Origin of the sequence: Marinococcus halophilus (assembly GCF_900166605.1) — a bacterium.
Lineage (GTDB): Bacteria > Bacillota > Bacilli > Bacillales > Marinococcaceae > Marinococcus > Marinococcus halophilus.
Map to the genome: position 1 here is coordinate 113,593 of NZ_FVZD01000006.1, position 115,343 is coordinate 228,935.

Annotated in this window: 114 protein-coding genes, 7 tRNA genes and 2 pseudogenes (2 of these 123 only partly in view); 81 read left to right on the forward strand and 42 right to left on the reverse strand. The window is 46.4% G+C overall.

The features are described 5' to 3' along the window. A protein-coding gene (locus B5066_RS06680) for a GntR family transcriptional regulator (RefSeq protein WP_079475182.1) crosses the window boundary here: on the reverse strand, positions 1–124 show its beginning. The gene continues 533 nt to the left of window position 1, outside the view; the window shows 124 of its 657 coding nt (coding positions 1–124); its start codon is at positions 122–124; its stop codon lies off the left edge, out of view. Positions 125–207: 83 nt separating this feature from the next. Continuing rightward, entirely contained in the window at positions 208–1,593 is a 1,386-nt protein-coding gene (locus B5066_RS06685; RefSeq protein WP_079475183.1) for an MFS transporter, read from the reverse strand. A 321-nt stretch (positions 1,594–1,914) separates the two neighbouring features. On the opposite strand from B5066_RS06685, the gene B5066_RS06690 reads away from it, so the two are divergent. The 10 genes from B5066_RS06690 to B5066_RS06735 all read left to right on the forward strand — a co-directional run bounded on the left by B5066_RS06690 (position 1,915) and on the right by B5066_RS06735 (position 6,381). Further along, a complete protein-coding gene (locus B5066_RS06690; protein WP_079475184.1) occupies positions 1,915–2,697 on the forward strand; it encodes an alpha/beta fold hydrolase in 783 nt (260 codons plus the stop codon). After that, positions 2,690–4,282, forward strand: a complete 1,593-nt coding sequence (locus B5066_RS06695; RefSeq protein WP_079475185.1) for a UDP-N-acetylmuramoyl-tripeptide--D-alanyl-D-alanine ligase — start codon at positions 2,690–2,692, stop codon at positions 4,280–4,282. The genes B5066_RS06690 and B5066_RS06695 overlap by 8 nt, the downstream gene beginning before the upstream one ends. A 20-nt stretch (positions 4,283–4,302) precedes the next feature. Continuing rightward, positions 4,303–5,514 carry a D-alanine--D-alanine ligase family protein gene (locus tag B5066_RS06700; RefSeq protein ID WP_079475186.1) on the forward strand — a complete coding sequence of 404 codons (1,212 nt, stop codon included), beginning with the start codon at positions 4,303–4,305 and terminating at the stop codon, positions 5,512–5,514. Positions 5,515–5,679: 165 nt separating this feature from the next. Beyond that, positions 5,680–5,754, forward strand: a tRNA-Glu gene (locus B5066_RS06705). A gap of 44 nt (positions 5,755–5,798) precedes the next feature. Continuing rightward, positions 5,799–5,874, forward strand: a tRNA-Thr gene (locus B5066_RS06710). A 3-nt stretch (positions 5,875–5,877) separates the two neighbouring features. Beyond that, a tRNA-Tyr gene (locus tag B5066_RS06715) sits at positions 5,878–5,962 on the forward strand. Between the two features lie 8 nt (positions 5,963–5,970). Next, positions 5,971–6,046 (forward strand) — tRNA-Lys (locus B5066_RS06720). Positions 6,047–6,070: 24 nt separating this feature from the next. After that, positions 6,071–6,145 (forward strand) — tRNA-Gly (locus B5066_RS06725). A gap of 61 nt (positions 6,146–6,206) precedes the next feature. Further along, positions 6,207–6,280 (forward strand) — tRNA-Gly (locus tag B5066_RS06730). Positions 6,281–6,305: 25 nt separating this feature from the next. Further along, a tRNA-Ala gene (locus B5066_RS06735) sits at positions 6,306–6,381 on the forward strand. Between the two features lie 129 nt (positions 6,382–6,510). Here B5066_RS06735 and B5066_RS17080 read toward each other — a convergent pair. Next, the gene (locus B5066_RS17080) at positions 6,511–6,735 is read right to left on the reverse strand and encodes an aspartyl-phosphate phosphatase Spo0E family protein (protein WP_079475187.1); all 225 of its coding nucleotides are present in this window, start codon (positions 6,733–6,735) and stop codon (positions 6,511–6,513) included. A gap of 232 nt (positions 6,736–6,967) precedes the next feature. Between B5066_RS17080 and sigW the strand changes: the two genes are divergently transcribed. From sigW to B5066_RS06795, 11 genes and pseudogenes are all read left to right on the forward strand, one after another. Beyond that, positions 6,968–7,534, forward strand: coding sequence for an RNA polymerase sigma factor SigW (gene sigW, locus B5066_RS06745; RefSeq protein ID WP_079475188.1), 567 nt, complete (start codon positions 6,968–6,970; stop codon positions 7,532–7,534). 16 nt (positions 7,535–7,550) lie between these two features. After that, the gene (locus B5066_RS06750; protein WP_079475189.1) at positions 7,551–8,192 is read left to right on the forward strand and encodes an anti-sigma factor family protein; all 642 of its coding nucleotides are present in this window, start codon (positions 7,551–7,553) and stop codon (positions 8,190–8,192) included. A 186-nt stretch (positions 8,193–8,378) separates the two neighbouring features. Further along, positions 8,379–9,197: a diadenylate cyclase CdaA gene (gene cdaA / locus B5066_RS06755; RefSeq protein WP_022794289.1), complete on the forward strand. Its 819-nt coding sequence runs from the start codon at positions 8,379–8,381 to the stop codon at positions 9,195–9,197. Continuing rightward, positions 9,190–10,752 carry a CdaR family protein gene (locus B5066_RS06760; protein ID WP_079475190.1) on the forward strand — a complete coding sequence of 521 codons (1,563 nt, stop codon included), beginning with the start codon at positions 9,190–9,192 and terminating at the stop codon, positions 10,750–10,752. Before cdaA ends, B5066_RS06760 begins: the two co-directional genes overlap by 8 nt. 46 nt (positions 10,753–10,798) lie before the next feature. Next, complete coding sequence (gene glmM / locus B5066_RS06765) at positions 10,799–12,145, forward strand: phosphoglucosamine mutase (RefSeq protein ID WP_079475191.1); 1,347 nt, start codon at positions 10,799–10,801, stop codon at positions 12,143–12,145. 549 nt (positions 12,146–12,694) lie between these two features. Next, complete coding sequence (gene glmS / locus B5066_RS06770) at positions 12,695–14,497, forward strand: glutamine--fructose-6-phosphate transaminase (isomerizing) (protein WP_079475192.1); 1,803 nt, start codon at positions 12,695–12,697, stop codon at positions 14,495–14,497. A gap of 384 nt (positions 14,498–14,881) precedes the next feature. After that, on the forward strand, positions 14,882–15,613 hold the full coding sequence (locus B5066_RS06775) for a hypothetical protein (protein WP_079475193.1): 732 nt from the start codon (positions 14,882–14,884) through the stop codon (positions 15,611–15,613). Positions 15,614–15,703: 90 nt separating this feature from the next. Next, positions 15,704–16,660 carry a calcium/sodium antiporter gene (locus tag B5066_RS06780; RefSeq protein ID WP_079475194.1) on the forward strand — a complete coding sequence of 319 codons (957 nt, stop codon included), beginning with the start codon at positions 15,704–15,706 and terminating at the stop codon, positions 16,658–16,660. A gap of 142 nt (positions 16,661–16,802) precedes the next feature. After that, on the forward strand, positions 16,803–17,672 hold the full coding sequence (locus tag B5066_RS06785) for an SDR family oxidoreductase (RefSeq protein WP_079475195.1): 870 nt from the start codon (positions 16,803–16,805) through the stop codon (positions 17,670–17,672). Positions 17,673–17,691: 19 nt separating this feature from the next. Continuing rightward, positions 17,692–18,219: pseudogene (locus B5066_RS06790) on the forward strand (D-lyxose/D-mannose family sugar isomerase). Positions 18,220–18,362: 143 nt separating this feature from the next. After that, positions 18,363–20,063, forward strand: a complete 1,701-nt coding sequence (locus B5066_RS06795; protein ID WP_244897357.1) for a methyl-accepting chemotaxis protein — start codon at positions 18,363–18,365, stop codon at positions 20,061–20,063. A gap of 41 nt (positions 20,064–20,104) precedes the next feature. On the opposite strand, the gene B5066_RS06800 is transcribed toward B5066_RS06795, so the two are convergent. Further along, a complete protein-coding gene (locus tag B5066_RS06800) occupies positions 20,105–20,608 on the reverse strand; it encodes a VOC family protein (protein ID WP_079475196.1) in 504 nt (167 codons plus the stop codon). 85 nt (positions 20,609–20,693) lie between these two features. After that, positions 20,694–22,367 carry a M20/M25/M40 family metallo-hydrolase gene (locus B5066_RS06805; RefSeq protein ID WP_079475197.1) on the reverse strand — a complete coding sequence of 558 codons (1,674 nt, stop codon included), beginning with the start codon at positions 22,365–22,367 and terminating at the stop codon, positions 20,694–20,696. 174 nt (positions 22,368–22,541) lie between these two features. On the opposite strand from B5066_RS06805, the gene B5066_RS06810 reads away from it, so the two are divergent. Further along, positions 22,542–22,829 (forward strand): putative quinol monooxygenase, encoded by a 288-nt coding sequence (locus B5066_RS06810; RefSeq protein WP_079475198.1) that lies wholly within the window; start codon positions 22,542–22,544, stop codon positions 22,827–22,829. Between the two features lie 46 nt (positions 22,830–22,875). On the opposite strand, the gene B5066_RS06815 is transcribed toward B5066_RS06810, so the two are convergent. After that, positions 22,876–23,319, reverse strand: a complete 444-nt coding sequence (locus tag B5066_RS06815) for an ASCH domain-containing protein (protein ID WP_079475199.1) — start codon at positions 23,317–23,319, stop codon at positions 22,876–22,878. A gap of 181 nt (positions 23,320–23,500) precedes the next feature. On the opposite strand from B5066_RS06815, the gene B5066_RS06820 reads away from it, so the two are divergent. After that, the gene (locus tag B5066_RS06820; RefSeq protein WP_079475200.1) at positions 23,501–24,349 is read left to right on the forward strand and encodes a Cof-type HAD-IIB family hydrolase; all 849 of its coding nucleotides are present in this window, start codon (positions 23,501–23,503) and stop codon (positions 24,347–24,349) included. 76 nt (positions 24,350–24,425) lie between these two features. On the opposite strand, the gene B5066_RS06825 is transcribed toward B5066_RS06820, so the two are convergent. Beyond that, on the reverse strand, positions 24,426–25,409 hold the full coding sequence (locus B5066_RS06825; protein WP_079475201.1) for a C40 family peptidase: 984 nt from the start codon (positions 25,407–25,409) through the stop codon (positions 24,426–24,428). Positions 25,410–26,111: 702 nt separating this feature from the next. Between B5066_RS06825 and B5066_RS06830 the strand changes: the two genes are divergently transcribed. After that, entirely contained in the window at positions 26,112–27,584 is a 1,473-nt protein-coding gene (locus B5066_RS06830; protein WP_079475202.1) for a phospholipase D family protein, read from the forward strand. 11 nt (positions 27,585–27,595) lie between these two features. On the opposite strand, the gene B5066_RS06835 is transcribed toward B5066_RS06830, so the two are convergent. Further along, positions 27,596–28,324 (reverse strand): YwaF family protein, encoded by a 729-nt coding sequence (locus B5066_RS06835; RefSeq protein ID WP_079475203.1) that lies wholly within the window; start codon positions 28,322–28,324, stop codon positions 27,596–27,598. 238 nt (positions 28,325–28,562) lie between these two features. Between B5066_RS06835 and B5066_RS06840 the strand changes: the two genes are divergently transcribed. Then, entirely contained in the window at positions 28,563–29,525 is a 963-nt protein-coding gene (locus B5066_RS06840; protein WP_079475204.1) for a bile acid:sodium symporter family protein, read from the forward strand. A gap of 51 nt (positions 29,526–29,576) precedes the next feature. On the opposite strand, the gene trxA is transcribed toward B5066_RS06840, so the two are convergent. Continuing rightward, complete coding sequence (gene trxA, locus B5066_RS06845; RefSeq protein ID WP_022794304.1) at positions 29,577–29,891, reverse strand: thioredoxin; 315 nt, start codon at positions 29,889–29,891, stop codon at positions 29,577–29,579. A 201-nt stretch (positions 29,892–30,092) separates the two neighbouring features. Here trxA and B5066_RS06850 point away from each other — a divergent pair, with 201 nt between their 5' ends. From B5066_RS06850 to B5066_RS06860, 3 genes are all read left to right on the forward strand, one after another. After that, entirely contained in the window at positions 30,093–30,683 is a 591-nt protein-coding gene (locus B5066_RS06850) for a protein-L-isoaspartate(D-aspartate) O-methyltransferase (protein WP_079475205.1), read from the forward strand. 11 nt (positions 30,684–30,694) lie between these two features. Next, complete coding sequence (locus B5066_RS06855; RefSeq protein WP_079475206.1) at positions 30,695–31,000, forward strand: hypothetical protein; 306 nt, start codon at positions 30,695–30,697, stop codon at positions 30,998–31,000. A gap of 105 nt (positions 31,001–31,105) precedes the next feature. Continuing rightward, positions 31,106–31,429: a 2Fe-2S iron-sulfur cluster-binding protein gene (locus B5066_RS06860; protein WP_079475207.1), complete on the forward strand. Its 324-nt coding sequence runs from the start codon at positions 31,106–31,108 to the stop codon at positions 31,427–31,429. A gap of 39 nt (positions 31,430–31,468) precedes the next feature. Here the strand turns inward: B5066_RS06860 and B5066_RS06865 are convergent, their stop codons facing one another. From B5066_RS06865 to B5066_RS06885, 6 genes and pseudogenes are all read right to left on the reverse strand, one after another. Further along, positions 31,469–32,701 (reverse strand): dicarboxylate/amino acid:cation symporter, encoded by a 1,233-nt coding sequence (locus tag B5066_RS06865; RefSeq protein WP_233133283.1) that lies wholly within the window; start codon positions 32,699–32,701, stop codon positions 31,469–31,471. Between the two features lie 182 nt (positions 32,702–32,883). Beyond that, on the reverse strand, positions 32,884–34,431 hold the full coding sequence (gene pruA / locus B5066_RS06870) for an L-glutamate gamma-semialdehyde dehydrogenase (protein ID WP_079475208.1): 1,548 nt from the start codon (positions 34,429–34,431) through the stop codon (positions 32,884–32,886). 17 nt (positions 34,432–34,448) lie between these two features. Continuing rightward, positions 34,449–34,820, reverse strand: a pseudogene (locus tag B5066_RS06875) (aminotransferase class III-fold pyridoxal phosphate-dependent enzyme); the annotation flags it as partial. A gap of 77 nt (positions 34,821–34,897) precedes the next feature. Next, positions 34,898–35,020 (reverse strand): hypothetical protein, encoded by a 123-nt coding sequence (locus B5066_RS17085; RefSeq protein ID WP_425320079.1) that lies wholly within the window; start codon positions 35,018–35,020, stop codon positions 34,898–34,900. A 340-nt stretch (positions 35,021–35,360) separates the two neighbouring features. Beyond that, entirely contained in the window at positions 35,361–36,410 is a 1,050-nt protein-coding gene (locus B5066_RS06880) for an EAL domain-containing protein (protein WP_079475209.1), read from the reverse strand. Between the two features lie 134 nt (positions 36,411–36,544). Beyond that, positions 36,545–38,119 carry a BCCT family transporter gene (locus B5066_RS06885; RefSeq protein ID WP_079475210.1) on the reverse strand — a complete coding sequence of 525 codons (1,575 nt, stop codon included), beginning with the start codon at positions 38,117–38,119 and terminating at the stop codon, positions 36,545–36,547. 450 nt (positions 38,120–38,569) lie between these two features. Between B5066_RS06885 and aceA the strand changes: the two genes are divergently transcribed. Further along, positions 38,570–39,853 carry an isocitrate lyase gene (aceA, locus tag B5066_RS06890; protein ID WP_079475211.1) on the forward strand — a complete coding sequence of 428 codons (1,284 nt, stop codon included), beginning with the start codon at positions 38,570–38,572 and terminating at the stop codon, positions 39,851–39,853. A 29-nt stretch (positions 39,854–39,882) separates the two neighbouring features. Next, on the forward strand, positions 39,883–40,017 hold the full coding sequence (locus B5066_RS16565; RefSeq protein WP_233133275.1) for a YhfH family protein: 135 nt from the start codon (positions 39,883–39,885) through the stop codon (positions 40,015–40,017). A 142-nt stretch (positions 40,018–40,159) separates the two neighbouring features. Here the strand turns inward: B5066_RS16565 and B5066_RS06895 are convergent, their stop codons facing one another. Beyond that, complete coding sequence (locus B5066_RS06895; protein WP_079475212.1) at positions 40,160–42,340, reverse strand: malate synthase G; 2,181 nt, start codon at positions 42,338–42,340, stop codon at positions 40,160–40,162. 137 nt (positions 42,341–42,477) lie between these two features. Here B5066_RS06895 and B5066_RS06900 point away from each other — a divergent pair, with 137 nt between their 5' ends. Then, the gene (locus B5066_RS06900; RefSeq protein WP_143745407.1) at positions 42,478–42,891 is read left to right on the forward strand and encodes a DUF1516 family protein; all 414 of its coding nucleotides are present in this window, start codon (positions 42,478–42,480) and stop codon (positions 42,889–42,891) included. 169 nt (positions 42,892–43,060) lie between these two features. Then, the gene (locus B5066_RS06905; protein WP_079475214.1) at positions 43,061–44,263 is read left to right on the forward strand and encodes a Bcr/CflA family efflux MFS transporter; all 1,203 of its coding nucleotides are present in this window, start codon (positions 43,061–43,063) and stop codon (positions 44,261–44,263) included. Positions 44,264–44,317: 54 nt separating this feature from the next. Here the strand turns inward: B5066_RS06905 and B5066_RS06910 are convergent, their stop codons facing one another. The 8 genes from B5066_RS06910 to B5066_RS06945 form a co-directional block, all read right to left on the reverse strand. Continuing rightward, entirely contained in the window at positions 44,318–44,530 is a 213-nt protein-coding gene (locus B5066_RS06910; protein ID WP_079475215.1) for a DUF896 domain-containing protein, read from the reverse strand. Positions 44,531–44,631: 101 nt separating this feature from the next. Beyond that, the gene (locus tag B5066_RS06915) at positions 44,632–45,225 is read right to left on the reverse strand and encodes a response regulator transcription factor (RefSeq protein ID WP_079475216.1); all 594 of its coding nucleotides are present in this window, start codon (positions 45,223–45,225) and stop codon (positions 44,632–44,634) included. A gap of 14 nt (positions 45,226–45,239) precedes the next feature. Next, the gene (locus B5066_RS06920) at positions 45,240–46,361 is read right to left on the reverse strand and encodes a sensor histidine kinase (RefSeq protein ID WP_079475217.1); all 1,122 of its coding nucleotides are present in this window, start codon (positions 46,359–46,361) and stop codon (positions 45,240–45,242) included. Positions 46,362–46,444: 83 nt separating this feature from the next. Next, on the reverse strand, positions 46,445–47,494 hold the full coding sequence (desA, locus tag B5066_RS06925) for a Delta(5) desaturase DesA (protein ID WP_079475218.1): 1,050 nt from the start codon (positions 47,492–47,494) through the stop codon (positions 46,445–46,447). A gap of 238 nt (positions 47,495–47,732) precedes the next feature. After that, on the reverse strand, positions 47,733–48,566 hold the full coding sequence (locus B5066_RS06930) for an STAS domain-containing protein (RefSeq protein WP_079475219.1): 834 nt from the start codon (positions 48,564–48,566) through the stop codon (positions 47,733–47,735). A gap of 77 nt (positions 48,567–48,643) precedes the next feature. Next, the gene (locus B5066_RS06935; protein WP_079475220.1) at positions 48,644–49,492 is read right to left on the reverse strand and encodes a DegV family protein; all 849 of its coding nucleotides are present in this window, start codon (positions 49,490–49,492) and stop codon (positions 48,644–48,646) included. A 160-nt stretch (positions 49,493–49,652) separates the two neighbouring features. Then, the gene (cyoE, locus tag B5066_RS06940) at positions 49,653–50,591 is read right to left on the reverse strand and encodes a heme o synthase (protein WP_079475221.1); all 939 of its coding nucleotides are present in this window, start codon (positions 50,589–50,591) and stop codon (positions 49,653–49,655) included. Between the two features lie 298 nt (positions 50,592–50,889). Then, a complete protein-coding gene (locus B5066_RS06945) occupies positions 50,890–51,765 on the reverse strand; it encodes a Cof-type HAD-IIB family hydrolase (RefSeq protein WP_079475222.1) in 876 nt (291 codons plus the stop codon). A gap of 238 nt (positions 51,766–52,003) precedes the next feature. On the opposite strand from B5066_RS06945, the gene nirB (B5066_RS06950) reads away from it, so the two are divergent. Then, positions 52,004–54,367 carry a nitrite reductase large subunit NirB gene (gene nirB, locus B5066_RS06950; protein WP_179124047.1) on the forward strand — a complete coding sequence of 788 codons (2,364 nt, stop codon included), beginning with the start codon at positions 52,004–52,006 and terminating at the stop codon, positions 54,365–54,367. Further along, entirely contained in the window at positions 54,360–56,513 is a 2,154-nt protein-coding gene (gene nasC, locus B5066_RS06955; RefSeq protein WP_079475224.1) for an assimilatory nitrate reductase catalytic subunit NasC, read from the forward strand. Before nirB (B5066_RS06950) ends, nasC begins: the two co-directional genes overlap by 8 nt. Positions 56,514–56,700: 187 nt before the next feature. On the opposite strand, the gene B5066_RS06960 is transcribed toward nasC, so the two are convergent. From B5066_RS06960 to cobA, 4 genes are all read right to left on the reverse strand, one after another. After that, the gene (locus B5066_RS06960) at positions 56,701–58,242 is read right to left on the reverse strand and encodes an MFS transporter (protein WP_079475225.1); all 1,542 of its coding nucleotides are present in this window, start codon (positions 58,240–58,242) and stop codon (positions 56,701–56,703) included. A gap of 113 nt (positions 58,243–58,355) precedes the next feature. Then, positions 58,356–58,682 (reverse strand): nitrite reductase small subunit NirD, encoded by a 327-nt coding sequence (gene nirD, locus B5066_RS06965; RefSeq protein WP_079475226.1) that lies wholly within the window; start codon positions 58,680–58,682, stop codon positions 58,356–58,358. A gap of 18 nt (positions 58,683–58,700) precedes the next feature. Further along, complete coding sequence (gene nirB, locus B5066_RS06970) at positions 58,701–61,130, reverse strand: nitrite reductase large subunit NirB (RefSeq protein WP_079475227.1); 2,430 nt, start codon at positions 61,128–61,130, stop codon at positions 58,701–58,703. A gap of 51 nt (positions 61,131–61,181) precedes the next feature. After that, positions 61,182–62,357: a uroporphyrinogen-III C-methyltransferase gene (gene cobA / locus B5066_RS06975; protein WP_079475228.1), complete on the reverse strand. Its 1,176-nt coding sequence runs from the start codon at positions 62,355–62,357 to the stop codon at positions 61,182–61,184. Positions 62,358–62,992: 635 nt separating this feature from the next. Between cobA and B5066_RS06980 the strand changes: the two genes are divergently transcribed. From B5066_RS06980 to B5066_RS07045, 14 genes are all read left to right on the forward strand, one after another. Continuing rightward, a complete protein-coding gene (locus B5066_RS06980; RefSeq protein ID WP_079475229.1) occupies positions 62,993–63,991 on the forward strand; it encodes a hypothetical protein in 999 nt (332 codons plus the stop codon). 25 nt (positions 63,992–64,016) lie between these two features. Next, positions 64,017–65,009 carry a hypothetical protein gene (locus B5066_RS06985; protein ID WP_079475230.1) on the forward strand — a complete coding sequence of 331 codons (993 nt, stop codon included), beginning with the start codon at positions 64,017–64,019 and terminating at the stop codon, positions 65,007–65,009. Between the two features lie 13 nt (positions 65,010–65,022). After that, a complete protein-coding gene (gene gvpA, locus B5066_RS06990) occupies positions 65,023–65,292 on the forward strand; it encodes a gas vesicle structural protein GvpA (protein ID WP_022794406.1) in 270 nt (89 codons plus the stop codon). Between the two features lie 39 nt (positions 65,293–65,331). Then, entirely contained in the window at positions 65,332–65,634 is a 303-nt protein-coding gene (gene gvpO / locus B5066_RS06995; protein ID WP_261763929.1) for a gas vesicle protein, read from the forward strand. Positions 65,635–65,640: 6 nt separating this feature from the next. Beyond that, complete coding sequence (gene gvpO / locus B5066_RS07000) at positions 65,641–66,252, forward strand: gas vesicle protein GvpO (RefSeq protein ID WP_079475232.1); 612 nt, start codon at positions 65,641–65,643, stop codon at positions 66,250–66,252. Positions 66,253–66,257: 5 nt separating this feature from the next. Further along, positions 66,258–67,334, forward strand: a complete 1,077-nt coding sequence (gene gvpN, locus B5066_RS07005) for a gas vesicle protein GvpN (protein WP_079475233.1) — start codon at positions 66,258–66,260, stop codon at positions 67,332–67,334. A gap of 14 nt (positions 67,335–67,348) precedes the next feature. Further along, positions 67,349–68,098, forward strand: coding sequence for a GvpL/GvpF family gas vesicle protein (locus B5066_RS07010; RefSeq protein WP_233133271.1), 750 nt, complete (start codon positions 67,349–67,351; stop codon positions 68,096–68,098). Then, positions 68,095–68,352 carry a gas vesicle protein GvpG gene (locus tag B5066_RS07015; protein ID WP_079475234.1) on the forward strand — a complete coding sequence of 86 codons (258 nt, stop codon included), beginning with the start codon at positions 68,095–68,097 and terminating at the stop codon, positions 68,350–68,352. The genes B5066_RS07010 and B5066_RS07015 overlap by 4 nt, the downstream gene beginning before the upstream one ends. 15 nt (positions 68,353–68,367) lie before the next feature. After that, positions 68,368–69,228: a GvpL/GvpF family gas vesicle protein gene (locus B5066_RS07020; protein ID WP_079475235.1), complete on the forward strand. Its 861-nt coding sequence runs from the start codon at positions 68,368–68,370 to the stop codon at positions 69,226–69,228. Beyond that, the gene (locus tag B5066_RS07025; RefSeq protein ID WP_079475236.1) at positions 69,209–69,442 is read left to right on the forward strand and encodes a gas vesicle protein; all 234 of its coding nucleotides are present in this window, start codon (positions 69,209–69,211) and stop codon (positions 69,440–69,442) included. Before B5066_RS07020 ends, B5066_RS07025 begins: the two co-directional genes overlap by 20 nt. 16 nt (positions 69,443–69,458) lie before the next feature. Continuing rightward, positions 69,459–69,764, forward strand: coding sequence for a gas vesicle protein K (locus tag B5066_RS07030; RefSeq protein WP_079475237.1), 306 nt, complete (start codon positions 69,459–69,461; stop codon positions 69,762–69,764). Positions 69,765–69,837: 73 nt separating this feature from the next. Beyond that, a complete protein-coding gene (locus tag B5066_RS07035) occupies positions 69,838–70,164 on the forward strand; it encodes a gas vesicle protein (protein WP_198951236.1) in 327 nt (108 codons plus the stop codon). An 11-nt stretch (positions 70,165–70,175) separates the two neighbouring features. Beyond that, a complete protein-coding gene (locus tag B5066_RS07040) occupies positions 70,176–70,403 on the forward strand; it encodes a hypothetical protein (protein WP_079475239.1) in 228 nt (75 codons plus the stop codon). A gap of 97 nt (positions 70,404–70,500) precedes the next feature. Beyond that, the gene (locus tag B5066_RS07045; protein WP_079475240.1) at positions 70,501–70,956 is read left to right on the forward strand and encodes a YkvA family protein; all 456 of its coding nucleotides are present in this window, start codon (positions 70,501–70,503) and stop codon (positions 70,954–70,956) included. Between the two features lie 51 nt (positions 70,957–71,007). On the opposite strand, the gene B5066_RS07050 is transcribed toward B5066_RS07045, so the two are convergent. Both B5066_RS07050 and B5066_RS07055 read right to left on the reverse strand, forming a co-directional pair. Further along, on the reverse strand, positions 71,008–71,556 hold the full coding sequence (locus B5066_RS07050) for a shikimate kinase (RefSeq protein ID WP_079475241.1): 549 nt from the start codon (positions 71,554–71,556) through the stop codon (positions 71,008–71,010). 90 nt (positions 71,557–71,646) lie between these two features. Further along, on the reverse strand, positions 71,647–72,996 hold the full coding sequence (locus tag B5066_RS07055) for a hypothetical protein (RefSeq protein WP_079475242.1): 1,350 nt from the start codon (positions 72,994–72,996) through the stop codon (positions 71,647–71,649). 105 nt (positions 72,997–73,101) lie between these two features. On the opposite strand from B5066_RS07055, the gene aroD reads away from it, so the two are divergent. From aroD to B5066_RS07080, 5 genes are all read left to right on the forward strand, one after another. Beyond that, positions 73,102–73,878 carry a type I 3-dehydroquinate dehydratase gene (aroD, locus tag B5066_RS07060; RefSeq protein ID WP_079475243.1) on the forward strand — a complete coding sequence of 259 codons (777 nt, stop codon included), beginning with the start codon at positions 73,102–73,104 and terminating at the stop codon, positions 73,876–73,878. 157 nt (positions 73,879–74,035) lie between these two features. Further along, positions 74,036–74,380 (forward strand): nuclear transport factor 2 family protein, encoded by a 345-nt coding sequence (locus tag B5066_RS07065; RefSeq protein ID WP_179124048.1) that lies wholly within the window; start codon positions 74,036–74,038, stop codon positions 74,378–74,380. Positions 74,381–74,441: 61 nt separating this feature from the next. Then, a complete protein-coding gene (locus B5066_RS07070; protein WP_143745408.1) occupies positions 74,442–75,056 on the forward strand; it encodes a hypothetical protein in 615 nt (204 codons plus the stop codon). 111 nt (positions 75,057–75,167) lie between these two features. Continuing rightward, positions 75,168–75,530, forward strand: a complete 363-nt coding sequence (locus B5066_RS07075; protein ID WP_143745409.1) for a hypothetical protein — start codon at positions 75,168–75,170, stop codon at positions 75,528–75,530. Positions 75,531–75,543: 13 nt separating this feature from the next. After that, positions 75,544–75,984 (forward strand): PH domain-containing protein, encoded by a 441-nt coding sequence (locus B5066_RS07080; protein WP_179124049.1) that lies wholly within the window; start codon positions 75,544–75,546, stop codon positions 75,982–75,984. A gap of 307 nt (positions 75,985–76,291) precedes the next feature. Here B5066_RS07080 and B5066_RS07085 read toward each other — a convergent pair whose 3' ends face one another. Further along, positions 76,292–76,561, reverse strand: coding sequence for a glutaredoxin family protein (locus B5066_RS07085; protein WP_158219110.1), 270 nt, complete (start codon positions 76,559–76,561; stop codon positions 76,292–76,294). A 219-nt stretch (positions 76,562–76,780) separates the two neighbouring features. Here B5066_RS07085 and dinB point away from each other — a divergent pair, with 219 nt between their 5' ends. Then, positions 76,781–77,899 (forward strand): DNA polymerase IV, encoded by a 1,119-nt coding sequence (gene dinB, locus B5066_RS07090; RefSeq protein ID WP_079475249.1) that lies wholly within the window; start codon positions 76,781–76,783, stop codon positions 77,897–77,899. 18 nt (positions 77,900–77,917) lie between these two features. On the opposite strand, the gene B5066_RS07095 is transcribed toward dinB, so the two are convergent. After that, a complete protein-coding gene (locus B5066_RS07095; RefSeq protein WP_079475250.1) occupies positions 77,918–78,553 on the reverse strand; it encodes a YIP1 family protein in 636 nt (211 codons plus the stop codon). 182 nt (positions 78,554–78,735) lie between these two features. On the opposite strand from B5066_RS07095, the gene B5066_RS16670 reads away from it, so the two are divergent. From B5066_RS16670 to B5066_RS07135, 9 genes are all read left to right on the forward strand, one after another. After that, positions 78,736–78,876 carry a hypothetical protein gene (locus B5066_RS16670; RefSeq protein WP_179124050.1) on the forward strand — a complete coding sequence of 47 codons (141 nt, stop codon included), beginning with the start codon at positions 78,736–78,738 and terminating at the stop codon, positions 78,874–78,876. A 68-nt stretch (positions 78,877–78,944) separates the two neighbouring features. Continuing rightward, a complete protein-coding gene (locus tag B5066_RS07100) occupies positions 78,945–79,730 on the forward strand; it encodes an alpha/beta fold hydrolase (protein WP_244897358.1) in 786 nt (261 codons plus the stop codon). Between the two features lie 272 nt (positions 79,731–80,002). Next, on the forward strand, positions 80,003–81,466 hold the full coding sequence (locus tag B5066_RS07105; protein ID WP_079475251.1) for a catalase: 1,464 nt from the start codon (positions 80,003–80,005) through the stop codon (positions 81,464–81,466). A gap of 560 nt (positions 81,467–82,026) precedes the next feature. Continuing rightward, positions 82,027–82,488, forward strand: a complete 462-nt coding sequence (locus B5066_RS07110; RefSeq protein ID WP_079475252.1) for a GNAT family N-acetyltransferase — start codon at positions 82,027–82,029, stop codon at positions 82,486–82,488. A 19-nt stretch (positions 82,489–82,507) separates the two neighbouring features. Next, a complete protein-coding gene (locus B5066_RS07115; protein ID WP_179124051.1) occupies positions 82,508–84,217 on the forward strand; it encodes an FAD-dependent oxidoreductase in 1,710 nt (569 codons plus the stop codon). A gap of 150 nt (positions 84,218–84,367) precedes the next feature. Next, positions 84,368–85,294, forward strand: a complete 927-nt coding sequence (locus B5066_RS07120) for an ABC transporter ATP-binding protein (protein WP_079475254.1) — start codon at positions 84,368–84,370, stop codon at positions 85,292–85,294. Next, on the forward strand, positions 85,291–86,250 hold the full coding sequence (locus tag B5066_RS07125) for an ABC transporter permease (RefSeq protein ID WP_079475255.1): 960 nt from the start codon (positions 85,291–85,293) through the stop codon (positions 86,248–86,250). The genes B5066_RS07120 and B5066_RS07125 overlap by 4 nt, the downstream gene beginning before the upstream one ends. Positions 86,251–86,322: 72 nt before the next feature. Then, positions 86,323–86,766: a DUF4064 domain-containing protein gene (locus B5066_RS07130; protein ID WP_079475256.1), complete on the forward strand. Its 444-nt coding sequence runs from the start codon at positions 86,323–86,325 to the stop codon at positions 86,764–86,766. Positions 86,767–86,816: 50 nt separating this feature from the next. Further along, positions 86,817–87,317, forward strand: a complete 501-nt coding sequence (locus B5066_RS07135; RefSeq protein WP_079475257.1) for a metallophosphoesterase family protein — start codon at positions 86,817–86,819, stop codon at positions 87,315–87,317. Here B5066_RS07135 and B5066_RS07140 read toward each other — a convergent pair. After that, positions 87,314–88,651, reverse strand: coding sequence for a dihydrolipoyl dehydrogenase family protein (locus B5066_RS07140; RefSeq protein WP_079475258.1), 1,338 nt, complete (start codon positions 88,649–88,651; stop codon positions 87,314–87,316). The two genes, B5066_RS07135 and B5066_RS07140, sit on opposite strands and share 4 nt — an antisense overlap. A gap of 101 nt (positions 88,652–88,752) precedes the next feature. On the opposite strand from B5066_RS07140, the gene B5066_RS07145 reads away from it, so the two are divergent. The 5 genes from B5066_RS07145 (at position 88,753) to B5066_RS07165 (ending at position 93,310) form a co-directional block, all read left to right on the forward strand. Beyond that, positions 88,753–89,931 carry an MFS transporter gene (locus B5066_RS07145; protein ID WP_179124052.1) on the forward strand — a complete coding sequence of 393 codons (1,179 nt, stop codon included), beginning with the start codon at positions 88,753–88,755 and terminating at the stop codon, positions 89,929–89,931. A gap of 256 nt (positions 89,932–90,187) precedes the next feature. Continuing rightward, positions 90,188–91,030 carry an arylamine N-acetyltransferase gene (locus tag B5066_RS07150; protein ID WP_179124053.1) on the forward strand — a complete coding sequence of 281 codons (843 nt, stop codon included), beginning with the start codon at positions 90,188–90,190 and terminating at the stop codon, positions 91,028–91,030. Positions 91,031–91,149: 119 nt separating this feature from the next. Further along, positions 91,150–91,686, forward strand: a complete 537-nt coding sequence (locus B5066_RS07155; protein ID WP_079476974.1) for a GNAT family N-acetyltransferase — start codon at positions 91,150–91,152, stop codon at positions 91,684–91,686. 137 nt (positions 91,687–91,823) lie between these two features. After that, complete coding sequence (locus tag B5066_RS07160; RefSeq protein WP_079475261.1) at positions 91,824–92,480, forward strand: futalosine hydrolase; 657 nt, start codon at positions 91,824–91,826, stop codon at positions 92,478–92,480. Continuing rightward, positions 92,477–93,310: a 1,4-dihydroxy-6-naphtoate synthase gene (locus tag B5066_RS07165; RefSeq protein WP_079475262.1), complete on the forward strand. Its 834-nt coding sequence runs from the start codon at positions 92,477–92,479 to the stop codon at positions 93,308–93,310. The genes B5066_RS07160 and B5066_RS07165 overlap by 4 nt, the downstream gene beginning before the upstream one ends. Before the next feature lie 35 nt (positions 93,311–93,345). Here B5066_RS07165 and B5066_RS07170 read toward each other — a convergent pair whose 3' ends face one another. Beyond that, a complete protein-coding gene (locus B5066_RS07170) occupies positions 93,346–94,290 on the reverse strand; it encodes a DMT family transporter (protein WP_079475263.1) in 945 nt (314 codons plus the stop codon). Positions 94,291–94,419: 129 nt separating this feature from the next. Here B5066_RS07170 and B5066_RS07175 point away from each other — a divergent pair, with 129 nt between their 5' ends. Next, complete coding sequence (locus B5066_RS07175; protein WP_079475264.1) at positions 94,420–95,430, forward strand: S66 family peptidase; 1,011 nt, start codon at positions 94,420–94,422, stop codon at positions 95,428–95,430. Positions 95,431–95,444: 14 nt separating this feature from the next. Then, complete coding sequence (locus B5066_RS07180; protein WP_079475265.1) at positions 95,445–95,981, forward strand: GNAT family N-acetyltransferase; 537 nt, start codon at positions 95,445–95,447, stop codon at positions 95,979–95,981. Positions 95,982–96,011: 30 nt separating this feature from the next. Here the strand turns inward: B5066_RS07180 and B5066_RS07185 are convergent, their stop codons facing one another. Then, positions 96,012–96,374 (reverse strand): VOC family protein, encoded by a 363-nt coding sequence (locus tag B5066_RS07185; RefSeq protein ID WP_079475266.1) that lies wholly within the window; start codon positions 96,372–96,374, stop codon positions 96,012–96,014. A 142-nt stretch (positions 96,375–96,516) separates the two neighbouring features. Here B5066_RS07185 and B5066_RS07190 point away from each other — a divergent pair, with 142 nt between their 5' ends. Beyond that, the gene (locus B5066_RS07190; protein ID WP_079475267.1) at positions 96,517–97,134 is read left to right on the forward strand and encodes a flavin reductase family protein; all 618 of its coding nucleotides are present in this window, start codon (positions 96,517–96,519) and stop codon (positions 97,132–97,134) included. 46 nt (positions 97,135–97,180) lie between these two features. Here the strand turns inward: B5066_RS07190 and B5066_RS07195 are convergent, their stop codons facing one another. Both B5066_RS07195 and B5066_RS07200 read right to left on the reverse strand, forming a co-directional pair. Further along, complete coding sequence (locus B5066_RS07195; protein ID WP_079475268.1) at positions 97,181–98,212, reverse strand: LLM class flavin-dependent oxidoreductase; 1,032 nt, start codon at positions 98,210–98,212, stop codon at positions 97,181–97,183. A 157-nt stretch (positions 98,213–98,369) separates the two neighbouring features. After that, positions 98,370–98,603, reverse strand: a complete 234-nt coding sequence (locus tag B5066_RS07200; RefSeq protein ID WP_079475269.1) for a hypothetical protein — start codon at positions 98,601–98,603, stop codon at positions 98,370–98,372. Positions 98,604–98,684: 81 nt separating this feature from the next. On the opposite strand from B5066_RS07200, the gene B5066_RS07205 reads away from it, so the two are divergent. Both B5066_RS07205 and B5066_RS07210 read left to right on the forward strand, forming a co-directional pair. Continuing rightward, on the forward strand, positions 98,685–99,704 hold the full coding sequence (locus B5066_RS07205; RefSeq protein WP_179124054.1) for a hypothetical protein: 1,020 nt from the start codon (positions 98,685–98,687) through the stop codon (positions 99,702–99,704). A 165-nt stretch (positions 99,705–99,869) separates the two neighbouring features. Beyond that, entirely contained in the window at positions 99,870–102,359 is a 2,490-nt protein-coding gene (locus tag B5066_RS07210; RefSeq protein WP_079475271.1) for a rhamnogalacturonan lyase, read from the forward strand. A 99-nt stretch (positions 102,360–102,458) separates the two neighbouring features. Here B5066_RS07210 and B5066_RS07215 read toward each other — a convergent pair whose 3' ends face one another. Genes B5066_RS07215 through B5066_RS07230 form a run of 4 tightly spaced genes read right to left on the reverse strand, consistent with a single transcriptional unit; the run spans position 102,459 to position 106,942 of the window. Further along, positions 102,459–103,826: a GntP family permease gene (locus tag B5066_RS07215; protein ID WP_079475272.1), complete on the reverse strand. Its 1,368-nt coding sequence runs from the start codon at positions 103,824–103,826 to the stop codon at positions 102,459–102,461. Between the two features lie 29 nt (positions 103,827–103,855). After that, positions 103,856–104,869 (reverse strand): 4-hydroxythreonine-4-phosphate dehydrogenase PdxA, encoded by a 1,014-nt coding sequence (gene pdxA / locus B5066_RS07220; RefSeq protein WP_079475273.1) that lies wholly within the window; start codon positions 104,867–104,869, stop codon positions 103,856–103,858. Between the two features lie 23 nt (positions 104,870–104,892). Beyond that, complete coding sequence (locus B5066_RS07225; RefSeq protein WP_079476975.1) at positions 104,893–106,170, reverse strand: four-carbon acid sugar kinase family protein; 1,278 nt, start codon at positions 106,168–106,170, stop codon at positions 104,893–104,895. A gap of 16 nt (positions 106,171–106,186) precedes the next feature. Next, positions 106,187–106,942, reverse strand: coding sequence for a DeoR/GlpR family DNA-binding transcription regulator (locus B5066_RS07230; protein WP_079475274.1), 756 nt, complete (start codon positions 106,940–106,942; stop codon positions 106,187–106,189). 259 nt (positions 106,943–107,201) lie between these two features. On the opposite strand from B5066_RS07230, the gene B5066_RS07235 reads away from it, so the two are divergent. From B5066_RS07235 to B5066_RS07245, 3 genes are all read left to right on the forward strand, one after another. After that, positions 107,202–108,275, forward strand: coding sequence for a tartrate dehydrogenase (locus tag B5066_RS07235; RefSeq protein WP_079475275.1), 1,074 nt, complete (start codon positions 107,202–107,204; stop codon positions 108,273–108,275). Between the two features lie 309 nt (positions 108,276–108,584). Then, positions 108,585–109,820 carry a C40 family peptidase gene (locus tag B5066_RS16985; RefSeq protein WP_079475276.1) on the forward strand — a complete coding sequence of 412 codons (1,236 nt, stop codon included), beginning with the start codon at positions 108,585–108,587 and terminating at the stop codon, positions 109,818–109,820. A gap of 187 nt (positions 109,821–110,007) precedes the next feature. After that, positions 110,008–110,286, forward strand: coding sequence for a peptidoglycan-binding domain-containing protein (locus B5066_RS07245; RefSeq protein ID WP_158219103.1), 279 nt, complete (start codon positions 110,008–110,010; stop codon positions 110,284–110,286). A gap of 46 nt (positions 110,287–110,332) precedes the next feature. On the opposite strand, the gene B5066_RS07250 is transcribed toward B5066_RS07245, so the two are convergent. Further along, complete coding sequence (locus B5066_RS07250; RefSeq protein ID WP_143745457.1) at positions 110,333–111,268, reverse strand: aldo/keto reductase; 936 nt, start codon at positions 111,266–111,268, stop codon at positions 110,333–110,335. A 196-nt stretch (positions 111,269–111,464) separates the two neighbouring features. On the opposite strand from B5066_RS07250, the gene B5066_RS07255 reads away from it, so the two are divergent. The 5 genes from B5066_RS07255 to B5066_RS07275 form a co-directional block, all read left to right on the forward strand. After that, positions 111,465–112,040, forward strand: a complete 576-nt coding sequence (locus tag B5066_RS07255) for a hypothetical protein (RefSeq protein WP_079475279.1) — start codon at positions 111,465–111,467, stop codon at positions 112,038–112,040. 160 nt (positions 112,041–112,200) lie between these two features. After that, a complete protein-coding gene (locus B5066_RS07260) occupies positions 112,201–113,067 on the forward strand; it encodes a class II fructose-bisphosphate aldolase (RefSeq protein WP_079475280.1) in 867 nt (288 codons plus the stop codon). Positions 113,068–113,089: 22 nt separating this feature from the next. Continuing rightward, positions 113,090–113,479 (forward strand): tautomerase family protein, encoded by a 390-nt coding sequence (locus tag B5066_RS07265; RefSeq protein ID WP_079475281.1) that lies wholly within the window; start codon positions 113,090–113,092, stop codon positions 113,477–113,479. A 119-nt stretch (positions 113,480–113,598) separates the two neighbouring features. Continuing rightward, on the forward strand, positions 113,599–115,002 hold the full coding sequence (locus B5066_RS07270; RefSeq protein WP_079475282.1) for an FAD-binding oxidoreductase: 1,404 nt from the start codon (positions 113,599–113,601) through the stop codon (positions 115,000–115,002). Further along, positions 114,995–115,343 carry the beginning of a (Fe-S)-binding protein gene (locus B5066_RS07275; protein WP_079475283.1) on the forward strand. 959 nt of this gene lie beyond the right edge of the window, so the window shows 349 of its 1,308 coding nt (coding positions 1–349); it begins with the start codon at positions 114,995–114,997; the stop codon falls past the right edge of the window. The genes B5066_RS07270 and B5066_RS07275 overlap by 8 nt, the downstream gene beginning before the upstream one ends.

The window sequence follows — 115,343 nt, forward strand, 5'->3', positions numbered from 1 at the left end:
CTGCGATTTCTTCGGTCAGCTGTTCTTCACGAAGCGCCTGCCCCGGGAAATAATGAAATTCAATAATACTTTGTTTTAAAGCTTCATAGGCTAAATCGCTTACGGATACCCGGCGTCTCTGCATAAACCATCACTCCTTTTAGTTTAATTTTATTTATTATAGCAAAAAAGAGACCGGCACCGGGCCGGCCTCTTAATCCAGGATTCCTAATTTCTGCCCGCCCTGGGGGCTACCTGAAAGGAACGGAAAGTGTATGTGAACATTGCAAGGGCAAAAAGAGAAATCAACGTCAGGGCGAGGTAAACGTTAGAATAAATAGCACTACTGCCCCCGGAAGCAAAAGGGTTCAATGAACTGTTCACGCCCTGAATTTCGAGCACAGCTCCAAAGATTGCGCTGCTGAAAGCCCCCGCCATAAAGTTCATCAAATTGAACATGCCAATTCCAACACCTGTTTCATTTTCTTCAAGGACGGAGGACAGAATATTAGCGGTGGAGCTTTGGATAAGAGGGAAACCTATATAGGCAATGACCAGAACAACAGAGACAGCTACTGCGGAAACACCGGCAAAGCCGGAAAGCAGCACTGTGCCAAAAGCAATGAAAGCCAGAGCGGCGATAACGACTACTTTCGGGCCGTGACGGTCCGCAAGATCTCCGCCAGCGCGTCCGAGAAAGCCGGCAAGGATTGCTCCAGGAAAGATAACGAGCCCGATCTGAGTAGTAGAAAGTTCATATAATTCCCTTGTCATCAATGGAATGATAAACAAAAGCCCGAACATGCTGCAGACGCCGAGGAAGCTCGTTAAAATGGTGACGGTATAATATTTGTTTTTCAAAAGGGACGGACGGATAAACGGGTCGTCCGCCTTTGCAGTCCGAAAAGCAAAAACAGCTATAAAGACGATGAATGCAAGTAGAAAAATCCATTGAAGAGTAGTAACGAACAATAAGATCCCGGCGATTGCTGCTCCGAAGAGCGCAGCGCCTAAATAATCGATAAACCCGGAACGTTTTTCTTCATTCGGCAGCCATTTTCTAAGAAATGGCAGGGCTAAAAGCGATAGGATAGAAAATAAAAACAGATAACGCCAACTGAGCCAACCGCCGAGCAGCCCGCCGACAATAGGCCCGACGCCCGAAGCGAAGGCGACTGTTGAAGAAATTAATCCAAAGACGCGGCCTTTATCCTCCGGGAAAAACCGGGCCGGTATTACAAAACCGAGCGCTGGAATTGTGGCTCCGCCTGCCGCTTGGAGCACCCGGGCAACAAGAAGCATGGCAAAGCTTTGAGAAAAAAGGCCAAGTGTTGCGCCTGCGGCAAACAGGATAATCCCAAAAGTGAGCAGGGATTTAATAGAATAAAAATCTGCTAATTTTCCATACATCAACGCTCCAATAGCGTAAACCATAATGTACGAGGTAAGTACCCAACTGACCTGGGAGGCGGGGATGCCGAAATACGACTGGATATCCGGAATCGCCACGTTAAACATAGTGCCGTTCATTACTGCTATAGTTAAAATCAAAGCCACTAGAAAGATCAGTTTCTTTTTTTGAGACTGGCCGACGTGTACGGACTCATTTGTCATAAAAATTCACGCTTTCTATTATTAGTTTCAGGGAAATTAGTTTTGAATGGAACTATCATATATTAACTGAAACAAAACCCGGAAACAAATATAATGAATGAAGTGTTCAGGCGCTTTGAAGAATCATAAAGTCGTCATTCTCGTCTTTAAGATTATGTGATAATATAAAGTGGTGGATTTGTGTGTATGAAAAAACAATGGGAAGCATGTCTCAGCTTATATTTTTACTGTGTTATAGAGAGTTATTACATAGGGAAGAGCTATATATGGTACTTCTGCAGCGCGCAGAATATAGAAAAATTAGAATAGGAGAGTCACGCTGTGTATATAGATATAGATGGGGTTAACGTGAACTACCATGTGTCCGGCGAAGGAGAAGATGTGGTCCTGCTGCATGGATGGGGCGCAAACATTCAAGCATTTGCCCCGGTGCATCAATCACTGGAAAAAAATTTTCGGGTCTGGTCGATTGATTTTCCGGGTTTTGGCCAGAGCGGAGAGCCTCCCGAATCCTGGACAGTTGGTGATTATACCGAAATGTTAAAAAAATGGCTGCAAAAAACCGGCATAGACAACCCGATTCTTATCGGGCACTCATTCGGCGGCCGGGTGTCGATTAAGTACGCCGCAGACAACCCGGTGAAAAAGATCATTTTGGTAGACAGCGCGGGTGTGAAGCCAAAACGAAAGCTGAAATATTATGTGAAAGTATATACCTATAAAACCTTTAAGAAGCTGCTAAAGCTTCCGGGGTTAAAGAAACGTGAACAGGAAATTCTCGACAAAGTTAAAGGCCGGGTCGGTTCGGCAGATTATCAAAACGTCTCCGGAGTAATGCAGCAGACGATGGTGAAGGTAGTTAATGAAGATCTGCAGCACCATTTTGAGCACGTTACGCCTCCGGTGCTGCTCGTGTGGGGAGAAAATGACGAGGCAACGCCTGTATCAGACGCCAGGATCATGGAACAAAAGATGCCGAACGCGGGCCTGGTCGTGCTGCGCGGGGCCGGTCATTATTCATACATTGACAACCTAAACGAATTTTTAATCATTATTGATCACTTTTTAAGAAATGAAGAGCAGGAGGCCGCACAGCATGATTAACACCATATTAGCGATTTTGTATTTGGCGGCTTGGGCGTTTTACACTGTGCGCTTTACGAAACGAAGCACACATATGCTTCAGCAGAACTCCTACAAAAATGAACGTTTTTGGGGATGGATTAAAAGCCATATGTCGAGGGCCTTCCCGATACGGAACACTATCGGCCTTGCAGCCGTAGTGCCGTTTCTTTTCGGAGCAGAAGCGTTAGGACTGATTATTGGCTTTCTTTATTTTCTGTTTATGGCATTGACGATGCCGCAGCTGAAAGAGAAAAAAGCACTGGTCATCACGGCCCGGGTAAAGCGGCTGTTTATTACGATCGGTGTCCTCTTTGTGCTATTTACCATTATTGGGCTGCTGCTCGGTAACACCGCTCTGTTTTATACTTATGGATGGCTCGTATTTTTAACAGTTATTGCGACGATGCTTACGTATTTCATAACGATGGCCGCGAACTATATTAACTATCCGATGGAACGAAAAATCAGTCAGCATTACGTCAATGATGCAGAACGAATTATTAAATCGATGCCGGACCTTGAAGTGATAGGCATTACAGGAAGCTACGGAAAGACAAGCACTAAGCACATGCTTGAAACGGTTCTTTCCTCAGAATTTAATACGCTGATGACCCCGGAAAGCTACAACACGCCGATGGGAGTGACAAAAACGATCCGGACGATGCTCAGGCCTTATCACGAAATTTTTATTGCTGAGATGGGCGCGAAAAGGCCGGGAGACATTGAAGAAATCTGCGATATTGTGCACCAGAGGTATGGTGTTTTGACTGCGGTAGGAGAGCAGCATTTAGAAACATTCAAAACGCTCGATAATATTAAAAAAACCAAATTTGAAATTGTTGAAACACTTCCGCAGGAAGGTACTGCTTTTGTAAATAAAGACGATGAAAATATTATGAGCTATGAGCAGCAGAATCAGTGCCGGACAATTTACTACGGCATCGATGCCGAAGATCTGCATTACCGGGCAAAAAATATTGGTTACTCTTCTAAAGGAACATCATTTACCGTGGTTAAATATGACGGAACTACCGCAGAAATCCAGACCAGGCTGCTTGGCCGCCACAACATTTATAATATTTTAGCTGCCGTAGCCATAGGCTCAGAGAAGGGCATCTCGTTTGAAAAAATAGCGAGGGCGCTGCGGAAAGCACAGCCGGTGGAACACCGCCTGGAGCTGAAAAAAACGAATGGAAACATTACGATTGTGGACGACAGCTTTAACTCCAATCCGGTTGGCTCCAGGATGGCTATGGAAGTATTAAGCCATATGCCGGAATATAAAATTGCCATAACGCCTGGAATGATTGAGCTTGGCGAAAAAGAGTACGAATTGAATAAAGCGTTGGGTACGTATATGGCGGATGCATGTGATTTCATTATACTGGTAGGGAAAAAACAGACCGTGCCGCTTCAGGATGGGCTAAAAGAAAAAAATTATCCGGAATCGCAGCTGTATGTTGCTTCCGACCTGCAGGACGCCCTGGCTAAAATGAATGAAATTGCGACGCAGCCATCCGTGGTGCTACTTGAAAATGACCTTCCGGATTCATTCAACGAGTAAAGACATAGGGAGCGGATAGTATGAAGACAAGAATAGGAGTATTTTTCGGTGGTATTTCTGTCGAACATGAGGTTTCTGTCATTTCAGCTGTACAGGCCATGGAATCGATGGACGAAGACCGGTATGAAATTGTCCCGATTTATATAAGCAAAGAACGCAAATGGTACACCGGAGATGTCTTACGGGACATTGAAGCCTATAAAGATATGACAAAATTGTTGAACGAGGCTCAGCAGGTGTTGATTACGTACGGGGAAGAAGACAACGTGGTGCTCCAGAAAAAACCTGCGCCTAAGTTCGGGAAAAAAGAAGTAGCTGCAATTGATGTTGCTTTTCCAATTGTGCATGGAACATTCGGCGAAGATGGGGCGCTTCAGGGATTGTTCGAATTATACGGCCTGCCTTACGTCGGCTGTGATGTAGCTTCTTCGGCAGTAGGGATGGACAAAGTAATGATGAAACAAATATTAAGAGACTCCCGCCTGCCGGTATTAAACGACGTTTGGTTCTACAGCAACCACTGGGCAGAGGATACTGAAAGCGTCATTGCCATGATTGAAGAAAGTGTTCCGTATCCGGTAATCGTAAAGCCGGCAAACTTAGGTTCAAGCGTCGGTATCAGTACGGCAAAAAACCGTGAGGAACTGGAACAGGCGGTCGAGGAGGCCACCGAATTTGCAGGGAAGATTCTTGTGGAAAAAATGCTTGAAGGCATGACCGAGGTGAACTGCTCTGTTGTAGGGGATTACGAGGATGTTGAAGCTTCAGTAATTGAAAAGGTACTTAAAACAGACGAAATACTGAGTTACAAAGATAAATATCAGGGCGGCAAAAACGGAAGCTCGTCCAAAGGAATGGAAGCAACGGACCGGGAGATTCCGGCACCTATCACAGAGGAAAAAGCCGGAGAGGTAAGGGAGCTGGCTAAAGACACCTTCCAGATTCTGGGATGCAGCGGCGTTTCCCGGATTGATTTCTTGATTGAAGACAACACCGGCACGGTATTCGTTAATGAAATCAATACGATTCCAGGTTCACTTTCTTTCTATCTATGGGACCCGGCTGGAAAAAGCTACAGCGAACTGATTCACCAATTGATTCAATTAGCATTAAAACGAAAGCGGGAGAGAGAGCGACTGACTTTCTCAATCGATTCCAACCTGTTTTCCCTACAAAGCGGTCAGGGAAGCAAAGGCGGCACAAAAACAGGGGCATCATCAAATCGCCAATAAGTGTTCAGCCGGCCTGATATTATAGGGCCGGTTTTTTATATGAAATAGAGGTAGTAGAGGAAAATATCAAACTTTTTTGAATATAGTAATTTGGTTGCAAGAAAGGAAAAAATGCTTTAAAATACTTTACTGTAGCAATTAAAGATAAAACTCACTGCAGCTTACGGCCCGTTGGTCAAGTGGTTAAGACACCGCCCTTTCACGGCGGTAACACGGGTTCGAATCCCGTACGGGTCACCATACATAAAGCTGTTTTCACCTATAGGTATAAGAGTTTTCCACACGCCGGTCTAGCTCAATTGGTAGAGCAACTGACTTGTAATCAGTAGGTTGGGGGTTCAAGTCCTCTGGCCGGCACCACGTGGAGGGGTAGCGAAGTTGGCCAAACGCGGCGGACTGTAAATCCGCTCCTTCGGGTTCGGCGGTTCGAATCCGTCCCCCTCCACCATTTAATACGAGCCATTAGCTCAGTTGGTAGAGCATCTGACTTTTAATCAGAGGGTCGGAGGTTCGAATCCTCCATGGCTCACCATTGTCATTATCCTGGTTTGGAACTGCGGAAGTAGTTCAGTGGTAGAACACCACCTTGCCAAGGTGGGGGTCGCGGGTTCGAATCCCGTCTTCCGCTCCATTATTTGACGAGCCGGGCAAGCAATGATAGTATTGGAAACATTGATTTGTATATAGATTGTGCGGGTGTAGTTTAGTGGTAAAACCTCAGCCTTCCAAGCTGATGTCGTGGGTTCGATTCCCATCACCCGCTCCATTTTTAATATTTTAAACATACGCAGGGGGCCTTAGCTCAGCTGGGAGAGCGCCTGCTTTGCACGCAGGAGGTCAGCGGTTCGATCCCGCTAGGCTCCACCAAACAAGATGCACATGTTCAGCCTGCCGGGCTGATTTTTTTATGTCTATTTTAAAGCTTTTTATCCTCTGGGGATGAATGTCCAGAAGAATCATGGTAGAATACGCGGGCATAGAAAAACTCTTATGCATTTACGAAGAGTGCATAAGAGTTCCACGGGACATAAGCTCATATTTATTTAAAAGAACATCCAACTCTTTACTTAAAGCCAAAACATCATCAGAGATCAGGGAAGCCGTATGGCCGGAAGTCAGTTGATGGAGTCTGTCTCTCGTTTGTTCTATCTCCTGCCGTAAATATTGTTGAGACAAACATTCTTCACCTCCTATTTGGTTAATGTTTACATTATTACCCATTTTAACGCATTTTCAAAGGTATTTATGCCAAATTTTCCAAAATGTGACTATGGTTCTAGAGGGTGCATAAATAGTAATATGGGTAAAGATTGAAGGTGAAAACCGTGTTACAATTGATTGGATTGAAAATATTACCAGTTAAAGTGAGTCATGCCAAGTCAAGCTGTTAAATAAATGAAACGAAAAAGATTCATTGAACGTATGTATAGTCCCACGAGGTGGAGGTCGCCAAATGGATGCAACGGTAAAACGGCTAGTGAAAGAAGTAAAAAAAGATGGTGATCAGGACGCTTTCCGGGAATTGGTTGATTTATATAAGGATAAGGTATATCAAATCGCCTATCGGATGGTCGGTAATGCCTACGAAGCGCAGGATATGGCCCAGGAGGCTTTTTTAAGAGCATATGCCAATATTGAAAGCTATGATGAAAAACGAAAGTTTTCCACCTGGCTTTTCCGTATTACGACAAACCTTTGTATTGACCGTCTCCGTAAGAAAAAGCCAGACTATTCCCTGGACGCAGAAATACCCGGGGCGGAAGGACTTGATGGATATTCCCAGCTTTCTTCACCGGACAAACTGCCCGATGAGCAGGTAGTGACGATGGAAATGCAGGAATGGGTGCAGGAAGGAATATTGAAGCTGCCTCCTAAATACCGGACAGCTATTGTCCTGCGTTATATCGAAGATCTTTCGATACAGGAAATCAGCGACATACTGGAACTTCCGGAAAATACGGTGAAAACGCACGTGCACAGGGGGCGTGAAGCTTTAAGAAAGCATTTGGGAAACACGTGAACAGGGGGGTGGGACCATGGCGTTAAAGGAACAGGAGGAAAAGTACATCCAACGCTACATCGACGGTGATATGGATGAACATGAAAAAGAAGAGTTCCGTTCGTATATAAAAGAAAATCCTGAATGTGCGCACCGGCTCCAGGAACTTAAGCGTACAGTAACAATGGTCCAGGGAACGTCGCACGTCTGGGCCCCGGAAACGTTTACTGACAGCATTATGAAAGAACTGCCGAAAAAAAGAAAACGGACAGCCTGGAAATCATGGTCCAGGCAGCACCCAGTGCTGGTGGCAGTTTCTATGTTTATTGTGCTGATGGCTTCAAGCGTGCTGTTTGCCTGGAACGACCAGTCAGGAGCGGAAATGACGGTTACCGGGGACCAGGCGAACGTAAATATTGATTACGACAACAACGCTGTAATCATTCCGGAGAATGAAATAGTTCAGGGAGACTTAACCGTTCGAAATGGGGAAGTTGATGTACATGGGAAAGTAAATGGCGATCTTACGGTAATCAATGGGGATCCTTACATGGCTTCGGCCGGAAGCGTTTCCGGAGATATTGAGGAAGTGGACCAGGTGCTCGAATGGATTTGGTACCATACAAAGCGAATAAGCCAGGAAGCCTGGCATATGGATGATGAAAAAGAGGCGGCATAATACAGTCCTTTATAAACAGCAGCAGGCTTTAAGCAGAGCGTGCTGCTATTTGTCTATTATTTCAACAAAAATTGTATAAGAAAATTTGCCTGAAATCCGAATAAAGCACGCAGTGATATAGAAGTGATTGTGATATAATATAACCGTTACTTTGCTTACGGGATAGAACCAATTGGAGGAAGTGCCATGTTTGCTGGACAAGATTTCGATTTACTTAACATCATACGAATTGTCGTAGACATATCGCTGGTGGCGTATGTCATTTACAAAGCGATCACGATTATCCGGGGCACTCGGGCCGTCCAGCTGGTAAAAGGCATTGCTGTTATTCTGGCTGTTTGGTTTATAAGCAGTTTTTTTGGTCTGCGGACGCTTCAATGGATTATGGGGAATTCGGTTACATATGGACTGCTTGCAATTATTATCATTTTTCAGCCGGAACTACGGCGGGCCCTTGAGCAGCTTGGAAGGGGAAGGCTCTTTGGGCGTGCTTCTTACGTAGAAGAAGATGAAACGTTAAAAACTATTGACGCCATTATGAAATCAACAAAATATATGGCAAAGCGGCGCATCGGGGCGCTGATTTCCATCGAACGCGAAACAGGGATGAACGATTATATTGAGACCGGCATTTCTATGGACGCAAACATTACCTCGGAGCTGCTTATTAATACTTTTATTCCAAACACCCCGCTTCATGACGGCGCAGTGGTGATGAGGGAAAACAAAATAGCCGCCGCCGCCTGCTACCTCCCTTTGTCAGAAAATCCTTTTATTTCAAAGGAACTGGGTACAAGGCACCGCGCCGCTCTCGGGGTGAGCGAAGTGACAGACGCTCTTACGCTGGCGGTATCAGAAGAAACTGGGAGCATTTCTATTACAAAAAATGGAGACCTTCACCGTGATGTTGATGAAGAGACTCTCCGTAAAATGCTTGAAAAAGATTTGATGGCAGAAAATAATTCATCAAGTATCTGGCAGTGGGGAGGGAAAAAAGATGGATAAACTTTTTGCAAACAAGTGGTTTGTCCGCTTTATCTCTCTTGCCTTTGCCGTCATGCTTTACTTAATCGTTAATATGGACCCTACGGTAAATAATGCCGGCGTCGTGCCGGATGGGGAAGACCAGACATATACAATTGAAGATGTGGAGATTACACCGGAATATAATCAGGAAGAGTACGCTATTACAAGTATGACAGAAGATGCGGATGTTACGCTGGCTGGTTCCCAGACGGCTATCATGCTGTTTCGTCTTTCCCGGTCGGACAACTATGAGCTGTACCTGGATATGCAGGATTTAGGCGCAGGTACTCATAACATTCAGGTGAGCCACCGTGATTTCCCGACGGATCTGGAAGTAACTCCTTCTCCGGAGTACGCCACGGTGACACTTGAAGAAAAGGAAGAAACAACATTTCCGCTCGAAACCCAGATTTTGAATGAAGAACAAAACGAAGAATTTTCTTTTGGGAACCCCACCGTCAGCCCGGAGGAAGTAACGGTAAGCGGAGCTGGCACTATTATCGACCAAATTGACCGGGTGGTCGCCCAGGTGGATGTTTCGGAAGCAGATGGGGATATTAACGGAACTTTCCCAATAGCGGCATTGGATGCCGAAGGCAATGAGCTGGATGTGAATATCGAACCGCAGGAAGCATCAGTGGAATTGTCTGCTGATGCTCCTTCAAAAGCAGTGCCGGTGAACGTAGAGCAAACGGGGAGTTTAAATGCGGGCACAGCGATCAGTGAAGTTATCGCTTCCAGTGAAGAAGTGACCATATATGGCAGTGAAAGAGCGGTGCAGAATACAGAAAGCATCGATGCCGCTCTCAATTTAAATGAAGTCACTGAGAGCGGAACATATGAATTAAATCTCCAATTGCCTGACGGTATTCAGCGAACAAACCCCGAAAGCTTAAGTGCTTCTGTAACGATACAGGGCGAAGAGCAGACTACGCTTGAGAACGTGCCTATATCTATCGTGAACTTGCCTTCAGGCTCTTCCACCAGCTGGGTGAATCCTTCATCCGGAGAAATGGATGTACAAATATACGGTGGAGCCGGCGCTCTTGAGGGTGTCAGCGCGGAAGATATTACATTAGAAGCGCTCTGGAGCGACAGTGGCTCTTCAAATGAAGAATCCTACATTCTTCGTGTGGAAGCGAGCGGCCCAGAAGGGGTACAGATTTCTCCAACCAGAGAAAATGTGGAAGTGACGCTCCAGCAGGGAGAAAGCAGAGAAACAACAGAAGAAGGAACGGAAGAAGAAACAGAACCGGAAAGTGAAGTTCCGGAAGAGCAGCAAAATGAAAATACAGAAGAACCGGAAGACTCTGGCCAAAATGACGGAGAAGGAGATTCTTCTAATCAGAATGGTTCCACAGAAAGTGAAGAAGACGGGACTGGCTCAGGCGAAGAGGAGAATGACACAGAAACAGCCCCGCCAGCAGACACCGGAGATACTGAAGAAAATGGCTCCGGGGGCGCCGAAGATGCTCCTGCAGAAAACGAAGAAGTTCCAGCGGAAGAAAATAGCGAAACGAATAATGAACAGTAGTAAAAGCCATCAAGGAATTGTGTAAGAACAAAGGAGAGGTTTAACCATGGGGAAATATTTTGGTACAGATGGAGTCAGGGGTGTCGCTAATACGGAACTGACGCCGGAATTTGCTTTCCGGCTAGGGCGTGCAGGCGGCTATTTGTTAACAAAGGATCACGAACATCCAAAAGTATTAATAGGCAAGGATACACGCATCAGTGGGGAAATGCTTGAAGGGGCCATGGTCGCCGGACTTCTTTCCATTGGGGTTGAAGTAATGCGTCTTGGGACGATTACTACGCCGGGAGTGGCTTATTTAACCAAGGCAGTCAGTGCACAGGCAGGGATTATGATTTCCGCTTCGCATAACCCGGTAGCGGACAACGGCATCAAATTTTTTGGTGCGGATGGGTTTAAGCTAAATGACGAGCAGGAAGCTGAAATTGAGCGTCACCTCGAGGGAGATGACCAAATGCCGCGTCCGGTAGGCGGCCAGCTTGGAAGTGTTAATGATTATTTTGAAGGCCGCCAGAAGTACCTTCAGTTTTTAAAGAATACAGTCAGCGAAGATTTCTCAGGCCTTCATATTGCCCTTGATTGTGCAAACGGAGCAGCCTCCTCGTTAGCACCGCATTTGATGGCAGACCTTGAGGCAGATATTTCTACTATCGGAAACAATCCGGACGGCATAAATATTAACGAAGGTGTCGGGTCGACACATCCGGAAGCCCTGGCTGCCTTTGTCGTTGAAAAAGGAGCAGACCTCGGCCTCGCCTTTGACGGCGATGCGGATCGACTGATTGCTGTAGATGAAAACGGAAATATCGTTGATGGAGACCAGATTATGTACATCTGTGGAAAGCATCTAAAGCAGGAGCTGATGCTGAATAAAAACACAGTAGTAACGACCATTATGAGTAATATAGGCCTGCACAAAGCATTGAAGGAAATTGACGTTGAAACTGTACAGACGAAGGTAGGCGACCGCCACGTCATGGAAGAAATGCGGGCAAACGGCTACAGCCTGGGCGGAGAGCAATCCGGGCATCTGATTTTCCTTGATTTAACCACTACCGGGGACGGGATGTTAAGCGCCCTGCAGCTGGTGGATATGATAAAAAAATCAGGCAAAAAACTATCGGAACTTGCTGCTGAAATGCCGACGTTTCCACAAAAACTGGTCAATGTTCGTGTAACAGATAAACACCAGGTGGAAAATAATCCGAAGGTCAAAGAAGTAATAGACCGGATCGAAGCGGAAACAGGGGATAGAGGAAGAATCCTTGTACGTCCTTCCGGCACCGAGCCGCTCGTCCGCGTAATGGCAGAGGCGGAAACAGAAGAGATGTGCAACAATTACGTAACAGAAATTGCCGATGTAGTTCAGGCAGAATTGGGCCTGGATAAATAAGTAAAGAAAGCCGGGCGGCTAAGCCTGGCTTTCTTTATGTTTAAAATACAATAATTTCGGTAACGTGCAACTGGTGCGTAACTTTTCTAGGCAGATTGCGACTAACAATAGGTGTTTCTTAAAAATAGGAAGCATACATATTTGCATGAAAAAATTTCACAATTTCACAATTGATTACAATGCGTATATAGAGTATCATTGTGTATAAATCTGGTGAAGAAAGGAGCAGGAGAAAAGTTTCATTATTGAAAGCGCTAGGACTGTTTTGGAGCGAAAACAAAACAGTTGACGAGGTGGGGGTTTATCGAGCAATCGGCGGATGCCTCCCGGCTGCATGTCTCAGCTGAAAGTGCTGGCTTAAATCATGAAGGCGACTTTGTGGCTAAAGGCCAGGACACAGGCATAAAAGCAGTACTGTTAGACAAGTATAATTGTGAAAAGACATCCTTGAGAAAAGCAGCAGTAAAAATTAAACGAGACGAGTGGGGCATCAGTAATTGTCCCGCGACATATGCTTATGCCCCGCCGGTTATAGGAGGGTATCCACGTATGTGTGGAATTGTAGGATATATTGGGAATGAGCAGGCGTCGGACATTTTGTTAAAGGGGCTTCATAAACTCGAATACCGGGGGTATGATTCTGCAGGAATTGCGATAGTAGACAATGACGGTGTCAGTGTATACAAGGAAAAAGGACGTATTGCCGCTCTTGAAGAAACGGTAAACGGCCAGGCCTCCGGGACGATCGGTATCGGCCACACACGCTGGGCGACACACGGAGCACCGAGCCGGGACAACGCGCATCCGCATCAGAGCATTAGCGGCCGCTTTACGCTTGTACACAACGGTGTTATTGAGAATTATCAGCAGCTCCAGCAGCATTACCTTGACAGAGTGTCTCTGCGCAGCCAAACTGATACGGAAATTATCGTGCAGCTTGTAGAGAAGTTCAGCGAGGAAGGGCTTAACACAGAAGCAGCCTTCCGGCGTACTCTGGCTCTTCTAAAAGGATCCTACGCTTTAGCATTAATCGACAATAATGATGAAGAAACCATCTATGTCGGAAAAAATAAAAGTCCGCTCCTCGTTGGTTTGGGAGAAGGTAAGAACGTTATTGCTTCAGATGCAATGGCAATGCTTCACACGACGAAGCAGTTCATCGAAATTATGGATGAAGAAGTCGTTATTGTGACTCGTGATTCTGTTCAGGTTAAAGACCTGGAAGGAAATGTAAGATCCCGAGAGCCTTTTGTAACAGACATTGACGAATCGGATACTGAAAAAGGCACGTACGAACACTTTATGTTAAAGGAAATTGATGAGCAGCCGTTTGTAATTCGCAATATCATCCAGAAATATCAGGATGAAGACGGAGACATTAAGCTTGAAGAAGACATACGGGCGGCAGTCAACCAGTCCGACCGCATTTATATTTTGGCAGCTGGCACAAGCTATCACGCCGGCCTCGTAGGCAAAGAAATGATTGAAAAAATCGGACAGAAGCCGGTGGAAGTACACATTGCGAGCGAATTTTTGTATAACCAGCCGCTTCTTTCCGAAAAGCCGTTGTTTATCTTTATTTCCCAGAGCGGAGAAACTGCGGACAGCCGTGGTGTGCTCGTCAATGTAAAGAAACAGGGCCATCCTTCGATCACGATTACGAACGTACCCGGCTCTACGCTCTCCCGTGAGGCTGATTTTACGCTGCATACGTACGCAGGCCCTGAGATTGCGGTTGCTTCAACGAAAGCCTACACCGCTCAGATGGCTGTAATGTCGATTCTTGCGATGGATATCGCCCGGGCACGTGGTATTGAGTCCAGCTTTAACGCGATTCAGCAATTGGGGCTGGCAGCCAATGCCATGGAAACGCTTTGTGATCAAAAAGACATTATGGAAGGAATTGCGAAAGAATATTTGAGTGAAACGCGCAACTGCTTCTTTATTGGACGCGCGCTCGACTATCACGTCGTACTTGAAGGAGCATTAAAGCTGAAAGAGATTTCTTATATTCAGGCTGAAGGCTTTGCCGGAGGCGAGTTGAAGCACGGCACTATTGCCTTGATTGAAGAGGGAACGCCGGTCATTGCTGTAACCACGCAGAACCATGTTAACTTAAATACGCGGGGGAACCTGCAGGAAGTGGTAGCCCGCGGGGCCAATCCGTGCGTTATTGCCTCCGAAACAAACCACCAGGAAGGCGATAATATCATTCTTCCAGACCTGCACGAAGTAATGACGCCTATTGTTTCGGTCATTCCACTGCAGCTTATCTCTTACTATGCAGCAATGCACCGCGGCTGCGACGTGGATAAGCCGCGTAATCTGGCAAAAAGCGTTACTGTTGAATAGACTAAGTTTAGCGGAGCGGTAAGTACTATTAATAATAAAGCTTTTCAAAAACCCACATCCGGTTACTCTACTTGTAATCGGGCGTGGGTTTTTTGTTTAACCGCTCGTGCTAGCAGCGTTATCTGTTCAGCTTTTCAATTATGGTTTTTATTGTCGCTATAGAACGCGGCATAAAGCTAGAATTAATTTAAAATATATCAAAGAATAAATAGATATATTATCCATGAATAGTTTTGAATGAGCAAATATAAATCGTAGGAAATTCCAGCGGTGTTGAGTATAATAAAGATTGATCGCAGCACTTAAACTATTGCTGTGAATGCAATACAGGGAACGGTCCAGGCATTGTTTGACTGGAAAATATCATATTCAGGAGGAAGCACTGTGGAAATAACCTCAATACTGCCGGTCGTTGGTACGGCCATTGGCTTCATGTTAGTTGCACTCAGCATTGTTTTGCTGATCGCAGTAAAAGGTAAAATCGTTGGGGTTATAATGACAGCGGGACTTCTGATGGGCGGTTCAGGCATGTATTACTTAATTCAGCAGGACGCCTCAGCGTCCCTGGAAGAAAAACCGGAAGCAGAAACGGCAGAGCTTCGCCCAAAAAGAAGTGAAAAAGAGACCATTAAAACTGCTGCTGTAGAATCAGCGGCTTTGAATAAATCGGAAATGGCTAAAGCATATGAGAAGGAAATCATACAGGCAATGGAATATATTAGTGTGCAGCTATCGTCGACCATGGAAGCACTGGCGGGATTAAATCAAAATAATAACCCGGAATATTGGCGCCGGGCGAATGAAGAATTACTGTCCCTCGATGCAGCTTTAAACAAAGCACAGAAACTCCTGTACGAGCCGCAGGGCTATGAACAATTTCAGCCGTCGTATCAGTATACGCTGACAGAGCTGCTGGACTACTCGGATCAGCTGAGCTTTGCGGCGGAAGAGTACTATTACGGCCTGGACGCCGAGCTGCTCGAGTATTATGTGGTCAACAATGTATTTCCTGAGAATGTGACGGAGGCATTTGATATGATGGAAGCTGAAGGGGAAGAAGCTTTTCGGTATGAAAAATGGAATGAAGAAATGGAACGCCTTTTTCCAGGAAAATAAAAGCAGCCTGCGTCCGGATGACAGAGCAGAAAATTCCTGCCAGACGATACAGTAGGTTTTTATCAAGTCGTTAAAGTGAGGGTGAAGCGGTTGGCGTATTTGTTTTTACTCATTGGTTTTGCACTCTTGATTAAAGGAGCCGATTTTTTTGTGGATGGCGCCTCAAAAATTGCCGGCAATTTAAAGGTGTCCCCTCTTTTAATTGGGCTGACGATTGTTGCTTTCGGAACAAGCTCTCCAGAAGCGACGGTGAGTATTCTTGCTGCTTTGGATGGCAGCGCGGGCGTAGCCCTCGGAAATGTAATTGGAAGTAATATTTTCAACATCACGCTTGTAATCGGTGTAACGGCATTAATCGCCCCGCTCGCTGTTGAAAATGAAACAGTGAGAAAAGAGATTCCATTTACACTGCTTGCGGGAGTAGCACTTTTTATTTTAATGAGTGACACGGCTCTTCAGGCACTTAGTGAAAATGTAATTACGCGCAGTGATGGCTTTGTGTTTCTGCTGTTTTTTACTGTATTTCTATATTATATATTTGAAGTGGCACGCAGAAATCGGGCCGCGCAGCTAAACGATAAGACGAGCGCTCCGGCTGCGCCCTGGACAAAAAACATTCTGCTGACAGTAGGAGGACTTGCGGCTATTATCTTTGGCGGCGACCTGGTGGTTGACAGTGCAACTGAGATTGCGCTTTCGTTTGGCATGAGCGAGACTCTTGTCGGTCTTACGATCGTGGCCATTGGGACTTCACTGCCGGAGTTGATTACATCAATCACAGCCGCAGTAAAAAAAGAAACAGACATAGCGATCGGCAATATTGTCGGCAGTAATATTTTTAATATTTTCTTTGTTCTTGGTGCCGCTTCTGTCATCTCGCCGCTTGCTGTAGAAAGCAAAATATTTATGGATATCTCGCTTATGATTATCCTGACATTGCTGCTGCTCGTTTTTTCGAGAACCAATTTCAGAATCGGCCGCCGGGAAGGCGGCGTTCTTGCGGCGTCATATATTATTTACCTGATCTATATTATACTGCGAAACTAAATGTAGTTATTGAACTGCCCGGGTCTTCGGGCAGTTTTTTTGTACTATTATCAAGTGCATCCGGTTACATATGTTTATTGTTTCCCAATATCAGGTAACTAAAAGAAGTATTACTCTAATAAGAAAAGGGGCAATGAAATAAATGGATATTAATAAACAGCAGCAAAATGGCCAGCCAAAGCAGACCCAGCCCGAGCAGCCAGGTATTGAATCAAAAATGGAGCCTCTCCCGATCCAGCCGCTCGATTATAAAGGAAGCGAAAAGCTGAAAGACCGGGTGGCGCTGATCACCGGTGGTGACAGCGGAATCGGCCGTGCGGTGGCGATTGCCTACGCAAAAGAAGGCGCTCATGTAGTTATTAATTATCTTGACGAAGAGCAGAGCGACGCCGATGAAACGAAAAAACTGATTGAAAACGAAGGCGTGCAGGCCCTGCTTCTGCCCGGGGATGTTTCGGAGGAAGAAACGTGTAAATCGTTAATTGAAAAGACAGTGAATGAGTTCGGCAAACTCGACATCCTGGTAAATAATTCCGCGATTCAGTTTCCCACGAGCGATTTACAGGACATCTCTCTGGAACAGTGGGATAAGACGTTCAAAACCAATTTATACTCGGTCTTTCATATGACCAAATTTGCAATTCCGCATTTAAAAGAAGGAAGTTCCATCATTAACACTACTTCTATTAATCCGTACACAGGCAACCCGAATCTGATTGACTACACGTCTACCAAAGGAGCCATTAACGGCTTTACCCGAAGCATGGCAGCCAATCTCGTCGGTAAAGGCATACGGGTGAATATGGTGGCACCGGGGCCAATCTGGACACCGTTAATCCCTTCGACCTTTGATGAAGATTCAGTAGCGGAATTTGGAACTACGGCGCCGATGGGGCGCCCGGGCCAACCGTCGGAGCTGATGGGGCCTTACGTTCTGCTTGCATCAGACGAAGGTTCCTATATGACCGGCCAGTGTATTCACGTGAACGGCGGAATGTACACGTCATCTTAAGAAGAACAGGAGGAGTCATATGAAGCTGAATGATTTAACAGAAATTGAAGTTCAAAGAAAGGTAAACGAATACTTCCGCTTGGCAGATATTACGCTGAAAGACGAAGAAATCCGGGAGATCCAGGTTAATGATTTCGGTCTCGGACGCCTGGATGACCTGGGTCTGCAGTTGTTTATGTATATTAATACGGAGCGGTACTGTGCCAAAGAATGAGTGCTTTTTCCGCGCCAGACGTGCCCGGAACACCTTCATCCGCCAGTGGAATCAGGAGACCCGGGCAAGCAGGAAACATTCCGCTGCAAGTTTGGAACGGTCTATTTGTATGTGGAGGGAGAAGCGACTTCAAATCCTAAGGCGCATCCCCCGGAACGGGACAGGGACCAGTTTACAGCAGCACACGAAGTGATACTGACCGCAGGGGATCAATACACCATCCCTCCAAACACAAAGCATTGGTTTCAGGCAGGCGAAGAGGGGGCTGTTACCGCGGAATACTCTTCTACGAGCACTGATGAGCACGATATTTTCACGCATAAAGATATTTAAACGAACGCAATATCTATCCCTCCAGCCGTTTGGTTTGGAGGGATTTTATTTTTCTGTTAATCCATAAAAATCCATTTTTTCTATTAATCATGTGCTGATTATTACGATAGTAATAGTAAGACATCGATTAAAGGAGGAGAAGGGTGAAAAGGTTAATACAAAAGCTTACGCTTGGCACAAAGCTGAACATGCTTATGGCTGCAGTTCTGATTGGTTTTTCTATTGTAATTGGTTTTATTACGTTTGACCAGATAAAAAAGGGTGTGGAGGAAACGGCTGTGGAAAAAGCAGTTTCCGATTTAAATTTAGGATATGAATACATAAACAGTGAATACCCCGGTCAGTGGCGTATCGAAGATGGAAATCTGATGAAAGGAGGGACGACCATCAGTGGAAATACGGAAATTGTTGATTTTGTCGGGGAGATGACCGGGGGCACAGTAACAATTTTTATGAACGATACACGTGTGACAACCAACGTAATGCTCGACGGAGAACGTGCTGTCGGAACCCAGGCTTCAGATGAAGTGGTAGAGACGGTATTGCAGGAGGAAGCGATGTATACAGGAAAAGCAGACGTAGTGGGAACAAGCTATCAAACAGCCTATGAACCTATTTACAACGAAGCGGGAGAGCCTATTGGCATGTGGTACGTAGGAGCTTCGCAGGAAATACTTGATGAAATCACCGGGAATGCTCTGGTTACATTCTTGATTGCTCTAGTGGCCGCCGGTATTACGGCGATGGGAGGTGTGTTTTTCTTCTCACGCAGAATGTCGAGAAGGCTCGGGCGGATTACTGAGGCTCTGACAGCAGCTGGTCAGGGGGATTTTACCACGGAGCTCTCTGACCCTTCAGAAGATGAGATTGGCCGTCTAACAGCGGGATACAATCAAATGCGGGAAAGCCTGAACGCATTGATAAAGCAGATTCTGGATACGTCCGAGCAGGTCGCTGCCTCCTCCGAACAATTCAGTGCGAGTGCGGAGGAAACAAGCTCAGCGGCTGATGAAGTAGCCCGGGCAGTGCAGGAGGTGTCGAGCGGAGCAGAAAATCAGGCCCGGAGCATGGGAGAAACAAAATCACTAGTCGCTGACCTTTCAGGGGGAATGGAGCGTATATCAAAAAATATTCAGGCAATCAATGAATCTTCTTCGGCAAACGTCGAAATGGCAGGAAACGGTTCGCAGGTTATTCAGAAGACGCTTGGCCAGATGTCATTGATTCAGGATAAAACAAACCATACTGCCATGTTTATTCATCAGCTCGAGAACAAATCCGGGCAGATAAACGATATTATTTCGTTAATTACCAATATCGCCAACCAGACCAATTTGCTCGCGTTAAACGCAGCTATTGAAGCTGCGCGCGCCGGAGAAAGCGGTCAGGGCTTTGCGGTGGTGGCTGAGGAAGTTCGAAAGCTTGCGGAACAGTCCGGCAGTTCTGCAAGCCAGATTGGTTCACTGATTAAGGATATCCAGGGAGATATCGAGGAATCGGCCACGTCTATGGAGGATGGGAGAGAAGCCGTGGAGGGAGGCATCCGTCAGGTAAGAGAGGCGGAGTCAGCCTTTCAGTCGATTTCAATGTCGGCCAAAGATATCGCTGGCCAGCTTGAAGAATCGTCAGCAGCGGTAGACCAGATGACGCACCGGACAGAAGCGCTGATGCAAACTGTCCAGACTGTCGCTGACATTGCCGATCAGTCCACGGAGCATACACAAAGTGTCGCAGCTTCCTCTGAAGAGCAGAATGCTTCGATGGAAGAGATATCCTCTGCATCGAACACCCTTGCTCACATGGCAGAGGAGCTTGGGCGGTCCGTACGCTCATTCAAGATTTAACATCTGCAAAAAAAGCACCGGATTTTAAACTCCCGGTGCTTTTATGCATTTTCATAAGCCTTTTGCAAAGCGGAAATATCTATTTTTTTCATCTGAAGCATTACCTTCATTACATTTGCAGCTTTGGCAGGGTCAGCATCGGTCAAGTACCTGCTTAGTACTTCAGGGACGACCTGCCAGGAAACGCCGTATTTGTCCTTCAACCACCCACACACCTGCGCCTTTTCGTCTCCTCCGGCAGAAAGGTGTGCCCAGTAGTAATCCACTTCCTCCTGGTCGATGCAGCTGACGATAAATGAAATCGACTCATCAAAGGTAAATGGCTGGTTCCCACCGTTTAAAGCGACAAATTCCTGGCCGGCCAAATCGAATTCAATTGTCAGAACGGTGCCTTCGGGCATACCGTGAATGTCACGGCCTTCTTTTCCGTAATAGGCTGTTCGTTTCACTTTGGATTCAGGAAAAATACCGGTATAGAAGTATGCCGCTTCCTCAGCATTATAACTGAACCAAAGGCTGGGCGTGATTTTTTGGATTTGGGCCATTACTTTTCGCCTCCTTATACACTCATCATACTGCAAAGCAGGAGGCGGTATTTCTTCTCAATTGCGTTATTAAACAGCACCACTTTTATTCTTTTACAGCGGCGTACTCATGCAGGACACGAGTAGTGGTGTTGCGAATTAAGCGGGGAAGCACGTGAAAGGAATAAGGCTTGTAGACCCGCTCGGTCCATTTATGGCCATCCTTTCCGTACACACCCATGTTAATGGAGGAGATGTTCAGTTGTTTTATCGCATCTACCGGTACAGGATAAAGTGTCTCCCCCTCGGGTAAATTCTTCAGAAGCGGCTGCAGCTCTGCATCCGACTCCTGGATAGATAAAAAGCTGCCGTCGGACAAATAGGGAAAGAAGTTACGCATCTCAAATGTTTCCTTGGTAACGGCCGAGGCTTCCTGCAGGATGGCAGAAAGGGAGGCCTTCATCTTCCGGTGCCGGCGGTTGTTCTCCGTTAAATAATTGTGGGGGAGAAATGGAGGAGCGTAAAAGAAAATGATCTGCGGTGTTTTATCCGGATCAAGCTCACGCAGGGCATGCACTAATTCAAAGCTTCGAAGCCGGAGATCCATGCCGGTGGTTTCAGAAAGCCTTTTTTGAATGGCTGTTTGTGTATCAAGGCCCTTTTGTTCGAGCTCAAGGCGGTAGTGTTCATATGTTTTAACGTCTATTTCCCAGGAAATATTTTTCGGGGGCATGCCGGTAACCTCAATGTATCTGTCATATTGAGCAGCAAAGTACTGCTCTGCTTCTTCCGCTGCCTGGCGCGCTGCCTGAAGCATTTGTCCGGTCACCTGCTCGGCGGTGGTTTCGTATAAAAAGTAATTGAAATAAAGCCGGCTGCCTGAAGCGGTCTGAACAGTATAGCTTTCTTTTGTATCGCGCTGATACAGACAAGTAGGAGGAAGAATCAGCTCTCCAGGGATATGTTCGGTTAAATCATAATTATTGTGAATACGTTCTGTCAGTTTGGCAGCAACGAAGTTAGGATCTACACCAGCAAGCGTATCGCCAACATGGACTTCACGCCCAAAGACAAAAAAGGCAGGCAGCAGTTTTCCGGCAGTCCCTGTATAAATATATTTTGTTGTATCTCCTTCGTATAGAGGAGCGATAAAGTCGTTATTAATCGCGAGAAGGTACTGAAGGTCGTGGGAACGCTTCAAATCACGAAGAACAGGAAGGGCGCCGATAAGGCCGCAGTGCTCGCTTTCTTCATCTGGATTTAATAAAAGCAGAATATTGCCATTAAGCTCCTCGGTATGCTCAGAAAAATAAAGCAGATTTACTAAATGCACGGCGATACCGCTTTTCATATCCACGGATCCGCGTCCGAACATCCAGTCTCCGCTTTTTGCATCTGCCTGCGCTTCAAGGTCATTGGCGTAGCTTTGAAAATAAGAAAGCAGTTCTTTCGGAGAGCAGGCCAGATGCTTAATATTTCCATAATCTTCAATTCCTACGGTATCGATATGGGAATGATAAAGAACCGTCTGCGCTGAAGAGGAGGGTCCTTTGATAAAGGCAAACACATTCTGGCGTCCGTGAGGGTCCCCGGGAATCGGTTCTATCCAGGTACGGTCCGGATACTGCTGAAAATAAGGAAAGGTCTGCAGAATGCGGTGCAGCTCCCGGGCAATAGACACCTCCCCATCTGAAGCATTCACGCTGTTCCATTCCACCAGGTATTCGGTAATATATTCCGCCTGTTCTGCCGTTGTAAGAGACTGTAATTTCTCGTACACTGCTGATCACCCCGCCTCAATAATTGCTGTTGTTCCTTATTCTACTGTATGGATATGCCAAAGTAAGCAAAGAAGTGAATTTTTCTGTCTATGGCTGCTTTATTATGTGGAATCGTGAAGCGTGCATTAAAAGAACGTAACGCCGTATAATTAATTTATAAAGGAGGAAGATGAATGACTGTAACCATTAAAGCATTTTTGCAGGCAGAGCCCGGAAAAGAAGAAGCTTTAAAAACAGAGCTTAAGAAGGCCCTGCCTCCGTCGCGGGAAGAAGCGGGATGCATTGAATATGTTTTGTATGAATCGGAGGCGCAGGACGGAGTATTTATCTTTTCAGAAAAGTGGGAAGATGAAGAAGCTGTTCAACAGCATATTCAGACCGAACATTACCAGGCCTACCGCAAAAATACAGAGGACCTTGTTGTTTCAAGAGAAGTGTATAAATTACAACCGGTAGAATAGAAAAAAGAGGCTGCTTGCAGGCAGCTTCTTCTTCGTAGAGCCTTCCTTATTTCACTACTTCGAACCGTTCACAGACGACTGTCATATCCTCCCGGAATATTTCCCCAACTTCTTCGAGTGCTTCCGTGAAAAATTGTTCGTGCGCATTCCACCAGTATTCGTATGAACGGTCGCCTTCCCCCTCAGCTTCGGCAAATTCTTCAGGGACTTCGTTCATCGGCATAATTTTGACACTGATGATTTGAATAATACACACAGGATCGCCAGCTTTGTTTAAAATGATGCTGTAATCTCCTATAGAAGGGAGAGGTTCGTTTTCTATCTCATAGAACATGTAAGCAGAACATGTAGCCGTTTTGACGCCGGAAACGACGAGCTCAGCAAGCTCGTCGGGGTCCACGCCAAAGGACCATGCTGTTACCTGTTCGGGAGGGGGTTCGTTTCGCTGCTGCCAAAAATGTTTCCAATAAGTGTCCGCTGCCTGGTTCATTGCAATTCCCCGTTTCTATGATGGTCTTTCTTTTATTAAAACATACTTCCACAGGTTATATAACTTGGAATAGCATATTCATGGGCTCCTGCTGGAAATTTATTCGCGACATCGGCAAAAGTTTATGATAAAAGTAAATAAGTAAGGTTCATATCGTTACTACCATAGGAGGAAACCAGAAATGAAGCTAATAGCTGTTGATTTAGACGGAACACTTATTAAAAAAGATCGTTCCATTAGTTCAGAAAATGTAAAAGCGATAAAGGCCGCACAGAAAAAAGGAGATATAGTAGCCGTCTGCTCAGGAAGATCACTGCAGGATACGGAAGATATTTTAAAACTTGCTGGTCTGGACTGTCCGATGATGGTCGGAAACGGGGCTTGGACCTATCAAGACGGAGAGAGTATTGACCAGCTCGTTATGCCAGAAGGGATCACCAATGAATTGCTTCCCGAGCTTGAAAATGAAGGATGGTATTACGAGATATATACGAATCAGGGAGTTATACTGCTTGAAGGCGGCAAAGACAGGCTCAGGACAGAAGTGCAGAAGATACAGGAAGAAGGCGGAGAAGTAACAGAAGCATGGTCAGAGGAAGAAATGGGCATCCAATATGCCCAGCACGGCACGGGCTATATGAAAGACTACCGGGATGTGGATCCGGCAACTGCAGAAATTTATAAAATATTCGTGTTGTCCTTCGATCAGAAAAAATTAAAAGAGCTTCGGGAGCGGCTGGAGCCGCGTACAGATGTCTCTTTGACCTCCTCTGGCATTACAAAGCTTGAGATCGCGCATCAAAGCGTCAGCAAAGGATATGCGCTGCGGCGTATGGCTGAAGAAATGGGCGTGCCGCTCGAAAATACAGCGGCTATTGGAGACAATTTGAATGATTTATCCATGTTTGATGTTGCCGGTACAAGCATTGCCATGGGAAACGCGGTGGAAGAAGTGATAGAGGCCGGGGATCATGTGACCAAAAGCTATATAGAAAACGGTGTCGCCTATGCGCTCGAACATTACTTGTAAATAAACCGGAAGCGAAAATACAGAAGAAGCCAGCAGTCCTCATTAGAGGAGCTCCTGGCTTTTTTGCTGAGATTGTTTAAATTTCGCCTGCTCCCATGTAACGCGGAGCCCAGTAGGAACTGTTCATGCTTGAGATAGTAACGCCGGTGGAAGCACCTGCGTGAATGAATTTGTTATCTCCCATATAAATACCAGCGTGAGAAGCGCCGCCTCTTGTATCAAAGAAAACAATGTCTCCTACGGACGGGCTGGATATTTTTGTGCTTGCACGGTAAATAGATGCCACAGTACGAGGCATGCTCTTGCCGTGTTTATCAAATACGTAATTAACAAATCCACTGCAATCGAAACCGCTTGGCGACTCGCCGCCCCAAACATAAGGGGTTCCCAAATACTGCTTCGCAGTGCTGACAATGTCTGAGCCAGTGCCAGTGGAGAGGCCTCCTACCAGTTCATCATCGTTTGAAGAAGACCCGTCGTAATCCATCAGGGCGCTCTGCGTGGACGGTCCCGCTACACCGTAGTAGTTTCCGGCCGGAGAAGAGATGCCTGTTGCTGACTGAAAATCCTTAACAGCCTGGAGCGTTTTAGGACCAAAGCGGGAGCCGGTGTACCCTTCGAAAAAGCCATGCTCCTTTAATTTCTTTTGCAGGGCGTTTACGGAAGAATTCACATCACCATAGGACAAAGAGCCATGGCTTCCAATGGAAGTGGAGCCCGAACTGCCCGAGGTGTTTGAGGATGAACTAGAGCCAATTATATCCATTAGCGCGCTCTGGGTCGAAGGTCCTGCTACTCCATAATAGTTACCGGCTGGTGATGAAATTCCTTCTGCTGATTGGAAATCTTTTACAGCCTGCAATGTTTTAGGGCCGAAGCGGGAGCCGGTGTATCCTTCAAAATACCCCTCTTCTTTTAATGCTTCCTGCAGGTCATTTACAGAAGAATTTACGTCCCCGTAGGATAAAGAACCATGGTCGTTGATTGCTGCATCCGCAGCCTGGGGGCCTGCGAATAGTACTCCTGCTGTTACTGCTGTTCCAAATAAATATTTTTTCATTATGTATGTTCACTTGCATTTGCTATCCGCTGTCTTATATATGTAGGAGTATAATGATAAGTTTTTCGATGGGAATACTAGATTTTATAAGTGTGAATGGCAGACAGATTGATGGATAAAGCGAAGTGAAGCTGCACCTCCTAAATGTATTTTTGTGAGTCTTTAGTATGTGTTTTTCTACAAATCCAATTCTATAAGAATGTGAAAAACAATTCAATAACGTGGAAGTTTTGTAATATAGTTTTAATAAAAATACTTTCATGAAAGCGTTATTGAAATAATTTAAGCAATAAAATCTAAATAAATTATTAATAGTTTGAATATTTGATAAAAGATTAAAAAAGCTGTCATTTAGGTAAAAAAGACTATGTATAAAAATGGCAGTGAACTGAAATAGTATGTTTTCTATTCAAATATTAAGGGTAATGAGTAGTTCCTTTGAAGGTTAACAGTAATATACTTGTAACAATTTTGTAATATAAAATAATAAATCATAATAAGTTTCAATTATACATATTTTGCTGCAATAACTCAGTGACTATTCAGGTGAATTTTGTGAAGCATAATGAGATCAAAATTTTACTAATTAAATCCAGCGGGAATAGGGCACTACAGGATGGTTTGAAACGGAGAGAGCAGTGGCGTCCGTTACTTTGGGTGAAGAAAAAAGCAGAAAGACACAACCATTGAAGGGGCACTGTTATGGAAAAGAAAATCCCGAAGATATTTCAAAGAGACTATCTTAGAAGGAAGTGGATGCTGGCAGCTTTATTTGGTATTATTTCAGCTGCCATCGTGATTGCTGTTTATGGAAATAATAAACCTCTGCCTGCGAATGTCTCCTATGAGGGCGAAGAGTACCACACAGCCCATGTTCGTTTTCTTGAAGACCATACCTACCTGTCCTCTGCGGAATCAAAAATAGTAGAGCAAGAAATATTCGATAAAGCAATAGAGACCATTGAAGAAGCAGAACAGTTTATCGTAATGGATATGTTCTATTTTAACAGCGAGCAGGATGCAGAAGCGGATTTTCCGCCATTGACGAGGCGTTTGTCGGAAGCTTTAATCCAAAAAAAAGAATCGGATCCTAATATAGAAATAATAGTTTTAACAGACCCGGTGAACACCTTTTACGGAGCTTATATGCCGGAACATTTTCAGCGGTTCGAAGAAAACGGTATTGAAGTTATTTTCACAGAACTGACTGCTCTAAGAGATTCGAATCCGATATACTCGTGGTTTTACCGGACCTTTGTGCAGTGGTTCGACAACCATGGAAGAGGGTGGCTTCCTAACTTCTTCAGCAGCGATGCTCCGGATGTGACAATTCATTCTTATTTAGAAATTTTAAATTTTAAAGCCAATCACCGGAAAACGCTGATTACAGAGAAGGCAGGCATGGTCACTTCAGCGAATCCTCATGATGCCAGTGGGTATCATGCGAACACAGGATTTGAAGTCAGGGGCGCTGTACTGAAGGATTTGTTGAAAACGGAAAAAGCGGTAGCGGAAATGGCAGGCCGTTCAGGAGAAAGATTTGACTCTTTTATCTCTAAAGTGGAGGTGCCCCAGGGCACTGGAGAGTATAAAGTGCAGCTTTTAACGGAACGTAAAATCAAAGAGCGTGTGCTGAGGGAAATCCACGACCTCTCCCCGGGAGAAAAATTACGCATGGGGATGTTTTATTTAGCGGACCGTGATGTCATTGAAGCACTCATCGACGCGGCGGGCCGGGGAGCCGACATTAATATTATTTTGGATATTAATGAAGAGGCTTTTGGGAACGAAAAAATAGGCATTCCTAATCAGCCGGCAGCTTACGAGCTCGTGGAGAAATCAAATGGCCATATTAACATCCGGTGGTATCATGCTCAGGAAGTACAATATCATGCCAAAATGATGATGATGGAAAAAGAGCAGGAGACAGTAGTAATTGGCGGCTCGGCGAATATGACGAGAAGAAATTTGGACAATTACAATTTAGAAACCGATATGGTTATTACCGGCAGTAATGACTCGGAGGCTGTAGAAGAAGTGCGAAATTATTATCAACGGTTGTGGAATAATTCCGATGGCACACATACGCTGGATTACAGAAAGTATAAAAATAGTTCCCATCTTCTTTATTGGCGTTACCGGCTGCAGGAGTGGAGTGGGATGTCTTCGTTTTAAGCACAAGAAAATTAAAAAAGCAGAAATTTCTTCAGGATGAAGCGGTAGGCTGCATACAGGCATACAAATGCAGCCAATGCAATTGCTTGAAGCGTGAGTAAATAGTACGGCCATGGACCAAAGAAATCATACGGCGAAGGAGATGCCGGCTTTTCCATTAAATACATGTAGTTGCCGCCGAAATAGAGATTTACCAAAAATACCAAAGCAGCAGCAATGTTCAGAGCCCCCCAAACGGCAAACAAAGAACGAAAAGAGATAAAGACGCGCCGTACAACCACCTGATAAGCAACTCCCACGACAATCAGTGCATGCGTAATAAAAAAGTGAAGAAACCGAAAATGAGGAAAACCGTACCTTTCTATATCTGGAAATACTATAGTAAGTAAAGCACTTGAGGTACCGGCATAAAACGCGAAGGCAGTCCAAAAACGGCTGCCGGTTATAAGCATAATAACGACCGCTATCCAGGCCAGGTCGCTGACCTTAAGCGGCAGCGAAAAACGTGGATCCCAGATGCCGTTGGTAATATAAAAAAGCTGCAGGGACAGCTGGCCGAGCAGGAAAATGAAAACAATGAGCCACTTAATTGTCTGGCTGGCTAAGGGCGAGCGGCGGAGGTATTTTTGAAAAAGAATTATGCTGAAGCAGGCGAGTGCAAGACAGAGCCACACCATTAACTGGTCGATGCCAAAAGACTCGAAAGCCGGGCCATCATGATTGAAATTCCACCACCACATACTTAACCGCCTCCTAACAAATTTCTTTCCATTATAGTATAAATGTGTTGGCAAAACGTGCCCAAAGATTCTCAATTTCAAACAGATGGCTTTTAATAAGAGCCAGATTCAATGAAGTAATATATAAAAGAAAACAAAGCTGTCCACTTCTTTTTCCCGTTAAAGCATTGAAATATAAATACAATAGCGTTAAAATGCTAAATATTTCATAATTTAGAGAAAATAAAGGAGTGGGAGAATGAACAGCCTGAATATATTCGTAAATAAATATTTTGCTGTTTTTGTTTTAATTGTTGCATTTATTGCTTATCTGCTGCCGGATGTATTTGTAGGGATTACTGGATACATAACTATTTTACTTGGAATCATAATGTTTGGAATGGGACTTACGCTGAACCTGTCCGATTTCCGCATTGTGGCAAAAAAGCCCCTTCCAGTACTGACTGGGGTCATTGCGCAGTTTGTGATCATGCCGCTTGCGGCCTTTATTATTGCCCTTATTCTGCAACTTCCGCCCGAAATAGCGGCAGGTCTCGTTCTTGTAGGCGCGTGTCCGGGCGGAACGGCATCAAACGTTATGGTGTATCTCGCGAAAGGGGATCTTCCGGTATCGGTTGCTATGACGACCGTCTCGACACTGCTTGCGCCGCTTCTGACACCGCTTGCTCTTTTAGTGCTTGCCGATGAGTGGCTGCCGGTGGATCCTCTGGCAATGTTTTTATCCATTTTCCAGGTGATTATCATACCTATTGCCCTTGGTTTATTTATTAAACAACTGTTTCCACAAACCGTGGAAAAAAGCGTCCAGGTACTTCCGGTTGTATCTATGACAGCCATTATTGCTATTGTAGCTGGAGTTGTTGGAGCAAATCAGGAAAATATTGCTGCGACAGGGTTGTTAGTCTTTGTGGCGGTAGTGCTCCATAATAGCTTTGGGTTGGCTCTCGGCTACGGCACGGCGAAAATGGTTGGCCTGGATGAAACAAAACGCCGGGCGGTGTCAATTGAAGTCGGAATGCAAAATTCGGGACTTGGCACCCAGCTGGCTACGGTCCACTTCACGCCGCTCGCTGCGCTCCCGAGCGCTGTTTTCTCCGTCTGGCATAATATTTCCGGCCCGTTGCTTGTATCCTGGTGGGGAAGAAAAAGCCAAAGAAAGAATGAAGCGATCCAGGAAAAGGAATGGGAGCACTATAAGTAAAAGAAAAAATCCCGCGCTCGCTGTGAGCGTGGGATTTTTAATAAAGAAAAATTACATGTGTTTTTCAAGCAGACCCTGGAGCTGATCCTTTGGCTGGAAGCCGACGATTTGTTCTACCATTTCGCCGTCCTTGAAAATCATGAGCGTCGGGATGCTCATAACACCGTATTTACCGGCAGTTTCCTGATTTTCATCCACGTTTAATTTAGCAATTTTGACGTTATCGCCGATTTCTTCGTTAATTTCTTCGAGAACCGGAGCAATCATTTTGCAGGGTCCGCACCAAGGTGCCCAAAAGTCAGTTAGAACGACCCCTTCGGAAATTTGTTGGGAAAAATCCTGGTCTGATACGTGTACAATAGCCATTTAAGAGTGCCTCCTTCATTTCGCCTCATTGCGAGTATAGAGTAATCGTAGTACGAATAACCCTATTTGTCTAAAAGTATGCTTGGTTCATTCGATTTTTTCAAGGGAAAGGAATGGAAAAGAAAAGAGACGGGAAAAGAATATTAATAGCAAAACTCTAAATAGCCAGCATTCGGAAAATAATAAGAAAGGAGAAGGCTTATGTCGAAAAATGATAGGGATAAAGAGATAAGAAACTATTTTCGGACCATGGATCGCAGCTTTTATATGGATACAGACAAACCCCTTGCTAATTGGGACCAGGCTTTATCGATTGGGCACGGACAAACGATTTCCCAGCCGTCACTCGTGTTAAAAATGACGCTGGAGCTGGACGTGAATCCGTCCTCCCGGGTTCTTGAGATTGGCACCGGTTCCGGCTACCAGACGGCACTATTAGCAGCATTTTCAGACCATGTCTATACGGTCGAACGAATCCCGCCGCTGCAGGAAAGGGCCCAGACGCGTCTTAAGGAAGCAGGGTTTACGAACATTAATTTCCGGCTGGGCGACGGGAGCAAAGGATGGGCAGAGCATGCGCCTTACGACCGCATTATGGTGACAGCGGCAGCTGAAACTGTGCCGGATTCCTTAGTGGCGCAGCTGGCAGCTCCCGGAAAAATGATGGTGCCCGTAGGCGGCCGTATGGGGCAGGAACTGCTGCTCGTTGAAAAAAATAGTCAGGGAGAAGTGAATTCCACCATAGTCGAATATGTAGCATTTGTGCCGCTCGAGGAAGATGAGGAGGCATAAGGAGAATAAAGATGAAAGAAAATAGAAGATGTAATTATTGCAAAAAAATAATACCAATCAAAAAATTTCTATTTAAGCAGCTGAATGAGAAAATAGCCTGTCCTTGCTGTGGGCATGGCTACCTTCTTTCCCGGAGCACACAGAATTGGACTTTTGTGATAATCGCTGCCGCTATTTCGTTATCTGCTTTAATAACCACTGTAGTTGAAGATTTTTGGCTGACCTTTATTTGCAATTTCGTTTTATTAGTTATAGTGATGATCGGTTTATTAACTGTTATAAAAGCTGTGCCATTAGAAAAAGACAGTAGCTCATAGTAATAAACCCCAGCCCTCTACGGTCCTTTTCATTGAGAACAGTTATACAATAAAACACTCAAGTGTTACGCTTTACGTGCATTTCATTTTACAAGGGGGATCAATATGCCAACGATTCATGTAAAAGGATACGGTTCATTTGAAGTGGAAGAAGGAAAGAAACTTGTACTTGCGCTTGAAGATAATGGCGTCGACATTTTGCACCGCTGCGGTGGGAATGCCAGATGCACTACCTGCAGGTGCGAGGTGAATGAAGGGGAGCTTGGACCAAAGGAAGCTCCGGAAGCCGCGGTTCTCGAAAACAAAGACATTACCGATGAAAATATCAGACTCTCCTGTCAAAACCGGGTGTATTCCGACCTGACGGTAACGCCAGTCATGACGGCCTCCAATTCTGATATGGAGCCGGGAAGGCGCCCGGTGGATTAACAAAAAGCCGCGGTCTCATTAAGAGGCCGCGGCTTTTTGTCATTTTTCAGCAGTGGTGCTGCCTGTTTTTTCTGTTTTATTAATCAGTGTTGTTCCAACGAGGTCTCCGGTGACATTTAAAGCAGTTGCTCCCATGCCGACAAGTACATCAACAGCGGTTAAAAGCGCTACTGCCTCCATCGGAAGGCCGACCTGAGAAAATACTGTGGCAATCATAATAATGCCGGCGCCGGGAACCCCTGCAGTACCGACCGTTGCCAGAGTACCGACAATTACAATTTGAAGAATAGCAACAAAGCTGAGCGGCTCACCTACAACGTTTGCTGCGAAAACGGCGGAAACAGCGACCCGGATGGCGGCACCGTCCATGTTAATTGTCGCTCCAAGAGGCAGGCTGAAGCCATAGAGGCTCTGCTTTAACCCAAGGTCACGGGCAGCGTTTAATGTGAGAGGGAGCGTACCTGAGCTGCTCTGGGTGACAAAGGCTGTAAGCATCGGAGTGCGCGCTTCCCGGAAGAAGGCACCGAGATTAGTTTTGGCGGCTAAAAGAAAGACAATATAAAGGCCAAGCTGCACCGCAAGGGCAATGTACAGCACGAGTATAAAATTACCAAGGGAGAGAAGTGTGTTTGCTCCCTGGCTGCCTACAATTTCAGCGATAATGGCAAAGATGCCGAACGGTATAAACTGTAAAATGCCTTTCATAACGGTGAGCGTAAGCTCGTTTAGGGCTTCTGCTCCGCGGTACAGACGCTCTCCCATCTCTTTATAGGTTGATGATGAACGCAGAGAGGTTAAAGCAATGCCGAAAGCAAAGGCGGTAAAAATAATTCCTAAAAGGTTCATTTCCGTAAAAGCTACGGCAATATTATCCGGGACGATATTTAATATAACCTCTGTGACCCCGGGATTATCAGGAGTTTGAAAGCTTTCGCTCCCATCCAGTGTAGTACCGGTGCCAGGGTTGAAAAGGCTCGCGACAGAGGTGCCCACCACGATTGCTATAGCAGAGGTAAGAAGATAATAAATGAATACTTTGCCTCCCATCCGGCCGAGGCCGCCGACCGTAGTCTGGTTAACCCCTACAATCAGCGTAAATAAAATCAGTGGAACTATAATAAACTGAAGCAGTCGAAGCATAAGGTCGCCGACAGGGGCGAGCACGGCGGCATCTTCACCGAAAATAAACCCTACAGCGATGCCAGCAATAAGGGCGGTGGTAATTTTGGCAATCAGTGACACATCAAAGTAACGCTTCATCAAGTGTTTCAACAGTTGGACCTCCTTTATTAATGAATTCTTATCGGTTTAATCAACATGATAAAACTAAAGGAAACAGACGCTATTGTCAAAATGAACGCTCAGGACAAGAGAAGAGAGCAACGATAAAAAGGAGTTCTCCCTCCTTGGGGAAAACTCCTTTGTAAAAATATACTACATTACCGACAGCAATATTAAAGCATCTGACTGATTGTTTTTGGATGCATATGCTGGATCAGGTAGTCCGGGCCGCCGGCCTTGGCATCGGTGCCGGACATTTTGAAGCCGCCAAAGGGATGATAGCCGACGATGGCGCCGGTGCAGTTGCGGTTGAAATACAGGTTGCCGACGTGAAAATGCAGCTTGGCGTACTCCAGATGGTCGATGGTATTGGAAATGACGGCCCCGGTTAAGCCGTACTCCGTATTGTTGGCAATGTCGATGGCTTCTTCGTAGGAAGAGGCTTTCGTAAACGCCACGACCGGGCCGAAGATTTCCTCCTGCATCAGACGGGCGTTCGGGTCCACGTCGGCAAAGATGGTCGGATCAATGAAGTATCCGTTGGAGTCGTCGCTCGTTCCGCCGGCCACCAGCCGGCCCTCCTGTTTGCCGATCTCGATATAGCCGGTGATTTTATCGAAGGCCTTCTGGTTGATGACCGGGCCCATGTAGGTCCCATAGGACGTTGGATCCCCGACCGCCAATGCTTTCGCCTGTTGTTCCACCTTGCGCAGGACGTCGTCGTACACGTCCTGGTGCGCGACGACCCGGGAGCCGGCCGAGCATTTCTGGCCGGAAAAGCCATAGGCGGACGCGATAATGGCTTCCGCAGCCGTATCAAGATCCGCGTCGCTGTCGACGACCACCGTATCCTTGCCGCCCATTTCCACGATGACCCGCTTCAGGTGCTGCTGGCCCTCCTGAATGGCGGCGGCTTTCTGATACAGGCGTGTGCCGGTGGCCCGGGAGCCGGTGAAGCTGATCAGCGCGGTTTGGGGATGATCGACGAGGTGGTCGCCAATGGCTTCGGGGTCCCCGGGGACGAAGTTAATGACGCCGTCCGGCACGCCGGATTCGATCAAAATGTCGACAAACTTCGCCGCGATCACCGGCGTTGGCTCGGCCGGCTTTAACAGCACGGTATTGCCCGTCACCAGCGGAGCGACCGTGGTCCCCACCATGATCGCGCAGGCGAAATTCCATGGGGGAATCGTCACGGCCACCCCGAGCGGCTGGTAGATGTACTGGTTGTATTCCCCTTCCCGGCTGTTAATGGGCTTGCCGTTTTTCAGCTCGAGCATCTGGCGGGCATAATATTCCACGAAATCAATGGCTTCGGCCACATCCGCATCGGCTTCCTTCCAGGGCTTGCCGCCCTCTTTGACGAGCGTCGCCGAGAGTTCGTGCTTCCGGCGGCGCATGGTGGCGGCGGCCCGGAACATCACTTCCGCCCGGGCATCGGCGCTGGTCGTCCGCCAGGACCGAAACGCTTTGCTGGCCGCATCGAAGGCCTGATTAATCAGGGCGGGATTGGCTTTGGAGACCCGGCCGACCACTTCTTTTTTATTGGCCGGGTTGGTGGACACCAGCTTTTCGCCCGTGATGATCCGCTCCCCGCCAATAATCAGCGGGTAGTCCTGGCCGAGCTGTTTGTCGACGTCCTTGATCGCGTCCGCAAATGCCTGGCGGTTCTGTTCATCGGTGAAATCGGTGAAGGGTTCATGCCGGTAGGTGGTATACATGTAAAAGCCTCCTATTATTAAAGTTCAGCAAGTACTTTTTCAATTCGTTCAGCCGCCCAGTCGAGATCCTCCTTTGAAATAACGAGCGGCGGGGCGAAACGGATAACAGTTTCATGTGTTTCTTTACAGAGAATTCCTTTTTCTTTTAACTGCTCACAGCAGGCACGCGCCGGAATGTCGAGCTCGATGCCGATAAACAGCCCTCTGCCTCTTACTTCTTTAATATGAGGGTTTGTGATAGCAGCAAGCCTTCGTTTAAAATACTCTCCGAGTTCGAGTGAACGGGAGGCAAGCTGCTGCTCTTCGATCACTTCCAGAGAAGCAATCACTACTGCGCAGGCCAGAGGGAGGCCGCTAAATGCAGAGTCGTGGGCTCCCGGGGTGAAGATACCTGAATAATTTTAGGATGGCGGTGTTCCTGATTGACAGCCGAATAAGCACTCAGCATATCGATATAGGAGCGGCCTTACGGATCGTTCACCCATACGCCTTCCGCTTCAGTAATAACGATGGGAAGCGGTGTGTAATTATGGGCACCGTGTTTATCGTTCTGATTGATAATCTGCCTCGAAGACATTGTTTCTGACATACATACCCACTCTTAAAGTAAGTTTGCAAAAACTATGCCAACACTAGCAAAGGGTTATAGCGGGAAAGTGCCGGTTAAAAAAGGAAAGAAATGAAAGAAATTTTGCGCTCAGTGACTAATTTTTTTGCACTTTTTTTGAAAGTTCAAATGTAGCAATTAATGAAAATGACGCTCAGGTATAGCTTGTGCCTGCTGCTATGTGTCTGCCTGTGAACCTTTGGGCTGAGTCTATTCATTCGTTAAAAGCGGTTTGGCAAAATAAAAAAATACAGTAAAAAGGACCGGCTTTTCAGCTTCGGTCCTTTTATATTTCCCGGGTAATAAACCATTTTTATTCTAATTAGCTGAAAAGCGTTGGAGCATCAGGCACCGCTTTTGGTTTTCCAAGTAAATACCCTTGTGCTAAACCGAAGCCCAGTTCACGGACACAGGTTAATTCTTCAGGCCGTTCAATTCCTTCCGCCAGTGTGGTAATCCTGTATTTGCCTGCTCGTGAAACAATTTTCTCCAGCCGCTGCTGTTTTTTAATGTCCTGGTCGCAATGATCTACCAGCGAACGGTCGATTTTTACGTAGTGCGGCTGCAATTCTTCCATAACGTCAATTGTGGAGTAGCCTGCTCCAAGATCGTCTAGAGCAACACGTGCACCGCGCGAGTTAAAGGTCTGAAAAATACGGAGCAAGTGACTAAGGTTATCAAATTTTTCTGTTTCCACTACTTCAAACACAATGTCCTTCATAGAAATGCCTAGTCCCCTTATTTTGACAAATGTGGAAAGAAGACAGTGGTCCGGGTCGTAAACCGAAGAAGGCAAAAAGTTAATAAAACGTTTAATGCCAGGCTTTAGATGTTTGGCGCTTGTGGTAATGGATGCGATGCGTGACCGGTGGTCCAGAAGCGGTTGAAGGCCGCTCTGCTGGGAAAAAGAAAACAGCTGGTCCGGCTGGAATTGAGTAGCATCAATCTTCGGCCGCATAAGGAATTCGTACCCCATCACCTTATCGGTACTCAGCTGGATAATCGGCTGCATGTGGTGAGTGAATTGCTGCTCGTTAATAATCGTCATAAACGAAGGACGGGTCAGCCGTTCTTTCAGTTGATGGAAATTAATCATATTCGCGTGGGATTGCTGGTCTTTCCCTGTCCAGGTTCCCTGTAAATCTGCCGGGTCGCCAGGGAATACACGTTCAATGAAATCAAGAAAGGGGCCTAGTTTCTGCACAGCAGAGTAGCCATAATGAAGTGTTGTACCCTGCATATAGGAAATATAGCCGCTTTGCAGCAGGCGGCCATGGAGATCACGAAGCACCTTAAACGACTTATGGGAGAATACGAGATACCCGGAAGATTCCAGATCAGGCAGGGCCGTACAGTTGGAGCATTGATTCATGATCTTACATCCTCCTATTCAAAACGTACGCTTGTAAAACTCTATTACTATCCATTTTATCGGATACCAAAAGAAATTGTTAAAAAAAATAAAAAAACAGAGAAAAGGCTGGTGCCTTTTCTCTGAGGTATTATTTACTGTGCTTCTTTTTTTGTTTCATGTTCAATCGAAGAAGAGGCTGTAATACCTTGATTTCGTGCCATCGCTTTGGCTGCCTTCGGCGCAAGCCAAAGTGTTGGCAACAGAATTAGGGAAACAGGCACAGCGGTAACAACAATAAATGACTGGAGAGCGTCCACGCTGCCTTCACCGATGAACAATAGGCAGGCAGCCACAGCCCCCATAATAACCACCCAGAAAACACGAATGGCAGGATGGGGTGCTTCGCTGTCACTGACTACAATTGAAATTGTGTAAGACATGGAATCTGTTGTAGTAACCACAAAAAGAATGGTAACCAATAAAAAACAAAAAGCGATAACAGTGCCAAGCGGCAGCTGTTGGACGATTGCCATCATCGAAGCAGGCATGCCTGCTTCGAACAGGGCGTTAGAAACAGAGCCCGGATTGTTTAATTCATAAAATATACCGGAGCCGCCAACAATAGTGAACCAGAAGTTTGTTACGAGCGGGGCAATGATAGATACGGCCAGGATCAGCTGCCGGATTGTTCTGCCCCGGGAGATTCTCGTGATAAAAATAGCCATCATCGGGCCATAGCCTAAAAACCATCCCCAGAAAAAAACGGTCCATAAACCGAGCCATTCATTATTTCCACGAAAGCTGCTCATTTGGGCAAATTCCTGCGTATAAACTCCGAATGAAGAGATAAAGGCGTCCAGGATAAAACCGCCCGGGCCGATAAGCAAAATAAATAAAATCAAAACAATCGTAAACCATACATTAAACCGGCTTAAAAGCTGAATCCCTTTATGAATACCGGTGACTGCGGATATAGAAGCAATAGCTACAAGACCGGCAATAATTATAAACTGGGTCGGGTGATTATTAGGGATTCCCATGAGGGTCTCAAAGCCATAGCCCGCCTGAGTGCCTAAAAATCCAATAGGACCAATAGTACCGGCAGCCACCGACACAATAGAACAAACGTCCACAATAGTGCCAAGCGGGCTATGAACGGCGATTTTTTCGCCAAACACTGGATAAAGAAGCGTCCGCGGACGAAGAGGCATTCCTTTATCATAATGAGCATGCATTAACACTATAGTACTCAGTGTTCCAAGAATAGCCCAGGCGAGAAAGCCCCAGTGTAGAAAGCTTTGAGCGAGCGCAGGCTGTACTGCTTCAGAGGAACTGCTCTCAAGCCCGGAAAATACCGGCGGAAGATCCATGAAATGATAAATAGGCTCCGCTGCGGCCCAGAAAACACCACCGCCGGCGAGCAGGGTACACATGATGATGGAGAGCCATTTAAAATAACTGAATTCCGGTTCTGCTAGATTACCAAGGCGCACGCGTCCGTATTTTGAAAAGCCAATGTAGAGTCCGATAAAAAAGGTGGCAAGTAAAAGAATCTGCCAAAAAGCTCCGAAAAAGGTAACGGCCCAGTTAAAGGTGGTAGTGACAAACTGGCCTACAGCTTCAGCATTAATAAGAGAAAAGACAACAAATAAAATCAACAGTCCACCGCTTAGAAGCGTGACCGGCCAATCATTATTCTTCCAATGATTAGGGGATGGTGAAGACACGAATATTCCTACTTTCTTTTAAAATGAAGTAATAATTTATGCGGATGTAGAAAAGGCGGTATAATTAAACGCGTTTCTGGCAGCCAGACACAAAAAGTAAATCATAGTAGAACCGGAAGCCTTCGTCAATGAAAAAAGCCCGTGCCCCCAAAAGCTTCGGTCTGTGATAAGGCTTTGAAAATACATAATATTTGTTAAAAGAAATGGTTTCTTCTGTATTAATACAGAAGAACATGATGAAAGATAATTCGATTAAAGGAAAAAATAGTATAACGAATGGCGTTGAACCTCTAAAAGATAGAGGATAATAAAAATTCAAAAAATTATTATAAAACAGTTGACTCATTCTTATTACTGTTATAATATAGTCTCAAACAAACAAATTGTACTATAACAGAAAAGGCAGCTGAATTTCCAATTTGTTAATCTGAAGAAAAAGGAGAGAGACACATGATTCGTCAGGAAGATGTAAAGCAGATGGAAGAAGCCTGGGAGAACGAGGAACGGTGGAAAGGAATTATACGCCCGTATTCGGCGGAGGATGTGCTGAAGCTTCGCGGCTCGATCAAAGTAGAATATACACTCGCTGAGATGGGAGCGAATCGTCTTTGGAATTTAATGCAGGAGGACCCGTTCGTCCGGGCACTCGGGGCACTTACCGGAAATCAAGCCGTGCAGCAGGTGAAAGCAGGATTGAAAGCGATTTATTTAAGCGGCTGGCAGGTGGCCGCTGACGCTAACCTCTCCGGCCATATGTATCCGGATCAGAGCTTATATCCCGCCAACAGTGTTCCCCACGTAGTGCAGCGTATCAACCAGGCGCTGCAGCGGGCGGATCAGATAGAGCACCTTGAAGGAAACGATGAAACGAACTTCTTTGCTCCAATTGTAGCTGACGGGGAAGCAGGATTTGGCGGCCGTCTGAATGTGTTCGAATTAACCAAATCGATGATCGAAGCGGGAGCAGCCGGTGTACACTTTGAAGACCAGCTCGCGTCTGAAAAGAAATGCGGCCATCTGGGCGGAAAAGTGTTGATTCCAACAAGCACGGCTATACAAAATCTTATTTCAGCAAGACTTGCAGCAGACGTAATGGGCGTACCGACGATAATTGTCGCCAGAACGGACGCGAATGCGGCAGACTTGCTTACAAGTGATATTGACGCCTATGACCACTCATTTATCCGAAGCAATGAACGGACCGAGGAAGGCTTCTACCGCACAAATAATGGTCTGGATCAGGCAATTGCCAGAGGACTTGCTTATGCTCCGTATGCCGATCTGGTTTGGTGTGAAACCTCTGAACCCAATCTGGAGGAAGCACAGAAGTTTGCAGATGCGATCCATGAAAAATTTCCAGGAAAAATGCTTGCCTACAATTGCTCACCTTCCTTTAACTGGAAAGCCAAGCTGAGCGATGAAGAAATTGAAACCTTCCAGGAGCAATTGGGCGAGATGGGCTACAAGTTCCAGTTTGTTACTCTGGCCGGCTTCCACGCTCTTAATAACAGTATGTTTGAACTAGCTGGAGGCTACAAGGAACGGGGCATGGGAGCTTATTCCGAGCTTCAGCAAAAAGAGTTTGCCAACGAAGACCATGGCTACACAGCAACCCGCCATCAGCGGGAGGTTGGTACAGGATATTTCGACCAGGTAGCTACTACTATCTCAAGTGGAAAATCATCAACGACAGCAATGAAAGGCTCTACCGAATCGAGTCAGTTCAGCCGCTAAGTATATAAAATTATAAGGAGGTTTTTCCGGTGAGGGAGACAATGATGGAGTATCAAAGCGAAATGCCGACAATGATTTGCAGCGACTGCGGAGGCGAAATCACAGAGCACCAGGAAACGCCGATGATTCAATGTGATCATTGCTTAAGCAAAACGGAAGAATAAAAATTATTAAAGCCGGCATCCTGCGAAACAGCAGAATGCCGGCTTTTTTACTGTCTATGTTTCTATAAGAAAGCTCTCAGTCCAGCCATAAAATATCCGGAGGCTTGCCGTGTTATGGCAAGCCCCCGGGCAGGGGGCAATACTATTTGATTTCTGCCTTTAAGCGGCTTTTAGCTTCCCTGCGGCGTTGGTGCAGGATGGGCTCGGTGTAGCCATTAGGCTGATGGTACCCCTGAAAAACTAAATCGCAGGCGGCTTGAAAGGCAGTCGATTGTTCAAAGTCTGGGCTCATCGGACGGTATTCAGGATCGTGGGCGTTTTGTTCATCCACGACAGTTCCCATGCGCTTGAAGGTATCCATGACCTGCTGTTTGGAGCATACATGGTGGTGAATCCAGTTAGCGATATGCTGGCTTGAGATACGGAGGGTGGCCCGGTCTTCCATAAGAGCTACATTATTGATGTCCGGCACTTTTGAGCAGCCGATACCAAGCTCGACCCAGCGTACGACGTATCCAAGGATGCCCTGGGCATTGTTATCGAGTTCTTCCTGGATTTCAGCCGGGGACCAGTCTTCTTTAGCAGCCACAGGTATAGTTAAAATAGAAGCAAGGTGTGACTCAGACACCTGTTTTAAATCTTTTTGAACCTCCAGCACGTTTACCTTGTGGTAATGAAGAGCATGGAGGGCAGCAGCAGTCGGTGACGGGACCCAGGCGGTGGAAGCTCCGGCTTTTAACTGTCCGTCCTTCTGATCCATCATAGCGGCCAGCTGTTCGGGCATCGCCCACATGCCTTTACCGATCTGGGCACGCTGTTCGAAGCCGGCAGTAAGGCCGGTCTGGACGTTTGATTTCTCGTAGCTTCCGAGCCAGGCAGAGGCTTTCATTTCCCCTTTGCGGATCATCGGGCCTGCTTCCATAGAGGTGTGAATTTCATCTCCGGTCCGGTCCAGAAAGCCCGTATTGATGAACATGACCCGGTCTTTTACTTCCTTGATGCAGGCTTTTAGGTTAACTGTGGTTCTTCGTTCCTCATCCATGACGCCTATTTTTAAGGTGTGACGTTCTAAGTCCAGCATGTCTTCAATCCGGTCAAACAGTTTGTTTGCAAAGGCGGCTTCTTTAGAACCGTGCATTTTTGGTTTTACAATATAGATAGAGCCGCGGCGGGAGTTTTTGTATTTCCCGTTGCCAAGCAGGTCGTGTTTGGCAATAAGGCTCGTAATGACGCCGTCCATGATGCCCTCTGGAATTTCCTTTTCATTTTCATTTAATACAGCATCGGTGCTCATCAAATGGCCGACATTTCGGTTTAGCATTAGAGAACGGCCTGAGAGGACAAATTCTTCCCCTTTAGGAGAAGTAAAGCTGCGGTCGGGGTTCATGACACGTGTCATCGTTTTATCGCCCTTTTGAAACCAGGCATTAATATCTCCCTTGATGAGGCCCAGCCAATTGCGGTACACCATTGTCTTATCTTCTGCGTCCACAGCGGCTACAGAATCTTCACAGTCCATAATGGTCGTAAGCGCTGATTCGGCGACAACATCTTTTACTCCTGCCGGATCAGTTTTGCCGATGGGGTGCCCATAGTCAATTTGGATCTCGATGTGCAAACGGTGATGCTTGAGAAGGACAGCTACCGGCTGAGCGCTTGCGCCCTGGTAACCTGCGAACTGCTCAGGGTGCTGAAGCTTGTCTTTACTGCCATCTTGAAAAGAGACTTCAAGATGTCCGCCTTCGATGGAGTAACTGGAAGCTTCCTTATGAGAGCGGTGGCGCAGAGGGAAATATTCGTCCAAAAATTGTTTAGCGTAAGCAACGACCTTTTCTCCGCGTACAGGATTGTAGGCTTTCTGCTGCTGAGCTCCGTTTTCTTCATTAATGATGTCGCTTCCATACAAAGCGTCATAAAGGCTTCCCCAGCGGGCGTTAGCAGCATTAATGGCGAATCGTTCATTGCTGATAGGAACCACAAGCTGCGGGCCGGCCTGCACGGAAATCTCTTTGTCTATATTCTTAGTCGCAATTTGAAAATCCTCCGGTTCAGGCTCAAGATAGCCAATGCTTTCAAGAAAAGTCCGGTACTGTTCCGGCTCCCAGCGGGGGTGAGCCTGATGCCATTCGTGAATCTGATTCTGCAGGTTATCTCTCGTGTGAAGAAGAGCCTCGTTTTCCGGAGTTAAATCGTGAATAAGCTGGCTGAAGTCTTCCCAAAATTGTTTTTCCTCCAGACCAGAGCCGGGTAGTGCTTCTTCATTGATAAATTGGTATAAAGAAGGGTGAACAAAAAGCCTGCTTGCAGATCGATACGTAACCATGCTATTCCTCCTTTAGAGTAAGAGAGCAGAAAAAATGCTCCCACGGTATAACCTTATTGTATTATAACAGTTATATAAATATCAATACTGTTATATAAAATTGTGAAGGTTCGTCAAAGGAAATTTTCTTTAGTATAGTGGAAGCGTTAGAACTAAAGAATAGAAAGGGAAATACAATGACTCCGCAAATAGTACAATTCCTTGTGACGGCACATCTTTCAATGGTGGTCATCCTGCTGATATTGTTCGTTTCTGCAAATATTTTTTATAAGAAGGGAAGAAAAAAACCTGCTTCTGGAATACATTACGCCCTGCGGGGCGCTTACTTGCCGGGATTGATTTCCGGTGGGTTATTAATAGGCCTGACTCCGGATTTTCCTGCTATATTTTTAAAGGCTGCCACTGGCCTGCTGACTCTTATTTTTATGGAAATTCATCTCAATCATATAATCGGTCATGAGCGTCGCCCGAAGTTCGCTTTTCTTACGTATTTTATGATCGTGTTTACACTTATGCTAGGGCTGGTTTTTCCTTTAGGAATATCTGTTTAGGAATAAAATTAGAAACACCTGTAGAGATGCGAAATGGAGATAGAAGCCTGAAGCGAAACGAGTATACATCGGGCAGAAAACAGGATAAAATAACTAACATATGCAAAAATTTTGAAATAGCATTTGAATGGATATTTTCTACTTCAAGCAGAAAGGTGTTCCTTCTATTATGATTCAAAACCCCAAAGGAAAAGAGCGGATCGGCCTGGCGTTGATGCTTAGTATGCTTGCGATACTAGGACCGCTTAATATTGACATGTATCTGCCAAGCTTCCCGGGAATAGCGGCAGATTTGAATGCCCGCGCTTCAATGGTGCAGCTTAGTTTGACCGCCTGTCTTGTAGGTCTTGCCGTCGGTCAGGTAATTGTTGGGCCAATTAGTGATGCAAAGGGAAGAAGAAAGCCGCTTTTAGTTTCTATCACGCTATTTGCGGCCGCTTCGTTTGTCTGTGCGATTGCCCCAAATATATACATATTGATTGCTGCGAGACTGCTGCAGGGCCTAACCGCTTCTGCCGGGATTGTTGTTTCAAGGGCAGTGGTAAGAGATATTTTCAGTGGAAAGGAACTGACTCAGTTCTTTTCATTATTGATGGTCATTAACGCTATCGCCCCTATGGCAGCCCCGATGATTGGGGGCGCTATTTTACTCCTCCCATTTTCAGAGTGGTCGACGATTTTCCTTTTCCTCGCGGTCGTCGGGCTTGCCATCGTAATTACAATTGGTTTTCGGCTTGAAGAGACCCTTCCGGAAGAAAAAAGAACGCCGAGCTCACTTAAATACACGATCCGCACCATTGGCGATTTGTGGAAGGATCGATCTTTTATCGGCTACGCATTAACGCTTGGCTTCGTACATGGGGGCAGCTTCGCCTACGTTTCCGGCACACCGTTTGTGTATCAGGAGATTTACGGTGTCTCTGCCCAGGTGTTCAGTGTGCTTTTCGGCATTAACGGCCTGGCGATTATTACCGGAAGTTTTTTAATCGGCCGTCTGGCTGGTATTATTGCTGAACGCAAACTGCTTCGCACAGCGGTGATCACAGCTGTCAGTGCGAGTTCTTTTCTGTTGGCAATGACAATCATTGAAGGCCCGCTTGCCCTTCTGGTTATACCTATATTCATTTATATGACAGCGATGGGGATGGTGCTGACAAGTTCATTTACGCTGGCGATCGCCAAGCAGGGTCACCGGGCAGGAAGTGCAAGTGCCCTCCTCGGCATGCTGCCGCTTTTAATCGGTTCCATTGTTTCGCCGCTAGCGGGTATTGATGAAACAACAGCTGTGCCAATGGGAGCTATTATGTTTATTACGACCGTATTTGGACTGACGGCTTTCAGTACGCTCAGTGAACGTCCGCAAAAAGGATAAAACAAAACCGGTACGCTGTGTTGGAAGCGTACCGGCTTTTTATATCATGGCATTTTAGGATTGAACATTTTTTAATTTTTCCGGTGTTACATCGTTACCTTCGGGATCCTGGACGGTAGTGGTGAGAAGAGTTGCTTCCATCGATCCGCGGATCATTTGAAGGTACTCTTCACGAAGCAGTTTTTGCTCCTGCTGTTCACGTGCAGTAAGTCCCTGGTTTACTTTTTTTCGCGCCAGTTCGTTAATGCGAGGAAGCGTTGCGATCATGTGAATTCCCCTTTCGTTTTATACCCATACATGTATATGGTATAAAAATAGTATAGCAGAAGCCTGCTGCATATGCAACCCAGGGGCAACAGGCGGGATTCTTAATGCTTCAATTCCTGAAATTTGGTGACGGCTTCCACACGATTGCTTACTTCAAGCTTATCAAATATAACAGAAATATAGTTTCTCACAGTACCGTTGGTAAGAGATAGCTGCCGGGCTATGGCTGTAGTGCTTTTTCCTTCGGCGATTAGCGTAAGTACTTCTTCTTCACGTTTAGTAAGCGTGGCGGCTGTATCGTAGACCAGGTCCACTAAGTCAGGGGAATAAACCTTTCTGCCGCTCATAATAATACGGATGGATTGAGCCAGTTCTTCGCTTGGGCTATCCTTCAGAAGGTAGCCGCTGATCCCTGCTTTTCGGGCCCGTTCGAAATAGCCGCTGCGGGCGAAGGTGGTGAGAATAATAATCTTGCAGCTACTGTCCTTTAGTTCTTCAGCTGCCTCCAGTCCGCTTTTTACAGGCATTTCAATATCCATAATGCATATATCGGGCTGTTCCTCTTCAATGAGAGCCAAAGCCTCCTGTCCATTTTCCGCTTTGCCGACGACTTCCATATCTTCCTCTAAATCCAGTAAAGAACCAAGCGCTCCTAAAAGCATCTGCTGGTCCTCCACAATTACAATTCTTATCATGGCTGACGGCTCCTTTATTTAATTTGCTGCACCACCAGGGGTACTTGAATAGCAAGCTTTGTTCCTCTGGAAGAATAGCAGCTCAACTGGCCGTTGATGAAACTGAGGCGCTCTTTAATGCCCTGGAGCCCGCTTTCGGACCAGGATTTCTGGTCTGAAGAGATGCCCTTGCCGTCGTCTTCGACTGTAAGGGAAAGGCTGGTTGTTGATTGCTCGATCGTAATATAACAGTTTACTGCTTCACTGTGTTTTACCACATTGGTCACGGCTTCCTTTAAACACATGCTGAGCACGTTTTCAATGAGAGGCGGCGCTTCGTTAAAGGCGGCGCTGCCCTTTACATGAAGATTAATGCCTGCGGCCTGGAGAATTTCCTCCACACGCAAAAGCTCGTCGCTCAACTTCGCGCCTTTCATATTTGATACAAGCTCCCGAACTTCTTTTAATGCGGTGCGGGCGGTCTGATGAATGTCTATTAATTCTGCCTGGGTTCGTTCAGGTTTCGTATCGATTAATTTTCCGGCGAGTTCACTTTTTAAACCAATCAACGAAAGCTTTTGTCCAAGAGTGTCGTGAAGGTCCCTGGCAATACGCTGACGTTCTTCAAGAACGACAAGCTGGGAGATACGTTGGTTCGCTTCCTGGAGCTCAGTTTCAAGCTTTTCGCGTTTGTTTCGGTTGTATATGTTGAAAGGAAGAAGAATAACTCCGATAACGCTGATAGCAATAAAAGGAAGCTGCATCATAAACAACTCATTTTGAACGTAAAAGCCGGTAATAACCGCGGCCAGAGTAGTAATAAGGTGTAGAATGTACAGGGTAATAAAGCCGGCTTTATGCTGGATGTTTCCAATAAAGAAGGCTAAAAACAGGGAAAAATAAACATAACCAAAATAAAGGGTCATGCCGATGCTGATGATCATTTCAATGCTCACAGATAAATAAACCGTCCAGCCTTTTTTAATGAAGGATAACCGATAGGTGGTAAAGAATAGCAGAATCATACATACGCCGAGTATGATTTCAAAGTAGGTGGCAGAGCGGATAATAAAATAAAACGGCAGCAAACAGAAAATGATCCATGCGTATAAGCTGAGGCCCGTGCTTTTTGGAAATATGTCGAACCAGTGATGCATAAACGGGCTCCTTTTTCATGAGACGTAGCATTTCTTTATAAAAGTATAGCAAACCCCTCTCCGTTATAGAGAAGGGTTTGTGTTTAAGATTTTTTATCCGACGGCACAGGGGAAGCTAACGCATCCTTTGCTTGTCTTTTGCTGCGAATATTTGCTTCTTTGAAGCTCACAAATGTTTTGTTTGTTTCATCATACAGGCGGAAGCGAATGGAGGTCAGGCTTGTCCATAAAGTGATGGTGGTCGCCTGCTGCAACGGTTCAATATTTTCGTGGGTTTTTGCTAAATTATAGTTTGGCACTCTCGGGCTGAGGTGATGGACGTGATGATAGCCAATGTTGCCGGTGATCCACTGCAGGACTTTCGGCAGCTGGTAGTAAGAGCTTCCATCTACTGCAGCCTTTACAAAGTCCCATTTGTCTTCGTTTTCAAAGTAGGAATCTTCGAACTGGTGCTGAACATAAAAAAGCCAAATGCCGAGAAATCCTGCGGTGAACAGCATTGGGATTTGAATAGCGAAAAAGGCAGCCCAGCCAACAAGCCAGATCAGCAAAGTGTAAATCACGACAAGGGAAATGTTCGTAAAATACGTGTTCAGCCGTTCTTTTCGTTTTGCATTTTTACGATTGAAGCGATTTTCAATAAGAAATAAGTAAAATGGGCCTAAAAAGAAAAGCACGAACGGGTTGCGGTATAAACGATAGCTGAGTCGGAGCCACCTGCTGGCATTTTGGTATTCATCAACAGTCATTACCCAAACGTCTCCGGTGCCCCGTTTGTCGAGATTGCCGCTCGTGGAGTGATGGATCATGTGGCTTCTTTTCCATTTAGCATAGGTGAAGTGGGTAATGATGCCGGTTAACGTGCCGATACGGTCATTCGCTTTACTGCTTTTGAAAAATGAACCATGCGTACAATCATGAAAGATGATAAAGGTACGGACGATAAAGCCTCCGGCGATGATTGCAAGAGCAACAGTTATCAGTGGAGATATGGAATACGCTGCGTACGCAAGCACCCAAAGGGCCAATAAAGGAAGGATAGAGTTGCATAACTGTATAATACTGGCTTTATGGTCAGAACGTGCATACGGCGCAGCGCTCTTTTTTAATTGTATTTGTTCTTGTCTGCTCATGATTGATTGCTCCCTGCTGTATGGGTTATGTATCTATTAATAGGATATAAAAATTAGGCTTTGTCTGTAAGTCATAGACGTCAGGAGGAAAAAATGACAAGTGTCATATGCGAGTTGAAATATGTGGAAGGAAATAAAATATGTTCAAAAATGAGCGGGCAAAGTAAAGCCTCACGGCGAATGCATCCTGGGCAGACCAAAGCCTCTGAACATACAGTGGTTCAGAGGCTTTGCATTTTTATAAAGCGTAGTTTGAACGAAGGGCGTGAGTCAGTTCAGAAACAATATCAATATCTTTAAAGCTGATACCAAGCTGGACAGCGGTTTGGGCCATTTCCGGCCGCATACCGCACAGCGTAGTTTTTACACCGACCAGCTTTAAGGCAGTGGCGAGCTGCATGATGCGCTGCGCGACGAAGGTAGTAATATCGCGAACGCCTGAAAGGTCAATATACAGGCGCGTTAATTCGCTTTCTGTACATTGCTTTAACGTATGCTCTACAATAACCTGCCCCCGTTGTTCATCAATGTGGCCGATAAGCGGAAGAAGTCCGGTTTTCTTTTGAATTAAGATGATCGGAGAGGAAAGTTCTAAGATCATCGCTTCTTTCAGCTGCATCTGTTCGTTCATATGATAAATGGCTTCTTTCATGAACGCCCGTCCGGCATAGTCGAAAGCCTGCAGGGCTTTGCGCTGCCAGTTGAGCACATGATCGATTGGAATTGATTCCTCGTATTGATGCACAAACAGGCGGATCTGCTCTAAAATAGCGTTACGGTAATAGGTGAATTCTTCCTGAATAGTCAGCATCGGCTGCCACATTTCTTTATTTTCTTCAACAATAGCACCTATTTTTTCTTCAAAATGTTCATAAAACTGGGTTTCTTCCTCCCGGAACACATGAATAAGTTCCTGGGCAAAAACTTTTTTCATTTCTTCGAGCTTTTGGTTTGTATATTCCCCGGAAATATTGTCAGAAGAACTCCCGGATGATGAGTCACGCATGGTATCTATATGTTCGATCAAGTAATCGTATAAGGAGTCGTCAGCTTTTTCCTGGTTAAATTGCACGGGCGTTGTCCTCCAAAATAAAAGTATGGTGCCGAACAGTCTAATTATAGAGCTTTGAGGGGAAAGTCACAAGTTATCTATCCGTATTCATACCACATAATTCCCATCGTTTCGGCTCCGCCATGAACACCGATCACCGGGCTGAGAGGGCAGAGGTGAATCGAGAGGCCGGGGGACAGTTCCTGAATCTTTTCTTTCCATACTTCGGCTTTTTCTTTCGTTGTAGTATAAATAATGCTCATATTTTCGACACGGAAGGAGGTTATGGCATCCTCAGCAATCTGTAGAAGCCTGCTCTCCGCTCGTTTTCGGGTGCGAATTTTTTCAAAGGGGATAATCTGTCCTCCATCGAAGGTGAGAAGAGGATGGATTTTTAAAAGAGTACCAAGAATCAGTTTCCCCCGGGAGATTCTGCCTCCTTTATGGGCCTGTTCGAGACTTCCAAGCAGTAAGTAACCCCTGGCATGGCTCGCCATCTCTTTTAACTGTTCCTGTATTTCCCCTGGCGTGCTGCCTTCGTCTGCCAATTGGGCTCCCCTCACCAGCAGGGGGCGAATGCTCCCAGCCCCCATTTTTGAATCTACCGTGAAAAGCGGGAAGCCGGCCATCTCAGCTGCAAGTTCCGCTGTTTGAAGAGTGCCGCTCAAATGGCTGCTAATATGTACAGCGATTCCTGCATCGTAAGAACTCTTTAACTGTTCAAACAGCTCGGCAAAGCTGCCGACAGACGGCTGGCTGGTCGTTGGGAAAACTTCTTCATGTGGAAGGCGCCTGTAAAATTCATCCGTTGTAATTTCAATATTTTCCTTGTAGCTTTCATTATCAAAAACTACGGATAAAGAAACGATATGTATATTGTACCTCGCGGCTGTTTCTGCATCGATAGAGCTGGTGCTGTCTGTGATAAGGGCTATGCGTTGTGTCATTCTTCACCTCTTTTTATCCATGTTGATTTGATAGCGTTCTCACTATTCTTTGAAGCATTATACAGAATTATGGGCAGGAATTCGAATGAATCCCAGTGCCCGTGTAAAAATAACGGCAAAGAAAAACATGTCCGGGCCCATACAGGTGCCGGGACATGTTTTAGTTAAAAAGCAGGGCGAATAGAGAAAAGCCAATTACGACGGTGAATAAAACCGTCATGTGATTCAGCGAAAAGATGAACATTGTAGTGGCCCATTTTTTGCTGTCCATCCGCCGGTAGCATATAAAGCTTGCTGCAAGCCAGGCTGCGCTTAATACGAAGGAAACACCGACGATAAAGCTGCTGACGGGGAGAAAAAGAAAACTCGAGAGGGTTAACAATACAAGGTAGACGTTTGTCTGTATATAGGTTCTGCGGTTCCCTTTAACTACCGGAAGCATTGGAATGCTTGCTGCTTTATATTCATCATGCCTGCGTATAGCGATAGCATAGAAGTGCGGCATTTGCCATAAAACCATAATAACGAAAAGCCCGAGAGCTGCCGGATGGAAAAAATCATTGGATATAGCAGCCCAGCCGATAAGAGGCGGCACTGCTCCGGAAATACTTCCGATCTCTGTATTATAAATCGTGCGTCGCTTGCTCCACATCGTATAAGGGACAACATAAAAGAATAATCCAATAAAACCAAAAAAAGCTGCGAGCGGTGAAGCTGCATATAAAAATCCTAACCCCGTAAGTGTCATAACACTTCCCAGTATAAGTGCATTTTTCAGCTGCATCCGGCCAGTTGCCGTAGGGCGGTTTTTCGTCCGGTCCATAATTTTATCAATGTCGCGGTCGTACAAGTTGTTAAACGTGCCGGCAGCACCGATAACGAGACCCGAGCCAAGTGTGGCAAGGACTATCGCTCCCATTTTATCGAAAAAAGCGATATTGTGAATATATAAAGCAAGGGTAATCCCTGCAAACATAACGATTAAATTGGATTTAATAATCCCTGTTTTAATCGTTTCCGCCAGTACTTTACGAAGTGCCTGTTTCGGGGCAGCGAGGGTTCCTTGTTGAACAGTTCGTTCGATATTTTCCGATTTCATTTTATTCCCCCCAACCGTGTTCATCCGATACTAATGTACCACATATATCGTTAAAATTAGAGATATTGGCGAAAAAGTTCGCTATCTTGTCAATTGTTTGTGAACGATTCATGACAAATTCATCCCTGTGATACGTACTTCGTACTTTTAGCAAACAAAATTATATTCTCACATTAACTGCATATTGGCAAGTGTTACCTACCGGCTGCTCAGCAGCGGAGGCAAATGTAAAAAAAGAAAATTGTTCATACTCTGCCCTGCCGTCATAAAAGCCGCCCAAATGATGGGCGGCTGGGGATCAGCTGTGTTTTGTTTTTAATTCATGGAGCATTTCATGCACAGCGTGAGCGACGCCGTGTTCGGTATTTGTTTTTGTAGAAAAGCGGGAGACCTCTTTGACTTCCGAGACAGCATTACCCATGGCAACGCTCCGGCCTGCCATCTGGAGCATATTTAAATCGTTAAAATTGTCCCCCAGGGCCATAACATCCTCAAGGGAAACTCCCAGCTCGAGCGCAAACTCCTGAAGAGCGAAGCCCTTTTGAGCCCGTACGTGGTTTAATTCGAGATTTCCTATCCCTGAAGAAGTAAGGGCCAGCTCGTTATCGTCCCGAAGTTCATATTTCATCTGCTCGAGTACGGAAGCTTCCGAAGAGAAGGCGAGCATTTTATACACTTCGAGGTCCTTGGAGTCGAGAATTGAAAAGAAATCATCTGCGAACTGAAAGTTTTCATCCTCGAGCCTGCGTGCAGCATATTGTTCTGCTGCAGCTGTCGTCAGCTCTGGGTGGGCTGTCTGCAGCATCCCTACGACGACATTCATATATGCTTCTCTTGACGGGGCAAAAATGCCCTGGCTGGTAAATAATTCAATGTAGGAACCGGCAGCATGGTGTACAGTTAAAATTCGTTCACAGGAGCTTTCTGTGATTGGGGCAGAGCGTTGTACTTCTTGTCGGTTTTTGTAAGTAACCGCACCGTTCATGCTGATAATTGGGTAAGAGAGTCCTGCCGATTTCAACGGCCTGTTTGCGGCTTCATATGTCCGCCCGGTAGCGATGACGATATCAATGCCTTGTGCCGAAGCTGCCTGCAGTGCTTCGGCGTTGTCTTTGCTGATTTCTCCGTTTTGATCCAGTAAGGTTCCGTCCATATCCGTTGCAATTAGTTTCATTTCTTTTCCTCCGATATGCTCTCGATCTGTTTAGCCTCTTTAATTGTTACTTTCTATTATCGAACACTTTTTCCAAGTCATCAACTTTTTTAACTGCAGCAGAAGCGTGGAAGAAGGAAAAACATCGACAGCTTATCTTACAAGGTAATTGAAGAATTCGTAATTTTTCGACAGAATGAGAGTAGTTTGTGAAGAGTTCGGAAAACATATTTCGCTCTGCGGGAGGGAGGTGTCTGACATGAAAAAACAGCATGTAGTCATTATTGGAGGAGGGCCTGCAGCTATCCGTCTGATGGAACAGCTGCGTGAACGGTCTGCCCGGGTGCATATTTCTATTTTCAGTAAAGAAAAAACGCTCCCATATAATCGGATCCAGCTTTCATCCTATTTAAATGGAGAAATAACAGAAGAAGGCTTAACCACCTATACAAATAAATGGTTCCACCAGAATAATGTTTCCTTTCATCCGGGAGAAACGGTAGAGGAAGTATTAAAGGAAGAAAAGAAAATTATTACAGCAGGTGGGGGGGAGCATTCCTATGACTACTTAGTTTTTGCTACAGGCTCATCACCGCTGATTCCGCCGGTGGAAGGTGTAGAAAAAGAGGGGGTATTTCCTTTTCGCACGCTGGAGGACTGCCGGAGACTTGTAGACGCGGCGGAGCATAAGCGCCGGATACTGGTCATTGGCGGTGGTCTGCTCGGACTGGAAGCGGCGAATGGATTGAGCCGCTTCGAGGCAGAAGTAACGGTAATACAGCGGGCGGACAATATTATGGACCGGCAGCTTGACCGGCAGTCTGCTGCTATGCTGCAGGGAAAGCTGGAGCGGCGCGGGGTGAAATTTTTGCTGGGGAAGGCCGTTACTTCCATTTTGGGGCTCCGTAAGGTAGCGGGGATTAGTTTTGGCGACGGGACACACATGGAGGCAGATATGGTGGTGTTTGCTATTGGCATCCGTCCGCAGCTGAAGCTTGCAGAAGCGTCAAGTATTAAGACGAACCACGGGGTAATCGTGAACGACCGAATGGAAACGAGTGAAAAGCACATATATGCGATAGGCGAATGTATCGAACATGACGGACGGACCTATGGCCTGGTGCAGCCGGTGAACGAACAGGCAGATGTGCTGGCCAGGCGTTTGAGCGGCGAGCATAAAGCCTACTACAAAGGTTCAAGTACTTCGGCAAAGCTGAAAATATCTGGAGTGGAATTGTTTTCTGTAGGGTCTTTGATCGAAGATGAAGCTACAAAGTCATGGGTACTTCACGATGAAGAAAACGAGCTTTATAAAAAAATTGTTTTTCGTCATAAAACGGTGCAGGGAGCTGTACTTTACGGTAATACGTCCAACAGCGATCTGCTAAAGAGTTTGGTGATGACGGATAAACCGATCAACGCCTCAGAGAAAAAACAACTGCTGTCAGCAAGCAGTGAGCCGTCCGGCTTTCTGCTGGAAATGCCGGGCTCTGACACGGTATGTGCCTGTAATAATGTAAATAAAAACACGATTATTCAGGCCGTACAGGAAAAAGAACTGACCACACTGCAGGAAGTTAAAACCTGTACGGGGGCTTCTACCTCCTGCGGGGGCTGCAGCAGTATGGCAGAGGGACTGCTGAAGCTTGCCTGTGAAGGGAAGGTGGAGGCAGAAAACAAAGCAGAAGCGCTGTGCGACTGCACGGGGCTTGACCACCCTGCGTTGATTAGCCGGCTGATGGAAGTAAAACCATCGACGCCGGAAGAAGCGATGAAGGCATTGAATTGGAAAACGCCGGAAGGATGCGGAATGTGCCGGCCTGCCATCGCGTATTATCTCTATATGATTCAGATGAAGCAAGGAGAGCTCTCCAGCAATGAAACGATGCCATTCACCTATTCACCGTACATTTCTTTGGAAGCAGATGGCACCTATACCCTGCAGCCAATCATGAAAGCAGGAATTATTTCCCCAGCTTTAATCAAAAATCTAAATACCGTTATCGAAAAACACCAATTGAGCAATTTTCACATTACGGCGGGCGGACGCATACAGCTCCCCTATGTGGAAGACAAAGACGTGGTGGAAGTATGTGACAGCCTGGATATCCCTCTTCTCAACTTTCCAGGTTTTCAAATGACGGCTGTGCAGAGTGTATTTAAAGACCAGATCCGGGAGCGTCACCACCCTGGGATGGTCCCGTACGCTCTGGAGCTCGAGGAACCGGTAGAAGCCGTTCCTTTTCCTGACACACTTCGTTTTGTCATGCTGGAGGGCTTTTCCATTCTTGAAGGCAATCATGTTGATGCAGGACTGCTAAGGATGGAAGATAAGTGGGAGTTCCATATTTACTTTGAGGAAAAGCCCGTGCTGCTGTTTTCAACTCCCACTTTTATGGAGATAAAAGAGTACATTTGGGCGCTTCTTCAATATTACCGGGAAACCGCCTTTTTTAAGGAATCATTTGCCGGATGGTGCGGACGTATGACTATCATCCATATACGGGAAGGAATATTCGATCCGGAGACAAGAGAGCAGCTGCTCCACCAGTTAAGTGCTTGTTTGAAAAAACCGCTGCCGTATCATTTTTCGGTTCCAGAAGGGAGTACAATTCATGAATGATTTCGGATCCAATTACGGACAAACGATAGAGCCGGCGGTGCTCGAAGAAAACCGGCACCAGGCTCAGTGCCCTTTCTGCAGCATGCAGTGTAAAAAGGAAGTAGTGGAGCAGATTACTACAAGAGGCGTTAAATATAAAACCGTTGGAGTGGATAACCCCACCACGCATGGCCGATTATGTGTCAAAGGCCACTCGGCCTATCAGCACGTGATTCATGAAGACCGGATCACCAACCCGATGAAAAAAGTGGGTGGGCGTTTTAAGCCCATTGAATGGGAGGAAGCGCTGGATATTATTGAACAGCGGACGAAGGAAATTCAGGAGACCTCCGGCAAAAATGCTTTATCGGTATACGGCGGCGGTTCGCTTACAAATGAAGAAGCCTATCTGCTCGGTAAATTTGCCCGGGTGGGGCTGCAGACAAAATACATCGATTACAACGGGCGGTTCTGTATGTCTTCTGCTGCTTCAGCGGCGACAAAGACGTTCGGGGTTGACCGCGGTTTTACCAACGGCATAGAAGAGATTCCAAACGCAAAATGCCTCATACTCGCCGGTACTAATATTGCCGAATGCCAGCCGACTATTATGCCTTATTTTGAACAGGCGAAGCAGAACGGGTCCTTTATTATTGTGATTGATCCAAGAGTGACAGAAACGGCTAAAATGGCAGACCTGCATTTGCAGCTAAAGCCCGGCGAAGACTGGTCTTTGACGACCGCGCTTTTAAAAGTGATTTTTGATAAAAATCTGCAGAATAAAGAATTTTTGCAGAACCGTACGGAAGGCGCGGAAGAGCTTGAAGCTTACGTGCGCCAGTACAGCGTAGAGGAACTGGCGAAACGGGCAGACGTGCCCCGGGGTGATATTGAGCAGGCGGCTACAATCTTCGCCGAAGCGGGGACAGGCATGATATTTACTGCGCGGGGAGTGGAGCAGCAGATTGACGGGCACCAGGCTGTCCGTCATTTTATTAATTTAGCGCTAGTCTGCGGCCATATTGGCAAGCCGGGTGCAGGATACGGAGCGATTACCGGCCAGGCAAACGGCCAGGGAGGCCGGGAACACGGTCAAAAATCTGACCAGCTTCCGGGGTACCGCTCAATTGAAGACCCAAAAGCCAGGGAGCATATGGCTGCGGTTTGGAATGTGAATGAGAAGGATATGCCCGGCAAAGGTGTGTCCGCCTACGAAATGATGCAGAAAACAAAGAACGGGGAAATTAAAGGAATGTTTTTAGTAGGTTCGAATCCAATTGCTTCCAATCCGAATGCCTCTATTGTGAAGGAGGGACTTGAGGCACTTGATTTTTTAGTGGTCGTGGATTTATTCATATCCGAAACAGCCGAATGTGCTGATCTGGTCCTCCCATCGACTGCTTATATTGAAGACGAAGGAACACTCACAAATATGGAGGGACGGGTCACCTGGAGACAGGGAGGCCGCCCGGCACCCGGCCAGGCAAAGCATGACTGGGAGATTTTATCGCTGATAGCTTCACGTCTTGGCAAAGGAGAGTGGTTCAGCTACCGCTCAGCAGAAGAAATTTTCGAAGAGCTGCGTCTTGCTTCGAAGGGAGGGCCGGCTGATTATTACGGAATCACGTATGAACGGATTAAACAGGAAAATGGTGTCTTCTGGCCATGCCCTTCCCTGGAAGAGAAAGGAAGGCAGCGCCTGTTTGACGAGTCATTTGTACACAGTAACGGTAGAGCCCACTGCTTTACCCCAGAACACGAAGAAGAAATTATCAAAGAACGGCTGTCGGAAGCGAGACCGCTGTATTTAACGACCGGCAGGGTTATGTCTCATTATTTGACAGGGGTGCAGACAGGAAAAAGCGCGAGGTTAAATGCCCGTTATTTTGAATCATTTGTCGAAATTCATCCTGAAACAGCAGACAAGTATGGCATTAAAGAAAACGATCTTGTTACTTTGGAATCTCTGCAAGGATCTATTGTGGTTAGAAACCAGTGGTCGGAAAATATCCGGAAGGACACCATTTTCGTGCCTTTTCACTGGGCTGGCAAACAGAACGTAAACCGGCTGATTGCTGGCACCCTGGACCCAGTCTGCCAGATGCCTGGGTTCAAGCTGGCAGCTGTCTCCATGAAGCCGGCAGAAGCTAAAAAACAAGAAATATAACAGATATAATGAACGCTGCCGGCATTGGCAGTGTTTTTTTGCGGTGAAGGGTCGTTTGAAAAATAAAAAAACCAGCCCCTGACCTGGTTGTAAAAGGCACGGGGGCTGGCCGGGGTTTATGGCTGACATGGCAGGCGATGGCCTCTGCAGCCCGCGGAGCCTGTCAAAACAGGTCCAAGGCCGCGGCTCAGCGGTCTTTCTCAGAAGCCTGGCTAACGTAGGAAACGGCTTTCCTTGAACGGAACGCGGCTTCTTTTGCTTTTTCTTTAAGCAGTTGGTCCTCCTTGGAGAGATAATAGTCGTCAGCGAAGGAATTCTCCGGTTCCTCGAGGGTGAAATAGCATATGATAAAACTTACAAAAGCTCCTCCGGCCAAAATGAAGAAAAATTGGCTTGGGGTGACAAACGTATATAACGTTAAATATACACTTGCGCCGATGCTTCCGTATGCTCCGGTCATACCGGCCACCTGCCCGGTGACCCGTTTTTTTACCATTGGAACCATTGCGAAGGTGGCGCCTTCGCCTCCCTGCACAAATAATGAAGTGAGTACCGTCATGAGCACAGCCAGTATTACCGGCCAGCCGGAGTTAATCATGCCCATACCGCACATGCCGATCACGATGCCGGACATATAAACGAGCATCACCTTCCGGCGGCTTCCGAGGCGGTCAGAGAGTACCCCGCCAAGTGGACGCGCGAGCAGGTTCACAAAAGCAAATGATGCCGCAATAAGCCCGGCTGTGGCCGGAGTAAGGGAAAAGGTGAGCTGAAAAAACATCGGCAGCATAGACACAATCGCAAGTTCTGCGCCGAAGTTGGCAAAATACGTACTATTCAGAGCTCCGACGTTTTTGAAATTATACTGGTCGTCCTTTGCTACACCTTGCTTAATAATAGGAACGTTTATTTTCACAATCATATACATCTGGTAAATCAATACGAATCCTACAGCTATAAAAATGCCGTACACAACAGAAGGAGAGATAAAGCCCATGTCGAACACCCTCCAGGCACTGAGAGCCACGGCGCCACCAATAGGTAGAGTCCAAAACATCAATTGAGCCATATCTCTCCAGGAGCTCACTTCCATGGCGCCGGAACGCTTCGGTTTGATAAGCGTATGGCCCTCCGGCGTATCGCGAACGTTTAAGTAGAACACAATACCATAAATAAAGCAGACAACCCCGGTGAAAGCGACGGCGTATCTCCAGCTGTCATCGCCGCCGATAAGGGTGATGGCGAGCCATGGAAGAACGATAGCCCCCGCTGCCGAACCAAAATTGCCCCAGCCGCCGTAAATCCCTTCAGCAAAGCCTACGTGCTTGGGTGGGAACCATTCTGCGATCATGCGGATACCGACTACGAAGCTTGCGCCAATACTCCCGAGCACAAGCCGGCTGATGGCAAGCTGCGCCCAGGTGCTTCCGAAGGCGAAAATGAAAGTAGGTACAGCCATAATAATCAGTAGGGTGGAAAAGACGACCCGCGGGCCAAAGCGGTCAAGGAGAGACCCGATAATAATCCGGGCCGGAATAGTCAAAGCGACGTTCATAATTCCGAGAGCGGCAATATGTTCTGTCGTAAGCCATCCAAGGTCAGCCATCATGGTAGTGGCAAGTGGAGCCATGTTATACCAGGCAAAAAATGAGATAAAGAACGCAAACCAACAGAAATGGAGAATCTTAATGCGTTCATCCTTAAAGCGGAAAAGATCTTTAATAGTCAAAAGGGGAACCTCCTAAGGTTGGGTAATTATTTTTGGTTTATTCAAAAAACATTGGAAAGTTCGCGCACGCATACTTATTTCTCAGGAAGTTCGCCGGTGCGGCAGAAAAAGCTTTATTTTAAAAGCAGATAAACCGTATTGTTTTCCACTCTTGTGCCATAGGAGGCGGTACAGCCTTCGTCCGCCCCCTGGGCCCGCCCGTCGTGTAAACTGATTTTCCAGTCATGGAGAGGGCAGAAGACGTGCTCCCCGCTGACTATCCCCTGGGAAAGGGGCCCTCCTTTATGAGGGCACTTGTTCTCCAGGGCGAAAATAGTGCTGTCTTTCGTCTTGAAAATAGCGATCGAGGTTTCTTCAATAATTACCTCTTTAGGAATGTCCACTGCAATCTCATCAACGGTGGCTACTGCTATTTCTTTTTGCTTATTTATATTATTCATCTTTGTGCCTCCCTCATATTAAACAAGCTCTACTTTGCGCTGTTCAAACAGCTCCTGTTTTTTCTTTTCGTTATAGGTAAGTTCTTTCCACGGGTCTTCGCCCTTATGCTCGAGGGACACTTCCATGCGCTCAATTAAGTTTGCCCGTTCCTCTTCATCTTCAAGAACCACCGCTTTTACATGATCGAGACCGACCCGTTCGATCCAGTGAGAGGTGCGCTCGAGGTAGTGGGCGGATTCCCGGTAATATTGAAGAAAAGCGCTGATAGAATCCAACAGTTCGTCGTCACTGTTCATTTTTCCAAGCAGTTCACCGCCCCTGAGATCCACGCCGCCATTTCCACCGACATACATTTCCCAGTGACCTTCAAGGCCGACAATTCCAATATCTTTGATGCCGGATTCTGCACAGTTTCTCGGGCAGGCGGAGACCGCCATTTTTACCTTGTGGGGGGTGTTAAGCCGCTCGTATTTTCGCTCGATGGTCATTCCCATTCCAATGGAATCCTGGGTGCCAAAACGGCAGAAACCTTCACCTACGCATGTCTTTACGGTACGTATTGATTTTCCATAGGCATGGCCGGAAGGCATGTCAAGGTCTCCCCAAATGGCCGGAAGGTCTTCTTTGTTGACACCGAGCAGATCAATACGCTGGCCGCCTGTCAGCTTAAGGAGAGGCACTTCATATTTTTCTGCTACATCGGCAATCTTTCGAAGCTGGTCTGAATTAGTGACTCCCCCGTACATCCTTGGTACAACGGAATAGGTACCGTCATTTTGGATATTGGCATGCACGCGTTCATTGATAAAGCGGGAGGCATAGTCATCTTCATATTCTTCCGGTTTTGATACGCTTAGATAATAGTTCAGGGCCGGCCGGCATTTGGAGCACCCTTCTGGTTCCTTCCATCCCAGCACGTTCATCACTTCCCGTGTATGGGAAAGTTGTTTGGCTTTTATCTCTTTGATAACCTGCTCGTGGGAGAGGTCGGTGCACCCGCACAGTGGCTCCACTTCATTGACGGCAGCCCCGTCGCCGAGCGTGGCATTCAGCAGGTCGGAAACGAGCGGTTTACAGCCGCCGCAGGAGCGGGAAGCGTTCGTGTGCTGTTTGACCTCGTTGACGGAGGTAAGGCCCTTTTCGTTAATAGCAGAAACGATTTCTCCTTTACAGACACCGTTGCACCCGCAGATTGTTTCTTCGTTTGCCATATCCACCACCGGGCTCTCCATCGGGGCGTTGCTTTCAGAAGGAAGAATGATCCCTTTACCAACCTCGGAGATGTCTTCTTTTTTATTGATAAGGTTTAAAAGCTTCGGCGAGTCAGTGGTATCTCCGAATAAAACAGCTCCGACCACCTTGTTATCACGGATGTTTACTTTTTTATAAACGCCGTCAAAATCGTCATGGACGAGCACAGATTTTAAATCGTCCGCTTCGCCAAATTCACCGGCAGAAAACACGTCGACGCCTGAAACCTTTAATTTGGTTGATGTAAGCGAGCCCTGGTAGCCGGTTCCTGCGGGTTCTTTGGATACGAGCCGTTCAGCCAGAATTTTTCCCTGTTCATACAAGGGAGCTACTAGTCCGTAAGCGATGCCGTTATGCTCTGCGCATTCGCCGACGGCGTACACGTCGGGAGCGCTCGTTTCAAGAAAGTCGTTCACGATAATCGCGCGGTTTGTCTTCAGGCCGGAGTTTTCTGCAAGGCCGATATTTGGACGGATACCGACAGCGATAACAATAAGGTCGGCGTAAAGCGATTCGCCGTCTTTGAAATGAAGACCCTGTGCGCGTTTGCGGCCGAAAATCTGCTCTGTCTGCTTTTCCATATGGAACCGCATGCCCTGGTTTTCAAGTTCACGCTTCAGCATTTTGGAGGCATTAGGATCGAGCTGGCGTTCCATTAACTGATCCTGGAGATGGATCACTTCTGTTTCCATGTTTAGGTTCAGCAGGCCCCGGGCGGCCTCAAGTCCCAACAGGCCGCCGCCGATAACGGCCGCTTTTTCATGCTTTTTGGAAGCTTCAATCATCGTTTCAGTATCTTTTATGTCCCGGAAGGAAATGACCCCTTCTTTATCAGATCCGGGAATAGGAGGCATGAAAGGGTTGGAACCGGTAGCAACAATCAGATGGTCATACGCACATACAATCCCGCCGGCGCTTTCCACCTGCTTGTTATTCGTATCAATACGAGTGACTTCATCGCCTGTGTAAAGGGTGATATTATGTTCTTCATACCAGTCATAATCATTCAAAACGATATCTTTTAATTCGCTGTCCCCCTGGAGGACAGAAGAAAGAAGAATGCGGTTGTAGTTTGGGTGGGGTTCCTTGCCGAAAACTGTAATTTCAAAACGGTCCGGCTCCTGCTTTAAAATTTCTTCAATGGTGTACATGCCAGCCATGCCGTTGCCGATTAAAACGAGACGTTCTTTATTCATAGATGAAACCTCCTCATATAATTTAGATAATTCTGAATTTTTTTCGTCGTGTTAAATACCAGCCGGAGTTTTTACAGGAAAAGAAGTAAGGCTGTTTAACTGTTCCGTCATTTTTTCAAATGATAATGAAGGATCTATATAAAACACGTCTTCTTCATCAGAAGGGAAAGCCTCCTTATCAAAAATAATGTAAACAGGAGAAGCGGTGGTGTGCAGTTCGCTGATCATACGGTTGACGTTCGGCTTCAGCCGTTTGCAGGATGCATAATTGGGAACAAAAATGGTATCGACAAGCTCTTCTTCAAGCAGGCGCCAAAGAGCGTGTTCAGCGTTGGATGAAAGGCATCCAGCGTCAATGGGCTGCTCCGTATGACAGATAGCGGTTTGCTCATCCTGCAGATAATCCGTAAATTGCTGGAGCCCCGGGGCCCCGTCGGTGAAGGCTGCAATGTTTCGGACGGTCTTTCTGCCTGGGTTAAACCACTGCGTCCGGGCATGCATTGCTGTAACAGAGCCAACCACAATAATGGCAGGATTTGCAATCTGTTCTTTGTTAACTGTTTCTTCAAGTCTGGCGAGCGAAGCGGCGGCTGATTGCTGTTTACCGTAAGTGCCCCACTGCACAATAAGCACCGGCTCTTCGGGGGAGCGGCCGTGCTGGGTCAGCTGCTCTGCAATCCACCCGGCGTGTTTGACGCCCATATAAAAAACAATCGTATCGGAGCCGGCAGCAAGCCCGTGCCATTGGATGTCGGGCATGCCGTCCTGCTGTTTGCCGTGGCCGGTCACCACGGTGTAAGAGCGGGAATGTTCCCGGTGGGTCAAAGGAACACCGGCATAAGCCGGGGCGGCGCTTCCGGAAGTCACGCCGGGGATGATTTCAAAGCGGATCTGATGCTTTTGAAGCTCCTCGGCTTCTTCTCCGACTCTTCCAAAGACTCCCGGATCTCCTCCTTTTAAACGGACGACCCGGCTGCCGTGTCTGGCATGGACCCGAAGCTCGTGGTGAATGTCATGCTGCCGGAGCGTATGCCGGCACGGCTGTTTACCGCAGTATATAAATTTTGCATCGGGAGAAGCCTGCAGCAGGAGCCCGGGGTGAGCCAGGCGGTCGTAAATGACTACGTCTGCCTGCTGTAGTTTACGCAGCCCCTTAGCGGTGATTAATTCAGGATCACCTGGACCGGCGCCTACAAATGAAACGATTCCAGTATAATTGCTGCCCATGCTGCACCTCTTTCCTTTTAATATGTACAGGGAGTAGTTATTTTCTTGATTACGATTTTTATTCTAGGTAAAGCTAGAGGGCAAAGCAGTATATGTGAAAGAAAACTTAACGTACTTTTTTCTTTTTTCGTACTATCGGACTTATTCATACGCACGCTGGCGAAAATTTCATAAATAATAGTACGAAAACCGCATTACCTCTGTAAGTAAATCTGACAGTAACGTGTTGAATACCGGTGGGGAAAGAAAAATTCAAGAGATTGTTAAAAATATGAATCGGAAATATAGGTAATTAGAACTTTATTTAAAAATAAACGCAATAAAAAGTTTGAACCCGGTAGGTAAAAGGTAAAACGAATTAAAGTAGTTATTAAATTTAGAGTTAGAAAGTGAGTGTTAGTCATGATTCGTACTATTTTGATGGTTATTGGAGCTATTGTTGTAATTGGAGCAATCCTCTCCCTAATCTAATTTAAAAGAAATTGCTTAAATGATTACATTAAAAGGCCCTCTCCAGCCCAGCGAATTCATGACTGTTTACTTCCAAAACAATTTATTGGAAAAGCATGAGAGCTTCCGGCCGGGTGAGGGTTTTTGCGTATAGATTAATTTTCACATAAGAAAGGTGAGGTACAGTGACCGACGCTAAAGATAAAGTTACGTACGGATTGATGGCCGCCGGCAGCCTTATTGGCGGTGCGCTCCCTCTAATTACTAAAGGCACGAAAAATAAACTCCATTCTCCGAAAGACTCCTCCAGCGAAGAAAATGCTGTTGAGTCCACAGAGAGCCAGGAAAAAGAAAAAAAAGCTCCCCGGCTCAAACAGACAGTTAAAAAGCCTGCCACAAAAGCAAAGCAGGCGAAAGACAATGTAAAGGAATCGGGAAAACAACTGGAAGGCACCGTGGAAAACAAGACGAAAAGTGCTGAAAATAACACAAAAAAAGCAGGAGAACAGGCTAAAGAAGCTGTTTCGGGAAAAGCTAAAGGGGCCAAGCAGGCAGCTGATGCGAGTAAAGTTGTTTATAAAGGAAACAAAAAGGTAAAAGAAACAAAAGGCAGGATAAATGGAGTTAAAAACACTGTTGGTGAAAAGGTAGAAAAAACCGGCAGGAAAATACAAGATCAAGAAAATGCTCAAAGCATTACTAATAAAGACAAAGAAGAGACAGAATTGTCAGCCGGGAAAGCAGATAGTGCTCCAAAAAAGGCGAAAAAGGTTTCTAAAAAATCTTCACGACGATTGACGGATGCGACCGGCCTTGAACAGAGCGCAGCTTCAGCAGAGCCGGGGATGGAAAACGCAGAAGAGTCGACGTTAACTCAGGAAATAGAGCGCCGGCCGGAAGAAGTGGATGAAGCTGAAGTTAATGCCTACCAATCCGAGAAGCAAAATGGAGGCAAAATGAACCATAGCCTGACCGACGTAATGGATACCGTGAACGATTTCTTTGAGAACTATGTGGCTGAGCCCCAGCGGATTACTTCTACGGAAAAACAGAAAGGCCAGTGGCTGGTAGAAATTGAAGCGTTGAATAAAGAAGGCAGAAAGTCGAAAAAAGAAACGTATCAGGTGCAGGTGGATGATCAGTTAGAGGTAACCTCCTATAAGCGAATAGACGAAAATAAATAATGCTTCGGTTTGAGGAGATCAAATTATGGCAAAAAAGATTTTATTAACTGAAGGCGGAAAATATGTTGATGGTTCAAAGCCAAAGGTAAGAAAAACATTCTCCGTTCCGGACGAAGCCTGGAAGAAAACTCACTTTTCCTCCTATTCTAAAGGAGGGTCATCCGGGGACAACTCATCCGGTGAGCAATCCAGTGAAGAACAGTCCAATAATGAGGAAAAAAAGAGTTCCACGGATGAAGAATCATTTTTGGATAAGGTAAAAGGCGGCGGTCAAAAAGCCGCTAAATGGGCGTCCTTTAAAAAACCGAAGGAAGTCCTCGATGAGCAGACAGAAGATACGTTCATTGAGCCTGTTAAAGACACGGTAGAAGAAATTGCTGACTTGAACCCCGTAGAAACAACGAAAAATATGATTCAGGGAAATGCCAAAGAAGAGCTGGTGAAAACCGCTACAGAAGGGGTGAAGAATAATCCTAAGGCTGCCAATGCCGTAGCTGCAGCCTATATGGGCAAAAAGTTTTTTAATACTCTGGAGAGCGCCCGGCTGGCAAAGGAACATGCGCAGGAAAAAGTACAGGAAACCAAGCAGGCATTGGAAGGAAAAGGAGAAGAAGCCCAGGAAAAACTGCAGAAAGCTGTCGAGCAGGCCAAAGAAAAAGGCCAGGAAGCCCAGGAAAAACTGGGGGAAGCTACAGGGCAGCTGCAGGAAAATGTCCAGGGCGGCTCCAAGAAGTCCGGGAAAGGGGGCGGTAAAATCCTTCGCTCGCTGCCTGAAAAAGGGTTGAGCGATCTAAAAGGAATGGAAGATATTAAAGGACCGTCGAACATCAAGACTTACAGCGAGTCCAGGTTAAGAAGCTATGATGAGGTTAAGGGCGTTGATGATATCAAGGGTATAAGCGAATTGAAAGGCTTATCTGACATCAAGAGCTACAAGGAATCGAAGCTGAAAAGCTACGATGATATTAAAGGTATCAGCGCCATTAAAGGAACAGAAAATATTAAGAATTATGATTAAGGAGTGAAAGATTATGGCAACAATTGAAAAAAGCACAGATTCTTCCAGCTTGGCAGAGGTTATTGACCGTATACTGGACAAAGGTATTGTTATCGACCTGTACGCCCGTATTTCTGTGGTAGGAATCGAACTGATTACAATTGAAGCACGTATCGTTATTGCAAGTGTTGATACTTGGCTCCGTTACGCTGAAGCAGTCGGACTGCTCCGTGACGATGTCCAGGGCGAAATCGATGAGGATGCAGACTCTAATGAGCGTGCCGGGCAGTTAAACTTTGCTTAAATTTCTCTAATCCCGTCATGCGTATGACTGCATGGCGGGATATATTTCTATTGTAAGAAGAAAGCGGGGGATACGATGAAGGAAGTAATGAAGTCACTGAATGAGTTTTTTGAGGAGAACGTAAAGCCTCCGTTTCGAATTACTTCGGTTTCCGAAGAAGAGTACGGCTGGTTTGCGGAAGTGGAAGTTATCGAAGAAGATGAGTATATGCAGAAGTACGGGCATGATCAGCTTCTGGGTGTATATGAAGTAAAGCTGAACAACAATCGGCAGGTAGGATCCTTTGAACGTGTGAATTTGAGACCGAGAAGTGCTCATGTAGAAACAGCAGAAAGGAGATAGATATTGATGGCGGCCAAACAATCAACGACCAAAACAGAAGAAAAAACAGAAGAGAACCAGAGCCAGGAGCTGAAAAATAGTAAAAGCGGCTCGTATAAACCTTTCTCTTCTGATGAAGAAGAGCAGCCGAAAGAGCAGATTAAAGGTCCGGCGAAATCGGGTTCTTCGAGTGCATCTTCACAGAAATCCTCCGGGGAGAACGAAAAAGCGGACGATAAGGGAGGAAATGACGAAGTGAATACTACAACGGCTGCCAGTAAAAAAAATACAGCTAAATCGAGGCAAACAAAAAAAGGAGCTAATGAAGAAACTGCTCCGCAGGAAGAGCAAGGCGAAGAGTCGTTTGCGCCTATCACAAGTGACATGTTTGAAACCATCCGTTCGTTTTTCGAAGAAACGATGAATTCTCCCGTCCGTATTACGGCTATCATGGATGCAGAAGATGGATGGGATATTGAAGTGGAACTAGTGGAAGAAAAAGAATATACTCAAAAATACGGCCGAGACCAATTGATCGGGATTTATAAGGCGACAATGAATAAAGATCAAAAGATCACTTCCTATCAAAGGATGAACACCCGTCCGAGAAGTACTCCTTTTGAGAAAAAAGAGAGGTAAAAAACATGGCGACTACTAACGGAAGAAAGCAACAGACTCAGAAAAAGTCATCCAACACGTCGGGGAACTCCCGGACAAGCCAGCAAAAAAACAGCTCCCAAAATAACAGAGGCCAGTCGAAAAAAATCAATGCACCTGCCAGTACGAAATCGAAGCAAACGACCTCTGAAGAACAAGGGCAGTCAAAACAGCAAAAAATCAGCACCATTAATAAAATCGTAGAGACTGACGAGATGCAGTCGATTTTAGAGCGTTCCGAAAAGTATTTAACTTCCGGGTACCCTGTACACTTCACAGGCGCAGCCGGGGTGGGGAAAACCACTCTTTCGTTTCAGCTTGCACGTCGTTTTAACCAGCCTGTGACGCTGCTTAATGGAAATGAAAGCCTTTCGAACACGGATCTTCTTGGTGGAAGAATCGGTTATACGAGTGACAAATTAATCGACAATTATGTCCGGAAAGTGTACAAACGTGAAGATCATATTACAGAACGGTGGAGCACCGGCCGTCTGCTTGAAGCAGTAAAAAATGGCCACACGCTTATTTATGATGAATTTACGCGTTCGCTGCCGTCTACGAATAATTTATTTCTTTCCGTGCTTGAAGAAGGTATACTGCCTCTTTATGGCACGCAGCGTAATGAAAGCTTCATTACCGTGCACCCGAATTTTAAAGCAATTTTCACAAGCAATCCGGAGGAATATGCTGGTGTGCATAAATCCCAGGATGCCCTACTTGATAGAATGATCACAATTCCGGTGGAGGACCCTAATAAGGAAGCCCAGGTTTCTATTCTGACTGAAAGAGCATCCATCAGTGAAAAAGAAGCCGAAACCATTATTAAAGCATTGGATTGGGCGAAATCCACGAGCAGGGAAAATGATACGCATGTGCCAAGCTTCCGTCTCGCTGTTATGACCGCGATGTTAAGCTCGGAGCATGAAGTTAAAATAGATGTAAAAAACGACGATTTTCAACAGCTGTTTTTTGATGTGATGGGGCATTATTTCCTGGAAAATATTCAGGGTGAAGATGTCAGCGAAGCACAAAAAAGAATGAAGGAAGAGTTGAAAAAGGTCTAGGAGGCAAAGTAACCGTGGGAATTTATATGTTTGGGGTTATTGAAACTACGGAAAAACCAACCTTCGGTACCGTGGAACTCGAGGGCAAAGAGCGAAAAATTTATACCCTCCAGCGCGGGCAGGAGGCGATGGTGGTAGCAGAAGCTCCGATGCAGATTTATGATCCAACGAGGAAAAACCTGCGGGCTCATCAAGATACAGTGGCCAGAGTAATGGAAGAATACGATGTCATTCCGATGAGTTTTGGGAACGTCCTTGAGGACCAAAAAGAAGTTTTTGCTTTAATGGAAAAGCTGCAGGATCAATTTGAAGAAATTTTTCCGAAGATACGCGGCAAAATGGAAGTTGGACTTAAAATTATCGGAAAGAAAGAATGGCTGAATGAACAAATCCGTCAGGAGCCGGGGATGGAAGACCTGCGCAAAAAAACGGATACGAAAGGTAAAAACGCCAGCTATTACGAGCGCATGCAGCTCGGAGAATCGGCGCAGAAATTCATGATACGGCTGCACGAGCGCTTTGAGGAAGAAGTTTTCCAGCCGCTCGCAGAAATCGCTAACGCAGCCAAAAGCAACGAAGTAATCAATGAGCGGATGCTGTTGAATGCCGCCTTTTTAATAGATAAAGAAAACGAAGAAGCGTTTGATGCAAAAGTAAACGAAATTTTTAATAACTGGAACGAACACGCTGATTTCAAGTATACGGGTCCATGGCCGGCATACAACTTCATTGACCTGAAAATAAAGGCAGGGAACAGCGTATGATTCATAAATTATTTACCTGGCCGCTCGATACGGTCGTCTGGGCTGGTAAAAAGGTAAAAGAAGAGGCGGATAAAGAATACTTCGATGTCCGCCAGATTCAAAAAAAACTCGCCAATCTGCAGATCATGTATGAAATGGAAGAAATATCTGAAGATGCCTTCACAGAGCAGGAGGAAGAGCTGCTGCAACGGTATCGCAGAGCGAAGCAGATTGAACAGGAAGAATTACGGGAAGAGTTAGAGGAAAAGGATTAAAGGAGTGAACCGGCAGTGCAGACAAACTCGGGCGCACCGGCTCTTTTGTATTTGTATGCCTTGATTCCCACAAGCGAATATGAGGAAGCTCCTATGGAGCCGATGGAAGGCATGGAGCCGGGCAATAATATCAGCTTTATTGAACATGGCAGTATTACTGCAGTAGTAACCCATGTTCCGGAAGAAGAATTTTCCCAGGAAAAACTGCAAAAGAATGTAGAAAAAATGGAATGGCTGCAGGCAAAAGCCTTTCACCATCATGAAACGATGAACCAGCTGCATGATCGCTATACCACGATCCCGTTAAAATTCGGCACGATTTTTGAACAGGAAGCAAACCTTGCGGAAATGATTGAAAAATATCACGAGAGCGTAACGGCTCAGCTTTCTTATTTGAAGGGCAAAGAAGAATGGAACGTCAAAACCTACGCTGATCAGCAGCTGTTCACTGAAGCCGTCGTGCAGAACAGCGAAGAAATTCAGGCGAAGGAAGCAGAGCTTGAAGCGATGCCGGCTGGCCGGCGCTTTTTTGAAAAAAAGAAAATGGACCAGTTTATTGAAGCGCAGGCAGACGAACAGATTGAGAAGCACTGCCAATCGTTTCATGATGAGTTAGCCGCCCGGAGCGAAGGCACGGAAATAAAAAAGAATTGGGAAAAACGCGTCACAGACCGGGAAAAAGAAATGGCATGGAACGCCGTATATCTGATTCACTCGAAAGACCGGGAGGCGTTTATTCAATTAATTGAAAAGCGTCAGGAAAAAGAAGAAGCAGAAGAGACCGGAATGGATTTAGAGTGTACAGGCCCATGGCCAGCATTTCATTTTTCAGGCCTGACAGACAGGAGGGAACAAAATGCCCCAGGACACTCTTAAAAACCGGGAAGTTTCCCTGCTCGACGTCTTGGACTCCGTGCTGGATAAAGGGGTTGTGCTTCAGGGCGATTTAACGATATCCATTGCAGGGATTGACCTTGTTTATTTGGATTTACGCGTACTAATCGCTTCTGTAGAAACCCTGCGACAGTCGGAATTGAAGACGCAGAAAGAATTTGTTTCTAATTCTTCAGAACCTTCCCAAGTCGAATAAAGGAGGCCGAATACAGATGGAAAATAATAATCCGCAAGTAACGGAAGCCCAGCAGCCGACCGGGCGCATATCATTAGATCCAGACAAAGCAGAAGAAGGTCTCACACAGCTGGTGATGACGGTAGTGGAGCTGCTGCGTGAGCTGGTGGAGCGCCAAGCGATGCGAAGAGTCGAAGGCGGCGATTTAACAGAGGAGCAAGTCGAGCAGCTTGGTGTAGCGCTCATGCAGCTGGAAGACAAGATGGAAGAAATGAAAGAAATCTTTGGCCTTACGACAGAAGATTTGAACATTGATCTTGGACCTTTAGGAAACTTACTGTAGGCTTCAAAATATGGTTTAAAGAAGGGATTATGTTATGGCTGAAAAACCTGTACAACGCTCAGTGCCCGAGCAAATGGAAAGACCGTCAGGCGGTCTCGTAGACATTTTGGAAACAGTACTGGATAAAGGCGTCGTCATTGCCGGGGACATTAAAGTAAATATTGCAGATGTGGAGCTTTTGACAATTAAGATCCGGCTGGTCGTCGCCTCGGTGGATAAAGCAAAAGAAATGGGCATCGACTGGTGGGAAACAGATCCGCACTATTCTTCCAATGCTAAAAGGCTCGAAGAAGAAAACCAGCGTCTGCTTGAGCGGGTCGAGCAGCTCGAAGATAACCAGCAGACGGAAAGCGAAGAGCAGCAGGCGACAGCACAGAATAAAAACAAAGCCGAAAAGTGAGGTGAACGTACGTGATTTTCCGTGATCTGTCTAAAGATATCGGCCAACTGGTACGGGACCTGCAGAACCAGGAGAAGTCGCAGGTTCAGCGTACAGAAGAACGAACGTTTGGAAAAGGCGAAAACGCACCGAAGCTTCAAATGGAATATAATATGAAAGCACGAACGCTGCCATCGAAGGAAGAAATGGAAGAATACCGAAAAGAAATCAAACAGCGGGATAAGGACCGCCTGGAATAAACAGGCGATATCCTGCAGGAAAGCTTCCTCCGGGGACGCCTGTTCCTCTCCGGAGAAGCGGTACATAGCCATATTAACTAATAAAGGAGCTTGGGACATGGCAAAAGAGAAAAAGCGTCGGAGCTTTTTAAGAAAGAAAAATATTGACGAATCAACGCTGAAGGAGCGTTTAAGGCGCTTGAATCCACGGGCAAAAAAATACGCGAAAAACCCAAAAGAGACGGAGAAACTGCTGCGTCAGGCGAGGGAAAAAGCGGATGAAAACCAGAGTCCGCTGAAAAACGTTTGGCAGGAACTGCAGCTGATGCTCGAAATGCTCCGTGCCTGGTGGAAAAAAGAGTACCAGCATGTGCCATACAAATCGATTGTAGCCATTATTGCGGGTCTCATATACTTTGTATCTCCAATTGACCTGGTACCGGACTTTCTTCCAGGCGGCCTGATTGATGATGCCGCCGTTATCTCGTTTGTCTTTAAACAGGTGCAAAAGGACCTGGAGGACTTTAAAGAGTGGAAATTGCAGCGTGATAATACGATTGATGCAGATGAATAGCAGTCAAAAAGCTCCAGCCGCATTTAAATCGTCGGCTGGAGCTTTGCTTGTTTATTCGTATAATTTCCAGGCTGTTTTTAAGGAATTAGTAATATAATCTGCTATTTCTTCTGGGGAGTCTTTGCCGATAGTCACTTTGGAATGGTGGCTGGCGTAAGCCGCCTGCCTGCTATAGAATAATTCTTCAATATCTTCGAGCGAACGTCCTTGAAGAACTGGGCGGTCCGCCATTAGCAGGTGAATGCGCTCTTTCCAGGAATCCCACGGCATATCCAGATAAAAAACAGTGCAGTTGTTTAAACAAACATCCCGAATTTCTTCCTGCATGAAAGCTCCGCCGCCAAGAGAAATAACCTTCAAGCTTTGATTGGCATATTTATTCACCAGTTCTTTCTCCTTCTCCCTGAACGCAGGCTCCCCGAGCAATTTAAATACATCCGGCACAGGCATTTGGAACTTTTTTTCAATCTGTTCATCGATATCAATAAAGGATCTGTATAGATTTTGAGCGACCAATCTTCCAATGGTTGTTTTACCAACCCCCATAAAGCCTATAAATACTATGCTTTTTTCCCGTAAAGATTTTTCTTTTATCATCATATGTCTGCACTCTTTCGTTAATAAAATGAGGTAGTCAGCGAAATGTACCGTGATTATAATACAGTTTTCAGCAAAAGTAAAAACCAGGCACTACATGAGGAGCTGAAGAATATAGGCGAAGCTCATCGTAAACAGCATGTATCCAATCACAAACGGCAGATTCCACAAGCCCAGCCGGTACGGGTTGGTATGGAGATGATAACCGACGATGGAAACAGAAATATTAAACGGGCTGAACATGACAGGACTTAAGCTGCAGACAATGAGAACAAGAGCCAGTGGGATCGCTTGGAGGTCTGCAAGTGAAGGAGCAATAATTTCTGCCAGCAGAATAACAGACACAAGCGGGTGAAAGCCGATAAAGCTTGAAATGAGAAAATAAGCACCAACCAGCAGGTAAAAAATAAAAACCTGCTGATGCATGGACGTGAACAGCTGCTGCAGTAGCTCAAATAGAGAAGTCCCTGCAAGCATTTGAACGAATAGTCCGGCACTCAAAAACATGAAAAAGAAATTCGCCATCCCTTTGGTTCTTGTCTTCCATTGGTTAAAAGCAAAAAAGGCGTATCGGCGCAGGCGTTTAATGAAAGCTGCCCATAAAAAAGATACAGGAGCAATAAACAAAACGAGAGTAAATAAATAATCAAAACTGGACCACTGATTAACAATACTGACACAGGTGACGAGAAGCAAAAGCAAAACGATCAACTGTTTGATCTTTCTGCCAGTGGTGCCGGAGTGATCAGCCTGATCATCTTCAGACTGGAGGCGCAATTTAGGATACTTAAAAGAAGCTGTCCGAATATCAAACAAAATGACTATGATAACGATCGTAATAATAAATGGGAAAATGTAAATGTAACTTTGCCCGGTTATATTTAAAGCTGTAATAACCATGATTTCCAGGGGGCTCCAGGCGAGACAAAGGGCGTAAGCCCGGAGCAGGTTCTGTGTATAAAACTTTGCTTTTACTTTTTGAGGAATCGAGGTGAAGGTCCGGTCCAATGTGCGCATCAATACAGCAAATGTAGCAATATTTAAAAAAAGCCCGAGCACATGGCATACAAAGAAACTCCGCCTGTACAACTGAGTAACGGTATCTGCGCCCTGTGCCATAAATTTTCGAAGGCCGTGATCGTACTTCCCTACCCGTATGAGTGAATTGAGAAAGGGAAGCATGAAAAAGAATGAAAGAATGCCGAGCATTGTTTGAAACGACAGAAAATAATCCTGCCAGGAAGCGCCGGTCTGAAAAAATAAAATAGTCCCGATGGCGTAGAAGGCAATACCGGAATAAAAGAACAGCCCTTTCGCAAAAAACAGGGAAATAAATATAACAATATTTGCAAGTATACCGGTAAATAAAGAAAAGCCCGGTATAGACAAAAACTGTGAAAGAATATATACGAAGATTAATAAAGAATATATGTATAAGCGCAAATGCTGTTCCTCCAATTTCCAGTTGATGACACGCAAGAGTATGATAGCATATTAGTTACATATATGGAGACGATCTAAACATTTATCATTTGAGTGGGGGAGCATATGACCAATCGAAAGTATCAAAAGCTGCAAATAGGAAACAAATCCTACAGTGCTTCTCGGCCGATGATCTGCGTGCCTTTAACAGGAGAGACGACAGAAAATTTAGTTGAAGAGCTGCAAACGATAAACTTAGCGCAGGCGGATGCCATTGAATGGCGCGCTGACCATTTTAAGAATTTAAAAGACATACAAGCTGTGCGTCAGGTGCTGCAGATCCTGAAGCAAAAAGCTCCGGGGTGCCTGCTTTTATTTACTATTCGATCTGCCCAGGAAGGCGGTGCTGACCGCCGCCTGACTGATGAAGAAACGATAGAGTTAATTTTAGAGGCAGTACATTCAAAAAATACAGACATAGTGGATATAGAAGGCAGAATGAGCAGTGAACATATAGCAGCTGTCTATCAAAAAACCAGGGAATGCGGAGTGAAAATGTTAATTTCACATCATGATTTCTCAAGAACGCCGGCAGCCCGTGAAATGAATCGTTGGGGTGAAGAGGCTGAAAGAAACGGGGCGGACATTGTAAAAATGGCGGTTATGCCAAACCGTAAATCAGACGTATTGAATCTTTTAGGAGTGCTTGCTGAATTGAGCGAAAAGCTGACTATTTGTACCGCAGCAATGGCCATGGGCCCTGCTGGGATCGCTTCCCGCCTGGTTGGGCATTCATTTGGCTCTATGATGATATTTGCTTCTGGAAAAGAGAGCTCCGCCCCGGGACAAATCCCGCTCGAGGAAGCACGCCTGGTAATTGATATCGTTAATAAATATTCATAACGGGCAGCTTTTTCATCGGTTTCATCAGCTGAAAACCAAAATAATCATTATGAATCGGTAATAAAAGTTGAAAAGTTTGTGGAAAAACCCGTATCATTTGATATAGATGCGGGTTTTACGTGTGCTCAGATCGTGCCGACAAGGAGGGTGGAAATGGATGGAAGACATACGCCAGCTCGAGGAAGACTTATTAAAGCCGAGTATTCGGCGGTCAGCGGTGGAAGTGAGCCGGCTGTTGGCAGAAGACTTCCAGGAAATCGGAGCGTCCGGCCGGATTTTCACCCGGGAGGACGTGATTTTCGGCCTGGAGGAGGAGCGTCCCGTGCATAGAGCAGTAGCTGACTATAAAACAAAACCGCTTTCGGAACATTTATATTTAGCGACCTATACGGTAAAGAGCGAACTGGGCACCTCGCTGCGGAGCTCTATATGGCGGAAGACGAATTCGGGCTGGGAGCTTGTGTTTCATCAGGGAACGCCGAAAAAAGCGAACCAGCCTTAAAATCAAAATACAAAAACTATTTCCAGCACGAGCACAGCCGGCTTGCAGAAGGACATTAGAGGTGAACAATATGGAACTGTTCCATTACCATTTTTGGACGACAGAAATAGAAAAAACAGAATCATTTTACAGCAGCCACGGGTTTGAAGTAGTGGGACGCTTTGCGCTGGAAAATTACCGCATCAAGCGTTACGACCCTCCGCTTATGTGGGATGATTTCCGTCATAAAGGGTTAACGTTTCGGATGATAGAAATGAGTCTTGGCCAGGTCCGGGTTACCTTTGGTACAGGAAGGATAAATACGTTTGGCTACTTTGGCTACCGTGTAAACAACGAAGAGCATGCCAGCGTTCTTCAGCGTGCAAAAGAACACGGATGGGGCGTTAACAAAAAAGAACGCAGAACCTTTCTGCAGCCGTCCACCGGCCCGAAGATTCAGCTGGATTGGGCTAAAGAGCTCCCTATCGGCGGAAAAGAAGAACTGCAGTCCGTCGTCATTACGAGCCCCGAGCCGTATGATTCAGACGACTGGCTGACTGTTCTGGGTGCAGAAGCGGTGGTGCCTTCCTGGGAGGAAAAGCGTGCATTCGAGCTTGAAAAAGTGGTTATTCAGGGAGCGGAAAATACAGAGACGGTGCAGGACCCAAATGGAGTCTATTTGGAATTCCGCACGTAATGGAAGGAAGAATAGCAGAGTGAAATGTGTGATGGGGACCGTTCTGGGCCTTGCGTTGTTTGCTGCGAAGCCCAGAACAGCAAAAAGCAGGAAATAGGGAGCGAATACATCGTGGAGTCGTCATTTCGTCAACTGATTATTGTCATTTTATCCATACTTTCGACTGTGCGCCTGGTCTTCTTTTTTGTGCTGGACCAGCCGCTTATCGACGCTATGATGCCGCTTGCGTTCATGGTGTACTGGATGCTTATTTTATCGATAGCGGACAGCAGACAGTTATGGAGCGCAAAACGCGAATTAATCACTATTCTGGTAGCGACAGCTCCGGTATTGATTGTTTCGTTTATTGGAGTCGTAACAGAAGCGCATGCGATTTCTCTGCCGTTATTCACGAATTCGATGCTTTTAATAATTTTGATGCCGATTGTTTATAAGTATGGATTAAAACCGAATGACACTGATAAAAAAAATTAGAGGAGACCAGCGAATGGTGTTTCGAGCGAAAGGAAGCAGACTGTTGTCCGCGTTTGCGGTCATAGCCATCGTATTGTTGGGTTATTCCATTTTTCAGGCCCTGTTTATGTACGACGGCGGTCCGGGGACTATTCTGCGGGCTATAGTGGACGCAGTTATTATTATTTTAATTACCCAGATTGTGTTTTTTACAAAATATGAACTGCGTAAAGAGCACTTGGCGGTTCATGCATCTCTTCTGATACGCCTGCGAATTCCTTACGATTCAATTGAGCGGGTGGAGGAAGTGCCAGGATGGATTAAAGGAGCGACACCGGAGAGGCTGAAGGTGGTTTACCAGGAAGGGGCCCGTCACCAGCATATAACGCCGAAGGACGAAGCATTATTTCTGGAAAAGCTGGCTGCTAAAAATAAAAATATTAAAATGCCAAAGGAAGGACGGTTCATCCAGTGAACGGTCCTTCTTTATAATTTGTCATAAAATTTACGAAGGAAATAAAAACCAATAGAAGCCAGGATTATGCCGGCAACAATTACTGTCAGGACAAAAAGCACTGTAGGCACAAATCTCACTCCCCCTCTACACAGATTTTCCCTGTTATTGTTGTTTACCCCCGGGAATAAACTGACAAGCCTCTTTATTTAAACGGTGGCACAGGAGGGTTTAATTCTGTGCTGTGCCGAAAAGAGGTTTGTATGCTTTCATCTTCGATAATATAAAAAAGCACTGGCGTAAAAACCAGCGCAGTACGCTAATGGCATTAGTGGCTTTGGCCGGAAATGCCTGTAGCTGTGACAATCGTTTTTATTTTTTTTAGATTTGGGCCAACAACCTGGTGTCTTTTGTCATCTGCAGTAATAATAGTGATAGGAACAAATTTTTCATTTAATGCGCCGAATTCCTGATTAGCCTGAGGGTCGTTTACAATATCTTTCTCAATATAAGAAATGCGGTTTTCCTGAAACCAGCCTTTGACTTTAGCGCAGGAGGAGCAGTTAGGCTGGGTGAAAATCTGAACTTCATAATTCATATACATTCCTCCAATCGGGCATGCTTGTAGTACGACGCCGTTGTGTTTGTACGGTTATGATAGTATATCAAAGTGCCTTAGAACGCAATGGAAAGGCCTGTAGCCTGCCTCAGGAAAACTTTTGACTCGGCATCAAACAAGAACATACGTTTGTGAAAGGCGTTGGGAAACGGTATAATAGAAGAAACAGAAAGCTGCGCGCATAAGGGGGCGTAGGAAATGAAGAAGGAAAGACAAAAACTCCGAAAAATAATTCATATTGATATGGATGCTTTTTTTGCATCTATTGAACAGCGCGATCAGCCCCATTTGCGAAACAAGCCCCTGGTAGTTGGAGGTTCTCCCTGGTCAAGAGGGGTGGTGGCTACGTGCTCTTATGAAGCCAGGCCATATGGTATTCACTCAGCCATGTCTTCCTATGAAGCATACCGAAGATGTCCGCAAGCCATTTTTATTAAAGGAAATATGGAAAAATACAGGGAAGTTTCACGTGAACTCATGGGCATATTTCACGACTGTACAGATTTAGTGGAGCCCCTTTCTCTTGATGAAGCTTATCTGGATGTGACGGAAAACCATTGGAACATGTCGTCTGCTACGCACGCAGCGAAGGAAATACGGAGAAGGATATATCAAAAAACTGGTCTCACTGCCTCAGCCGGTGTTTCATACAATAAATTTCTTGCAAAAACCGCTTCAGATTACAATAAGCCGGACGGCTTGACGGTAATTACTCCGGATCGTGCGGATGCTTTTGTGAAAGCTCTTCCCATCGGGGATTTCCGGGGGGTGGGAAAAGTGACCAAACGGAAATTCGATTCGCTCGGCATTCAGACCGGAGAAGATTTACAGCAGCTGAGCGAAGAGCGGCTCGTGGAATTGTTTCATAAGCAGGGCCACGTTTTTTACCGTCAGGCCCGGGGGCTCGACGAACGTCCGGTAAACCCGGAGAGAGAGCGAAAGTCGCTCGGAAAAGAAACCACGCTCTCCCAGGATCTTCTGCTTGTGCAGGATATGCTGCCGGTCATTGAAGAGCTGCTTGATCAGGTGCTTGCGCGGCTGACAAAAGACGGCATCAGGACTAAATGTATCGTATTGAAAATAAAATTTGCGAATTTCCAGCAAATTACCCGCCGGGCCACTCTTGAGCACGCAAGCAATGATCGTGCGGAGCTGCTTGAAGCCCTTCATCTTTTGCTCGAAGAAGGCGCCTCCGGAGGAGAGCCTGTCCGTCTGCTCGGAGTCACCGCCTCGGAATTTTACGGTCCGGGAGAGGTGACAGGAGGAAGAGGCAAAGTTTACAAAACAGTGAATTACGAACAGCTGCGTCTTTTTTAAACGCAGCTGTTTTGTAGTTTAACCGGAAAAGACGCCGAAAGTGAAGATGGCGGTTACGGCTAAGAGCAGGACAATAATAAAAATAAGAAGAGTCAATAACAAGGCGAAAACGACAAATGCCCCGAAAGATTTGCCGCCGGAGAAGCCGGATGCAGCGGAGATTAAGTTCACCTGGATAACAACAGTCCAAACAGAAGCTACCGTAACGAGGGCCGCTGCGACTCCTGTAAGCATGGTGACTGTGTCGTTGCCGCCTCCCAGCTGGCCAAGAAAAAGCAAAATAATGAGCGGAAAAATAAAGGCCTGAGGAAAAAGGGAGAGCCCGTAAATCGTGCGGGCTTCGCGGGCTTTTATTCTGCCCTGGAACATTAATATAACAAGCTTTAAAATCAGTCCGTTCAAGTAAAAGGTGATGATTTGAAATAGAAGGAAGGCGGCAATTACTCCGGCAGCTGCCAAGGTGGTATACAGGGCAGAATTGGTCTCGAGCGGAGACATGTCGCGTGTGTTCTGGGCGAAGGCTTGAGAAAGCCCTGCGATAATAATGACTAACAGAGCTGTGAGGTGGAGCCTGGGGTCATCGCTTAATTGTTTGTACGTTTTTCGTGGCGAAGTAAACAAAGGTAACAGCCGCATAGGGTTCATAATAGTCATTCCCCGCTTTCATTTATACATCTTTTTTCCATCTGTCATTAGTGTACAATAGTTTGAAGGAAGAAAACAGAATACATAAGGAGTTTGAAAAGGGGGCGAGTCCTGAAGCAGACTTTGCCCGCTCTCTGAACCATAGGCAGGCGACGGGACAGAATATTTTTATCGGAGGCGCCTCCTAGAGGGTGGATAATGTGCAGCCGGGGGAGGTGGCAGCGCGGGCCCGGACATGGAAAAGAAGCAGTTTGGCGGCCGAGGGGGTCTTTAATTACTGGTGGGAACCAGCACTGGAGGATAATTATTTTGCCGATAAGGAGTGGATATAAAAGCGCTTCGAGCTACCACTCCGGAAATGTCCTATGGTACAATTTTCCCAATGTAGTAGTTAGAAGGGATGGAAGAAATGGCGACGATGAGCAGTGCGGACAAAGTTACTCTGTATTATGAAGAAGCCGGCCAGGGCTTTCCTGTCATTTTTTTGCACGGCTTGACTGGGGACCATACAATGTTTGAACGTGAAATGAATCAGTTAAAAGGACAATTCCGTGTTATAGCCCTGGATATGAGAGGGCACGGAAGGTCGGACAAGCCTAAAGTGTATACATTGGAAGATCACATACAGGACGTGCTGCGAATGATGGATGAGCTTAATATTGAATCAGCTCATCTCGTTGGTGTTTCAATGGGCAGCTATATTGCTCAGGGTGTAGCTGTCGAAGCTCCGAAAAGAGTAGCAAAACTCGTTTTAACAGCGCCTAAAGCACACGGTAGAACATCGTCCACTGCCCGTTTGTTTGCCGAGCACGAAGCTGAATTGAGCGGTCTTTCCCACCAGGAAAAATTAGAGAAAGCCTCGATGTATATCTATCACGATATTGGTAAAGTGCGGGATTGGTCAAAGCAGATCGAGGGCCGGGCGGTTGAGCTGAATGCCGAGCAGGAGCAGGCGGCATCCGACGCTTTGAAGGGGTTCGATTTTCGTGCCCAGCTGCCTTTTGTAGAGGTAGAATCGCTCGTGCTCAGCGGGAAATATGACGGGTTAAACCCTCCGGAATATGGAAAAGAAATAGCTGACCTTATTCCTGCCTGTCGTTTCGTGGAATATGAACATTCAGGCCATGGCATAAATGTTGAAGAACATGAACGCTTCGTCAAAGAAATCAGAGAATTTCTGGAATAAAGATAAGTAAAAAGAGCAGAACACGATTACCCAACGTACAAGCTTGCTCTTTCGCCCAGAGAGTTCGAGAGCCACTCTCATTTTCAATTAAGAAAGTAGATATTCAATTGAGTCGATAAAAAAGCCGGTATTCAAAGGCTTGAAGCTGCTTTTAAAGTATAAAATAGTAAAAGAGTTAAGCTCCAGATTAAAATTGTTATAAAATAATATTGATTTTTATGTGGGTTATGTTATCATATGGAATATGAAAATACTTAAGAGGTGATGAAAGCATGGCTGATCGTAAAAATGTACAAACAACCGGTTCAGGTGCTCCTGTAGGAGATAACCAGAACTCGTTGACAGCAGGTACTAGAGGTCCTACTCTTATTCAGGACGTACACCTTTTAGAAAAACTTGCTCACTTTAACCGTGAGCGTATCCCTGAGCGTGTTGTACACGCAAAAGGCGGCGGCGCGCATGGTGTTTTTGAAGTGACAAACGACGAAATTTCCAAATATACTAAAGCTGATTTCTTAAGTGAAAAAGGCAAAGAAACACCAATGTTCATCCGTTTTTCCACAGTGGCGGGCGAATCCGGTTCAGCAGACACCGTACGTGACCCGCGCGGTTTTGCAGTGAAATTCTATACAGAAGAAGGTAACTACGACCTCGTAGGTAACAACACACCGATTTTCTTTATCCGTGACGCTATTAAGTTTCCGGATTTCATTCACACCCAAAAACGTGATCCGCAGACACACTTGAAAGATCCGGATATGGCCTTTGACTTCTGGTCCCTTTCTCCAGAATCACTGCACCAGATCACGTATCTGCACGGTGACCGTGGTATTCCGGCAACATGGCGCCACATGAACGGTTACGGCAGTCACACGTTCAAGTGGGTTAACGATCAGGGAGAAGCATTCTGGGTAAAGTATCACTTTGTCAGTGACCAGGGCGTTAAAAACCTGGACGAGCCAACTGCAAATCAGATGGCAGGAGAAAACCCGGACTATCATACAGAAGATCTATTCAACGCTATTGAAGAAGGGGACTACCCTTCCTGGACGCTGTATGTACAAATTATGCCTTACGAAGACGCGCTTACGTACAACTGGGATCCGTTTGACGTAACAAAAATCTGGTCGAAAGAAGACTATCCGCGTGTGGAAGTCGGCCGTATGACATTAAACAAAAACCCTGAAAACTACTTCGCAGAAGTAGAGCAGGCTGCGTTTTCGCCTGGACACTTCGTTCCTGGTATCGAGGCTTCTCCGGACAAAATGCTGCAGGGACGCTTGTTCTCATACTCTGACGCCCACCGTTACCGCGTAGGTGCCAACCATGAACAAATTCCGGTTAACAAACCAGTAAGCGGCACAAACAACTACCAACGTGACGGCTTCATGCGTACAGACGACAACGGCGGCGGTTCGAAAAACTATGAACCGAACAGCTACGGCGGACCGACTGAAGACGCTGCAGCCGAAATCAGCCCGTTTGACGTAGAAGGCAAGGTGGCAAGCACTCCTTATCCTGACGACGACCATTATACGCAGGCTGGCGACTTGTACCGCATGATGAGCGAAGACGAAAAGCAACGTCTTGTTGATGCATTTGTAGGCCACATGAAACCAGTCCGTAAAGAAGAAATTATTAAACGCCAGTTGGAAATCTTCTACAAAGCGGATCCGGATTACGGCCGTCGTATTGCAGAAGGACTTGGCTATAAAATACCACAAGAAGAAGCGTAAGCAGTACCAGCGTTTTGCGCAATCACCGATTTCAATTTTATGCATCATCCACTCACAACTTGCTCCCGTGCCTTTTAGGCACGGGATTTTTTTATGTAAAAAATCCCGGGACCCAGCTTCCATATTTTAAAAACCAGACGAAAGTGTCTGAGCGCATGGTATGATAAAGACAGCGAAAGAGTGTCAAGCATACACATCACAGATTTTCTACAATCCCATGGTTATTATTGGTCCCGGCGATTTCAATGGCAGCGGCGTATTCAGTCTCAGCTAAGCGGCTTTTGCTTTTCAAAAATGCTTCTCTTATTCCCGCCACTAGCCGGGAGAAAAGTTTAATCTATTCCCATTCAAAAATAATATATTGTAAATGCCAACATGACGAACAGAATTATGTATAATAATGGTAATCTATTCATACAGCCTTCTCCAGATATGTATAAAAATCATACATTGGTCGTGCCCATGGATCCTTTTTATTGGCAGGAGAAGGATATGGAAAAGTCCGGAAAGAAGGTAGTAATGGAAAAGGATAAGTAGGATACTGAAAAGGAGGCGTGGTTATGTATATTAAAAGAACGGAAGACCCGGCGCTGCTCAGCCGGCTGAACCAGTCGCTGCATGAATGGCACGTAAACCTTCATCCTGAACTGTTTTTTCCTTACGATCAGCCTTCAGCCCAGGTGTATTTTGAAAACAAGCTGGCGGACGACTGCCACATGTTTTTTATTGCTGTCGAAGACGAAGAGCCGCTCGGCTACGTTTGGCTTGAATTACGCAAAGAAAAAGGAAATGATTTTAAAAGACCTTCACATTACGGCTATATTTACCAGATCGTAGTGAAAGAGCAGCATCAGGGCCAGGGCATTGGAGCTTTTTTAATGAAAGAAGCTGAATACGTAGCGCGTGACTACGGGGCAGACAGGCTTGAGCTGGACTATTTGGCGCAGAATTATATAGCGGAATCTTTTTATAAGAAAATCGGGTATGAATCAAAACGGGTAACTGTGCATAAGGAGCTTTGAAAGGATGGGGTCCGGGGAAATGATAACGACTCATACTAATATAATTATCGTCGGAGCAAGCATTGAAGGACTTGTGCTGGCACGAGCTCTGGAGCGCTACGATGTAGACGTCCGGCTGCTTGAAGCAGAGAAAGCTCCTGCCCATGAACCAAAAGCGCTGCTCCTGTATGCACGAACGCTTGAACTGCTCGATAGTATTAACCTGGCAAAACCATTAATGGAGACAGGGGCGGCCTATCGTTCCCTGGAATTCAATTACGAAGGAAAAAAGATTTTTACCCCTGCCTTTGATTTTTTGAAAAAAGAATCGTATTATCCGTTAGTACTATCGATGGCTAACTGTGATATGCAGCGTGTGTTGCGGCGTGCGCTGCTGAAAACGTCTGTGGAATGGGGGACGCGCATTACGCACCTAAAACAGAACGGATTAAAAACAGAAGCGATAATTGAATCAAACAATATGGACGAGCGGGTGGTGGCTGATTATATTGTTGGAGCTGATGGAATTGAAAGCGCTGTGCGGCAGCTGGCTGCCATTAAATGCAAAATGGATAAAGGCTCGGAGTTAATGATGGCGGATGTTCAAACAAAGCAGCAGCTGACAAATAATGCTCCGACCATGACATTTAATAAAAGAGGGATTATGTTTGCTGTAGACCTTCCCGGTCATCAGGCAAGGGTGATGATGGTCGACCGTGGCAAGCCCAATGCCCGACGGGAGAATACGGAAGTCTCTCTGCAGGAACTTTACCAGAAAATCACCGGACATATCCTTCCAATGCAAACGACAGTAAATATGCAGTCGAAGCAGGCTGTTTTCCATCAGGCGAAAGAATTTCGTGCAGGGGATGTCTTTTTAGTAGGTGAAGCTGCCCATGCTCATCACCCGATGACTAGCCAGAGTGTAAACCTCGGTATTCAGGATAGTATTAATTTAAGCTGGAAGCTTGGTATGGTATGCGTCCGGGCATGCCCGGAAACACTGCTTGATTCATATGAAGCCGAGCGGCTTCCGGTCGCAAAAAAAGTTAACCGCACAACAGATTGGACGATCCGGAGCCTGACCGTTCATAAGCCTGTCGCTGTACAGGCAAGAGACCGTACGCTGAAAATAGTAGAAATGATCGAACGGCTCCCCGAAGCCTTTATCCGGCGGCTGTCACATTTGTCTGTACGATACCGGGCATCTGCGCCGGCCCTAAAAGAAGAGCTCAGGCGTGAAGGGGTTCTGCGCCCGGGAGACCGGGTGCCGGATGCAGTACTGACAGATTTTGAAAACCAAACAACCAGATTATATGAACATTTGCAGGAAGGGAAGTTTTTATTTGTGATGCGGACGAGCGGCAGCCGGATTGATAAAGAATACGCGTTTATCAAGCGTTGGCTCCGCAAATCTGCCCCGTATTTTGGTGACATGGTACAGCCTGCATTAGTGGCACCGACACCAACAATGGGGCAGCCTGATGATATTCTGTGTTGGAGTGAAAGATATTTAAGCAGGGATTTCCGCCGATTAATCGGACCGGGGGAGTCTATGCTTGTGCGGCCGGATGGTTATTTGCTTTTTCACAGCGATGATGCAGGCTGGAGCGATTGGAAGGACGCGGTGGAGCTGTTCCTTGCAGCCGGGGCTGAGTGGAATTTGGAAGAGCAAGAGACCGGGAAGTGGCGCCAAAGCATCAAATCGATCAGCCGCAGATGGAAAAAGCAGCTGACGTTCAGCAGATAAATTTTTTAAGCCGGAGCCCTCCCAGTGGTTTCCGGCTTTTTTGAAACGTATGTATATCTTTCACGTAAAATTGAAAGAAAACATTGACACCTTCGTTCCAAAAATAGGAAAATGAACGGGTTGAATGCAGATAATTAAGGAGAGGAAACCATGTCATCGATTTTAGAAGTGAATGACGTACATAAGCGTATTCGCGGTAAAGAAATTGTTCAGGGACTGCAGTTCTCTGTTGACCCGGGTGAAGTGTTTGGTTTTCTTGGGCCGAACGGCGCTGGCAAAACGACCACAATTCGTATGATGGTAGGGCTTTCCCCCATTACGTCGGGAGACATCCTTATTGACGGTCACAGTATTCAGAAATCATATGCGAAGGCAATTAAGCAGGTTGGAGCCATTGTGGAAAACCCGGAAATGTACAATCATTTGTCGGCAGAAAAAAACCTGATTCATTTTGCCCGCATGAATGGAAAAGTATCTCACGGGCGCATTGACGAGCTGCTTGATCTGGTAAAGCTCGGGCACGTGAAAAAGAAAAAAGTACGGATGTTTTCTTTAGGAATGAAGCAGCGTCTTGGTATCGCCCAGGCTCTTCTTCACCGGCCGAAGCTGTTGATTTTGGATGAGCCGACGAATGGTTTGGACCCGGAAGGGATTCGAATGGTGAGGGCTTATCTGCGCCGGCTTGCGGAGGAGGAAGGACTTGCGGTAATTGTTTCGAGTCATTTGTTGTCGGAGATGGAGCTCATGTGCGACCGTTTTGCGATTATTCAGGACGGTCAATTGATTAACATTGAAGATCAGCGTTTCTCGCAAGGGGAAGGACGCCTGCTGCCGTACCGGGTTGACGTTGGGCCGGAAAGAACGGAAGCGGCTGTGCAGATAATAAAAGAAGCTTATCCCGATCTGAAAATAGAAGAAGCAGACCAGCGGCTGACGGTATACATAGAAAAAGAGAAAGTGCCTGCTCTTCTGCGCTATTTAATGGAAACCGGGTTTGACTTGTATGAAGCAAAAGAAGATAGACAAACGCTCGAAGACCGGTTTCTTCAGGCAACGTCGAAGGAGGATTCCTCATGATCCGTTTGATTCAAAACGAATGGATGAAGCTCTTCTGGCGCATCAGTACGTGGGTAATGGCAGCCATTCTGCTTGTTGGAGTAGTAGGCGTTCTTATCTATGCCGCCACCAACCAGCCATCTGCGGATGAGCTGCCGTCGGAAGCGCAGTGGAAGGCTCAGCTGGAGCAGCAAATTGTTGAAGATCGTCAGGCACTCGAGGACAGCGGTGCTGCAGAGGGATTTTACGAGCAGAGGATCGCGGAGAACGAATACCGCATTCAAAATGATCTGCCGCCGCAGAGCGCAACTGGAGAAAGCGTCTGGTCGTTCATGAGCACAAATACTGCTTTGCTCGATCTATTGAGTATTTTCGTTATCATCGTAGCAGCGACCATTATTTCCTCAGAATTTAAAAGCGGAACGATTAAGCTTCTGCTGGTGCGTCCGCCGTCCCGGATCAAGATACTGATGTCCAAATACGTTACGGTTATCCTGTATGCTGTAGGTATGCTTGCGCTGCTGTTTGGGGCCTCGTTTGTCCTGGGGGCCCTCTTCTTTGGATTTGGCGAGCCGTCCACAGAGTTAATCTACACGGACGGAGAGGTCGAACAACGGCCGCAGGTGCTTGCGCTTGCAATCGACTACCTGACAGGCTCGGTAAATTTCGTCATGCTTGCCACACTCGCATTTGCTATTTCAGCCATTTTCCGCAGTGAAGCAATGGCGATTGCTATCAGCGTTCTGCTGTATGTGGTGGGAGCGGGTGTAACAAGCACCTTGGCCATCGCCTACAACTGGCCGAAATATCTGCTGTTTGCCAATACGAATCTAAACCAGTATTTCACCAGCAGCGGCCCGCCGGTGGAAAGCATGACGCTTGGTTTTTCCGTTACCGTCCTGATTGTGTACTGGCTGATTTTCATGGGTTTTGCAGTATGGATGTTCAAAAAGAGAGAAATCAGCGTCACCGGTTAAGGAAAGTTGTTTGAATCCCAGTGTAGACAGGGAACAAAAATATTGAGAGTAAATGAAGAGGAGTGTGCGTCTATGGTGAAACGTACGGCAGAAAAAGCGCTTGGAATTATTGCGGCTGTCTTAAGCGGCCTTGGGGTTATTTTAGGAATTGTTTTTCTATTTGTAGATGCTTCTGCCTTGGAGGAAGCAAATCAGATGGTTCAAGAGCAAGGTGGAGAAACATTGAATACTCAAGATATGGCTGCTCAATTTACTGCCATTGGTATTAGCCTGATTATCTTTTCAGCGATCGCAACGATTCTTGCAGTGGTGGGCGTCTTTATGCTTAAACGCAATAAACGCGCTGTCGCTTCAGGCATTTTGTTTTTCCTTGCGGCGATCGCGGGATTTATAGCAGTCAATATATTTGCCATCGTTCATTTTATTCTGCTCGTTGTGGCAGGCGTCATGGCTATTGTCCGCAAGCCGGCCGAGCCGACGGATAATTCTTCAGACGTTCAGGAATATCCAGAATAACAGAAACGGGCTCCGAGACCTTCGGAGCTCTTTTTTATGAGGAGGATTGGATGAGGGTACTGGTAATTGCAGACACCCATATGCCGAAAAAGGCCAAAGAGTGGCCCGGGCAGCTGCGCCCGGAATTCAATGCAGCTGACTATATTATCCACGCCGGAGACTGGCAGAGCCCGGAAGTATGGGAAGAATTAAAGCAGTATGCCCCGGTTACCGGCGTGTACGGAAATGTTGACGGTGAGGATATCAAAGCTCTCGTGAGTGATAGGGTGGAAATTGTTTTGGAAGGATGGCGTATAGGGATTGTACACGGTCATGGTGAAAAGGGGACGACGGAAAAAAGGGCCGGGGAAGCCTTCGCCCCGGGCCAAAAAGACATTATCATTTTCGGTCATTCTCACATTCCCTATCTGCGCTATGCCGGAAAAACGTTGATGTTTAACCCGGGGTCGCCGACGGATAAGCGAAAAGCGGCCATGTTTTCCTACGGGCTGCTTGATCTTAGCCCGGGCCACGTTGAAGCCCGGCATATATTTTTCCCTAAAAGAGGTTAAACGAAATACTGAAGATCGGAAGCATTTGTAGGGTAAGCAAACATCGTTTGGGATAAGGAGCTCGCCGGGATTTCATGCTGAATGACAAGTGTCATGTAATTGATGAAGGAGGCTGCGTCGCTGTTCAATGCGTGCGCGCCAACCACGGTGTCTCTTTCTTTATCAATAATCAATTTTACAAAAGCCGTTTTTTCGTTTTTATGCTTGTACGTAAACCAGGAACTGACATCCTCGGTGACGATGGACAAACCATTGGTTGAAGCTTTTTCTCCGGTCATCCCAACTGCAGTCAGGCCAGGCACAGTGAATGCTGCAGAAGCAATTGGGCCATAGTGAACGGGGGTGCTGTTGTTTTCGAGCAGATTAGTGGAAACATACCCTGCCTCAAATCCGGCTAACGGGGTTAACGGGCTCCCGGAAGTATCAGCACAATCGCCTGCAGCGTAAATATTTTCATTGGTCGTATTTTGAAGGTACTCGTTGACGGTTATTCCGTGTTTCTCATCATAGGCAGCTCCGGCATTTTCCAGCTCCAGGGCTTTTACATTTGGGGTCCGGCCGCTGCCGTGAACGATAATATCGCCGTAAAACATTTCGGCAGTTCCTTCCTTTTCAGCATGAACTTTATAGCCCTGGCCTTCGGGAATTATTTCTGCTGCTTCGGTGTGTAAATGTACATGAACACCGATAGATTCAGAGTAGTCGATCAGCTTTTCTACAAGCTCAGTATCAAATCCTTTTAAAGCACGTCCCCCGCGCTGTAGAATATGAACATCGGCGCCTGCCCGTTTAGCAAGATGGGCAAACTCAAAAGAAATGTAACCGCCACCGATGAAAACAATGCTTGACGGGAGATGGTCAAGCTCAAGAAAATCGTCACTGCTGAGCATGTACCCGGCTCCTTCAACTGGAAGCTCCGCCGGACTGGCTCCGGTGGCGAGCACAAATTTTTTACTTTTAATCTGCCGGCCGTCCAGTTCTATCGTTTCATGATCGATGAAACGGGCGCGCCCGTGCAGGGTATCAATACCACTGTCTTTTAGGCTTTGTTCAATTGTTTCGGGTACTTCCTGGACAAAAGTACGTTTGAAATTCATTAAATCCTCCCAGTGAATGGATAAACTGCCTTCGAGGCCGATGCCCTTCAGGCGCTGGGCCTGCTCGAGGACCTCTGACGCGTGGATTAACACTTTCTTCGGATCGCATCCGCGCAGGGCGCAGGTGCCGCCGAAAGGACGTTCGTCTATGATCGCTGTTTTCCACCCGGCCTCATTTAAACTTCCAGCAGTGGTCATGCCCGCCGACCCGCTTCCGATTACGATAACGTCATACATAGTATTTACCTCCTTTGATCTCTTCGTTACTATTCCTTTTGATGGAAGAAATAAAACGGAGCATCACGCCGGAAACTATTACTGGAAAGAAGGAACAACGCATGCAGTATGAAACAAGTGAATTTAGCAAAGAACGACTGACGACGGGGCTTTTATTCTGGGCTGGGCTGATTGTGATGTCGAGTTTGTATATGACTATTCCGCTGATACCTACATTTTCAGATGCCTTTCAAGTTTCTGCTGGAGAAGCCGCCTGGGCGGGTAGTATTTTTTCAATCTTTTTTGCGGCTGGCTGCCTGGTGTACGGTCCACTGTCAGAAAGAGTGGGAAGGAAACGGACCATTGTGGCGGGCCTGCTCGTACTTGCCGTCGTAACGCTTCTCCTCGGTATGGTGCCGACCTTTTCTGCTCTGCTCATCGGCCGGGCCTTCCAGGGACTCGCGGCTGCTTCCTTTTCGCCGGTGGCGCTTGCATATATTGGAGATATGTTTGCCCCGGCTAAAAGAGGCTCCGTTATTGGTTTTATCAGTGCTGGCTTTTTAATTGCAGGGATTTTCGGCCAGACGTGGAGCAGTGCTGCCGTTCAGGCTGCCAACTGGCACTGGGCCTTTTTGCTGCTTGGCCTCGTCTATGTGCTCACCTTCGTGCTGATGTGGCGACTGCTTCCGGTAGACCCATCCAAAGGAAAAACGGGCGGAAAGCCATCTTTCCTCTCCCAGCTGCAGAGAGCAGTCAAAAATAAAAGCCTGATGCTCTGCTTTTTAGTCACGCTCTCTGTGCTTATGGTTTTTGTCGGAATGTATTCTTCGCTCGGCCAGTACCTGCAGGGAACGTTTGAGTTAAGTCAGGGCGATATTCTATATGTTCGCGCAGCTGGATTGATCGGCATTAGTGTTGCTTTTTTTACCGGCAGATGGAGCAGGCGGGTGGGCAGTCCGTTTATTCTCCGTGCCGGCCTTGGCGTGGGAGCGCTGTCGCTTCTCTTGATGGTCGTGTCTGGCAGCTTGTGGCTGCTGGTTACGTGGAGCGTGCTGTTTACGGTCGGTGCTGGGTTAATTGTGCCTGCTATTATTGCGCTAATCAATCAGGTTGGTGCTGAAGTGAGAGGCGTGGCGACTTCGCTGTATACATTTATTTTATTTATCGGTGCTAGTATCGGCCCGGTGCTTAGCACCGCGGTCAGTCAAACCGTATCTGTTGAATGGGCCTTTGGGGTGCTGGCCTTAATTTATGCCATCAGCTTTGTCACCGCTTTGGGGATCCGAGTGCCTGACCAGTAAAGAAGCCGGCGAACGGCTTCTTTTTACGCTAATGTAATTTAACCTTACATATTCTTTCTTTAAAACAGGGTTCAACGGAAAAAAGCGTAGGGATAATATAGCTAAGAGAAGAAAATAAGAGAAAACCTAACAAAGTTTTTCTTTTTGAGTCGCTGAATTACTCGAAATTTTCAGAAAACAATGATATGATAAACATCTAAATAGGCGGATAAGAGAAATTATATTTAGATAATCCAGATAAATGGGAGTGGTGAACATGGTTAAAAACAGCACGAAGCGGTATTTGAATGCCCTGCGTTTGACGGTGGAGGAGCCTTCTTTTTCTTATCTGGCAAAAATCATGAACGCTCATATATTTACTCTGCCGTTTGAAAATGTGAGCAAATTAATATACTATCAGGAAAATGCCTGGGAAAATTATACCCCGGACACACAGAGCTTCGTCGATAACTTTGAAAAATACAAGTTTGGCGGAACGTGCTTTACCGTTAATCAAAAGGTGGCGGCTATACTTCAGGATTTAGGCTTTGATGCTTATAACATTAATATGGGGCCAGAGCATATCGCGACTGTTGTCCGGCTGCAGAGCGAGCATATTCTCGTGGACTGTGCCGTTTCAGCACCGATTTTTTCGCCGGTGCGCCTGGAAAGATCCGACCGGAATATTTATATATATCATGACGAAAAAATTGTGATCAGCCCGATGGATAAGGAAAACAACCTGTATGAATTTAAACGGTATATCAAAGGAACGCTGACAAAAGACCAGTGGGTATTCGACGCCGGGCTGCCAAGAAGCCAAAGCTATCTTGATGAAATGGTTGCCCGTTCCCACCAGCAAGGCGCTATGTTTATGTCACTGTTGAGGCTGCAGATATGGCAGCCGACGCGAAATATTACGCTGAAAAATAATCGGGTGCGCATTTATCACCCCGATGGAACTACAGAAAAAAGAGAGCTGCAGTCGATTGAAGAGATCGAGGAAGTGGTGCAGCATGAATTCGGGCTCGAAAAACTGCCTGTAAGAAAAGCAATTGAGTGTCTCGAGGCAAGGGGGATAGACGTATTCGCCTCCTTAAACAAAGAAGAAGCTTTTTAAATGAAACCGGCGCTATGTGCGCTGGTTTTTGTCTGGACATGGTTGCGGGCTGTTATCTGTATCGCATATGATAGACAGATAACATTACCACGGGGCAGGTGTTTGAATTGAATAATGCAATGGCTGAGGTGGAGTTGGTTCCCTTTGAACAGGCACATTATGAGAAGTTAATCGAATGGGTGCCAACGGCTGATTTTTTAAAACAGTGGAGCGGAGAAGCTTTTACATACCCACTGACTGCAGAACAGCTCGATGAGTACCGAAAACAGCAGGAGGGGGATAAGCCTGAACGGCTCATTTATACTGCGCTGCACCAGGCGACGGGCGAGCCGGTCGGCCATATATCACTTGGAGTTATTAATTATCATGATCGTTCCGGCCGGATAGGCAAGGTGCTCGTCGGAGATGAGAAGATGCGCGGTACGGGGCTCGGACAGTGGATGGTCAGGGAGGTATGCCGCACCGCTTTTGATGAATTACAGCTGCACCGGGTGGCGCTGGGAGTTTTTGACTTTAATGTTTCCGCTTTGCGCTGCTATGAGCGGGCGGGCTTTCAACGGGAGGGGTTGAAAAGAGACCTCCGTCTCGTAGGTAACACGTATTGGTCCCTGGTGGAGATGAGTATGCTCGAAGATGAATGGGAGAAGCTGCGCTGATCGCTGGGTACAGCTGTTACACTCATTTCTGGAAATTTTACAGGGGAAGGTTCATAATAAAAAGACAGGGGCCGGCTGTGCTCTTGTCTTTTTTATGAAGAGCAGTAACGGCTTGACTACGGCTTGGAGGGAAAAGTATGGGAAAAGAACCATCTGTACTGATAATGGTTTCTGTAGAGGCGGAAAAAGAGGCTCTGATGGCAGCAGCAGAAGCCCGGGATTCCTGGAACATACAGGTAGGCGGCGTGGGGGCAGCGCCGATGAGTGCCCGGACAGCGCTTTTGCTTGCGGAACGCGACTATGATTTAGTTATAAGCGCCGGCATTGCAGGTGCATTTCCGGATAAAGCCTGGCTGGGTGATATTGTGGCGGCCAGCGAAATTATTGCAGCAGACATGGGTGCAGAAACGGAAGAAGGCTTTGCGCCGCTTGAAAAGCTGGGCCTGGGACCGACACACTTTACGACAGAAAAAACGTATACGCCCGAGTTACTCCAGAAGCTTGTGGAACAGGGAGTTTCGGCTGTGGAAGCCCCCGTGCTTTCGGTGTCTACTGTCACTGGCACCCAGGCGACGGTCAACCAACGGGCTTTTTTGTATGAAGACGCAGCGGCAGAAGCAATGGAGGGCTATGGTGTGGCTGCAGCCGCCAGCTATTTCAATGTTCCGGTAATGGAACTGCGCGCTATCTCAAATGAAGTCGGGCCGAGGGACAGGGACGCCTGGGACATCCCGGGAGCCCTGCGGTCCCTGCGGTCGGCTGTACTTATATTGCAGGAGGTTATATCATCATGAAAATAGCTTTTTCTCCGTGTCCCAACGACACATTCGTCTTTCATGCCTGGACGCATGGATTGTTAAAAGATACTCCCGCTCCGGGGGTTACATTTGCAGATATTGATATTACCAACCACTGGGCAGCGAACAAAGAAGGGCCGGAAGTGATGAAAATTTCTTACGCGGCTCTTCCGTGGGTGCTTGAAGATTATGCTCTTCTTCCAAGCGGCGGAGCTCTTGGATACGGCTGCGGGCCTCTAGTGTTAACTAAAGGGGAAAAAACGCCGGAACATTTGATTGGTAAAACGATAGCGGTGCCGAGTGAACGGTCCACGGCTTATCTGCTTTTTCGTTTATGGGCATCCAAAGTGATCCCTGAAGGAGTCGGAGAAATTAAAGTGATGCCCTTCGAGGATATTATGCCGGCGGTCAGAGACGGCGAAATAGACGCGGGCCTTGTCATTCATGAAGCTAGATTTACGTATCATAATTACGGCCTGTCGCTCGTAGAAGACATGGGCAGTTGGTGGGAAAAAGACACGGGCTTTCCGATTCCGCTTGGAGCCATTATTGCCCGCCGTCATTTAGAGACGCAGGCACTTGCAGATAATGCCCGTCGCTCCGTGGAATATGCATGGGAGCATCCGGAGGCATCAAGTGATTTTGTCATGGAAAATGCCCAGGAAATGTCACCGGAGGTGGCCCAGTCCCATATCGAGCTGTATGTCAATGAATTCACGCGCAATCTTGGTGAAGACGGGTACGCCGCTGTAGAGACGCTGCTCGGGCGGGCGATGGAAGAAGAATTAATCCCTTCCTTTGATCTTAAAAAAATCAGGCTGTATTAAATAAGGAAGCTTCACCTGGAAACAGGCGAAGCTTCTTAAATATCTGCGGTTTTTATTTTTCTTGCGGCTAAAGCAGCACGGAGGCTGTGAAGAATCATGCCTGCGAGCACGAGCGCCATACCAGAGAAGGTCAACACTGAAGGTGCTGCGGTATGAAGCAGAAGCATTTCGCCGATAAGGGCAAAAAGCACTTCACCTGACTGTGTGGCTTCGACGCCGGCTAATTTGGCAGTATCGTTTTTAACCAGCTCGGTGGCGTAAAAAAACAGCACTGTAGCGATAATGCCGGAAGAAACAGCTACGATAAAAGACTGCGAAATCTGGGATCTGCCGGGAAGTCCGTGTACGGAAGCCCCATACAATGCTAAAATAACCCAAAAGGGCATGCTCGCAATCGTCATGCCAAGCACCCGCTGGAAAGTAGTGAGCCCGTTTCCAGCTATGTGCATCATTTTCCGGTTGCCAAGCGGATAGGCAAAGGCAGCCAGAAGCAGTGGCAGCACGCAGAGCCACACGTTTAAAAGCGGAACGGCCGAAGCATGTTCAGCCTGCATAATAAACACTCCTGCCAAAATCACTAAAGAGATCAGGACGCTCTGCAGTGGAATACGCTGCTTAAGTCCCGGGGTTTTATGTAAGAAAGGCACAAGCAGCGATCCGGCAATGATAGTAATCTGGAAAGTGGCAGCAACAAGCCAGCCGGGACCGTAAACGGTGGAAAAGGCAAGCGGTGCATAGAACAGCCCGAAGCCGACAGTACTCCAAAGAAGCCATTCTGCCGGACGGCTGCGAAGGTGATGGAAAACAGGACGCAGCCGGTTTTGGGCTGCCACGATCACTATGAGCATGGGGAGCATAAAAAAATAACGAAGCGACGCACTCCAGGCCCAGTGGCCGCCGGAAAGTTCCATTGAGCGGTTTAAAACAAATGTTACGGAAAAGAAGAGGGCAGCTGTAAGACCCAGTAAAATAGCTTTCATTTAAGTGGACCCCCTTCGATACAATATCTGATTATTGTATCACAGCTAAAAATTTTTCCCAATATTCTGTTGAATAAGACGACGGTCCGCAGTGGTTCTGAAAAATTCAGTAAGGAAAGCAGGTGGAGCATGAAGTACCCTGAAGCTCTGAAAAAAGGAGATACAATTTACGTAACAGCGCCATCGAGCGGAGTGCCTGCATCTTTACATGGGGTGCTTCAACAGGCCGTTGAAAGAATTAAAACGAGAGGGTTTCACGTCCGGGTGGGGGAAACAGCATGGATGCAGCACAAAGCAGCAAGCGCCGATCGTTTTCAAAGGGCCGAGGAGCTGATGATGGCCCTTGCAGACCCGGAGATTCGGGTAGTGATGCCGCCGTGGGGCGGGGAACGAATCGTAGACATTCTGCCGCTGCTCGAATGGGAGTGGCTGCGTGAGCTGCCGCCTACCTGGATCATTGGTTATTCTGATACGAGTACGCTTGCCTTTGCCTATACGATGATGACCGGAACAGCTTCCGCCCATGGCACAAACCTGTTTGACCTGGCCGCACCTATTTGGGATGATACCACAAAGAAATGGGAACAGGCTTTAAAAGCTCCCCTGGAAGAAGCCATTTATCAGCATTCAAGCCCCTATTATCAATCATCCTGGGATAAGGCGTTTGAACAGCCAGGGTCGGGTTTTGCCCTGGATACACGAACGTCCTGGAAACACCTAGAGGGAGCGAATACAGATGAGTTGAGCGGGCGCCTGCTCGGAGGATGTCTGAATACGCTGACACGTCTTGTCGGTACTCCTCTGGACCGGGTGCAGCAGTGGCGCTCAGAGAAGCTCATTTGGTACCTGGAATCCACAGGCATGGATGCAGCTGAAATCCATCGCTCTCTGTGGCAGCTGCAGCAGGCGGGCTGGCTGGACAATGCGGCAGGCTTAATTATCGGACGCCCTGAAGGATATAGCGATACAGAAGACTTTACCATGGAAGACAGCCTGCGGGAATTATTCGGCGGACGTCTCCCAGTGTGGTACGACGCTGATATTGGTCACATGCCTCCGCAGTGGACATTTATTAACGGGGCGTTTGCGAATCTTCGTTTTGACCGCGGCGAGGCCGAGATGACCATGAGGAAAGCATAGAAGGAGGGAGCACCGTGCAGTTAGAGAGCAGCCGGCTGCTTTTGAGGCCATTTTTAGAAAATGATATAGATGAGTTAGCGGCGCTTGCAAATGACTACCGTATTGCGAAAACCACCATCGAGCTCCCGTACCCTTATACAAAAGAAGATGCAAGGTGGTGGATTGGCCATCATCCAGGCTGGATTGAAGAGGGTTCCCGCTTTCCGTTTGCTGTCACTAAAAAAGGTGAAGGCGAATTAATGGGAAACATTACGGTGCGCATGCAGCCTGAACACCAGCGCGGTGAGCTTGGGTACTGGCTTGGCACGGACTACTGGGGCAGCGGTTATATGAGTGAAGCAGCAGAGCTGGTAAGGGACTTCAGTTTCCGTTCATTGGAAGCACACCGGCTGATTGCCCCCGTAATGAGTAAAAATCAGGCTTCGGCCCAGGTAGTAAAGCGAATTGGAATGCGTTACGAAGGCATCTTGCGCCAGGACGTATGGAAATGGAGCCGGTATGAGGATGTAGATATGTACGGCATGCTTGCAGCCGAATGGGGCCAGGCATAAAACAAGCGCTGCCGGATATGGCAGCGCCTTTCAGCTTTTTAACAGAAACACGTTATCATCTTCATCGCGAAAACTGGCATAGGTAATGCCGTTCATTTCTGTCGGTTCTTCGTCAAAAACAATGTTCTGGGCTTTCATCCACTGGTAGGAGGCATGCACATTGTCGCAGTCAAAAACAATTGATGGCTTAAGCTCCTGCCAGTTCAGGACATAGGATTTAGGGTAAATAGCGATCGCTGTTTCCGCTCCGGGGGGCGCAACTTCCAGCCGGTAGGCATTCGGCCCAAGCGGGTCCTCGCTGCGGATCTCAAATCCTATTTTTTCTGTCCAAAATTCTTTTGCCCGCTGCTGATCTTCTACATATACAGCTGTAGAGGCAATTTTTCCTATCATTTTTATACTCTCCTTTAGGCGCATTATTTCATTATACCAACTGCGCATAAAAATCCAAAAGAAATATTTTGCAATTGTTCTTTTGAAAGGGAGCAAGGCTGGGAATAAGTATAAAATATTCGAAAAAAGGAGACTGCGTACTATGCATGAACTGCATCCAGGCGACTTGCCGGTAAAAGAAGTGTACAAGCTGCTGACGGGATCGGTCATTCCCCGTCCGATAGCTTTTGTTACCACAATGGCAGAGAACGAAACACTAAACGCAGCACCGTTCAGCTTTTTTAATGCAGTGAGTCCCGATCCTCCAGTATTAATGATATCGATCACGAGAAAGGACGGGAAACTAAAGGACAGCGCGAAAAATATTTTAGACCGGGAAGAATTAGTAGTTCATATAAGCGATGAAGGTATTGTAGAGGATTTAAACATTACGGCTGCAACGCTTCCGCCGGAGGAAAATGAACTCGAGCATACTGTGTTACATACGGTGCCAAGCAGAATGGTGAAAGTACCGGGGATTGAAGAGGCCAATATCCGCTTTGAATGCCGCCTGCACAAGCATGTGCCGCTTCAAAATGCCGGCGGAAATATTACCCAGGATGTTATATTTGCAGAAATTGTATGTATTCATGTTTCAGAAGGTGTATATGACAGGGAACATAATTATATTTTGCCTGATAAGCTGAAGCCGGTAGCCCGCCTGGCTGGAAATGATTATTCAAAGCTGGGGGAGTTATTTACGCTCGAACGGCCAAAATAGAAAAAAGCCGCAACTGTTGCTTTAAGGAAACAGTTGCGGCTTTTTATTAGAGGGAAGCTGCAGTGGCGGTTGATTGCTTTTGTACTTCTTTAATAAGTTCATAGGAACGAAGGCGTTTAGTCTGGTCGTACACACTGCCGCTAATCATAATTTCGTGAACCGGAACGTTCGACGAAAATTCTTCAAGCTGCTGGCGTACTGATTCTGGCCCACCCTGGATCGTGCCGGCCTCCCAGCGTGCCATCATCGCTTTTTCCTGCGACGTCCAAAGCGCGTCCATATCTTCAACCGGCGGCTGTATTTTGCCCGGGCGGTTGCGGATCAAGCTGAGAAACTGCTGTTTCATCGTAGTGCCGAGGTAATCGGCTTCCTCGTCTGTTTCGCCGGCAATCACATTGATGCCGGTCATGGCGTAAGGCTCATCAAGCACTTCAGACGGCTGGAATGAATCCAGATACAGCTGCAGGGCTGCCTTCATATTCTCAGCCGCAAAGTGGCCGGCGAAGGCGTACGGAAGGCCGAGCTGTCCGGCGAGCTGGGCGCTGAATCCGCTGGAGCCAAGCAGCCAAATAGGAATATCCAGGCCTGCGCCCGGCACGGCCTTTACCTGCGGGGGCACGGCCATGCTGGCTGGGTCCTGGAAATATCTCTGCAGCTCTTCAAGACGGGCTGGGAAGTCTTCTCCGCTGTTTACATGACGGCGAAGAGCTGCCGCTGTCGTTTGGTCAGTGCCTGGTGCCCGGCCGAGTCCTAAATCAATGCGTCCGGGATAGAGGCTTTCGAGTGTGCCAAACTGTTCAGCAATTGCGAGCGGAGCGTGGTTGGGAAGCATAATGCCGCCGGAACCGAGACGGATGCTTGATGTACCTCCGGCCAGATAGCTGATTAATACAGATGTAGCCGAACTTGCGATGCCTTCCATGTTATGGTGTTCTGCCACCCATAAGCGGTTGTAGCCGAGTTTCTCAGCATGCTGGGTCAATTCCAGGCTTTTTTTGAACGAATCCCCAGGTGTTTCTCCTTCATTTACTGGGGACAAATTTAATACCGAAAGCGGCATATCTTTAAATGCTGGCATGAATATCTCTCCTTTATATGACACGTCCTGCTGGTAATTGAATCATAAAAAATTATACGCCTCCTCTATGCTGTTATTCAAAAAAGGTGCTCAATACCGAAAAATTTTCTAGTATAATAAAGGCACCCTGCCAGTAAAAGCAGAGCGCCTGAACTTATCATCTGGTCAGCCGTTTATTGTGGTTTTCAGCTGATTTATAGGCATCAATAATGCCAATCAGCCACATAACCGGCATCGTGACAAATCCGATGACCACCCATAAAAGCAAACCATTAATGAATTGAATAACAATAAAGATAATGCCTTTCATAAACTGTCCGTTGTAAATCTGGCCCAGCCCGGTAATGAAAAAACTGAGTACGGCAGCCAGGCCGGCGCTTTTCATGTCCATAATTAATAGTCTCCTTTATGCTTCGATACTTTTATGTTTCCGTCATTACCTTATTTAAAACCAGGGAAGGTGTGCAAATGCATGAATATTGTATTATCCGGGTTCGGGGCTGTCGGACAGGCAGCAGCCCATGTATTAATGAATAAAGCAAAGGAATGGGAGCGCACGTATGGAATCCGTATAGAAATTACTGCCGTGCTCGACCGCAGCGGGGCAGTAGTGCATAGCAGCGGATTGGATCTAAAACAACTGCTGCAGATGAAAGCGGAAACCGGCGGGGTGGATAACGGGGCGCTTCCCCCGAGAAATGTGGATCAGCTGTGGGTGGACAGCCGGGCTGATATATTTATTGATGCAGCAGAAACAAATACACTAACCGGAGGATCCGGGCTGCCGCTAATACAGTCGGCATTAAAGCACGGGCTGGACGTGGTTTGCGTCAGTAAAGGAGCGCTTGCCTACGGCTGGGATGACCTGCATGAGCTCGCTGAAGCGTGTGGAAGAACAATAAAATACAGCGGAGCGGCAGCTGCTGCTCTTCCTACCGTGGACACAGCTCTGTATAGCTTAGCCGGGGCGGAAGTACACACCATCGAAGGACTGCTGAACGGGACAAGCAACTTGATTGTGACAAGGGTCGCAGCTGAAAATATCACGCTGCAGAAAGCGTGGGAAACAGCAAAAAAAGAAGGCAAAGCTGAGGCAGATCCTTCTGAGGATATTGGAGGAAAAGATACGGCGCTGAAAATGTATTTTCTGGCAAAAGCCTGTCTCACACCAGAAATAAACTGGAAAAGTATTACAATACGCGGTCTGGACCAGCTCTCCGCTGTGGAATGGAAGCAGGCAGAACAAGGGAAAACAAAGTGGAAATTAGTCGGAAAAGCACGCAAAACAGAGCAGGGGACTACAGTGTCTGTCGAGCCGAAGCTGCTGACAGCGGAGCATCCTTTCTTCCACGTGGATGGAGCCGAGAAGGCGGTGCTTTTTTCCACGGATACGATGGGCACAGTTCTCGTTTCCGGCGGAGCGTCATCACCAACAGGAGCAGCCGCTGCCGCCTGGAAAGACGTTATTCATCTTGCACGCGAAAGAGCCTGAGTAAAGGCTCTTTTTTATTCCCAAATGGCTGAAAAACCCTCTATAAGTAATAGGAGGAATATCGTTCCTGAATTGAGAAATAATTTCTTTAAATAATAAGACTCGCCTCCGGAGAAATTATAAGATAAATAATGTAAGCGATTACAAATTTTACGGGGGGATTAGATGAAGTTTCGCGTATTAGGAATTGCAGCGGCCGCTGTCTGCGCTATAGCCTTTACAGATGGAGAAACAGCCTCTGCGAAGGACACGCAGGAAATTCAAAGCACAGACCGGGGGTTGATTGCCCACGAAACGGGAGAAGGAGTCTTTTTAAGCTGGAGACTGTTTAAGGAAGAAGCTACAGCTGCAGCTGAAAACGGCCTGGAGGGCGAAAATTTTATTGTATACCGCGACGGTGAAAAAATCGCGGAAGTGAAAAACAGCACTAATTTTGTTGATGAACAAGGAAGCAGCGATGCTGAATATAGAGTGAAAGCAGAAGCTGCAGATGAAAAAAGCGAAGCGGTCGTCCCTGAAAATGAAAAATACTATGAGCTTCCGCTGCAAAAACCGGAGGGGGGAACAACTCCGGCCGGAGAGGATTATGAATACACAGCCAATGATATGGCCGTAGCTGACATGAATAATGACGGAAAAAATGAATACGTGGTTCAGTGGGATCCTACCAATTCTAAGGACGTGTCACAGAACGGTTATACTGGCAACACATACATTGACGTATACACCATGGAAGGAAAGTTGCTTTACCGTGTGGATTTGGGGAAAAACATCCGCTCGGGGGCTCACTATACGCAGTTTTTGGCATACGATTTTGATGAAAACGGCCAGGCCGAGCTGATGATGAAGACAGCACCTGGAACCAAGGTGCTACAGTACGATGAAGATGGAAACCAGGTCTCGGAGGAATTTATTACGATGCCGGAAAAGGACAAAGAGGCCGGTTATTCCCATGAAGATGATTACCGGTTGAGCAGTGAGGATTATTATGAACACGTGGTGGACATGTTTATGGAGTGGTCGGAGTATGAAGAAGTAAAAAGCGGCCAGTGGCCGAAAACACTTGAAGAAGCCTTCGGTATTGAGCAGCGGTACGATTATCCGCTCGAACGTGAAGAAGCTGAAGAACTGGCAGACTATTTCATGGATGAATATGCTCCGGAGCGAAGCGACCGGAATAATTTACGGGAATTTGAAGGCTTTATTGTAGACGGGCCTGAATACTTAACTGTATTTAATGGAAAAACGGGAGAAGAAATGGATACTGTCGATTATGAACCTGGACGCGAGGATGACGGGCTGCGCTGGGGGGATTATGCAATGGAGCGTATTGAATCGGGAAACCGTGTGGACCGGTTTTTGGCGGCTCCAGCTTATTTAGAAGAGGACAAGCCTTACGCCGTATTTGCCAGAGGCTATTATACGCGGACAGGAATTACCGCATATGAATGGGATGGCAGTTCTTTAACGAAGCATTGGGAGGCAGACAGCGGCTTTACACCGATGGATAATCCATTTAATGTGTCCCCGCACGGCACGGACGGTACCGATGAAGAACTGGGAGCTTTAGCCGGGCAGGGGAATCATTCACTAAGCACTGCCGATGTTGATGGTGACGGCAGCCAGGAAATCATTTACGGGGGAGCAACCGTAGACAATGATGGTTCACTATTATACAGCTCTTCCGCCGAGCTTCCAGAGGGGAGTGCAGATCCGGGAGCAGAAGCGAAGTTTGGACACGGGGATGCGATGCATGTGGCAGATATCGACCCGGAACGTGATGGTCTTGAAATTTTTTCTGTATTTGAAGGGGCTGCTAATGCTCCCTACGGCTACGCTCTGCGTGCAGCGGAAAATGGAGAAGTGCTGTACGGGGAATATACCGGAAAAGATACCGGCCGTGGAATGATTGGAGATATAGTGCCTGGCTCTCGAGGAATGGAAACGTGGGCCGTGGATCTCCGGGCTGCGGATGGCGAAGTGTTGGATGACGATACCCCTGGTACAAATATGAATATTAAATGGGCAGGCGACGGTACCACCCAGATCATTGAAGGATCCGGAGAAGAGGCGCCAAGGATCGTGGATGGAAACGGGGAAACAGTGCTGGAAGCGGAAGGAACAAGAACAAATAATGGTACGAAAGGAAACCCGGGCCTGGTGGCTGACGTCTACGGGGACTGGCGTGAAGAATTGCTTGTACGAACAGAGGACAGCTCTGCCGTGCGTATTTATACCAACACCAGCTTGACGGATACGAAAATGTACAGCCTGATGGAGGATGCGCAGTACCGTACCGGCATCGCCTGGCAGAATACTGCCTATAATCAGCCCGCCTATCCAAGCTTTTATTTTGGCTCGGACATGGACTGGGAGCAGGTCCCTCTAGCCGAAAGCAGTTCTGTTTCATACAAAAGTCTGCAGGCCTCGCTGAAGCAGTATATAGAGAATGATGAAGTGGGACGCCCGGCGGCCAAGCAGCTATCAAATACATTGAAACAGGCTGTCCATCACCAGGAAAAAGGCAGGGAAGATAAAGCGCTGGATTTTCTGGAAAAATTTAAACAGAAGCTCATTAAACAGGAAAGTCATCTGTCCGATGATGCTGCGGAGAATTTGACTGAACAGGCAAAGATTCTTTTAGGGGAAAAGTAAGCAGGAGCTATTTAGCCAGTAAAACGTACAAAACTCATAAGTAGCTTTGCGGCACCGAAGTGATATTCGGAGAGGCGCAAAGAGCTTATGAGTTTATTTTTATCCAAAGAAAGCATTTGCCACTAAAAGCATGAGCAGAGAAGTAAACCAGACAAGTGTAGTAGGAATGGACCAAACAAGTAACTGTTCTTTGACATTTGTGATGCCAAGCATCCGGTTTACTACCCAGAATAAACTGTCGTTAAAATAGGAAAAGATTAATGCTCCAAGAGTAGCTGCTTGTGCTGCTAAAGCCAAATTGATATCCGCTCCTGCAATAATAGGAGCTGAAATAGAGGCAGCAGTAATCATTGAAACTGTACCGCTTCCTTGAATTAAGCGTACGACTGTAGCAATGAAAAAAGGGAGTAATACCAGGGGCAATCCAGTGCCGGCAATAGCCTCGGCAATGTAATCGCCTCCGCCGCCCTGGCGAAGCACTTCCCCAAGGGCGCCGCCGGCACCTGTTACAAGAAGAATGATGCCTGCAGATTTGATACCTTCTTCCATGCGGTCAATTGTTTCGGTTTGCGAAGCTTTACCAAACAGACCGTAGATAGCAATAATTAGACCTATTGCTACTGCAATAACAGGGTTACCTATAAAAATTAAGTAATCAAATATTCCGCCTTCAATTCCGGTAGCGCTTACACTTGTGTTTATAAAAATAAGCAAAATAGGTATGAAAATAGGTGCTGTGGAACGAAAGAGAGACGGAAGGTCTTTCTCTTCCTGTAGCTGATAAAAATCATTTAATGATTCAATTTTTTCCGGACGGTAAAAGCCTAATCCATCTTCGGTTGGAAGCTGATGGATTTTTTTGCCGAGCCAACGCGCGTAAAAGACACCAACAATGATAATCGGTATACCGAAAATGAGTCCCCATAAAATCATTATCCCAATGTCAACGCCGAAAATTCCTGCCACGCCTAAAGGTCCTGGAGTAGGAGGCACAGCATGGTGAGTAGCAGATAATCCGATAGCGAGAGCTACGCCCAGAGTAATAACAGATTTACCAGTATTTCTAGATAGCGCTTTCACTAAAGGAGCTAAAATTACAAAGGCTGAATCAACAAAGATAGGAATGGAAACTATATATCCTGCTACAGCCATAGCCCAATCTTCTTTTTTCTTTCCAAGCATTTTTACTAAAGTATAAGCCATGCGTTCAGCGGCGCCTGAAACCTCCAAAATACGGCCCATCATAACCCCAAGGCCTATAACGATACCAATAGTACTTAAAGTGCTCCCAAAGCCTTCGGTAATCGCTGTAACCACGTCAGGGGCAGGCATGCCCCCGACTAGTCCAGTGATGGAAGCAGCTATAAGGAGAGCAACAAAGGGGTGAATTTTCGTTTTAAGCACTAATAGTATTAATGCAAAAACCCCTAAAATTAAACCGAAAATCATCTGGCCGCCAGCTTCCATAATTCTCTCTCCCTTCTAAATACCTCTTTTTAAACTTCCTGTTCTTCCACAAAATGTGGAGCATATTTGGCAGCTAACTTAATGCACTCTTCCATGCTCACAGAACTGGCAATGCCCTTTCCTGCTATATCAAAAGCAGTGCCATGATCTACAGAAGTTCGAAGGAAAGGAAGCCCATTAGTAATAGAAATCGTCCGTTCAAAGTCGGTCATTTTAGCTGCAATATGGCCCTGATCGTGATAAAGAGATAAAACAGCATCGTATTTCCCCTGGAGAGCTTGATGGAAAACAGAATCAGCTGGTACAGGTCCTACTGCTTCAATTCCCTGTTCATTAGCTAATTTAATTCCTGGGGTAATTTCATCCACTTCTTCGTAACCAAACAATCCATTTTCTCCGCTGTGTGGATTTAATCCTGCGACTGCAAATGTTCTTTTTTCCACGCCTAACTTTTGTAATGCGGCATCACAGCGGATTAAATAGTCTTTAACTCTTTCTTTCGTCATCTGCCCAATAGCATCTTTTAAGGATAAATGCCGGGTTAAGAAGAAGATTCTCATATTACGTACTTCAAACATTGTTAAAGGGTCATCAGTGTTGGTCATCCCAGCCAGCATTTCTGTATGACCAATGTATGGTACTTCAGCAGCTTTTAATGATTCTTTGTTGATAGGTGTAGTGGCAATCACATCTGCCTTTCCCGTGTTTGCAAGTTCCACGGCTTTTTTAATATATTCGAAAGAAGCTTGGCCGCATTGCTTTTGTACTACTCCTTGTTCAAAAGTTGTAAAGTCTACATTGTTTAAATCAATTACATCTATTGTACCGAACGTAAATGTAGCTTCATCAACACTTGACACAGCGTTAATGGTAACCGTGATATTTAATTGTTCAGCAGCTTTCTTTAGAACCTTTGCGTCACCGATAACGATTGATTTACCGGCCTTAAATACTTCTTGTTTTGTAAGAGCGCCAATGGTGATTTCTGGACCTATGCCTGCAGGATCTCCCATAGGAACAGCTATGATCGGTTGTTTATTCATTATCATCATTCTCCTTTTTAAAATTATATTTTTGCACGCAAATAACGAATACATTCAAATATTGATTTTTTATCACCCACAAGCCCTCCCTTTGTAATTAAAGGCAGAGAATCAAAATATCCCCCCTTAATTCTTCCAAAAGCAGCGAGTGGCAATACTTCTTCCTCCAATTCAATGGCTTCTGCTCTTGAAATAGCGCACAGGGAGGCGGTCACATCTCCGCCGCTTGAAAAACAGCCTTTGATTGGGTTATCTGCATTTTCGATAATCTGCCTGGTTATTTTTCCTAAAGCATCAGTAATTCGTTTAGCTAAGGCATCTTCAGACGTTTTTTCCTTCAAAGCTTTTGATTTTAAATCAATCAAAGCATGTCCTGGGTGGTGGGTGGTCACGATTAGCAATGTTTCGTTTGAATGGACGCCTCGTTTTGTAACTCGTTCAATTTCTTCATCCCACGTAGTAGAGTAGCTGGCCAACTTCATGGGATCAGCATAAATTGGCTCTGCCTCTGTTTTTTCCAGAACATAATTTAGCTGCTGCCCTGTCAATTGAGTAGCGCTTCCGATGGTGAGCATAATTCTTTTATTGGGCCGCGTGCTGTGCAAAGCTGCTTTTGCATAAGCTGCAGTCAGCGGTCCGGGGTCCGCTGCCACAAACTGATACTCTTTAATGGCTTCCATGGCTTCGCCAATATTTTCAATTTGTTCATTTGTAGTGGCATCACAGATAATGATTTGCGCGTCTTTACAAAGATCTCTTACTCTACTAGCAATATGTTTTTGATCTTGTAAAACATCGCTGAGTGAAAGAGAAGCTACGGAATACTTGGTCTGCTGTGAAATGATTGGAGGCACGCAAGACTGATCAATAGGATACACCGGATCCTGTGCTACGTCTGTTTGTTCTAATGGCACGTCGTTCACTAATAAATAACCGCCAATAATAATACGGCCTGAATCGGGAAAGGAGGGAGACACTATGATACGTGCAGACTCCCCAAGTTGATCAAGCAGGGCCTCCAGTTCAGCTCCTATATTGCCTCTCATTGTGCTGTCAATACGTTTGCAGAATAAATCAGCACCCCATTGGGTTAAGTCATTGATGGAATTATGCACACGTTTTTGTGCTAGTGCACGAGGAGAATATCTGCTATCTGTATCAACAACTAAAGCATCATTTTCTGCATGGAAAGGGAAAGGAGTGCCCTGGACAACTGTAGCTGTCTGAATTCCTTCTTTGGTCATTCTTACTCCAGTAGCGTTAGCTCCTGTTAAATCATCTGCTATTACTCCAATTTTCATTGTCATGACCTACTTTCTAAACATTAGCACGGATAATGATTTCATGGTATTCAGCTTCAGCCTTTGCATTTAAAGAGCTGTCGGTAACAATTCCTTGAAGATCCTGTAAAGAACAAGCGCTGGCAAACACTTTTTGATTGAATTTACTGGCGTCAGCTATTAACCAGGTTTTTTCAGCCACCTGATTCATCAATCTTTTAATATAAGCTTTTTCAAGTGTAGGAGCAGTTATTCCGTAAACAGGATCCACAGCGTGGGCCCCTAGGAAAAAAAGGTCAACGTGAACAGAACGTAGTAACTCTTGGGTGTGGGAACCAAACATTGCGCCCACGTGTGGCTGCAATTCTCCTCCGCTTACGATGACATTAACCGAGCTGGTCGTTAATTCTGCTGCTATATAAATATCGTTCGTGATAACAGTGATATCATTTCTGTTATTAAGCTGTCTTGCTAATTCCAACGTTGTCGTTCCTGAATCTAAAATGATCGTACTATTTTCAGGCACAAGGCTGGCTGCCTCCAAAGCTATAGATTTTTTGGCGTCAGCATGCCGGTTTTCTTTATTCAGGTAAGGTATTTCATTGGTGAGCCCCTTTGCTGCTACAGCGCCCCCGTGTGTACGTATTAATCGTTCATTTTTCTCAAGAAACATTAAATCTCTGCGGATCGTCATGGGAGAAACTTTTAATTTTTGTACTAAAGAATCAATATCAACTTTCCCTTGGGCTTGAACTGCTATTTCGATTTTGTTTCTTCTTTCATCTATGTTCATTTTTAACACCTCTTATGATTGAAATGAACATAATGTAAATGTAATTTTGCTTTATATGTTCATTTTTGTCAATTGTTTTTTTAAAATGATAATTACGATCATTATTTGTTTAATTTAAACTTTTACAAATACCTAAGCAAGTGAAAAAGTAACATTGAAGAAGAAATACTTTAAATATTTCAGATGAAGAAATAAAAGATGACAAATACAAAAAGAAATGGAAAAATGAAAGTGCATACATTAAAAAGGAGATGACAGAATGAATACATATACTATTGCATCAATTGCAGGAGACGGCATAGGCAAAGAGGTAGTTCCGGCTGCCTGGAGAGTATTGAAAACGCTTGAGAGAGTGCAGGGAGACTTCGAGCTGCGTGTGACAGATTTTCCCTGGAGCTGTGACTATTACCTTGAACATGGTCGAATGATGCCGGAAGATGGCTTGTCGCAGCTTGAAGCATTTGACGCCGTGTTTTTAGGAGCGGTAGGCAATCCCAGTCTTGTACCGGACCATATTTCTTTATGGGGGCTTTTGATTAACATCCGTCGCGGCTTCGAGCAGCAGATTAACGTGAGGCCCTCCCGTCAGTTTGAAGGACTTGCTTCTCCGCTCGCAAATCCGAACCAGTTTAATTTAATGGTGGTCAGGGAGAATAGTGAAGGCGAGTACAGCGAAGTTGGCGGTAGGATGTACAGCGGTGAGGATGAAATTGCGATTCAAAACAATGTATTTTCCAAAAAAGCAGTAAAAGCAGCTATGGATTATGCTTTTCAAATGGCTGAAGCCCGCAAGGGTCACGTCACCTCTGCGACAAAATCCAATGGCATCGTATTTTCTATGCCCTTTTGGGATGAAGTGTTCAACGAAGTAAAAGAGCGCTATCCGGAGATTGGGACAAAGGCAGAACACATTGATGCTTTGGCCGCGGCTTTTGTTACTAAGCCGGAGAAAATGGATGTTGTTGTCGGGAGCAATTTATTTGGGGATATTTTAACAGATATCGGAGCTGCTTTAATGGGAAGCATTGGCATTGCCCCGGCAGCCAACATTAATATTAACGGAAAATATCCGTCAATGTTTGAACCGGTGCACGGGTCCGCGCCGGATATTGAAGGCCAAGGACTGGCTAATCCCCTCGGCCAGTTGTGGACAGCTCAGATGATGCTTGAGCACCTCGGAGAAAACAAGGCAGCGCAGACATTAATGAACGCTATTGAACATGTAATCAAAGACGGAATAGTTACAAAAGACCTTGGAGGCAATGCCTCTACCGAAGAAGTAGTGAAAGCAGTCGAAGAATATTTAACATCTGAAATTGAAAATAGGTATTAGTTGATAGGTAATTGTTATTAGAAGAAATACAGTGGTGAAAAATAAAAACAGTCAAAAGTCTTGATAAATAGCTTTATTGAAACTAAAGGCCCTGTTAATTTACATTTTATTCTTGTTAAAGCCAATATTACAGTTTTGATACAAATGTATTGAGTATATTGTCTATACCCCCTGGCACTTATATACTACTTGTACACAACAGAAGAATCAGACATCGCAGCACATGATCAAATTAGGGGGTGTATTCGCTGAAGCTTTTTGCATCACACATATGGTAAATTATGGTGCCGAAGCTTTAGGCGAAGGTATATGAAAAATTATGCATATCCAGCAACGATCGTTGCTGCAGCCACGGTAGTTTTTGCAGTTCCTGCTACAGCGGATGCTGCGTTAGGAGATCAAACACTGCGTCAAGGTTCGAAGGGCTCGGAAGTCAAAGAACTGCAGGAATGGTTAAAGGGAAACGGCTATCACAATGGAGCAGTTGACGGGATATACGGGCCAGCAACAGCAGGTTCTGTCCAGGCTTTTCAACGCTCGGCGGGAATCACCTCTGACGGCATAGCCGGATCAAACACGTTTTCGAAGATGAATCTAGGTGGGGAAAAAGCTTCGTTCCCTCAGAGCTCTAAAGCCTCTGAAAGCTCTTCAGGCGCGTCTTCAAGTGTATTGAAAATAGGTGCTTCAGGCAGTGATGTCCGTGACCTGCAGGCCAAGCTGAAAAGCAAAGGGTTTCATAGCGGGGCGCTGGACGGGGATTTTGGACCTGTGACGAAATCTTCAGTTACCGCATTTCAACGTGCGGCTGGAATCGGCGTCGACGGTGTGGCCGGCCCGAACACGTTCAAAGCGTTAAACAGCTTCAAAGCATCTGATAAAACAGATAATTCAAGTACTGCCAAACCAGATAGCTCTGCTTCTGAAACTGGATCCAAAACGCTCCGGCAGGGACATACGGGCAACGATGTAAAAAGCGTGCAGCAGACACTTAAAAGCAAGGGATTTCTTTCAGGACCGGCGGACGGCCAGTTCGGCCCGCAGACTGCAGGCGCCGTGAAGGCCCTTCAGCGCGCAGCCGGCTTAAGCGCTGACGGAGTTGTCGGTCCTAATACATGGAAAGCGTTAAGCGACTCTTCGGTGAAAAATGGGAGCGGCACATCTTCGGAAAAGGTCAGCTCAGGCTCTTCGGGAAGCGTATCAGGACTGATAAGCACAGCGAAGCAGTTTATAGGCGTTCCTTATGTTTGGGGAGGGACAACGACGAGAGGCTTCGACTGCAGCGGGTTTACGCAATATGTGTACAAGCAAAATGGCACAAACCTTCCACGCACGGTAGCCCAGCAATATGCTGCGAGTAAAAAAGTATCAAGCCCGCAGGTAGGTGATATGGTATTTTTCACCACCTACAAAGCTGGTGCCTCGCATAACGGCATATACATTGGGAATAATCAGTTCATTCACGCAGGGTCCTCAACAGGTGTGACTATCAGCAGCATGAGCAATTCATACTGGGCTCCTCGCTATATAGGAGCTGGAAGCTTCTAATCTATACTTAGGGGCACGCTGTTCAGCAGAAACGGCGTGCTTTTTTAGTCTGCCAGGAAGGAACCAAAAGATTACACGGATGAACAGGGGGTTACGTGTTGGTTACAACTTTGTAATAGCCATTGTTCTGTCTGTACCCCGTGCTTACAATAACAGGGAAGCATTAGATAGAAAGCGTGGGATTACTATGAAAAGAAGCTTGCCAGCGTTCATGCTCGCTGTTTTGTTATTATTTGTGCCTGCCCAGGCCGATGCCGCTCTGAGCGGCGAAACGATTCGTCCGGGGGACCGGGGTGAAGAGGTGGAAGAGCTTCAGGAAGCTCTGAAACAGGAAGGGTTTCATAGTGGAAAGACTGACGGTGTGTACGGTTCAGTTACCACGTCCTCAGTAAAAGCTTTTCAAAAATATGAGGGATTAGTCCCGGATGGTGTTGCTGGAGAAAACACTGTCGAAAAGCTTTCCTGATATAAAAGGAGCTGAAGCCGCGTTGGCTTCAGCTCCTTTAGTATTGTTAAGAAAAAATGCTACTGATGTGGTCGACTTCTTCTTTAGTCAGGTTTACATTGGCGGTTTTCAAGTTATTCAGCACTTGATCGGAGCTTTTGGCTCCGGGAATCAAAACATCCACTGATGGCTGATGCAAATACCAGGCAAGTACGACGTGAGCGGTTTCTTCACCTTTTTGTTCAGCGATTTTTTTCACTTCGTTTACTTTACGAAGATTTTCTTTGAATGTTTCTCCCTGAAAATTCGGCTTTTGAGCGCGAATATCATTAAACGTTGTATTTTCATCATATTTTCCAGCTAACAGGCCGGATTCAAGCGGAAAGTAAGGGACGAAAGTAATGTTGTTTTCGGCTGTATATGGAAGAATATCGTTTTCAACTTCCCGGTTCAACAGATTATATTCCGACTGTACAACATCCACGTGCCCGTCCTTGTTCGCTTCTTTCAGCTGGTCCAGCGTGAAATTGGAAACGCCGATAGAACGGATTTTTCCAGCCTCTTTCATTTCCTGCAGAGCGCCGACGGCTTCATCTTTCGGCGTCTGTTCATCGGGGAAATGAATATAAAATAAATCAATATAATCCGTTTGGAGACGTCGAAGTGCGTCATCGACGGACTGTTTTAAAAATTCGGGGGAGTTATCCATGACCGTGTCCCCGTTATCGAGAAATTTATGGGCTGCTTTTGTGGCAATTACCACCTGATCGCGGGCGCCTTTTTCTTTTACTACTTCACCGACAAGTTCCTCTGAACGGCGCGGACCGTAAATAAATGCGGTATCGAGAAGCTCCACGCCATTATCGATGGCCGTGGCTGTCAGGGCTTTCCCTTGCTCCTCATCGAGCATATTGGGATAAATATTATGCCCGCCCACGGCGTTAGTTCCAAGACCAAGAGGATTTACAGTGACTTCCGAATTTCCAAGTGTTACTCGGTTCATTGCCATTTAAACGTCACTCCTTTGTAATTTCAGCACATTCATTCATATTTCACCTGTAACCAAAAGCTAAACATCCTTTAGCATATGTGGAAAAGCGTATATTTCCATAGAAATTCATGTTTATCCAAGGAAAGATAAAGGTAAGGAGTAGATAGGCTCTATTTCGAAGTACACTGAGAATAAAGGAGAGAGACATATGCCAGAACAGCAGAACAGTAAATTACCTATTATTATAGCTTCTGTTATCATTGCAGGGATCGGCGCAGTATTTTTAAACCGTTCAGCTCGTGATACAGTGAAGGAAAAGTCTTCAGAAGCAAAAGAAACAGCCAGCCAGTATAAAGAAAATGCCAAAAACAGCGATGCAGTGAATAAAGATGACTTTATGGAGCGTATCCAGAACGCTACAGAGCTGGCAAAAACAATCGGTACCCAGCTTCAGGATGTGTACAATAATTACGGAAAGGATCTGATCGCCCAGGTTCAAAAAGTGAAGAACGAGTCAGAAGAAGTCGTATCCACGGCGAAGGAAGCCGGCGAGGAGTTGAAGGGCGTAGGCGATACGGCAAAGGATGCTGGAGAAGAACTGAAAGAAGCCGGCAGTCAGGTGAAGGAAGCCAAAGATGAAGTTGCTGGCTCTGACGACGATGATACTAAAACCAAAGAGTATCAGAACGCTACCGATGCTTCGAAGTACAGCGACAGCGATCTTCCAACGATCGGGTCCACCGGCAACATGGACGACGATATTAATAAATCCGCAAGAGAATAACACTAAGACTCCGAAGCGACCTTCGGAGTCTTTTTATGCCGGAGAGGATTGAAACGCCGGCTGAATATGTTTATAATAAGTTAAGCGCTTAACTATATTTTTTGTTTAATTTTGAAAGCGATATCAAAATCAAAATAACTACATTGGAGGATGTGAATCAATGAGCTTAGTGCCAATGAAAACGATACTGTCTCAGGCGGAGGAAGGCAATTACGGGGTTGGTTCATTCAGCGTAGCCAACATGGAAATGGTGATAGGAGCTGTGCAGGCAGCAGAAGAGCTGAAGTCCCCGTTGATTTTGCAGGTCGCTGAAGTGCGTCTGAATCACTCCCCGCTTCATCTTCTCGGTCCTTTAATGGTGGCAGCCGCCAGGGCATCAGAGGTGCCGGTTGCAGTGCATCTTGATCATGGGATGAGTACACCAGTTATTGCGCAGGCCCTGGAGATTGGGTTCAGCTCTGTGATGTATGACGGCTCTCATCATGATTTGGAAACAAACATTAGCAATACGGCCGGGGTTGTTCAAATGGCTGAAAAGTACGGAGCCACTGTGGAAGCTGAAATAGGAAGAGTAGGCGGGAGTGAAGACGGATCCGAAGATATTGAAATGCAGCTGACAAGTGTTAAGGATGCAGAGCGGATGGAAAAAGAAACCGGTCTGGATGCCCTGGCGGTAGCTATAGGGAATGCTCACGGCATGTATAAGGGAGAGCCGGATATCAGAGTGGATCGTCTGCGGGAGATTGATGCCCGCACTGAGGCGCCGCTTGTCCTGCACGGGGGCTCAGGCATCAGCGAAAAAGTGTTTCAGCAGTGCATCGAAGCCGGAGTAAGGAAAATTAACGTAGCAACGTCGACATTTAACAAAGTAACAAAGCAGGTAAACGAAGCCTTTGTCGCGACGGGAGCTTACCAGAACTATTTTGACCTGCACCAGGACGAGGTAAAAGGCGCCAAAGCGAATGTGCTAAAGCATATGAACATTTTTGGAAGTGCAGGCAAAGCTTCTGCAGTCCAGATTAAATAAATCCCGTGAAAGGAGAGATACTATGCCATTAATTAGAATCGATGTTATCGAAGGGCGGACGGAAGAGGAATTACAGCTGCTCGCGGACGCTGTGCATGACGCAGTCGTAGAGAGTTTTGAAGTGCCGGAAAATGATCGCTACCAGACGATTAACCAGCATAAGCCGTACGAAATGTATATTGAAGATACCGGGCTCGGCTTTGACCGTACAAATAATATTGTGGTAATTCAGGTAATCAGCAAAACACGTACAGCAGAGCAGAAAAAGCGACTGTATAAAAATGTTGCCGGGCATTTGCAGAGCCGGTGCCACATCAACTCCGAAGACGTGATGATATCGATCACAGACAACACAGAGGCAGACTGGAGCTTTGGAATGGGGGAAGCCCAGTTTTTAAATGGAAAACTGTAAAGGCTGGAGGCTGCTTGCGGACGGCTCCAGCCTTCTTTTGGCAAAATATTGCATTCGCCCGTATGAGGGAGTACGATAATGTTAAGTTGCAATAGGAAGAGAGAAAGGAGCTGCTTTTATTGCACGAATGGGAAGAACAATTGCGCGCTCTTTTAAGTGACAAACGGGTATTTACAGAGATTGCCGACCGGTATAGCTACAGCTTTGATGCTTCTTTTGGCGAGCACTTGCCCGAAGTGGTAGTGCAGCCAAAAACGACAGAGGAAGTACAGGCAATTATGAAAATCGCCAACCGGTTCACCCTCGCCGTGACGCCGAGAGGACAGGGAACCTGCCTGAGTGGAGGGCCGTTGCCGGTCCACGGGGGAATACTTTTGGATATGGCCCAGTGGCCGGGGGAGATTAATGTTTTTGCCGATGACTTGATCGCGGTCGTGACGCCGAGTGTACTGACGGCTGATATTCATGCTGCGGCCGAAGATGCCGGCTTAATGTATCCGCCGGATCCAAGCAGCGCCCACGTGTCGACGATCGGTGGAAATCTGGCTGAAAATTCCGGTGGCCCGAGGGGGTTGAAGTACGGCGTGACGAAGGATTTTGTGATAGGCCTTGAGATTGTCACACCTGAGGGTGAAGTTATGCATACTGGCGGACGTACGATTAAAAATGTAACCGGTTACGATTTGACAAAGCTGCTTGTTGGCTCTGAAGGGACGCTTGGCGTGATTACAAAAGCTACGCTCAAGCTGGTTCCGAAGCCTCCAGCTAAACAAACAATGATGGCCGCGTTCACAGATATGGCGACAGCCGGTAAGGCTATTTCAAAGACACTCACCTCAGGAGTTCTGCCGGCAAAAATGGAATTCATGGACCGTGCCTGTATCGAAGCGGTGGAGCGGTACCGGCCGTCGGGTCTCCCCACGGCATCGGAAGCGCTTCTTTTAATTGAATTCGATGGCCATCCGGAGACTGTTAAATTAGAAGCGGAGCAAGTGAAAAAAATTCTGGAATCCCTGGAGGCGGATCCGGTTATTACAGCCGGAAGCGAGGAAGAAGCCCAGAAGCTCTGGAGCGCCAGAAAGCTTGTTTCGCCGGCAATTGCTACGATCAAGCCGACGAAGATTTCGGAAGACGCTACAGTGCCAAGAAGCCGGATTCCAGAAATGATGGAGCGCCTGAAGCAGATCAAAGAAAAATATCAGGTGGAGCTCGTCGTGTTTGGCCATATTGGTGATGGCAACCTCCATCCGGATATTATGTGCGACCAGCGCGATGAAGAAGAGATGATACGTGCCGAAAAGGCGGTGGCGGAAATTTTCCGTGCAGCCCTGGATCTGGGTGGTACGCTGTCCGGAGAACACGGTATCGGTACGATGAAAGCTCCTTTTATGGAACAGGAAATGGGAGAGGTGGGAGTAGCGATGCTCAAGCGGATTAAGGAAGCGTGGGACCCAAACAACATTATGAACCCGGGGAAAATCTTCGCAGAAAAAGGGCAGAAGCTGGTGCTGCGTGATGGCTGATACATTAAAAGACATGCTCCGCTACGATTTGACCTTTGACTGTGTGCAGTGCGGCTACTGTCTTCCTGTGTGTCCGACTTATGAAACAATGGAGCGCGAGACTCATTCCCCGCGCGGCCGTATTAATTTAATCAAAATGGTTGCAGAAGGAAAAGCAGCCGTGGAGGATTTAAAGCAGCCAATCGACAAATGCCTCGGGTGTATGGCATGTACAACCGTTTGCCCGACTGATGTGCAATATGGGCAGCTGTTTGAAAGTGCCAAGCATGTGATTGATGAGTATGAAGAAAAAACGTTCATACAGCAAAAAACCGAGCGTTTTTTATTTCATTCATTTTTTC

Coding starts and splice junctions, on each gene's coding strand:
- B5066_RS07175 (WP_079475264.1), top strand. CDS start 94,420: ATGAAGTACCCTGAAGCTCTGAAAAAAGGAGATACAATTTACGTAACA.
- B5066_RS07085 (WP_158219110.1), bottom strand. CDS start 76,561: ATGAATTATGAAGTTCAGATTTTCACCCAGCCTAACTGCTCCTCCTGC.
- B5066_RS06860 (WP_079475207.1), top strand. CDS start 31,106: ATGCCAACGATTCATGTAAAAGGATACGGTTCATTTGAAGTGGAAGAA.
- nasC (WP_079475224.1), top strand. CDS start 54,360: ATGAATGATTTCGGATCCAATTACGGACAAACGATAGAGCCGGCGGTG.
- pruA (WP_079475208.1), bottom strand. CDS start 34,431: ATGTATACCACCTACCGGCATGAACCCTTCACCGATTTCACCGATGAA.
- B5066_RS06685 (WP_079475183.1), bottom strand. CDS start 1,593: ATGACAAATGAGTCCGTACACGTCGGCCAGTCTCAAAAAAAGAAACTG.
- glmS (WP_079475192.1), top strand. CDS start 12,695: ATGTGTGGAATTGTAGGATATATTGGGAATGAGCAGGCGTCGGACATT.
- B5066_RS07120 (WP_079475254.1), top strand. CDS start 84,368: ATGTCATCGATTTTAGAAGTGAATGACGTACATAAGCGTATTCGCGGT.
- B5066_RS07145 (WP_179124052.1), top strand. CDS start 88,753: ATGCAGTATGAAACAAGTGAATTTAGCAAAGAACGACTGACGACGGGG.
- B5066_RS06835 (WP_079475203.1), bottom strand. CDS start 28,324: ATGTGGTGGTGGAATTTCAATCATGATGGCCCGGCTTTCGAGTCTTTT.
- nirB (WP_179124047.1), top strand. CDS start 52,004: ATGAAAAAACAGCATGTAGTCATTATTGGAGGAGGGCCTGCAGCTATC.
- B5066_RS07235 (WP_079475275.1), top strand. CDS start 107,202: ATGAATACATATACTATTGCATCAATTGCAGGAGACGGCATAGGCAAA.
- B5066_RS07105 (WP_079475251.1), top strand. CDS start 80,003: ATGGCTGATCGTAAAAATGTACAAACAACCGGTTCAGGTGCTCCTGTA.
- B5066_RS07210 (WP_079475271.1), top strand. CDS start 99,870: ATGAAGTTTCGCGTATTAGGAATTGCAGCGGCCGCTGTCTGCGCTATA.
- B5066_RS07245 (WP_158219103.1), top strand. CDS start 110,008: ATGAAAAGAAGCTTGCCAGCGTTCATGCTCGCTGTTTTGTTATTATTT.
- pdxA (WP_079475273.1), bottom strand. CDS start 104,869: ATGAATAAACAACCGATCATAGCTGTTCCTATGGGAGATCCTGCAGGC.
- aroD (WP_079475243.1), top strand. CDS start 73,102: ATGACCAATCGAAAGTATCAAAAGCTGCAAATAGGAAACAAATCCTAC.
- cyoE (WP_079475221.1), bottom strand. CDS start 50,591: ATGAAATCGGAAAATATCGAACGAACTGTTCAACAAGGAACCCTCGCT.
- B5066_RS06910 (WP_079475215.1), bottom strand. CDS start 44,530: ATGATCGCAACGCTTCCTCGCATTAACGAACTGGCGCGAAAAAAAGTA.
- gvpO (WP_079475232.1), top strand. CDS start 65,641: ATGGCGGCCAAACAATCAACGACCAAAACAGAAGAAAAAACAGAAGAG.
- B5066_RS07170 (WP_079475263.1), bottom strand. CDS start 94,290: ATGAAAGCTATTTTACTGGGTCTTACAGCTGCCCTCTTCTTTTCCGTA.
- B5066_RS06810 (WP_079475198.1), top strand. CDS start 22,542: ATGACTGTAACCATTAAAGCATTTTTGCAGGCAGAGCCCGGAAAAGAA.
- B5066_RS06750 (WP_079475189.1), top strand. CDS start 7,551: ATGGCGTTAAAGGAACAGGAGGAAAAGTACATCCAACGCTACATCGAC.
- B5066_RS06785 (WP_079475195.1), top strand. CDS start 16,803: ATGGATATTAATAAACAGCAGCAAAATGGCCAGCCAAAGCAGACCCAG.
- B5066_RS06945 (WP_079475222.1), bottom strand. CDS start 51,765: ATGAAACTAATTGCAACGGATATGGACGGAACCTTACTGGATCAAAAC.
- B5066_RS07185 (WP_079475266.1), bottom strand. CDS start 96,374: ATGATAGGAAAAATTGCCTCTACAGCTGTATATGTAGAAGATCAGCAG.
- B5066_RS16985 (WP_079475276.1), top strand. CDS start 108,585: ATGAAAAATTATGCATATCCAGCAACGATCGTTGCTGCAGCCACGGTA.
- B5066_RS07195 (WP_079475268.1), bottom strand. CDS start 98,212: ATGCCAGCATTTAAAGATATGCCGCTTTCGGTATTAAATTTGTCCCCA.
- trxA (WP_022794304.1), bottom strand. CDS start 29,891: ATGGCTATTGTACACGTATCAGACCAGGATTTTTCCCAACAAATTTCC.
- B5066_RS07030 (WP_079475237.1), top strand. CDS start 69,459: ATGGAAAATAATAATCCGCAAGTAACGGAAGCCCAGCAGCCGACCGGG.
- B5066_RS07025 (WP_079475236.1), top strand. CDS start 69,209: ATGCCCCAGGACACTCTTAAAAACCGGGAAGTTTCCCTGCTCGACGTC.
- B5066_RS06985 (WP_079475230.1), top strand. CDS start 64,017: ATGGCAAAAAAGATTTTATTAACTGAAGGCGGAAAATATGTTGATGGT.
- B5066_RS06815 (WP_079475199.1), bottom strand. CDS start 23,319: ATGAACCAGGCAGCGGACACTTATTGGAAACATTTTTGGCAGCAGCGA.
- B5066_RS07110 (WP_079475252.1), top strand. CDS start 82,027: ATGTATATTAAAAGAACGGAAGACCCGGCGCTGCTCAGCCGGCTGAAC.
- B5066_RS07200 (WP_079475269.1), bottom strand. CDS start 98,603: ATGGACATGAAAAGCGCCGGCCTGGCTGCCGTACTCAGTTTTTTCATT.
- cobA (WP_079475228.1), bottom strand. CDS start 62,357: ATGGGCAGCAATTATACTGGAATCGTTTCATTTGTAGGCGCCGGTCCA.
- B5066_RS06915 (WP_079475216.1), bottom strand. CDS start 45,225: ATGATAAGAATTGTAATTGTGGAGGACCAGCAGATGCTTTTAGGAGCG.
- sigW (WP_079475188.1), top strand. CDS start 6,968: ATGGATGCAACGGTAAAACGGCTAGTGAAAGAAGTAAAAAAAGATGGT.
- B5066_RS17080 (WP_079475187.1), bottom strand. CDS start 6,735: ATGGGTAATAATGTAAACATTAACCAAATAGGAGGTGAAGAATGTTTG.
- B5066_RS06760 (WP_079475190.1), top strand. CDS start 9,190: ATGGATAAACTTTTTGCAAACAAGTGGTTTGTCCGCTTTATCTCTCTT.
- B5066_RS07225 (WP_079476975.1), bottom strand. CDS start 106,170: ATGAAAATTGGAGTAATAGCAGATGATTTAACAGGAGCTAACGCTACT.
- B5066_RS07100 (WP_244897358.1), top strand. CDS start 78,945: ATGGAAGAAATGGCGACGATGAGCAGTGCGGACAAAGTTACTCTGTAT.
- B5066_RS06935 (WP_079475220.1), bottom strand. CDS start 49,492: ATGACACAACGCATAGCCCTTATCACAGACAGCACCAGCTCTATCGAT.
- B5066_RS06800 (WP_079475196.1), bottom strand. CDS start 20,608: ATGGCCCAAATCCAAAAAATCACGCCCAGCCTTTGGTTCAGTTATAAT.
- aceA (WP_079475211.1), top strand. CDS start 38,570: ATGATTCGTCAGGAAGATGTAAAGCAGATGGAAGAAGCCTGGGAGAAC.
- dinB (WP_079475249.1), top strand. CDS start 76,781: ATGAAGAAGGAAAGACAAAAACTCCGAAAAATAATTCATATTGATATG.
- B5066_RS17085 (WP_425320079.1), bottom strand. CDS start 35,020: ATGTCAGAAACAATGTCTTCGAGGCAGATTATCAATCAGAACGATAAA.
- B5066_RS07065 (WP_179124048.1), top strand. CDS start 74,036: ATGGAAGACATACGCCAGCTCGAGGAAGACTTATTAAAGCCGAGTATT.
- B5066_RS07080 (WP_179124049.1), top strand. CDS start 75,544: ATGGTGTTTCGAGCGAAAGGAAGCAGACTGTTGTCCGCGTTTGCGGTC.
- B5066_RS07165 (WP_079475262.1), top strand. CDS start 92,477: ATGAAAATAGCTTTTTCTCCGTGTCCCAACGACACATTCGTCTTTCAT.
- B5066_RS07260 (WP_079475280.1), top strand. CDS start 112,201: ATGAGCTTAGTGCCAATGAAAACGATACTGTCTCAGGCGGAGGAAGGC.
- glmM (WP_079475191.1), top strand. CDS start 10,799: ATGGGGAAATATTTTGGTACAGATGGAGTCAGGGGTGTCGCTAATACG.
- B5066_RS06920 (WP_079475217.1), bottom strand. CDS start 46,361: ATGCATCACTGGTTCGACATATTTCCAAAAAGCACGGGCCTCAGCTTA.
- gvpA (WP_022794406.1), top strand. CDS start 65,023: ATGGCAACAATTGAAAAAAGCACAGATTCTTCCAGCTTGGCAGAGGTT.
- B5066_RS06695 (WP_079475185.1), top strand. CDS start 2,690: ATGATTAACACCATATTAGCGATTTTGTATTTGGCGGCTTGGGCGTTT.
- B5066_RS07150 (WP_179124053.1), top strand. CDS start 90,188: ATGGTTAAAAACAGCACGAAGCGGTATTTGAATGCCCTGCGTTTGACG.
- nirB (WP_079475227.1), bottom strand. CDS start 61,130: ATGAATAAAGAACGTCTCGTTTTAATCGGCAACGGCATGGCTGGCATG.
- B5066_RS07035 (WP_198951236.1), top strand. CDS start 69,838: ATGGAAAGACCGTCAGGCGGTCTCGTAGACATTTTGGAAACAGTACTG.
- B5066_RS07205 (WP_179124054.1), top strand. CDS start 98,685: ATGAATATTGTATTATCCGGGTTCGGGGCTGTCGGACAGGCAGCAGCC.
- B5066_RS06905 (WP_079475214.1), top strand. CDS start 43,061: ATGATTCAAAACCCCAAAGGAAAAGAGCGGATCGGCCTGGCGTTGATG.
- B5066_RS07140 (WP_079475258.1), bottom strand. CDS start 88,651: ATGTATGACGTTATCGTAATCGGAAGCGGGTCGGCGGGCATGACCACT.
- B5066_RS06700 (WP_079475186.1), top strand. CDS start 4,303: ATGAAGACAAGAATAGGAGTATTTTTCGGTGGTATTTCTGTCGAACAT.
- B5066_RS07125 (WP_079475255.1), top strand. CDS start 85,291: ATGATCCGTTTGATTCAAAACGAATGGATGAAGCTCTTCTGGCGCATC.
- B5066_RS06830 (WP_079475202.1), top strand. CDS start 26,112: ATGGAAAAGAAAATCCCGAAGATATTTCAAAGAGACTATCTTAGAAGG.
- B5066_RS07115 (WP_179124051.1), top strand. CDS start 82,508: ATGATAACGACTCATACTAATATAATTATCGTCGGAGCAAGCATTGAA.
- B5066_RS07160 (WP_079475261.1), top strand. CDS start 91,824: ATGGGAAAAGAACCATCTGTACTGATAATGGTTTCTGTAGAGGCGGAA.
- B5066_RS06850 (WP_079475205.1), top strand. CDS start 30,093: ATGTCGAAAAATGATAGGGATAAAGAGATAAGAAACTATTTTCGGACC.
- B5066_RS07050 (WP_079475241.1), bottom strand. CDS start 71,556: ATGATGATAAAAGAAAAATCTTTACGGGAAAAAAGCATAGTATTTATA.
- B5066_RS06880 (WP_079475209.1), bottom strand. CDS start 36,410: ATGAATCAATGCTCCAACTGTACGGCCCTGCCTGATCTGGAATCTTCC.
- desA (WP_079475218.1), bottom strand. CDS start 47,494: ATGAGCAGACAAGAACAAATACAATTAAAAAAGAGCGCTGCGCCGTAT.
- B5066_RS06855 (WP_079475206.1), top strand. CDS start 30,695: ATGAAAGAAAATAGAAGATGTAATTATTGCAAAAAAATAATACCAATC.
- B5066_RS07250 (WP_143745457.1), bottom strand. CDS start 111,268: ATGAACCGAGTAACACTTGGAAATTCGGAAGTCACTGTAAATCCTCTT.
- B5066_RS07230 (WP_079475274.1), bottom strand. CDS start 106,942: ATGAACATAGATGAAAGAAGAAACAAAATCGAAATAGCAGTTCAAGCC.
- B5066_RS07190 (WP_079475267.1), top strand. CDS start 96,517: ATGCATGAACTGCATCCAGGCGACTTGCCGGTAAAAGAAGTGTACAAG.
- gvpN (WP_079475233.1), top strand. CDS start 66,258: ATGGCGACTACTAACGGAAGAAAGCAACAGACTCAGAAAAAGTCATCC.
- B5066_RS07255 (WP_079475279.1), top strand. CDS start 111,465: ATGCCAGAACAGCAGAACAGTAAATTACCTATTATTATAGCTTCTGTT.
- B5066_RS07155 (WP_079476974.1), top strand. CDS start 91,150: ATGGCTGAGGTGGAGTTGGTTCCCTTTGAACAGGCACATTATGAGAAG.
- nirD (WP_079475226.1), bottom strand. CDS start 58,682: ATGAATAATATAAATAAGCAAAAAGAAATAGCAGTAGCCACCGTTGAT.
- B5066_RS07215 (WP_079475272.1), bottom strand. CDS start 103,826: ATGGAAGCTGGCGGCCAGATGATTTTCGGTTTAATTTTAGGGGTTTTT.
- B5066_RS07015 (WP_079475234.1), top strand. CDS start 68,095: ATGATTCATAAATTATTTACCTGGCCGCTCGATACGGTCGTCTGGGCT.
- B5066_RS06820 (WP_079475200.1), top strand. CDS start 23,501: ATGAAGCTAATAGCTGTTGATTTAGACGGAACACTTATTAAAAAAGAT.
- B5066_RS07045 (WP_079475240.1), top strand. CDS start 70,501: ATGGCAAAAGAGAAAAAGCGTCGGAGCTTTTTAAGAAAGAAAAATATT.
- B5066_RS07265 (WP_079475281.1), top strand. CDS start 113,090: ATGCCATTAATTAGAATCGATGTTATCGAAGGGCGGACGGAAGAGGAA.
- B5066_RS07135 (WP_079475257.1), top strand. CDS start 86,817: ATGAGGGTACTGGTAATTGCAGACACCCATATGCCGAAAAAGGCCAAA.
- B5066_RS06825 (WP_079475201.1), bottom strand. CDS start 25,409: ATGAAAAAATATTTATTTGGAACAGCAGTAACAGCAGGAGTACTATTC.
- B5066_RS06840 (WP_079475204.1), top strand. CDS start 28,563: ATGAACAGCCTGAATATATTCGTAAATAAATATTTTGCTGTTTTTGTT.
- B5066_RS07130 (WP_079475256.1), top strand. CDS start 86,323: ATGGTGAAACGTACGGCAGAAAAAGCGCTTGGAATTATTGCGGCTGTC.
- cdaA (WP_022794289.1), top strand. CDS start 8,379: ATGTTTGCTGGACAAGATTTCGATTTACTTAACATCATACGAATTGTC.
- B5066_RS07095 (WP_079475250.1), bottom strand. CDS start 78,553: ATGACTATTATGAACCCTATGCGGCTGTTACCTTTGTTTACTTCGCCA.
- B5066_RS06895 (WP_079475212.1), bottom strand. CDS start 42,340: ATGGTTACGTATCGATCTGCAAGCAGGCTTTTTGTTCACCCTTCTTTA.